The sequence below is a fragment of the Capnocytophaga sp. FDAARGOS_737 genome, assembly GCF_009730375.1.
GTDB classification, from domain to species: domain Bacteria; phylum Bacteroidota; class Bacteroidia; order Flavobacteriales; family Flavobacteriaceae; genus Capnocytophaga; species Capnocytophaga leadbetteri.
Map to the genome: position 1 here is coordinate 519045 of NZ_CP046316.1, position 115343 is coordinate 634387.

At 41.2% G+C, this 115343-nt stretch carries 86 protein-coding genes, 2 tRNA genes and 3 pseudogenes (2 of these 91 cut by a window edge); 39 read left to right on the top strand and 52 right to left on the bottom strand.

All coding sequences use genetic code 11. The features are described from left to right. The 10 genes and pseudogenes from FOC45_RS02265 to FOC45_RS02305 all read left to right on the top strand — a co-directional run. Positions 1-937: the 3' portion of a polymorphic toxin type 23 domain-containing protein gene (locus FOC45_RS02265; protein ID WP_231121890.1), read on the top strand. Its footprint begins 197 nt before the window's first position; only the last 937 of its 1134 coding nucleotides appear in the window; its start codon lies off the left edge, out of view; the stop codon is at positions 935-937. Next, positions 931-1494, top strand: a complete 564-nt coding sequence (locus tag FOC45_RS02270) for a hypothetical protein (protein ID WP_009388543.1) — start codon at positions 931-933, stop codon at positions 1492-1494. Before FOC45_RS02265 ends, FOC45_RS02270 begins: the two co-directional genes overlap by 7 nt. 39 nt (positions 1495-1533) lie before the next feature. Further along, the gene (locus FOC45_RS02275; RefSeq protein ID WP_155846584.1) at positions 1534-2004 is read left to right on the top strand and encodes a hypothetical protein; all 471 of its coding nucleotides are present in this window, start codon (positions 1534-1536) and stop codon (positions 2002-2004) included. A gap of 124 nt (positions 2005-2128) precedes the next feature. Then, entirely contained in the window at positions 2129-2527 is a 399-nt protein-coding gene (locus FOC45_RS02280; RefSeq protein ID WP_155846585.1) for a hypothetical protein, read from the top strand. Between the two features lie 264 nt (positions 2528-2791). Then, positions 2792-6787, top strand: a complete 3996-nt coding sequence (locus FOC45_RS02285; protein WP_231121892.1) for a reprolysin-like metallopeptidase — start codon at positions 2792-2794, stop codon at positions 6785-6787. Between the two features lie 119 nt (positions 6788-6906). Further along, positions 6907-9732, top strand: coding sequence for a reprolysin-like metallopeptidase (locus tag FOC45_RS02295; protein WP_009392095.1), 2826 nt, complete (start codon positions 6907-6909; stop codon positions 9730-9732). Between the two features lie 533 nt (positions 9733-10265). Further along, positions 10266-10766: pseudogene (locus FOC45_RS12205) on the top strand (zinc-dependent metalloprotease); the annotation flags it as partial. A 1814-nt stretch (positions 10767-12580) separates the two neighbouring features. Next, positions 12581-12919 (top strand): annotated as a pseudogene (locus tag FOC45_RS12210) (hypothetical protein); the annotation flags it as partial. After that, positions 12912-13274 (top strand): gliding motility-associated C-terminal domain-containing protein, encoded by a 363-nt coding sequence (locus tag FOC45_RS12215; protein ID WP_369700501.1) that lies wholly within the window; start codon positions 12912-12914, stop codon positions 13272-13274. The pseudogene FOC45_RS12210 and the gene FOC45_RS12215, both read left to right, overlap by 8 nt. Positions 13275-13346: 72 nt before the next feature. Further along, a complete protein-coding gene (locus tag FOC45_RS02305; RefSeq protein WP_009392097.1) occupies positions 13347-14219 on the top strand; it encodes a bile acid:sodium symporter family protein in 873 nt (290 codons plus the stop codon). Positions 14220-14227: 8 nt separating this feature from the next. On the opposite strand, the gene FOC45_RS02310 is transcribed toward FOC45_RS02305, so the two are convergent. The 5 genes from FOC45_RS02310 to FOC45_RS02330 form a co-directional block, all read right to left on the bottom strand. Further along, positions 14228-15154, bottom strand: coding sequence for an aspartate carbamoyltransferase catalytic subunit (locus tag FOC45_RS02310; RefSeq protein WP_009392098.1), 927 nt, complete (start codon positions 15152-15154; stop codon positions 14228-14230). Positions 15155-15316: 162 nt separating this feature from the next. Further along, a complete protein-coding gene (locus FOC45_RS02315; RefSeq protein ID WP_009392099.1) occupies positions 15317-18478 on the bottom strand; it encodes an efflux RND transporter permease subunit in 3162 nt (1053 codons plus the stop codon). Positions 18479-18519: 41 nt separating this feature from the next. Further along, positions 18520-19920 carry an efflux transporter outer membrane subunit gene (locus FOC45_RS02320; RefSeq protein ID WP_009392100.1) on the bottom strand — a complete coding sequence of 467 codons (1401 nt, stop codon included), beginning with the start codon at positions 19918-19920 and terminating at the stop codon, positions 18520-18522. Positions 19921-19961: 41 nt separating this feature from the next. Beyond that, positions 19962-21083, bottom strand: a complete 1122-nt coding sequence (locus tag FOC45_RS02325) for an efflux RND transporter periplasmic adaptor subunit (protein WP_009392101.1) — start codon at positions 21081-21083, stop codon at positions 19962-19964. Positions 21084-21510: 427 nt separating this feature from the next. Then, positions 21511-22551, bottom strand: a complete 1041-nt coding sequence (locus FOC45_RS02330; protein ID WP_147715965.1) for an IS30 family transposase — start codon at positions 22549-22551, stop codon at positions 21511-21513. 234 nt (positions 22552-22785) lie between these two features. On the opposite strand from FOC45_RS02330, the gene FOC45_RS02335 reads away from it, so the two are divergent. Then, on the top strand, positions 22786-24174 hold the full coding sequence (locus FOC45_RS02335) for a DUF5723 family protein (RefSeq protein ID WP_009391404.1): 1389 nt from the start codon (positions 22786-22788) through the stop codon (positions 24172-24174). A 72-nt stretch (positions 24175-24246) separates the two neighbouring features. On the opposite strand, the gene FOC45_RS02340 is transcribed toward FOC45_RS02335, so the two are convergent. The 8 genes and pseudogenes from FOC45_RS02340 to FOC45_RS02375 form a co-directional block, all read right to left on the bottom strand. Beyond that, on the bottom strand, positions 24247-27201 hold the full coding sequence (locus FOC45_RS02340; protein WP_009391406.1) for a VIT domain-containing protein: 2955 nt from the start codon (positions 27199-27201) through the stop codon (positions 24247-24249). Between the two features lie 63 nt (positions 27202-27264). Further along, complete coding sequence (locus FOC45_RS02345) at positions 27265-29523, bottom strand: GH92 family glycosyl hydrolase (protein ID WP_009391407.1); 2259 nt, start codon at positions 29521-29523, stop codon at positions 27265-27267. 99 nt (positions 29524-29622) lie between these two features. After that, positions 29623-30000, bottom strand: a complete 378-nt coding sequence (locus FOC45_RS02350; RefSeq protein ID WP_009391408.1) for a RidA family protein — start codon at positions 29998-30000, stop codon at positions 29623-29625. Between the two features lie 27 nt (positions 30001-30027). Beyond that, positions 30028-31713, bottom strand: coding sequence for a M23 family metallopeptidase (locus FOC45_RS02355; RefSeq protein WP_009391409.1), 1686 nt, complete (start codon positions 31711-31713; stop codon positions 30028-30030). Between the two features lie 8 nt (positions 31714-31721). Beyond that, a complete protein-coding gene (locus tag FOC45_RS02360) occupies positions 31722-32429 on the bottom strand; it encodes a metal-dependent hydrolase (RefSeq protein WP_009391410.1) in 708 nt (235 codons plus the stop codon). Positions 32430-33065: 636 nt separating this feature from the next. Then, positions 33066-33203, bottom strand: a pseudogene (locus FOC45_RS12075) (deoxyhypusine synthase); the annotation flags it as partial. A gap of 16 nt (positions 33204-33219) precedes the next feature. Further along, positions 33220-33723, bottom strand: a complete 504-nt coding sequence (locus tag FOC45_RS02370; RefSeq protein WP_009391051.1) for a hypothetical protein — start codon at positions 33721-33723, stop codon at positions 33220-33222. A gap of 331 nt (positions 33724-34054) precedes the next feature. Next, the gene (locus FOC45_RS02375; RefSeq protein WP_009391054.1) at positions 34055-34372 is read right to left on the bottom strand and encodes a hypothetical protein; all 318 of its coding nucleotides are present in this window, start codon (positions 34370-34372) and stop codon (positions 34055-34057) included. A gap of 321 nt (positions 34373-34693) precedes the next feature. On the opposite strand from FOC45_RS02375, the gene FOC45_RS02380 reads away from it, so the two are divergent. From FOC45_RS02380 to FOC45_RS02400, 5 genes are all read left to right on the top strand, one after another. Then, positions 34694-34966 carry a hypothetical protein gene (locus FOC45_RS02380; RefSeq protein ID WP_009388612.1) on the top strand — a complete coding sequence of 91 codons (273 nt, stop codon included), beginning with the start codon at positions 34694-34696 and terminating at the stop codon, positions 34964-34966. Continuing rightward, positions 34963-35409 (top strand): PIN domain-containing protein, encoded by a 447-nt coding sequence (locus FOC45_RS02385; protein WP_009388611.1) that lies wholly within the window; start codon positions 34963-34965, stop codon positions 35407-35409. The genes FOC45_RS02380 and FOC45_RS02385 overlap by 4 nt, the downstream gene beginning before the upstream one ends. A gap of 142 nt (positions 35410-35551) precedes the next feature. Continuing rightward, a complete protein-coding gene (gene sprA / locus FOC45_RS02390; protein ID WP_009388610.1) occupies positions 35552-42640 on the top strand; it encodes a cell surface protein SprA in 7089 nt (2362 codons plus the stop codon). Between the two features lie 33 nt (positions 42641-42673). After that, entirely contained in the window at positions 42674-43279 is a 606-nt protein-coding gene (locus FOC45_RS02395) for a YigZ family protein (RefSeq protein WP_009388609.1), read from the top strand. A gap of 135 nt (positions 43280-43414) precedes the next feature. Beyond that, positions 43415-44401 (top strand): Gfo/Idh/MocA family oxidoreductase, encoded by a 987-nt coding sequence (locus FOC45_RS02400; protein ID WP_009388608.1) that lies wholly within the window; start codon positions 43415-43417, stop codon positions 44399-44401. Between the two features lie 85 nt (positions 44402-44486). On the opposite strand, the gene FOC45_RS02405 is transcribed toward FOC45_RS02400, so the two are convergent. Together FOC45_RS02405 and FOC45_RS02410 are read right to left on the bottom strand one after the other, a co-directional pair. Next, a complete protein-coding gene (locus tag FOC45_RS02405) occupies positions 44487-44975 on the bottom strand; it encodes a thioredoxin family protein (protein WP_009388607.1) in 489 nt (162 codons plus the stop codon). A 51-nt stretch (positions 44976-45026) separates the two neighbouring features. Continuing rightward, positions 45027-47192 carry a hypothetical protein gene (locus FOC45_RS02410; protein WP_009388606.1) on the bottom strand — a complete coding sequence of 722 codons (2166 nt, stop codon included), beginning with the start codon at positions 47190-47192 and terminating at the stop codon, positions 45027-45029. 309 nt (positions 47193-47501) lie between these two features. Here FOC45_RS02410 and ctlX point away from each other — a divergent pair, with 309 nt between their 5' ends. From ctlX to ruvB, 11 genes are all read left to right on the top strand, one after another. Continuing rightward, the gene (ctlX, locus tag FOC45_RS02415) at positions 47502-48440 is read left to right on the top strand and encodes a citrulline utilization hydrolase CtlX (protein WP_034539440.1); all 939 of its coding nucleotides are present in this window, start codon (positions 47502-47504) and stop codon (positions 48438-48440) included. 11 nt (positions 48441-48451) lie between these two features. Continuing rightward, the gene (locus tag FOC45_RS02420) at positions 48452-48970 is read left to right on the top strand and encodes an adenine phosphoribosyltransferase (protein ID WP_009388604.1); all 519 of its coding nucleotides are present in this window, start codon (positions 48452-48454) and stop codon (positions 48968-48970) included. Between the two features lie 177 nt (positions 48971-49147). Beyond that, a complete protein-coding gene (atpB, locus tag FOC45_RS02425) occupies positions 49148-50221 on the top strand; it encodes a F0F1 ATP synthase subunit A (protein ID WP_009388603.1) in 1074 nt (357 codons plus the stop codon). Between the two features lie 41 nt (positions 50222-50262). Next, complete coding sequence (gene atpE, locus FOC45_RS02430; protein WP_009388602.1) at positions 50263-50463, top strand: ATP synthase F0 subunit C; 201 nt, start codon at positions 50263-50265, stop codon at positions 50461-50463. A gap of 89 nt (positions 50464-50552) precedes the next feature. Then, a complete protein-coding gene (locus FOC45_RS02435) occupies positions 50553-51044 on the top strand; it encodes a F0F1 ATP synthase subunit B (RefSeq protein ID WP_009388600.1) in 492 nt (163 codons plus the stop codon). 9 nt (positions 51045-51053) lie between these two features. Next, complete coding sequence (gene atpH / locus FOC45_RS02440; RefSeq protein WP_009388599.1) at positions 51054-51602, top strand: ATP synthase F1 subunit delta; 549 nt, start codon at positions 51054-51056, stop codon at positions 51600-51602. Positions 51603-51655: 53 nt separating this feature from the next. Beyond that, positions 51656-53236, top strand: coding sequence for a F0F1 ATP synthase subunit alpha (gene atpA / locus FOC45_RS02445; protein ID WP_009388598.1), 1581 nt, complete (start codon positions 51656-51658; stop codon positions 53234-53236). A 21-nt stretch (positions 53237-53257) separates the two neighbouring features. Then, the gene (locus FOC45_RS02450; protein ID WP_009388597.1) at positions 53258-53971 is read left to right on the top strand and encodes a DUF1266 domain-containing protein; all 714 of its coding nucleotides are present in this window, start codon (positions 53258-53260) and stop codon (positions 53969-53971) included. Between the two features lie 35 nt (positions 53972-54006). Next, complete coding sequence (gene atpG / locus FOC45_RS02455) at positions 54007-54861, top strand: ATP synthase F1 subunit gamma (protein ID WP_034539386.1); 855 nt, start codon at positions 54007-54009, stop codon at positions 54859-54861. A gap of 65 nt (positions 54862-54926) precedes the next feature. Further along, on the top strand, positions 54927-56093 hold the full coding sequence (locus tag FOC45_RS02460; RefSeq protein WP_084063407.1) for a pseudouridine synthase: 1167 nt from the start codon (positions 54927-54929) through the stop codon (positions 56091-56093). A gap of 21 nt (positions 56094-56114) precedes the next feature. Next, positions 56115-57137, top strand: coding sequence for a Holliday junction branch migration DNA helicase RuvB (gene ruvB / locus FOC45_RS02465; RefSeq protein ID WP_009388592.1), 1023 nt, complete (start codon positions 56115-56117; stop codon positions 57135-57137). Between the two features lie 82 nt (positions 57138-57219). On the opposite strand, the gene FOC45_RS02470 is transcribed toward ruvB, so the two are convergent. Then, positions 57220-58848, bottom strand: coding sequence for an acyl-CoA carboxylase subunit beta (locus FOC45_RS02470; protein WP_009388589.1), 1629 nt, complete (start codon positions 58846-58848; stop codon positions 57220-57222). A 335-nt stretch (positions 58849-59183) separates the two neighbouring features. Between FOC45_RS02470 and FOC45_RS02475 the strand changes: the two genes are divergently transcribed. The 6 genes from FOC45_RS02475 (at position 59184) to ftsZ (ending at position 66448) form a co-directional block, all read left to right on the top strand. Then, a complete protein-coding gene (locus FOC45_RS02475; protein ID WP_009388584.1) occupies positions 59184-60194 on the top strand; it encodes a beta-ketoacyl-ACP synthase III in 1011 nt (336 codons plus the stop codon). A 27-nt stretch (positions 60195-60221) separates the two neighbouring features. Then, complete coding sequence (gene accB, locus FOC45_RS02480; RefSeq protein WP_009388583.1) at positions 60222-60725, top strand: acetyl-CoA carboxylase biotin carboxyl carrier protein; 504 nt, start codon at positions 60222-60224, stop codon at positions 60723-60725. A gap of 37 nt (positions 60726-60762) precedes the next feature. Continuing rightward, positions 60763-62115 carry an acetyl-CoA carboxylase biotin carboxylase subunit gene (gene accC, locus FOC45_RS02485; RefSeq protein WP_009388581.1) on the top strand — a complete coding sequence of 451 codons (1353 nt, stop codon included), beginning with the start codon at positions 60763-60765 and terminating at the stop codon, positions 62113-62115. Positions 62116-62201: 86 nt separating this feature from the next. Continuing rightward, the gene (gene kdsB / locus FOC45_RS02490) at positions 62202-62939 is read left to right on the top strand and encodes a 3-deoxy-manno-octulosonate cytidylyltransferase (RefSeq protein ID WP_009388579.1); all 738 of its coding nucleotides are present in this window, start codon (positions 62202-62204) and stop codon (positions 62937-62939) included. 252 nt (positions 62940-63191) lie between these two features. After that, positions 63192-64622, top strand: coding sequence for a cell division protein FtsA (gene ftsA / locus FOC45_RS02495; RefSeq protein WP_009388577.1), 1431 nt, complete (start codon positions 63192-63194; stop codon positions 64620-64622). 23 nt (positions 64623-64645) lie between these two features. Then, the gene (ftsZ, locus tag FOC45_RS02500) at positions 64646-66448 is read left to right on the top strand and encodes a cell division protein FtsZ (RefSeq protein WP_009388575.1); all 1803 of its coding nucleotides are present in this window, start codon (positions 64646-64648) and stop codon (positions 66446-66448) included. A gap of 77 nt (positions 66449-66525) precedes the next feature. Here ftsZ and FOC45_RS02505 read toward each other — a convergent pair whose 3' ends face one another. The 7 genes from FOC45_RS02505 to FOC45_RS02535 form a co-directional block, all read right to left on the bottom strand. After that, the gene (locus FOC45_RS02505; RefSeq protein WP_009388573.1) at positions 66526-67812 is read right to left on the bottom strand and encodes a dihydrolipoamide acetyltransferase family protein; all 1287 of its coding nucleotides are present in this window, start codon (positions 67810-67812) and stop codon (positions 66526-66528) included. 7 nt (positions 67813-67819) lie between these two features. Next, on the bottom strand, positions 67820-68329 hold the full coding sequence (locus FOC45_RS02510) for a DUF4252 domain-containing protein (protein ID WP_009388572.1): 510 nt from the start codon (positions 68327-68329) through the stop codon (positions 67820-67822). Positions 68330-68364: 35 nt separating this feature from the next. Then, positions 68365-68652, bottom strand: a complete 288-nt coding sequence (locus FOC45_RS02515) for a hypothetical protein (RefSeq protein ID WP_009388571.1) — start codon at positions 68650-68652, stop codon at positions 68365-68367. A gap of 53 nt (positions 68653-68705) precedes the next feature. Continuing rightward, positions 68706-71564 carry a DEAD/DEAH box helicase gene (locus tag FOC45_RS02520; protein WP_009388570.1) on the bottom strand — a complete coding sequence of 953 codons (2859 nt, stop codon included), beginning with the start codon at positions 71562-71564 and terminating at the stop codon, positions 68706-68708. Between the two features lie 85 nt (positions 71565-71649). Then, a complete protein-coding gene (locus FOC45_RS02525; protein WP_009388567.1) occupies positions 71650-72327 on the bottom strand; it encodes a PAS domain-containing protein in 678 nt (225 codons plus the stop codon). A 48-nt stretch (positions 72328-72375) separates the two neighbouring features. Next, entirely contained in the window at positions 72376-73059 is a 684-nt protein-coding gene (locus FOC45_RS02530) for a PAS domain-containing protein (protein ID WP_009388566.1), read from the bottom strand. Between the two features lie 129 nt (positions 73060-73188). After that, a complete protein-coding gene (locus tag FOC45_RS02535; RefSeq protein ID WP_009388565.1) occupies positions 73189-75777 on the bottom strand; it encodes a DUF2339 domain-containing protein in 2589 nt (862 codons plus the stop codon). 265 nt (positions 75778-76042) lie between these two features. Here FOC45_RS02535 and FOC45_RS02540 point away from each other — a divergent pair, with 265 nt between their 5' ends. Beyond that, positions 76043-77836: a long-chain fatty acid--CoA ligase gene (locus FOC45_RS02540; protein ID WP_009388563.1), complete on the top strand. Its 1794-nt coding sequence runs from the start codon at positions 76043-76045 to the stop codon at positions 77834-77836. A 4-nt stretch (positions 77837-77840) separates the two neighbouring features. Here FOC45_RS02540 and FOC45_RS02545 read toward each other — a convergent pair whose 3' ends face one another. The 16 genes from FOC45_RS02545 to FOC45_RS02620 form a co-directional block, all read right to left on the bottom strand. Continuing rightward, the gene (locus FOC45_RS02545; RefSeq protein ID WP_034539390.1) at positions 77841-78524 is read right to left on the bottom strand and encodes an RluA family pseudouridine synthase; all 684 of its coding nucleotides are present in this window, start codon (positions 78522-78524) and stop codon (positions 77841-77843) included. Then, entirely contained in the window at positions 78442-79254 is an 813-nt protein-coding gene (locus tag FOC45_RS02550; RefSeq protein WP_009388561.1) for a YoaK family protein, read from the bottom strand. The genes FOC45_RS02545 and FOC45_RS02550 overlap by 83 nt, the downstream gene beginning before the upstream one ends. Positions 79255-79265: 11 nt before the next feature. Continuing rightward, positions 79266-80084 carry a 3-methyl-2-oxobutanoate hydroxymethyltransferase gene (gene panB, locus FOC45_RS02555; RefSeq protein ID WP_009388560.1) on the bottom strand — a complete coding sequence of 273 codons (819 nt, stop codon included), beginning with the start codon at positions 80082-80084 and terminating at the stop codon, positions 79266-79268. A gap of 20 nt (positions 80085-80104) precedes the next feature. Next, positions 80105-81235: a 2-amino-4-hydroxy-6-hydroxymethyldihydropteridine diphosphokinase gene (folK, locus tag FOC45_RS02560; RefSeq protein ID WP_034539393.1), complete on the bottom strand. Its 1131-nt coding sequence runs from the start codon at positions 81233-81235 to the stop codon at positions 80105-80107. A gap of 4 nt (positions 81236-81239) precedes the next feature. Further along, positions 81240-82190 carry a phosphoribosylaminoimidazolesuccinocarboxamide synthase gene (locus tag FOC45_RS02565; RefSeq protein WP_034539395.1) on the bottom strand — a complete coding sequence of 317 codons (951 nt, stop codon included), beginning with the start codon at positions 82188-82190 and terminating at the stop codon, positions 81240-81242. A gap of 75 nt (positions 82191-82265) precedes the next feature. Next, a complete protein-coding gene (gene uvrA / locus FOC45_RS02570; RefSeq protein WP_155846587.1) occupies positions 82266-85025 on the bottom strand; it encodes an excinuclease ABC subunit UvrA in 2760 nt (919 codons plus the stop codon). A gap of 167 nt (positions 85026-85192) precedes the next feature. Continuing rightward, positions 85193-85266: transfer RNA gene (locus tag FOC45_RS02575), tRNA-Asp, on the bottom strand. Between the two features lie 138 nt (positions 85267-85404). Continuing rightward, on the bottom strand, positions 85405-86748 hold the full coding sequence (gene dgt / locus FOC45_RS02580; protein WP_009388556.1) for a dGTP triphosphohydrolase: 1344 nt from the start codon (positions 86746-86748) through the stop codon (positions 85405-85407). A gap of 80 nt (positions 86749-86828) precedes the next feature. After that, a complete protein-coding gene (locus FOC45_RS02585; RefSeq protein WP_009388555.1) occupies positions 86829-87500 on the bottom strand; it encodes a hypothetical protein in 672 nt (223 codons plus the stop codon). Between the two features lie 85 nt (positions 87501-87585). Then, positions 87586-89064, bottom strand: a complete 1479-nt coding sequence (gene proS, locus FOC45_RS02590) for a proline--tRNA ligase (RefSeq protein WP_009388554.1) — start codon at positions 89062-89064, stop codon at positions 87586-87588. A gap of 3 nt (positions 89065-89067) precedes the next feature. Further along, positions 89068-90720 carry a S41 family peptidase gene (locus tag FOC45_RS02595; protein ID WP_009388553.1) on the bottom strand — a complete coding sequence of 551 codons (1653 nt, stop codon included), beginning with the start codon at positions 90718-90720 and terminating at the stop codon, positions 89068-89070. Positions 90721-90730: 10 nt separating this feature from the next. After that, positions 90731-92740, bottom strand: coding sequence for a thioredoxin family protein (locus FOC45_RS02600; RefSeq protein ID WP_009388552.1), 2010 nt, complete (start codon positions 92738-92740; stop codon positions 90731-90733). Between the two features lie 173 nt (positions 92741-92913). Continuing rightward, a complete protein-coding gene (locus tag FOC45_RS02605) occupies positions 92914-94131 on the bottom strand; it encodes an RsmB/NOP family class I SAM-dependent RNA methyltransferase (protein ID WP_034539413.1) in 1218 nt (405 codons plus the stop codon). Positions 94132-94282: 151 nt separating this feature from the next. Continuing rightward, positions 94283-95884, bottom strand: coding sequence for an OmpP1/FadL family transporter (locus tag FOC45_RS02610; RefSeq protein WP_009388550.1), 1602 nt, complete (start codon positions 95882-95884; stop codon positions 94283-94285). A 15-nt stretch (positions 95885-95899) separates the two neighbouring features. Further along, positions 95900-96958, bottom strand: a complete 1059-nt coding sequence (locus FOC45_RS02615; protein WP_009388549.1) for a hypothetical protein — start codon at positions 96956-96958, stop codon at positions 95900-95902. 238 nt (positions 96959-97196) lie between these two features. Then, positions 97197-97505 (bottom strand): DUF4286 family protein, encoded by a 309-nt coding sequence (locus FOC45_RS02620; RefSeq protein WP_009389209.1) that lies wholly within the window; start codon positions 97503-97505, stop codon positions 97197-97199. A gap of 70 nt (positions 97506-97575) precedes the next feature. Here FOC45_RS02620 and FOC45_RS02625 point away from each other — a divergent pair, with 70 nt between their 5' ends. Both FOC45_RS02625 and FOC45_RS02630 read left to right on the top strand, forming a co-directional pair. Then, positions 97576-97833 carry a hypothetical protein gene (locus FOC45_RS02625; protein WP_009389210.1) on the top strand — a complete coding sequence of 86 codons (258 nt, stop codon included), beginning with the start codon at positions 97576-97578 and terminating at the stop codon, positions 97831-97833. A 70-nt stretch (positions 97834-97903) separates the two neighbouring features. Beyond that, positions 97904-97977, top strand: a tRNA-Thr gene (locus FOC45_RS02630). A 68-nt stretch (positions 97978-98045) separates the two neighbouring features. On the opposite strand, the gene mltG is transcribed toward FOC45_RS02630, so the two are convergent. The 13 genes from mltG to FOC45_RS02695 form a co-directional block, all read right to left on the bottom strand. Further along, positions 98046-99071, bottom strand: a complete 1026-nt coding sequence (gene mltG, locus FOC45_RS02635) for an endolytic transglycosylase MltG (protein ID WP_009733897.1) — start codon at positions 99069-99071, stop codon at positions 98046-98048. A gap of 28 nt (positions 99072-99099) precedes the next feature. Beyond that, positions 99100-99531, bottom strand: a complete 432-nt coding sequence (locus tag FOC45_RS02640; RefSeq protein WP_009733895.1) for an HXXEE domain-containing protein — start codon at positions 99529-99531, stop codon at positions 99100-99102. A gap of 147 nt (positions 99532-99678) precedes the next feature. Then, positions 99679-101922, bottom strand: coding sequence for a polyribonucleotide nucleotidyltransferase (locus tag FOC45_RS02645; RefSeq protein ID WP_009733894.1), 2244 nt, complete (start codon positions 101920-101922; stop codon positions 99679-99681). A gap of 115 nt (positions 101923-102037) precedes the next feature. Continuing rightward, the gene (gene rpsO, locus FOC45_RS02650; RefSeq protein ID WP_009733893.1) at positions 102038-102307 is read right to left on the bottom strand and encodes a 30S ribosomal protein S15; all 270 of its coding nucleotides are present in this window, start codon (positions 102305-102307) and stop codon (positions 102038-102040) included. Positions 102308-102426: 119 nt separating this feature from the next. Further along, a complete protein-coding gene (gene typA / locus FOC45_RS02655) occupies positions 102427-104232 on the bottom strand; it encodes a translational GTPase TypA (RefSeq protein ID WP_009733892.1) in 1806 nt (601 codons plus the stop codon). 102 nt (positions 104233-104334) lie between these two features. Further along, positions 104335-104463 (bottom strand): FeoB-associated Cys-rich membrane protein, encoded by a 129-nt coding sequence (locus FOC45_RS02660; protein ID WP_009733891.1) that lies wholly within the window; start codon positions 104461-104463, stop codon positions 104335-104337. A gap of 5 nt (positions 104464-104468) precedes the next feature. Continuing rightward, positions 104469-105161 carry an SIMPL domain-containing protein gene (locus FOC45_RS02665; protein WP_155846588.1) on the bottom strand — a complete coding sequence of 231 codons (693 nt, stop codon included), beginning with the start codon at positions 105159-105161 and terminating at the stop codon, positions 104469-104471. 21 nt (positions 105162-105182) lie between these two features. After that, entirely contained in the window at positions 105183-107225 is a 2043-nt protein-coding gene (locus tag FOC45_RS02670) for an HD family phosphohydrolase (RefSeq protein ID WP_009733889.1), read from the bottom strand. A 41-nt stretch (positions 107226-107266) separates the two neighbouring features. Then, a complete protein-coding gene (locus FOC45_RS02675; RefSeq protein ID WP_009733888.1) occupies positions 107267-108301 on the bottom strand; it encodes an OmpA family protein in 1035 nt (344 codons plus the stop codon). 82 nt (positions 108302-108383) lie between these two features. Next, complete coding sequence (gene yidD / locus FOC45_RS02680) at positions 108384-108593, bottom strand: membrane protein insertion efficiency factor YidD (protein WP_009733887.1); 210 nt, start codon at positions 108591-108593, stop codon at positions 108384-108386. After that, entirely contained in the window at positions 108593-109399 is an 807-nt protein-coding gene (locus tag FOC45_RS02685) for an enoyl-ACP reductase (RefSeq protein WP_009733886.1), read from the bottom strand. Before FOC45_RS02685 ends, yidD begins: the two co-directional genes overlap by 1 nt. A gap of 54 nt (positions 109400-109453) precedes the next feature. Continuing rightward, on the bottom strand, positions 109454-110698 hold the full coding sequence (gene rocD, locus FOC45_RS02690) for an ornithine--oxo-acid transaminase (protein WP_009733885.1): 1245 nt from the start codon (positions 110696-110698) through the stop codon (positions 109454-109456). A gap of 33 nt (positions 110699-110731) precedes the next feature. Continuing rightward, the gene (locus FOC45_RS02695) at positions 110732-111970 is read right to left on the bottom strand and encodes a sulfate adenylyltransferase subunit 1 (protein ID WP_009733884.1); all 1239 of its coding nucleotides are present in this window, start codon (positions 111968-111970) and stop codon (positions 110732-110734) included. A 415-nt stretch (positions 111971-112385) separates the two neighbouring features. Between FOC45_RS02695 and dnaB the strand changes: the two genes are divergently transcribed. The 3 genes in view from dnaB to FOC45_RS02710 are tightly spaced (at most 26 nt apart) and all read left to right on the top strand, a layout consistent with a single transcriptional unit that may run on beyond the window. Beyond that, entirely contained in the window at positions 112386-113948 is a 1563-nt protein-coding gene (gene dnaB, locus FOC45_RS02700) for a replicative DNA helicase (protein WP_009733882.1), read from the top strand. A gap of 15 nt (positions 113949-113963) precedes the next feature. Then, positions 113964-114563 carry a peptide-methionine (S)-S-oxide reductase MsrA gene (gene msrA / locus FOC45_RS02705; RefSeq protein ID WP_009733881.1) on the top strand — a complete coding sequence of 200 codons (600 nt, stop codon included), beginning with the start codon at positions 113964-113966 and terminating at the stop codon, positions 114561-114563. A gap of 26 nt (positions 114564-114589) precedes the next feature. Continuing rightward, positions 114590-115343 carry the 5' portion of a GH3 auxin-responsive promoter family protein gene (locus FOC45_RS02710; protein ID WP_009733880.1) on the top strand. The gene runs 734 nt beyond the window's last position, so 754 of the gene's 1488 nt are visible here — the first part of the coding sequence; it begins with the start codon at positions 114590-114592; its stop codon lies off the right edge, out of view.

The window sequence follows — 115343 nt, forward strand, 5'->3', positions numbered from 1 at the left end:
GGTAAGTGCTGCTATTAACGACTCTTGGTCTTGGGGAAGTTTTGGACTGTCAGTTTTAGGAGGTGCTGTAGGAGGTGCTATTATGGGAGCTTTAGGATCAACAGCTGTGCTGACGGCTGAATCTATTGCTAATGGTATAGCTACAGGAGCAGCCTCTTCAATGTTACCAAGTGTCAATTTTCCTATAGGAGATTGGAATATAAGCCTATCTTTAGCTGTAGCTTTTGGCAACGCTTCGGGTATAGGAGCAAATTTTGCAGTAGGCTATAACGATGGTAATTGGGGCTTTTCAGCTGGAGTAGGAATAATGGCATATAATAATTATTATGGGTTTGGCAAAAATGCGATAGAAGTACGCAATTCTATAATGGCCTCTTGGGATGATGGTACTACTGGAGTTAGTTTAGGTACTAATGCTTGGTCAGGTGATTTTTTACAAAGAACAGGGATGATAGGATTTAGAAGTGGCGATTTTAAGATAATGTATGAGAATGATGGAGGGGCAGGAATTAAACATTTAGGATTAGGGGATAGAAACGATAGTTATAGAACAGCTGCCTTAAATATTGGAATAGGAGATTTTACTGCTGGATTTAATCTTTTTACTGGTAGAAGAAATAGGGAAGACCAACAAAAAGAAATCAAAATCACCACTTCCAATAAGAAAGGTGAGAATCCTGTAATAAATTATGTAGATAGGTTTGGAACTAAATATAAACGAGGTTATGTCAATGAAGTAGGTGAAAAATATCGTTTAGGAGCTTTGACTCTTGGATATGGAGGTTTCCGAATAGGAGCTAATAGCGAAAAAGTAAGACACGCTATTCAAGATGTGGTTATTCACGGTTTAATAAAAGATTGTGGTTTTATGAATACCTCTTGGCAATGGGGGGGCTTCTATCAGTACAGAACTTATAATCCTTTTACATCATGGTAAGAAGAAAATCCTACATATTGATCTTACTTTCTATTTGTTTTATAGCTTGCTGTTATAAAGGTCCTTATACCTCTTACGGTTCAATAAGACAAAAAATTAGATCTTTTTCTAAAATTACTGAGAATTATGAACTAATTGATACAACAGCTTTGTATAAATTAGATGCTATTCAAGAGTACACTCATTATAACCTAACTGAAAAGAGGGTGTCATTTTATGAAAAAGATGATGCACACTATTATCCTTATACTCAGTATTTAAAATTTTATTCTAATGGAAAATTAGCTGTTTTTTTTATTCCCAAACGAGACACTTTATTTCTTAAACGTGAAATGTTTAATCCTGAGAAAGCTATAATGGGCTATTATTACATTAAAGGAAATGATATTAAAATAAAAACAGCAGGGATAATCAATTGTTATCTATATGTTTTTAAAGAAAAAGGAAGAATAAAAAATGATACTATTACCTTAATGTTAGATAGTTCTATCGAAGAAATATATAAGAAGAAAACTATTCCAAAAGAACTTTTAGAAGGTTGGGAACCTGATTGGTAAACTCTTAGTGTAATACAAAACTTATAACTCCTTTACATTATGGTAAGAAAAGTTTTCTATATATTATTTTTCGTCTCAGTATTGGCAAATACTTTTTCTTGCCAAATGATAAATAGAAGTAGATATAAAAATTGTAATGATATAATTATTACTGAAAATATTTTTTCACTAATAGATACTACTCAAATTTATAATATAGAGGATTTAACTTTAAAAAATAGGAATCATCCTTTCTTTTGTAGATTTTCTTGTGATGGAAAAATTATCTTTCTATTTTCAGAAAACAGAAAAGAATATAAACATATTTCTAAACTATCTTATCGAGGCTTTTTCTATGTAAAAAATAAGCATTTATTTATGAAAATATATTTTAGACACCCACAAGGAGGGATAAGAACAAAGAAAATCCTTACAGCTGTGCGTGATGGAATTCTCTATTTTAGATATGAAGATGAATGCGAAAAGAGTATAAGGTTAACTCCTATCAATGCAAAATACAATCAACAATAGTTTTTATACAAAATTGGAAACCTTTTTATCAGTATAGAACTTATAATCCTTTTACATCATGGTAAGAAAAGTTTTCTATATATTATTTTTCGTCTCAGTATTGGCAAATACTTTTTCTTGCCAAATGATGAATAGAAGTAGATATAAAAATTGTAATGATATAATCATTACGGAAAATATTTTTTCACTAATAGATACTACTCAAATTTATAATATTGAGCATTTAAATACTGGTTATAATAGTGGTTTTTGTAAATTTTCTTCTACAGGAAAAATTCAATTTCTTTTCTTAGATAATGAAAATAGGTATAAAAATACTCCTAAAAAGTATGAAAGAGGAAGTTATTATATAGGAAATAGATTTTTAATCTTGAAAACGTTTGTAAAATACCCACAAGGAGGAATAAGAACGAAGAAAATCCTTACAGCTGTGTGTGATGGAGTTCTCTATTTTAGGTATGAAGATGAGTGCGAAAAGAGTATAAGGTTAACTCCTATCAATGCAAAATATAATCAACAATAGTTTTTCACCAAAATAGGAAGCCTTTTTATAAGTACAGAACTATCTATATCATCTACTATCTACTGCGATTATCTTAGAAAGCTTATTGATGTGACAGAGTGCAGATGCTTTTATAAAATAATCGGCTTACTGAGAGTTTGGCGGGATTTTTGAGGGGTACAGATGTGATATCGGGGAAAGAGATTGTTTTAGGAGATACTTTGGAAATAGGAGGAAAGATTAGTTTTATTATAGTGATGGATAAAAAAGAATGAAATAAGAATTATGAGGAATATTATTACAATAGGATTATTGATAGGGTGTGTGTTGTTTGGGAAAGCACAGAATGTGGCGGATAAATGGCTGAAAGCGGTGTCGGCACAGCAGGGGATTGCTATTGAGTGGCAAGAACGCCCTACTTCGTTTGCGAAAAAAGGAATTAAAAGTTTTGTAGGTTACTATAAAGGGGATTTTGTGGCTTCTCTTTCAGTAGGGAAATCTGTTTCGGGGAATTTTAATTATCAAGGAACTTCATACGAAATTTCTGATAGTAAAGGACAGTTAGTATTTTATAAAAATGAACAAGGTGTCTGCGGCAATCAGGATAAAGAACCTCATAAACATAGCGCTTTTGCAAGACCGGTTTTAGCTGCTGAAGAAGCGCAACCAAAAATTGCTAATACACAAGTGCTAAGGGTATACCGATTGGCAATGCACATTCCTTATAGTACATTCAGTAGATACTATTTTGATAGTAAGATAGAAAAAGTAAAAACTTTTTGGGCGGATACTGAAGCTTTTCTTAACGAAATGTATCTGCGCGATTTAGGGGTACGCTTTGAGGTGGTGAATGACGAACGCCTTATTATCAAAGATGCAACAAAAGAGACCTTTGCTAGCAGTCGCAATGCTAGTTACGTTAAGGATAATTCTACAATCGTTATTAATAGTCTTATAGGAGAAAATAGCTATGATGTGGGTATCTCTCTCGTATATACCTCTTCTCAGCAAAGTGGTATCAGAGGATTGGCACATATTGAAGGAGTTTATCAACCTAATACCAAAGCTGATGCCGTAGCTGTACTTACTAAAGAAGTTATAGCTCACGAAATAGGACACCTATTTGGCGGTAGGCACACTTTTAGCAGTCATAAAGGCTCGGCTGCTTACGATAGCGAAAAAACAGAACTCGGTAGCGGTACTTCGGTGATGAGCTATGGTAGTCCTCGTGATTTTTTCTCGCTATCGAGCATAGAGCGCATACGCAAACGATTGACACAAGTACCTGCGAAAGCCCAAGATAAGACTTTTGCTACCCAAGCTCCGCGTATAGACCGCAGCAAGCTTAAAAATCATTATACGATTCCGAAAGGTACTTTCTTTCAGTTTTATATTCCCGCTACTGACCCTGATAGCAGCGTCTTGCTATATGCTGTAAATCAGCACGATGTACGCAATGGTGACGAAACCCCTATAACGCAGTACGCTATTTATAAACCTACTACCGCTAACCCTGTTACTATTAAAACAGAGTATCACGAAAATTCTGGAAATGTAGTGGCTAATAGCGGTTTAGCTCATCAGACAACGGGTACTTTTACTTTTTGGTTGGGGGTAAGTGATGCACAACCTCAGCAGGCTGCCGATTATATAGTGCAATATGATTTGGCAGAAACAAAGGTTACTGTAAAAGAGGGGACTCCTTTTGAAATTACCACTACCCCTAAAAACAAATACAAAGGTGGTGAGAAAATATCGCTGCAATGGAAGGTTGATGCCGCTATTTTTGCAGGCACAAAGGTGCGTGTGCTGCTGTCAGATGATTTAGGGAAAACGTTTAAGCATATTGTTTTGGCTGAAACGGCTAATGATGGTGCTGAAGAGGTTACTTTGCCTAATATCAATACATCAAAGGCAGTGCTGAAAGTAGAGGTAATAGAGGGGGTGGCGTTTGCGCTTACAGATTATCATCCGCAAACGGGAGGTTTTACTATTGAAAAAGACAACAATCTTGTTTCTGAGCCTTTGGCATTTGTAGCTACTACTTTGCCTCAAGACCTTAATCTTAGTTGTGCTAAGGAAGTGCCTACAGCTGTAATGCCTACCACAACAGGGGGCTGTGCGAGTGTGAGTTATCGTATGGAAGAGAAGAAAACCGCTGTGCTGTGCGATAATCGTTTTACCTTATTGCGTATCTTTACCGCGACTGATGGTTGTACCACGCTAACGCATACTCAAACCATAAAAGTAGCTGACAATATACCGCCTACTTTCGTAGGAACTCTTCCGCAAGATATTACTATAGAAGAGGGTAATGTTACCCCTACACAAGTAGTACTTACCGCTACAGATAACTGTGGAAGTGCTTCAGTAAGTACCACACAGCAGACGGTAAAACAGAATGGTAAAGTAAGCAAATTGTTGTATATATGGAAGGCAAAAGATGCTTGTGGCAATCAGGCAGTTTATACTCAGACTATTGTCTTCACACCTAAAGCAGCAACACCTCCTTTGGCATTTGTAGCTGCTACTTTGCCTCAAGACCTTAACCTTAGTTGTGCTAAGGAAGTACCTACAGCAGTAATGCCTACCACAACAGGGGGCTGTGCGAGTGTGAGTTATCGTATGGAAGAGAAGAAAACCGCTGTGTTGTGCGATAATCGTTTTACCTTATTGCGTATCTTTACCGCGACTGATGGTTGTACCACGCTAACGCATACTCAAACCATAAAAGTAGCTGACAATATACCGCCTACTTTCGTAGGAACTCTTCCGCAAGATATTACTATAGAAGAGGGTAATGTTACCCCTACACAAGTAGTACTTACCGCTACAGATAACTGTGGAAGTGCTTCAGTAAGTACCACACAGCAGACGGTAAAACAGAATGGTAAAGTAAGCAAATTGTTGTATATATGGAAGGCAAAAGATGCTTGTGGCAATCAGGCAGTTTATACTCAGACTATTGTCTTCACACCTAAAGCAGCAACACCTCCTTTGGCATTTGTAGCTGCTACTTTGCCTCAAGACCTTAACCTTAGTTGTGCTAAGGAAGTACCTACAGCAGTAATGCCTACCACAACAGGGGGCTGTGCGATTGTTAGCTATCGTATGGAAGAGAAGAAAACTGCAGTATTGTGCGATAATCGTTTTACTTTATTGCGCATCTTTACCGCAACTGATGGTTGCACTACGCTAACGCATACTCAAACCATAAAAGTAGCTGACAACATACCGCCTACTTTTGTAGGAACTCTGCCGCAGGATATTACTATAGAAGAGGGTAACGTTACTCCTACACAAGTAGTACTTACCGCTGCAGATAATTGTGGAAGTGCTTCAGTAAGTACCACACAGCAGACGGTGAAACAGAGTGGTAAGATAAGCAAATTGTTGTATATATGGAAGGCAAAAGATGCTTGTGGTAATCAGGCAGTTTATACTCAGACTATTGCCTTCACCCCTAAAGCGGCAACTCCTCTTTTGGCATTTGTAGCTGCTACTTTGCCTCAAGACCTTAATCTTAGTTGTGTTAAGGAAGTGCCTACAGCGGTAATGCCTACCACTACGGGTGGCTGTGCGAGTGTAAGTTATCGTATGGAAGAGAAGAAAACTGCTGTATTGTGTGATAATCGTTTTACCTTATTGCGCATCTTTACCGCAACTGATGGTTGCACTACGCTAACGCATACTCAAACCATAAAGGTAGCTGACAACATACCGCCTACTTTTGTAGGAACTCTGCCGCAGGATATTACTATAGAAGAGGGAGAGCCTATTCCTCTACAAAAAAGTATTTCGGCAGAAGATACTTGTGCTGGTGCGCCAACGGTTAAACGTTCAATGAGAGAAGAACTCAACGAAGAAGGTAAACGCGTTAAAATCATCTACCAATGGGTAGCTCGTGATGTATGTGGTAATGAGGCGGTACACACTCAGACCATTTCAATTACTCCTAAAAAAGTAGTACCTCCTGCACCTAATGATACTGCTGAAGTGGTTATTTATAATGGAGTATCTACTGACGATGCTAATAATTACTTCCGTATAGCGAATACAGACCCTAATAGTCCTATCTCGGTGATTATTTTTGATGAAATGGGACTTAAAGTGTATGAAAGCGACCATTATCAGGAAAGGGGAGAGGTATTTAGAGGCTATCCGAATGTAAAAAGCGTAATAGGTAGTAATAAAGCCTTAGCTGGTACTTATTTCTATATAGTTAAATACTACAAAAATGGCAAACAAGAGTCCGCAAAAGGATTTTTGTACGTCAGGTAGTTTTACTCTAAAGACCTGAGAATTATTAAATAAAATAATATTATTAACAAAAATTATAATAATTAGCTTGCTAATTGATTTTTAGTTCGTACCTTTGCACCGTCAAACTAATATCAGTAATGAAAGCAATATTATATTATTGTTGCGCATTGGTTATAGGTTTGCAAGCCGCCAATGCGCAACAAAAAACTCAAGAACTCTTCAATTATTTTTCACAGCCTCAACCTATTAGCTGGGTAGTTTCTCTTCCTAACGCACCGTCGTTACCTATCAAATGGCAAGAGCGAAAAGTTACTTCTCAACCTCGGGAGTTCCGTAGTTTTGTAGGCTATTATCAAGACCATTTCGTAGGAGTAATAACCCTTAGCAAGGAGTATGCTACTGGCGAAATCTTCTATCAAGGCAATTCGTATCTGTTAGAGACTTCAGAAAAAGGAGTAGTTAGCATAAAGAAAGACCAATCTTCAAAAGCTTGTGGCGTACAAAATTCTTCTGAAAAACAAAGTCTTACAAGCAGACAATACTTTGAAGGCAATGAAGATAAGAATGACCCACCCATTGAGAAACCAGAAATATACAATTCGCTTTACCCTGATGCTCTTATTCACACCGATGGGGTATTTAGGCACTACCGATTGGCACTTCCAGTAGATTACAGCATTTACAATTCGACATTTTTTTATAAAGATGTAAATAGAGTTAAGGCATTTTGGTATGCTACCATTGCCTTTGTGAATGAATTATACCGCAATGATGTAGGGGTAGATTTTACATTGGTAAATGATGAAGCACTTATTTTTACTGCTGAAAAAGATCAGCTATTTCGCAGAGGTAGTCGGGCTAATGATGTGGTAAATGATGGTACGATTACCCTTAACAAACATTATGACCCTAAAAAGTATGATTTGGCAGTTATTCTGACTGATTATAGGGAGAAATATAATGGTATGGCAGCTGTTTATTCGGCTTATGAACAACATAATAAGGCAAATGCTACGGCACGCCCTATAAAACCATCTACCATTGCTCACGAGATAGGACATATGTTTGGGGCAGACCATACTTTTTCTAACGGAGGGCAGTATTCGAGCAAAACAGAAATAGATGCGGGGCAATCTATTATGAGTTATGGACACGAGTACCCTCGTGATTTCTTCTCATTGATAAGTTTGGAAACTATACGCAGATTTTTAGGAAACTCAATGGCCTATTATGCTGATGAGGCACGCACCCAAGAGGCAGGAAAACGTGTGGAAGGTACGGGCTCTAACCTTGTGTATGGGGTGAAGAGTAATAACCAGCCTCCTGTACTTGACCGCTCGCACTTAAAGAAAGAATATGTAATTCCGAAAGATACCTACTTTCAGTTTTACCTAATAGGTACGGATGCTGAAAATGATACCATTACCTATATGGCGCACCAAGCAGATAGGCGTTTTCACTCTACTAAATCAAACGCCCGCTTTATGACTTACAAAGGGAAAACCAATGGTAATATTCGCTTTGAGACTACTTGGTTTGAGAAAGAACGCAATACTTTTGTACCTATAGCTGCTACTTCGCCATTAAACTATACTCCTGGTACTTTTACTTTTTGGTTGGCTGCTGCTGACCATAACAGAGCTGACCGCAACCACGTGGTGAAATATGATGTGGAGGAAGTAAAAGTGAAAATAGCTGAAGGAAAACCTTTTCAAATACAAGATTTTGACAATGGTACTTGGGAGCGAAACCGCACTTACAAAGGAGGGCAAATGCTCACCCTACATTGGCAAGTAGATGAAAATATTTTTGGCAAAAATAGTAAAGTGAGGATATTGCTATCGGACGACTCGGGAAAGACTTATAAATACATATTGAAAGAGACCGCTGATAATAATGGAACGTGCGATGTGATACTCCCCAACATCAATATAGGTACTACTCACGGACATTTTGGTAAACAAAGAGGGCAAGGTGTTATCAAAATAGAAGTGATAGATGGTTTGGCTTTTGCTCTTTCGTGCACTAAACCTTATCACCTAGGCGGCTTTATGATTGATAAGAACAAAAATGCCCCTACGCCGCTTGCCTTAGTAGCAAGTAGTCTACCTGCTCAACACATTACAGTAGCTTGTGCTAATGTAATACCTACTGCAGCCAAGATAGAGACGCAAGGCGGCTGCGGTAGAGTTACTCAGGCTATTGCACAAGAAGAAACTAATAAGAAATGTGATAACTACTATACCCTAAAACGTACTTACTCTTTTAGTGATGAATGTAATACAACCGTAAGTTTTGAACAATTTATCACAGTGAAAGATGATAAAGCTCCTGCTTTTGTAGGGCTTTTGCCTAGTGATGTGAGTATAGAAGAAGGAGCTGCTCTGCCTGAAGCTAAAGTGCTTACCGCTAAAGATAACTGTGCAGGAGAATTGCAAGTAACGCCTTTGGTAAGTAAAGAAAATAATAAGGTGGTATATTTGTGGAAAGCAACAGATAGTTGTGGTAATAGTACAATGCATACACAAACTATTTCTATAAATCCAAAGCCACAAATAAGTACTCCAACGGTGACGACTCCTACTGTTAGTACTCCGACAGTGACGACCCCTACTGTTAGTACTCCGACAGTGACAACACCAACGGTTAGTACTCCGACGGTAAATAGTCCAACACAAGGGATTATTATCTATAACGGAGTTTCGACAACAGACCCTGCTAACTACTTTAGAATAGAAAATACAGATACTGACCAACCAATTTCAGTAGTTATTTTTGATGAAATGGGACTAAAAGTCTATGAGAATAATAATTATGGAAAGACTGAAGTGTTTAGAGGTATGGCTAATGTCGGCACGATAATAGGTGGGCGAAAAGCCTTGGCAGGTACGTATTTCTATATCATTACGTATTATAAAAACGGACAATTAGAAAGCAGAAAAGGATACTTATATGTCAGATAATAATTGACAATTAAATATTTAGCAAAATGAAAATATTACGACTATTAATATGGTTTTTATTTATAGGAACCATAAACGCACAACAAAACGCAGCGGCTGTAATACGCTTATTTCAGCAAAATAACGCTGTAGAATGGCATTTACCCGTAAAAGGGAAAAGCATACCCCTTATGTGGTATGAGCGCTATAACTCTCTTGCTCAAGAAGGATTTCGCACCTTTGTAGCCTACCACCAAGGGGCTTTTGCAGGGAGTATTTCTGTAGCTCCTTCTACTATATCAGGTGAAGTGTGGCACGAAGGAAAGGCTTATTTCCTAAGTACCGAAAAAGGCATACTAAAGATTAGTACCGAAAAGAGTCAGTTTAGTTGTGGTACTTGTGCTGATGGGCAGTGTAATACAGATATGGGTACCACTACTACCCCAAAAGCAAGCACTACAGCCCGAGGTGTAGCTCTTGCTGAAGTAGCCTTGCCATCAGAAGACAAACGAGTGCTATACAACACTAATGTAATGAGAACGTACCGCTTGGCAATGCTTATAGATTATAGTTTTTACAAAGGACATTGCCGCAGTGATATGAACAAGGTAAAAGCCTTTATGACAGAAGTGCAAGCAGGACTGAATGAAGTGTGTGGCAGGGAGATAGGTTGTCAGTTTGAATTGGTAAACGACCCACGCCTTATTATTACCACTAAAGAAAAAGAAGTGTATGACCGTCCCTCAGTAAGAACGGTAGTAGAGAGAGCTACAGGCGATTTTAACAGCTTGATAGGTGAAGAAAACTACGATGCTGGTATAGTGTTTTCGGTATATAAAGATAATCGTGGATTGGCACATCTGGGTGAAATCACAGGGAAACTAAAAGGAGGTTGTATTGCTAACCACGAGTTTTATATTATTCTACACGAGTTCGGACACCTATTGGGTTCAGCACATACCTTTACTATAGGAGGACAAACGGCTTCGTCATTTACAGAGCCAGATAGGGGAAACTCGATAATGAGTTACATTAATGACCCTTATGGTACTTACTTCTCATTACCCTCTATCTACACTATTCGCAACCGTACTAACCTACACGATGCTTACTATAGCGATAAAGCACGTACCCAATTGGTAGGACTACCACAAGCGAATATACCCTACGGAGAGGTATCGGACAATCGTGCCCCAGTGATACATCGTGCGAAGTTGAAAAAGAGTTATACCTTACCACCTAATACTTACTTTCAGTTTGATATAGAAGCCAGCGACCCTGATGGAGACCCGCTACTTTATATGGCGCACCAAGCTGACTTTAAGATATTTGGAAAAGCCCGTTTTCCTTCTAACAGACCTACAGAGACTAACCGTATAGAGTTTTATCAACCATATAGAAAGAATAGAAGCAATGAATGGGAAGCTGTTCCTTTCAAATTTACAAATAAAGATGAAACAGGAGAATTTACTTTTTGGTTAGGAGTATGCGATGGCAAAGTGGGGGCTTACAAAAATGGAAAACCCCATGTGCCTCTTTACGATGTGTATGAAACCAAAGTGAATATAGTAGGAGGTACGCCTTTTAGAATAATTAATGTAAGCAAAAGTAGTGCAGGAAAATACAAACGAGGAAAAGACGTTACCCTCACTTGGGGAGTTGATAAAAATATCTTTGGCGAAGATAGCAAGGTGCGCATTCTCTTTTCAGACGATTATGGAAAGAGTTATAAATATGTGTTAGCTGATGGAATTCCTAACAATGGTAAAGCTACTGTTATTTTCCCGACGCAAGCCAAAGGTTGGAATGGGGGTAATCTTTATGTAGAAGGACTTTTCAAAATAGAAGTAATTGACCATATTGCCTATGCAGTGCACACTGATCCCCCAAGCACTTTAGATATGCACAGCCCTGACATTACCTTTAAAAATTTGCCAGAGCCTACTATAACAGTGAAGAAAAATGCTATCCCTCCAGCTCCGAATGTTACAGCTGAAAGCTATTGTAAAAGAGGACGTATCAATATAGTTCTATCGGAAGAACCTCACGATACCTATCTGTTGCGTCAATGGATAGCTACTAATGGTTGCGGCGATAAGGTAACAGCTCAGCAATTTATCTATTACGAAAAAGAAGCTCCTATTAATAGTTTGCATTTTGTAGGAGACTTGCCTAAAGATATGCACGTACAATGTAAAAGTGAGATACCTGAAAAAGCTGAGGTAAAGGCAGAAGGAGCTGATAATATCCGTATAGACTATGAAGAAGAAATGACTGAAGGGGATAAAAAAGCTTATAAACTCACTCGTTCTTGGATAGCATATGCTGATAATGCATTGCCAATTCGGCACACTCAGCAAATTTTGCTAAGAGATACTCAGAAGCCAGAACTTTCGTCCTATCCTAAAAGTATGATAGTGAAGAGTGAGGATCAGGTGCCTTTCAAAGAAAACCTTACAGCTACTGATAACTGCGATGGTCTTTTGAGAGTAGATTCTAGTGAAAGTAGTAAATATGAAAATGGTAAAAAGAAAGAGGTAACCTATGTATGGTTTGTAGAGGATAATGCTCATAACCAAAATCGTTATGTACAGGTAATTACTATTAATCCTGCTATAACTACTCCGACGGTAACTACTCCGACGGTAACTACTCCGACTGTGAGTACGCCAACGGTAACTACTCCAACGGTAAGCACACCGACTGTAAGTAGTCCAACGGTAAGCACACCAACAGTGAGTACTCCAACAGTAAGTACACCGACTGTAAGTAGTCCAACGGTAAGTACACCAACGGTAAGTACACCGACTGTGAATACACCGACTGTGAGTACCCCAACAGTAAGTACTCCAACGGTAACTACTCCGACGGTAAGCACACCGACTGTGAGTACTCCAACTGTAACTACTCCAACTGTAACTACTCCAACGGTAAGTACACCGACTGTGAGTACGCCAACTGTGAGTACGCCAACTGTGAGTACGCCAACTGTGAGTACGCCAACTGTGAGTACGCCAACTGTGAGTACGCCAACTGTGAGTACGCCAACTGTGAGTACGCCAACTGTGAGTACGCCAACTGTGAGTACGCCAACTGTGAGTACGCCAACTGTGAGTACGCCAACTGTGAGTACGCCAACAGTAAGCACTCCGACCGTAACTACACCAACTGTAACTACGCCTACAGTAACTACACCGACTGTGAGTAGTCCAACAGTAAGTACACCAACAGTAAGTACACCGACTGTAACTACTCCAACGGGAATAAGCCCTGAGGTTTCGGAGGTAATTATTTATAATGGGGTTTCAACTCATAATTCTCATAACTATTTTAAAGTAGAGAATACAGATGAAAACAGACCTATCTATGTGATTATTTTTGATGAAATGGGACTAAAAGTGTATGAAAACCCTGACTATGGTAAGAATGAAGTGTTTAGAGGTTATGCTAATGTGAAAAACGTAATAGGCAAGAAGGCATTGGCAGGTACCTACTTCTATATACTGCGATACTACAAAAATAATACATTAGAAGAGAAAAAAGGATTTTTATACATCAGGTAGTCAATTATTAATTTGCTAATTATTAATAGTTTCGTATCTTTGCCACTCAAAACAATGAAAAAGATATAGAATATGAGTTTTATTGATTACCTACTCTCAGCAGTGCTGATGCTTATCACCTTTGCGATAGGCAGTTCGTTGCGCTTTGCTGACTTCGAAAATATATTTAGAAAATCAAAGCCCCTTTATTTGGGGCTTTTCTTGCAAATGGTGTTTTTGCCTATTTGTGCTTTTATTATTGCTGCTGTAGCCGACCTTTCGCCTGCTGAAAAAGTAGGGCTTATTATCGTGGCTATCTGTCCTGGGGGTACTACTTCTAACTTTATTAGCTATCTCATCAAAGCAGATACAGCTTTAGCAGTAGCTCTTACTTCTATCAATAGTCTGCTGATATTGGTCTCTATACCTGTATTATCGAATTGGGCGGTAGCTGCCTTTATGGGAGGGCATACTGAAGTATCGCTGCCTATTCTTAATACTGTGTGGGAGGTGACTAAAATAGTTATTATCCCAGCTACTTTAGGTTTGCTCTTCAATCGCTATTTTCCTAATATAGCTCATCGTATTAAGTTTCCGCTAAAAGTAATTAATACCCTCTTATTGGGGGTAGTATTCCTTATCAAGTTCTTTGCAGGGGAAGAATCTGGGGGGAGCGGCATATCAGTAGATGAAATTATACGCTTATTGCCTACTACCTTACTGATGCACCTTAGTTCGATGATACTTAGCTATTTTATAGCCCTTAAACTCTTCAAACTATCGGGTATACAATCTACTACTATTAGTATAGAGGTAGGGTTGCAAAACACAGTTTTGGCAATATTCGTAGCGGGCACTCTGATGCACAATGCCCCAATGACCAAACCTGCCCTTGTGTATGCGATGTTTTCTTTCTTTACTACTTTGGCGTTTGCGTTTATTACTATTAGAATTAGAAGAGATTAGCTATTTGGCTACTTGCTAACGGATGCTAATAAGTATATCACTGCCATACGTATCGCTACTCCGTTTTCTACTTGTTGCAAGATAATAGACTGAGGGCTATCGGCTACCTCGCTGGTAATTTCTACCCCTCGGTTGATAGGGCCTGGGTGCATAATCACTATTTCTTTATCGAGAGAGGCTAAGAGCTCTTTGGTAAGTCCGTATTGTTGTACATACTCGCGTGTAGAGGGGAAGTAACTGATGTCTAAGCGCTCGTTTTGTATGCGTAGCATATTGGCTACATCGCACCAGTTTAAGGCTTTGCGCAAATTAGTTTCTACCCTTACGCCAAGCTCGTGTATGTATTTAGGGATAAGCGTTTTAGGCCCGCAAACCATTACTTCAGCTCCTTGTTTATGTAGGGCAAATATATTAGAAAGGGCTACTCGAGAGTGGAGTATGTCGCCTACTATTACTACTTTTTTGCCTGCAACATCGCCTAATCGTTCGCGTATAGAGTAAGAGTCTAAAAGGGCTTGGGTAGGGTGCTCGTGCGCTCCATCGCCGGCATTTACGATAGCGGCCTTGACATGCTGCGATAAGAAGATTCCAGCCCCAGGGTTGGGGTGACGCATCACTACCATATCTACTTTCATTGAAAGGATATTATTGACCGTATCGACTAATGTTTCGCCCTTAGTAACCGATGATTGCGAAGCCGAGAAGTTAATCACATCGGCAGAAAGGCGCTTTTCAGCCAACTCAAAAGAGAGGCGAGTGCGAGTGCTGTTCTCAAAGAAAAGGTTGGCGATGGTAATATCGCGTAATGAAGGCACTTTCTTAATAGGGCGGTTGATAACCTCTTTGAAGTGGTCAGCCGTTTCGAAAATCAGTTGTATATCTTTTTCGGTGATATACTTAATACCTAAAAGGTGATTGACACTTAATTCGCTCATCGTATTATATCTTTTAGCGGTACGGCAAAGGTACGAATAATTTGTCAATTAGCAATTTTTAGGCGTTAGTTTTTAGTCGTTAGTCGTTAGTTTGGTAATAAAAAAGGTTATTACAGTATTTGCTGTAATAACCTTTTTTGTTTTTTATCTTCTGTCTTTATTTTAGTATTCTTCTGTAGGGGTAGCGAATATTTCGTCGGTTTTGTGGCGGCGACCACTTACGCGCTCTTGTAAGTCTTGGAAGATAACAAAAAGCACAGGGATTACTACTAATCCGAAGAAAGTACCAATAAGCTGTCCTACAGCGGCTCCGGTAGCTACTGAACGGTTACCAGCAGCTCCTACACCTGTAGCAAATACTAATGGCAAGAGTCCTACGATAAAGGCAAATGAAGTCATCAGGATTGGACGCAAACGCGCCATAGCGGCATTGATTGCTGCCTTAGAGAGGCTCTCGCCCATACGTCGGCGTTGTACCGCGAACTCTACTATCAGGATAGCATTTTTAGCCAAAAGCCCCATTAGCATAATTAGTGAGATTTGGAAGTAAATGTTGTTTTCTAAACCAAAGAGCCATTGCCCCAGATATGCCCCAAAAATACCAAATGGTAACGACATTAGCACTGATAACGGCAATAGGTAGCTTTCGTATTGTGCCGAAAGGATAAAGTAGGTAAACACCAAGCTGAGAATAAAGATGATGATAGTCTGTGAGCCTGCGTTTTGCTCTTCACGGGTAAGCCCTGTATAATCAATGCCATAGTTAGCGTTAAGGGTTTGAGCCGCTACTTCTTCAACAGCTTTTACTACATCACCTGTACTATAGCCCTCATTATTGGCTGCTGAAATATCTACCGAAGTGTAGAGGTTATAACGGCTTACAGCTTGAGGACCAAATACCCTTTTTAGAGTAACATATTCTGAAATAGGAGCCATCTCACCACTCTCAGTACGTACAAACATTCCATTTAAACTATTCACATCTTTGCGCGCATCGGGTAGGGTTTGCACCATTACGCGGAATTGCTTACCGTAGAGCGTAAAGTCGTTAGCATAGTACCCTCCTATATAGTTTTGTAGGGTAGAGAGCAAGGTATTTACCGAAATACCTGACTGCATAGCTCGTTCTACATTGATGATCATTTCATATTGAGGGTAATTGGTATTGAAAGATGTTTTAGCATACTTTACCTCTGGTCGTTTTTCGAGGGCAGCGATAAACTCTTGGGCAGTTTTGTCTATTTCAGTTACATCAGCTCCTGATTTGTTCAGTAAGGCAAATGATACCCCTGCCCCCATACCGAAGCCCGATACAGCTGGAGGTTGGAAGAATACTATTTCAGCATCTTTTATCTTAGAAGCAGCTGCAAAAGCCTGCCCTATAATAGCATCTATACTTTGGCGAGGGTCTTTAGAACGTTCTTCGAAAGGCTTGAGTTTAAAGAACCCCATACCATTATTGCTACCAGAGCCTGATAGCATACCATTTCCGGTTACGAAAGTAAAGTTTTCAACCCCAGGTATGTTATCAAGGTCTTTACTCACTTCGCGCATCTCGTTGGCTACACGCTCCATAGAGGCACCAGGTATCATCGAAAGATCCATTAGTACGAATCCTTGGTCTTCGTTAGGTACAAACCCTGTTTGTATATTTTTATTAGCAAAGTAAATACCACCCCCTACAATAGCAAAAAGCACTAAGGTGACCCATTTGTGACGCAAGAAAAAGGTGAAAGTCTGTCCGTACTTTAATGTTGCCGCATTGAAAGCAATGTTGAATTTATGGAAGAATTTGCCTATAACTGATTTGTCTTCATACTCCTTATCGCCGTGAGGTTTGAGGAATAGTGAGCAGAGGACAGGACTGAGAGTAAGAGCGTTTACTGCTGAAATGGCGATTGCAACGATGAGGGTAACCCCAAACTGTTTGTAGAATACCCCAGTTGTACCCTCGATAAAGGTAACCGGCACAAATACAGCTGCCATCACGAGGGTGATGGAGATAATAGCTCCTGTAATTTCGTTCATAGCCGAAATAGTAGCAGGTTTAGCTTTCTCGTGCGTCTGCTCCATCTTAGCGTGTACCGCCTCGACCACCACTATCGCATCATCGACCACTATACCTATGGCAAGCACTAAGGCAAATAGGGTTAGCATATTGATAGAGTAACCAAAAAGATTTAGGAAAAAGAAAGTACCCACGATAGAAACCGGTACCGCAATAGCGGGGATAAGGGTAGAGCGGAAATCTTGCAAGAAGATATACACTACTAAGAATACCAATAAGAATGCTTCTAAAAGAGTAGTTAGAACCTTAGAAATAGCCGCATCTAAAAAGGTGTTTACATTGAAGTTAATAGTGTAGGTTACCCCTTCAGGTAGGTCTTTCTCAATAGATTTGAGGTACTTCTCAATATTTTGTACGACTTCGTGAGCGTTAGCCCCGGGGGTTTGCGAAATACCCATTGCAATAGCTGCACGTCCTTTGCTTTCGGAAAAGCTGGTATAGCCAAGGGCATCGAGTTCTACCTTAGCTACATCTTTTAAGCGAAGTATGCGCCCCCCATCAAGGGCTTTAATTACTATGTTTTCGTATTCTGATACGCTGTTGTATTTTCCTTTATACTTGATAGTATATTCGTAAGAACTACCACTGTTTTGCCCCAAGGTACCTGCCGCTGCCTCTAAGCTTTGTGCTGAAATGGCTGCATTTATTTCAGTAGGGGTTAACTTATAGGCCTGTAGTTTTTGAGGATCAAGCCATATACGCATAGAGTAGTTTTTACCACCATATTCATCAGCATCACCTACCCCAGTGATACGCTTTAGAGCAGGAATTATGTTGATACCCAAGTAATTCTCTAAGTAAACTTCGCCAAATTCAGGGTTATCAGAGAAGAAAGTGAGGAACATTAGCTGTCCTGCCTCGCGTTTTTCTATTGTTATCCCTGCTTGTTTTACTTCGGCAGGAAGGATAGCATTAGCGTATGATACGCGGTTTTGCACTAATACGGCAGCATTGTCGGGGTCAGTACCGTTTTTGAAATATACCGTGATATTGGCAGCCCCGCTGTTAGAGGCAGAGGATACGATATAGTCCATATTTTCTACCCCGTTGATTTGCTCTTCGAGAGGAATCACCACAGATTTAAGTACGGTCTCGGCATTCGCCCCTCCGTAGTTAGCTCTTACCGATACGGTAACAGGCGCAATGTCGGGGTATTGCGATACAGGCAACGAGACAATACCCAGCACCCCTAAGATGACTATCAAGATAGAAATAACCGTTGATAGCACCGGTCTGTTTATAAAGTTCTTTATCATAAATTCTTAATTTGTCAATTTGTCGATTGCCAATTGGCTCATTATTTCCAGCCACCTCCAAGGGCTTTGTAGAGGGTAATGCCGTACTGCATACGGGTAAATTGGGCTTCGGCAACACTTAGTTCGGCATTGAGGCGGCTTACTTCGGCAGTGATTACCTCTAAGTAATTCACCATACCGCTATCGAACAGCTGTTTAGAGAAGTCAGTAGCCTCTTGGTAGGCTTTCATCTCTTTGGTTTTTAGTTCGATTAGCTCGGTTTGAGTGGTAAAGTTGCGCATAGCGTCGGTTACCTCTTTGCCTGCTGAAAGGATAGACTTTTTGAGGTTGAGCAAGGCCGTTTCTTGGGCAGCGCGTTGTACCTCATACTGGGTGCGTATTTGTCGCTTATTGAGTATAGGCTGTGCCAGCCCTGCTACGAAGTTAGCAAACATAGATTTAGCCGAAAACCAAGTGTCTAACTCGGTGCTACTCAAGCCCCCTCGTGCTGAAAGGGTAAGGGTAGGGAAGAAGTTAGCACGGGCTGCGTTAGTAAGTTCGAAAGCATTGCGCAAGTTGAGCACTGCGCGGAGTACATCGGGGCGGTTTTCTAACAACTTCACTGGGTAACCTTGTTTGAACTCGGTAGGAAATTGTTGGGCTGATAGGTTGCTGCGCTCTATGCTGTGCAACTCTTCGCCCATAAGCACGCAAATAGTATTTTCTACCGCCCATATACTGTTGTTGATGCTGATAAGCTGGGCTTGGGCATTATATACGAGGGCTTCTATCTGCTTGGTAGCCACTTCGGTAGTAGAGCCTGCATCCTTTAGGTGCTTAGTAGTCTCTAAACTCTTTTGGCGGAAGTCGATAGTCTGCTCGAGTACCTTTTTCTGTTCGTCGAGCATTAGCAATTGGTAGTAGGCAGTTGCCAAAGTAGCCACCACCTCTGATTGTACGGCTTTTTGAGCCTCGACTGTAGCTAAATAAGAGGCTATTTGGGCGCGTTTCTGGGCAGAGATTTTGCCCCAAATGTCGGCTTCCCAGCTGGCACTGGCGGTAATATCCCACAGGTTGCCATAGGTGCGGTCGCCTATGCCCCCAGCAGCATTGATAGAGTTGGTGCTGCGGGTATAATCAGCTCCTACTGAAAGAGTAGGGATATAGGCAGCTTTGCTCTGCTTTAGATAGGCTTGCGCTGACTGTACGCTTTGTATTGCTATACGCACATCGAGGTTGTTAGTCAGTGCCTTGCTGATGTGCTGCTGTAAGAGCGGGTCGGTGAAGATGTTGCGCCACGATACCGTAGCACTGCTGAGGCTATCGGTAGGGATATTGTCGGTGCGAAAGAGTTTTTCGCTAATCCCCTCGGGCATATATTCTTGCCTTTTGGGCGCTACACAAGCACTAAGGGTTAGTGCTATACTTGCCGCTGCTATAGATTTATATATGATTCTTTTCATTTGGGTGTTAGGTTCTATTAAAGACGAAGTGCTATTGGCTCTTAGTGCTCGTTGAAAATAGGTTGTATTCTTTTTACAATGCTGTCCATTGGTACAATAGGCTCTGGTTTTACGTGAATACCTCTGCGAACAGCGTTAAGCCCTTGTACGAGGATGATATCACCTTTAGAGAGACCGCTTTCTACTACTGCATAATTATCGGCGCGGTTCTTAAGAGTGATAACGGTCTGTACCACCGAGTCCTTTTCTATTATTTTGTAAGCGAATACTTTGCCTTGTAGCTCGAAGGTAGCAACTTCGGGTATTACGAGGGAGTTACTAAAATGTTGAGGCACTCGGATAGTACCGCTGTTGCCATTGGTAAGCAACCCATTGGGATTAGGGAAAGTAGCGCGGAACTGTATGCTGCCGGTAGTAGGGTCTATCTGCCCTGTTACGGCTTGTATTTTACCCTTTTGGGTATATTCTTTTCCGTTAGCCAATACTAAAGAGGCTTCGGGTAGGTTTTTGAGCTTTTCGGGTAGGTTTTTGCCCTCAGTATTACTTAAGAAGTCAAGGTATTCTTTTTCGTTCATAGAGAAGTAGGCATATACCTCTTTTACGTCGGATACAGTAGTTAGAACAGTGCTATTAGCATTTACCAACGCTCCTTCACGATAGTTGATAGCGCCTACTATGCCGTTAACAGGGGCTTTTACCACCGCAAAGCCGATGTTGCTTGCCACCTCGTTATAAGCAGCTTGGGCGCGCTGTAGGTTGGCTTTAGCCGTTTCGAGCTGCACTTTGCTCACTATATTTTTCTCTACCAAAGGAATGAGTTTATTCACTTCGACCTGTGCCACCTCGACCTGTGCTTTGGCTGAAGCTGCCGATTGGTTGAGGGTTTGTGTTTCGAGCTGAAAAAGCGCTTGCCCTTGGGTAACGGCTTGTCCCTCATCGACCAATACTTTGGTGATGTAGCCAGACACTTTGGCTTGTACAGGGCTGTTTACCACCCCTTCGATGTTTACAGGGTAAGAAAGGAAAGAGGTTGTATTTTGTTCGCCTACTATTATCGCAGGATATGAGGGGATTTGCGCACTAGCTTGTGCATCTTGTTGTTGCGTGTTATTGCAGGCTACTATAGCGATAGCTGACACTGCTGTTAAAAAGATTTTATTCATAATATTTTATTGTTACTTATTAGTTTAGGGGATAGTACAGAGGTAAGAATTTTTCGGTAAAGGTAAATTGGTGGGGTGGGTTGCACAAATAAATTAGACGAAAAGGCTAATTTTATCGACAAAAAGGGAGGTAACATCCTCCCACACATACTCCGCTACGCCAGCTCGCGGACTTCCTTCAAAGGGGGAGATGTGACGTTAAACAGTATGCTCTCGTTGTTTCAGGGGGCAAAGTTAGTACAAAAACTTGTGCTAAAAAAATTAATACTTGTTAATCTTTTCATAAATTTTTTGAGGAAAAGCAGGGTGTAGTGAATAGCAATTTTTTCTGGTTTTTGGATAATGATTAGATATTTATACTTTGGTAATCTTTCGGTTATCTTTCGCTCTTCCTATATTGGGCAGATTCAATTCATAAAGGTAACTTTTAATTTTGCTGATTGTTATTCAATAAGTTAACGTTTCCTTGATTTTTAATAGCTTGCAAATATACCTGTTTTGGACTCATATAACCAAATCTTTTTCGAGGTCTATTGTTAAGTTTGTTTTGTACTCTCTCCAATTCTTCTTCATTTATAAACCTTAAATCAGCTCCCTTTGGAAAGTACTGTCTTAATAAACGATTATAATTCTCATTAGAACCTCTCTCCCAACTATGATATGGATGAGCAAAATAATAGTCTAAATTGAACTCTTCTGATAGCTCTTTGTGTTTAGAAAATTCTTTGCCATTATCAGAGGTTATTGTATGTATAGTTAGTTGATTTTCAGTAATTAACTTAGCTATCATTTCTTTTGTATGGATAGCTCCCTTACAAGGCAAGTGCCCTAATAAAGTATAACCTGTAGCTCTATCATTAAATGTTAAAATAGCTCCTTTATGATTAGCTCCCATTACTAAATCCACTTCGTAATCACCTATGCGTGAGCGTTGTTCAACGATTGCTGGTCTTAAGTCTATACTTTTTCTATCGTTAATAGGATCATTTGATTTATAAGTTTCTTTTCTTTGATACCTTTTCCCCTGATTTCTAAGGTGTTTGTACAAATCACCTCCCTTTTTCTTATCATTCCAAACAAACTTATAAATAGTTTGATGAGAAATATTTTTTAGTGTTCCTGCAATTTGTTCAGGACTATAATCTTCTTTTAAAAGGGTAGTTACCTGCTCTTTAATTTCCTCTGTAAAATGTATAGCTTTTCTCTTTTTCTGCATTCTATCAAGGTATAATTGATGAGCTTCCTCAGCTTTATATATGCCTGTTTGAGGATTAGAGTTTCTTTTAATTTCTTGATTTACAGTCTTTTTAGGCAACCCTATTTCTTTTGCAATTTGAGCTCTTTTTAAATTAATTTGTAGATATCCTTCTATTTTGTATCTTTGCCCCAATGAAATATGACTCATAATTTGTACTTTACATTTTTCAATTTCAACAACGCAAATATGAGGATTTTTTTCATTTGGCAAGGAAAAACTATATGATTTTTCCTTGCTTTTTTTGTTTTTAATTTTTGTCTGCAGCAGACAAAAATTAAAAACAAACCCTTATTAAAAAGTTACTTTTATTACTTGAATTTAGGTTGTTCCTATATCGCTTCTATAGGGAAGGTAGCAGTAGTAGATTTTTCTTCAAAATTGGCAAATTTGCTAATTGACAAATTATTTGTATATTTGTACCCTAAATTTTAATGTTTTATACCAATGAAAAAAGTGTTTTTATCAGCATTAGTGTTGAGCACGATAGCAATGGAAGCTCAGCAATCGTTTTCAGGCTTTCGCGAGAGTCCGTATGCTGGGGTGCTACAAGCTACTACTAACCCTGCTTATATGATTAGCAGCAAGCGCTCTTGGGATGCCAGCCTCTTTGTGCTAAACGTAGGCGTAAACAATGATGCTATTCCGCTTGACGCCGACATCAATAAACGTATTAATGACTTCGTACGCTTAGACGCTTCTAATCCGCTAGCGAAGAATAACGACATCAATGTACGCTTTAATGTAGATGTACTTGGACCATCGCTATTTCTGAAGTTGAACGACAAGCACGCTGTAGGTATATTTACCCGCGTACGTGCTTTGGGTAATATCAACAATTTTGATGCTAAAATGATTCAGTCGTACATTTCTGACTATGACAAGTTAGAGTTGCGCAACAACTACAGCCTAAACCTAAACGACCAAGAAGTGGTAGTACACGGTTTTTCTGAAGTAGGTTTTTCTTGGGCAGGTGAGCTATATTTTGACGGTCATAACGCCATCAAAGCAGGGGCAAGCCTTAAGTACATAATGGGGGCAGGTAACCTATATGCAGGCTTCCGCGACTTCAATGGTACTGCAAGCCTTACTACTGACCCTGCTAGTAAAAAAGTAAACTTGAATATCAATTCTACTAACGGGGTATTCGAGATTGTAAATGGGGGTACTGACTTCCTCAACAATTTTAAGGCTAATTCGCTAATGGGCAAAGAGGCTTCGACAGTAGGTTTTGACCTTGGGGCTACTTACGAATATCGTTTTGATGGTTGCCAGACTTGCCATAACAAGCCTCACGACCTACGTATAGGTTTTTCGATTATGGATATAGGTTCTGTTAGCTATAAAACTAATACAGAGTCTTACCGCTACCAAATGCCAGCTTCGGGTACTGTAACTATGCAAATGGACGAGATTAATGAAGAGAAACTTAAACAAGCTTTTGGTATCAGCAATTCAATGAAAATGGCGCAAAAGACAGTGAAATCATCATTGCCTACAACTCTTAACCTAAGTGCTGACTACCGCGTGTTTGGAGGTTTGTACGTTAATGCTTCAGGGCTTGTGAATCTTACTTCTAAGAGCAAAACAGATGTGTATAACGCTTATTACGCTAATACTTTCTCGCTAACCCCTCGTTTTGATACCAGTGCTTTTGGTGCTTATTTGCCTATCTCTTACAACCAAGTTTCTAAAACTAATATCGGTTTAGGATTGCGTTTAGGGCCTCTTACTTTTGGTTCGAGCTCTGCTATTAGCAACCTTATGAAAACCGCTCACGAGCTTAACTTCTTCGTGGGGCTTCGTTTTGGACATATGGCATATCCTAATAATTAATAATTACCAGTTAATATAAAAAAAGCGGTTCAGCACGTGCTGAACCGCTTTTTTTATTTACTATTATAACTATTAAAACTCGAAAGTACCTACCTCTATGACCTCTTTGGCGTTGCTTAGCCGTACGGTAGTCTCTTGTTGTTTTTGTTGAGGGGTACCGTAGTGGGTGTAGAAGATAATGCGTAAGCTAACCGGCATTAGTTGCTTTTGCGAACTTGTACCAAAGTAATCTACTTGTACTTTGTACTTGCCTTTTACGGCTTTCTTGAGCATAAACTCTTCAGGGCCATAGCCTTGAGTAACATCTTCAGAGATTTTACCGCCTAAATAAGTAAGCTTATTGCTGTAATAGCACTTCTCGTTTTTAGGGTCGGTTACCCATAAGTCCATATCGCAGTTATCGGTATCCCAACTGAGCACTACGCGTACATCAACCGGTTCTTTCTTTAGCAAGCGTTTATCGATATAGCTGGTGTTTATGCCTTTATGGCGCGCTATTAGGCTATTGATGTCGTTCATCGTTACGAGTTGTACATCGCCAAAACGACTGCTCCACAAGCCCGTTACTACTTTATAAAGGGTTTTGACAGCCTCGTTGTACTGAGCGTCATCGGCTAAGGCTAAGCCTAAATCGCGGAAAGATTGCGGTTCTTCTTCGCGCAGTTCGGCTACCTTGCGGAACACTTGTACGGCTTCTTTTTTAGCTTTGTAGCTGCTGAGTTTGTAACCTAGCATACGCAACAGTTGAGGGTCGTCTAAGCCTAACTCGGCTAAGTTAGAGATTACTAAAATAGCTTGTTCTTTATTGCCTTTTTTGAAGAAGTAGTCAGCTACATCGGCATAGAAAGAAGGGGTGCTACCATACTCTTCTTTGAGTTTGTAGTAAGTTTCTACAGCTTTGGCCTCATCGGCGTACTCCATTACTTTTAGGTAAGGCGTATCGGGGTTGTAGGCATTGAGGGCAATGCTACCGGTAGGGGCTTCAGGAGTGTCTTCTGAGTAGCTTTCACTTCTCTTCATTGCTGCATTAGAAGAAATAGCACCCACCATAGTGGTCTTTCTCTGTGGGGCATAGTCCATCACTACTACTTCTTCAAGTTGGTAGGAGTCCTTATCAGAGAGGTTTTGTACATTGGCTACTCTTTCTTCTTTGTTTGCCATAGGGACAGCCTCAGCTAAGCTTAGAGCCTCAGTTTCCTCAGCTTCGACTTCTACAACCGGTTTAGTATTTTTAACTTTCTTAGGGTAGGAAGTTTGCCACCACTTAGTCTGGTCGGCTGATTGCTCAATGACCTCTTCTAAGGATTCTTTAACGGACTCTTTTTTATCTTTCTCTTCTTGTTGTAGATATTTTTGATACTCTTGTAGCAACTCTTTAGGCGGGGTGATACGATAGCGCAGATAGTCGCTTACGGTTTCTAACACTATTAGTGAGTTGCCTTCGGTTACGATGCCGTATTGGCGCCCTACAGCGTCTATTTGCTTTTGGTCAGCCCCAATGCGTTGCAAGTGAGCGATTTGCTTTTCAGCCCATACACGGCGCAAGAGAGCGTATTCGCTTTGACTGGTCGCATTATCCTTGCTAAAACTGATTTCTTGTTGTGCCACTACCTTATTAGGGTAGCCTACTGATACTACTATAGTCGCTTCGTCAGAGAGGAGTTTGCCCGCAAAGGTGAATGTCTCACCGCTAAGAGCAGTGCCTTTTTCTGGGTAAAGGTCTTTTACTTTGCCTTTTTTCACCTCATAGCCTAAGAGCTGAAAAGGGGTGTAGCAGGCTGCTTTTACGGCTTCGGCTGTGCTAAGGGTGGTCAAATCGATAAAGTTACCGCCAGTTGCCCCTGCTAAATACTGCATTTTGGCAGTGTTGGCTACAGCAGTACTATTGATAACAGTTATAGGAGTTTTAATCTGTTTTACCGCTTCGGTTACTGAAAATTCCTTAGCGCCAAAGTTGAAGATACCATCGGTGAAGAACAAATATTCATCGCACTTAGGGCTGAAGCTCATCGCATTACCATCGGTAGCCCCATCGTATTTTAAGTTTTGTAGATAGGCTTTTAGGGGTTGCCAATTGCCATTTTTTACCTCAAAATCAACAGCTTCGGAAGTGCGTATGCTGAAGGTGTTAAGGGTTACCTCGGTGTTCTGAATATGAGAGAAATAGTCGTTTAAGAAAGCGAATGCTTTTTCTTTATCGGCTTGGGCAGCTGAGTGCGATACGTCCCATAGGATACCTAACTTTTTAGGGCTGTTTTTAGGCTGCTGAGCGGTATTGCCCAATGCCATAGTACCGTACAGATAGCTACTATTACCTTTGGTAGCTGTCAGCACTTGGGGCTTTTCTACCTTAGGGAAGGTAAGGGCTATATTCTTATTGAGGGAGTAATTGTCTTTGCTAAGCTCGCTAATATAACTATTGCGCGTCTGTTTGAAGTCGAGCTCAAGACTGTTTTCAATATCAGCTTTCACAAGGCGCGATACTACTTCGGTACGCAGTTTAAACTTCTGTAGCTGGAGTGCAGAGGCGATAGGCAAGAAGTAGAAATCTTGTCCGTTTTTCTGACGTAGTTCTTGCTCGAAAGCGATAAGCACGCGCCGAGAGCCTTGTGCAGGCATAGGGTATACGCGGGCTTTGAAGTTGTTGCCCTCAGTCTTTTCGAGCAGACCTGGGTCTACACCGCGCCGTACGATGTCTTCAAAGGCTTTGCGCCCTAAAGCCTTATCAACAACAACCCCTTCGCGCATCTTGCCATTGATGTCGAGAGCAAAGCGCGATACTTGCTGACCATCGGCAAGAGGGAACTGAAATTCGCCCTCCATTACGCGGGTGTTAGGGTTGTAAAAGGTCATTTCCATAGTAGTAACGGCGGTTTGCCCTACTACCAAAATGTCTACCGAGAGCTCTCGTAGCTCCATAGGGTTGGCATTGCGTTGGTTTACTACCTTAACCTCGGGTAGCGCTGTTTTTTGCGCCAGAACGATAAAAGGAAGTAAAAGTGCAGCAGATGATAAAAAATGTTTCATAGTAATTATCTATTTTATAATTACTACTTAACAATTAGTGTGCCGAAATAATTAATTTGTCACTCAAAAAAACGTCAAAGTGCCATTTTCTCTAAATGCCGCAAAAGGTATCTCGAAGCCCTCTACAGGCTTGCCGTTTAGCTGTACGTATTCTACCAAAGGACTGTTAGCATTCCGACTTACATTCTTTATCAAAAACTTTTTGCCCTCAGGCAATTGCAAAGTTACCGTTTTAAACAAAGGCGTGCCTAATACATAGTTGTCGCTAGCAGGGGTTACAGGGTAAAAGCCTAAAGCGGAGAACACATACCAAGCTGAGGTCTGCCCGTTATCCTCATCACCGCAATAACCATCGGGGGTAGGGGAATATAGTTTGTCCATTACCTCGCGTAGTTTGGCTTGGGCTTTTTGGGGCTTGCCTGCATAATTGTAGAGGTAGATAAGATGCTGTATAGGTTGATTGCCGTGAGCGTAATTACCCATTCCTACCAGCTGCATCTCGCGTATTTCGTGTATGGTAAAGCCGTAATAACTATCGTCAAAAAGTGGGGGCATCTCAAACACTTCGTCTATCTTTTTCTCGAAAGCCTCTTTGCCGCCCATCAGCTGTACGAGTCCCTCAAAATCTTGAAATACCGACCAAGTGTAGTGCAGACTGTTTCCTTCAGTAAACGCATCGCCCCATTTTAGCGGATTGAATGGCGATTGAAACTTGCCGTCCTTATTCTTGCCGCGCATCCATTTGGTTTCGGGGTCGAATACGTTTTTATAGCGCTTAGATTGTTCGTAATACTGTTTAGCAATCTCTGCCTTGCCCTTCTTTTCTGCCATACGCGCAATGCAATAATCGGCATAGGCATACTCAAGGGTGCGGGCTACGTTCTCGTTAATCTTCACATCATAAGGCACATAGCCTAAACTATTGTAGTACTCTACTCCCTCGCGTCCTACCGACTTCACAGGTCTGCCCTCATTTTGAGTAGCGTTTTTGAGCATCGCTTCTAAGAGTATTTCGGCATCAGCAGCTTCTATGTTTCCTTTCAGGTAGGCATCAGCAATGATAGAAGCCGAGTTAGAGCCTATCATACAATCGCGGTGGCCTGGGCTTGCCCATTCGGGTAACCAACCTGACTCTTTATAAGCATTTACTAAGCCTTTCATCATCTGTTGGTTCATCTCAGGATACAATAGGTTAAACAGCGGGAATACCGAGCGGAAAGTATCCCAAAAACCATTATCGGTAAACATATAGCCCTTTTCAACCTTGCCGTTATACGGACTGTAATGCACTATTTCTCCCTCTTTGTCGTATTCGTAAAAAGTGCGCGGGAAGAGTAGCGTGCGGTACAAACAAGAGTAGAAAGTGCGCAAATGGTCTATATTTTCGTCTTCTACTTGTATCTTGCCGAGTTCAGCTTCCCAAAGAGCAAACGCCTTTTGTTGGGTTTGTTCGAAAGTATCGTTGCCGAGCTCCGTTTGCAAGTTCAATAACGCTTGTGCAGGCGATATAAAAGAAGAAGCTACTTTGGCAGTTATCTGTTCACCTTTTTTGGTGCGGAAGCCTATCACAGCACCAGTATGTTCGCCCTCACTTTCGGGCTTGTTGCTCAGTTTATAGCCGTTGCCCCACGTTTGCACGCTCTCAAAATCTTTATCAAAGGTAATCACGAAGTAGTTATGGAAGTTTTCGGGTACACCGCCGCTATTATTGCGGGCATAGCCTATAATCTTACGTTCTTGGGGCAGTACTTGCACCTTAGAACCTTTGAAAAAAGCATCTAATAACAAATAGGCTTTGTCGGTTTCAGGGAAAGTAAAGCGAAACTGAGCCGCGCGGTTAGTAGGGGTGATTTCTACAGTAGTATCATAGTCAGCTAAATAGACTTTATAATAGTGAGGTTGTGCTGTTTCAGTTTTGTGCGAGAACCACGAGGCGCGCTCGTCTTCTTTTATTTTTAAGTTGCCTACTACAGGCATTAGGGCGAAAGCCCCATAATCGTTTATCCACGGACTTGGCTGGTGAGTTTGTTTAAAGCCTCTTATCTTCTGAGCGTGGTACTGATAGGCCCAGCCATCGCCCATCTTGCCTGTTTGGGGCGTCCAGAAGTGCATACCCCAAGGCACCGCAATAGCAGGGTAAGTATTGCCGTTAGAAAGTTCGAAAGTAGAGTCAGTACCCATCAGCGGATTTACGTAGGTAGTGTAAGAGGTGGTAGGAGGTTCAACAGCTATGGCTTGTTTTTCTTCTTTTTTAGGAGTTTCAGTAGGAGCCCCACAAGCTACCATTCCACCGCAAAGGATTAAAAGGAATATCTTTTTCATAATTAACTTTAGTTTGTTGTGTCTTATAGTTTATACCTAAATTGATTAGGAAAAATGGTTAATCATTAATCTATTAATAATTAACCATTTTTCATTGCTTTATAGCACCGCTATACAAGAAATTTCAACCTCTACCCCCTTAGGCAGTTTGGCTACTTGTACGGTTTCGCGGGTAGGTGCTGTTTTTTCATCGAAATAACGAGCATATACACCGTTTACTTGTGCAAATTGACCCATATCGGCTAAGAAAATAGTAGTTTTTACTACTTTTTCAAAGGTAGTACCTGCCTGAGTGAGGATAGCTTTAAGGTTTTCCATCACTTGCTCAGTAGCGGCTTCAATGCCTGTTACTACTTCGCCAGTCGCAGGGTTTACGGGTATCTGTCCTGATACGTAGAGGGTGTTACCTGCCAAAATAGCTTGGGTGTAAGGACCTATAGGAGCAGGTGCTTTGTCTGTAAAAATGACTTGTTTCATATAAAATTGGTTTTTAATTTTCGTTTTTTAAGAGTTGGGACGCGTGAAAGTAGCTTTTAGCGTACCTACGTTGCCCACCTTGTCATAAGCATTAATGTTCAATTCGTATTTAGTAGTATCGGTAGTATCTACATCGTCAAAGTTGAAGGTGAGAGTGCGATTTTTAGGCTCGTACTCAAAGAGTATCCACTGCCCATTCAGGGTAGCACTACAAGAGGCAAACCCGCTGAGGTTATCGCTTACGGTTACCTTTAGGGTGTTGCCTTTTACTACTCCTTTATCTTTGAAATTCAATGCTTTAAGGGTAGGAGGGGTGCTATCTTTCCGCAAGCTATATCTGCCCAAATTGCGCGCACGAGCAGTAAATACCCCATCTTTATAGACAGTAGTGGCAAAACCACCTGCTGCCGAAATAAATACCTTGCTGATTTCGTCCTCTGCAAAATTAGTGTTTTTCATAGTTACGGTGAAGTACTTATCTACAGGCGTACGGCGATTGCCGATAAGCAGTCCGTCGCTGTCTTCGCTAATGTTGATAAGCTGGTCTTCGTAGAAAGTATTTTCAGGGAAAAACACACTTCCTTTAGAGAGTTCGTAATAGTTATCGCGCTTGGCTATTAGCTGCTTATTACCCTTGTATTCAGGTCTTTCCGTCTTCAGTTCCAATCGCTCGCCTTTTATGGGTATATGTACCGAAGTAGCATTGCCCTTAAAATCTTCTACCACTACCGTAGCCGTATAGGTTTGCCCTTCTTCTATAGTCAGATAGCCGTTGTTTTCCTTTAGTATCTTGTATATCTCTAAGCGGTTACCAGGTTTCTTGTAGAGCAGCTGTACAAAGCTTTTGTCAGACAAATAACGCTCGTAATCAGTTAGGATATTGATACAGCGAGTATCGCCAAAATTAACCTTGTCGAAGGCGGATTGCAGCTGGGGTTCACCATTGAGCAGTAAGGTAGCCTTATAAATGCCGTTTTTGTGCAGGGTACCATCTTGGCGGTCAAAGGCTTGAAAACCAAAGCCAATAGTGCCGATAGCCCTAAGCGTATCAGTAACGAAAGAGCCGTCAGGCAATCGCTTCTTTTGCAATTGCTGCGATAACTGGGTGTGAGCTACCTGCGCATCATTGCCCAAAGCGTAGGCAAAAAGCCCTGTTATTTCAGGAGGAGTAGTGTCTTCTATCTCTCGGAAAGCAAAAAGCAGCGGATTCCAGCCGTTATTGCTCGTATCGCGCACCTCGAAGTGCAGATGCGGCCCGTGGCTACCACCGGTATTGCCACTTACGCCTACCCATTCGCCTTTTTTCACTACAAATTCGTTTTCGGTAGGGGTAATATCGATGTCGTAGGTCTGTTTTTCGTATTGTTTTTTCTTTACATATGCCTCTATAGCAGGCGCGTATTTCTGTAGGTGTCCGTAGGTAGTTACGTAGCCATCGGCGTGGGTGATGTACAGCATTTTGCCATACCCATACGGACTTACTATTATACGCGATACATAGCCGTCTTGGGCTGCCAATACCTGTAGACCCTCTCTACCTTCAGTTTTCAGGTCTAAGCCTCCGTGGAAGTGGTTAGGGCGCAGTTCAGCAAAGTTGCCTGCCAATAGGGGTTTGGTGTTTAGAGGTACTATCGGCTGGAAATCCTGTGCGCGGCTATAGGTGGTAGCAAGTAAGTGGCAGCTAATGTAGGCAAGTAAAAAGAGTTTTTTCATTAGTGATTTTATAGTGTATAAATATTAAGGTCTTTAAGGTCGAGAGTCGCCCCTATTTCAATAAGGTGTAGGCGGCGATGGTCATCTTTAAATTTTTGTTTAGACGATTCTTTATTAATTTTTATCACAGGGAAAGTGTCGTAATGCACCCCTAATACGTTGTCTACTTGTACGAAACGAGCAGCGGTAAGGGCATCGCGTACCCCCATCGTATAATTGTTGCCGATAGGGAAAATGCCCAGATTGACCTTGTATTGGTGGGGGATAATCTTCATATCGTAGTGCAGAGCGGTATCGCCTGCTATATAGATAGTTTCATCGTTATAATCGATGAGGAAGCCAGCCGGATTGCCACCGTACGAACCATCAGGGAACGAAGAAGAGTGTTCGGCTTTAATCATCTTTATTTTCACTTTGCCGTCTACAAAGCGGTGAGAGCCACCGAGGTTCATACTATGTCCGCTAAGGCCGAGTGCCTCAAAGTGGGCAAGTATTTCAGGGTTAGTAATCAGCTGAGCGCCAGTGCGTTTAGCGATAGCCTCTACATCGGCTATATGGTCAGCGTGGGCGTGGGTTATGAGAATATAATCAGCTTTGATAGAGTTGATGTCGATGTGTTTAGCCAGAGGGTTAGGGCTGATAAAGGGGTCTACTAAGAAAAAAGTACCGTCAATATCAATATTTACGCAAGCGTGCCCAAGATAAGTGACTTTCATAATGTTATTTTTTAGGGTTTGTAATTATGCGGCAAAATTACGAATAAAAAGCAAAACTACAAAAAATAATGTAATTACGCCAATTCCACCCACAAGTGCAATTTTTTAAATTATACCCCCGCTGGCGCAAGCTTGCAGCTTGTGCCCAATTCAGAATTCACAATTCTCTCCCCGTCCTACTTGTCCCACTCGTCCTACCTGTCCCACTTGTCCCACTTGTCGCACCCGTTCTCCCAATTCAAAATTCAGAATTCAAAATTCTCTCCCTGTCCCACAATCGCCGGTGCGGCTCGCCCTCCCAGCCCTCTCAGCCTTCTCATACTTCTCATACCTCCCATCTGCCTCACACTTGTATCGTGTTAATAGTTAGCCTTATATTTTTAACAACACATCTGATACATTACCCTCTATCTTTTTAAGAATACTCTCATTTTAGCATATTTAGCTTCTAACACTTCCATTAACAAACTTAAAATCTCCTTTACAGCTATATCCTCAGTTTTGTGATACTTTTGCCTCATATACTTACAAGTTGTTTCAGTGCCTTCATATTCCCCCTGCTGGTGCGAGCTTGTAGCTCGTACCTAGTATTCTTAGAGCTTCCAGCTCTGTTATATTCTTAAGCACAAGCTAGAAGCTTGCGCTAGCGGTAATTAACATTTTTTCGCCATCTTTTAGGTGCGCTACATAGCCTTTAGAAGCGTCCACCAAAGATGCTGCATTGAAATGCAGATAATATTTTTCGATAAATTCGGTAATTGGTTTGTTTGCTATTTTTCTCTACTTTTAATTATATTTTATATTCTTTTTTAAAATCTTTAAATTCAATCCATAGCCCGACAGCAAGAAACAACGCCAGCACGCCCCAGAATATAGCGAAATAGAGGTCAGTATTACTTGTTTCCTTCTCTTTTTCGTATTTCAATGATGATGCTGGATTTATATCATGGACAGATGGATTGTCTTTTAGATAATATACTTCCACCACAGGGCTTTCTGGCAATTTTGAAGTTGATTGTTCGCCTTCATATTCTACACCATTTACTTCATATTTATATTTAATACTGTATGTTTTTATGGGTACTTTGGCAATTTTCACTGTATGCTCTGTATAGACACTATCATAAACAGCAGTAGTTTTAGTGTTTTCTTTTATCAAAGCCTCATATTCTGCAACTTTTTCCTTATTTGAGCCTTCTATATAGTCTCCAGCACAAGTTTTACATGCTAAACTGGCAAGTATAGCCATCAATAAACCTTTCCAATTCTTGAAAATAAAGTTGATTATCATCATAAGCTTAAAAATTTTAATTAGGACAAAAATAAGAATAATTATTTACAAATTCTGTTTTTACTCTATCTATGTTATAAAATCCTTATGCTGGTGCGAGCTTCCAGCTTTTTTATTTTTTAGCACAAGCTAGAAGCTTGCGCTAGCGGTGCGCGGAACTGTTCTTCTTTAACAACACATTTGAAACATCCAGGGGCTTCTTTACACTATTTAGAGCACTTTATAGGCTTTAAAAATGCTTATCTCTATGGTGGGTAAAGAAAAATAGTAGGGCAGTTCTTTTGTATTATTTTGATTAGCAAGTTGTTGTGATTTTAACAACACATCTAGAATATTACCCATTGTTCAAATTATTAAAGTACTTTTCCAGCATTGTAATGTTGTCATATTTTTGAGTACGATCTGTGTAAGCAAACCACTTATCTGCTAAATCATCAAATAATTGTTTACCTAAGTCTGTTAAATCACTTTCTTTGATGACTGTATCAATATTTAAATCGCCTTTTTCATCAAAAGGATTTTTTTGTAAGAGCCCTTTTTTATAGCTAAGTTGAAGCAAGTTTCTACAAGCAATAAGTGTATTGTCCTTATCAACTTGTCTTATATATGCTTCTGCTAGTCTCCTTACATCTAATAATACTATATCTTTCATATTTTATTTATTTCATTCTTGGGCAAAAATACAAATAATTTACCAATTAGCAACCCGTGTTGCCAGATTTTTTTCTTTTTCACCTACCCTATACAAACGATACAGGAACAATATAGGAAGAGCGAAGGATAAGCGAAGGATAAGCGAAGGATAAGCGAAGGATAAGCGAAGGATAAGCGAAGGATAAGCGAATGATAACCGAAAAATAATCGTCTAATAACCGACCTAAAAACAGAAAAATATGCTAGCTACTTTATGCTGCCAAATTTGCTAATTGGCAAAATATTTGTACTTTTGCCTTATAAAAAAAATTGAAACGTTATGCCATATACAATTACCCTCAATAATGATAGTCCGCAAGCTTTAGCTTTTGTAGAGTTTGCTAAAAACTTTGATTTTCTAAAGGTTACCAAGAAAAGAGAAGCCAAAAAAGCACTTGTAAAGCCTGAAATAGATGACTTAGAAGAAGATGAATACGGTATTCCTATTAAATACCGCGATGAAATTATGGCAATGTCTAAAGAGTCTAATAGAAATATGACTAGACGTTGGGAAGCCGCTATTGCTAAAAGAGAACAAGAGCAAAAATTATGATAGTTATCTCTGATACTAATATTATCTATAGCTGCTTCTATAGACCAGAAGGAGTTATTGCTACTATTTTGAAAAATGATAAGAAAAAACTACAGTTTATAGCACCTTCTTATCTTTTAGATGAAATAGAAGAGCATTTACCTAAGATTATGGAAAAGAATAATCTCACTAAAAAGCAAGCTAATAAGTTGTTGAAAGAATTTACTGAGCATATTACTTTTTATAATTTAGAAGAGATTGAAAAGAAAAATAGAACTAAGGCAGCTGAAATAGCTAAAGATATAGACCCTGATGATTATCTTTTTATAGCATTACATTTTCAAAAAGGTCATAAAATTTGGACTTGTGATGCTAAACTTGCTGAAGGATTAAAAGAGAAAGGCTATGATATATGTGTTACAACACAACAATTAAAAGAAAAAATATATAAAAAGAGTACCTGATGTTGAAATTAGGGCTCTCAAAATTTGCTAATTCACAAATCTGCTAATTGGCAAATTTGCTAATCACCAAACTTGCTAATTTGCTAATTATTTGTATCTTTGCCGCAAAATTATATTCGGTATCATATACCCTATTAGTAATATGAAGCAACATCTAACTATCATTATACTACTCTTTTTCAGCTTCTTATCTGCGCAAGCACAAGTAACCAATACTACTCAAACTACTTCATCTACTCAGTCCGAAACTACTGTAAAAAATGGTATCGGGCGCATTGGCTTGCAGCAACCTAAGAGCATCGTGCAGCAGTATACTTATAATCCTGCCTTAGACCGCTATGTCTATACCCAAAAGCTGGGCAAATACGACCTCGCGACCCCTATGTTCCTCACTGTCAAGGAGTACGAAGACTTAGTGATGCGCGAGCGTATGAGTGCCTACTACCGCGATAAGTTAGACGTATTAGGCGATACCCAAAGCGATACTACCCAAAAGAAAAAAGCCCAACGCGACTTGCTGCCCGACCTATATGTCAATTCTGATTTCTTCGAAAGCATTTTCGGAGGGCGAAATATAGAGTTTACCCCTACCGGAAGCGTTGGGGTCGATTTTGGTTTGCGCTATACCCGCAACGATAACCCAGCTGTCAGTCCGCGCTACCGCAGTTCGTTTGGTTTGGACTTCGAGCAGCGCATTAGCTTGGGGCTTACCGGCAAGATAGGTACCCGCCTAAATCTGAACGCTCAGTACGATACCCAAGCCTCATTCGACTTTCAGAACGTTTTTAAACTCGAATACGCGCCTGATGAAGACGATATACTACAGAAAGTAGAGCTCGGTAATATCTCTATGCCTATTTCTAACTCGCTTATTACCGGTTCGCAAAGTCTTTTCGGGGTGAAAACACAACTCAAGTTTGGGCGTACCACCATCACAGGGGTTTTCTCTGAACAGAAGTCAGAGCGCAAAACCCTTACGGCACAAGGGGGCGGTACGATTACCGAATTTGAGTTTTCAGCTTTAGACTACGACGAAAATCGCAACTACTTCTTGGCGCACTTCTTCCGCGACCAGTACGATAGAGCTTTAGAAAATTATCCGTTTATCAATAGCAAAGTACAGATTACCCGCTTAGAGGTGTGGGTAACCAACCGCAATAGCCGTATGGGCAACATACGCAACATTTTGGCAGTACAAGACTTAGGTGAACCCCGAATGGATAGAACGCGCCTTTACGACAAGGCAGGCCCTGCATTCTATAACAGTACTACTAACAATATGCCTGCCAACCGCGCTAATAAGTACGACCCTACGCAGATAGGTACTGCCAATTCGGTACTTACCAATGCTATCCGCGATGTAGCAACCGTGCAACAGGGTTTTGGTACGAACCAATCGTATGTCAGTCAGGGGTATGACTACGCCGTAATAGAGAATGCCCGCAAGCTCGAAGAAGGGGTTGATTATAAGGTAGATACTAAGCTGGGCTTCATCTCGCTCAGCACAGCCCTCAGTGCCGACGAGGTGCTGGCAGTAGCTTACCAATATACCTATGGCAGCCAAGTATACCAAGTGGGCGAGTTTGCTAACGATGGTATTTCGGCTACTACTAACAACAGTTTTTACGGAGGCAATAACGCTATCACTAATAACCTACTGGTGCTGAAGATGCTTAAGAGCAACCGCCTGAACGTGAAAGACCCTATTTGGGATTTGATGATGAAAAACGTATATTCGGTGGGTACAGCACAATTGTCGGCTGAAGATTTCCGTATGAATATCTTCTATTCTAATCCTTCGCCTGTCAATTATATAGATAAAGTAGATAATGTAGGCTGGCCAACAGGCTTAGAAGACCGCATACTGCTGAATCTTTTCAACTTCGACCGCCTCAATAAGTACAACGACCCACAACCAGGCGGCGATGGCTTCTTTGACTTTTTACCAGGGATTACTGTTGATGAGCAGTACGGCAAAATATTCTTTACAAAAGTAGAACCTTTTGGTAACTTCTTGCATACCACTTTAGGGGGGGGTACTTATAATGACCCTGCTACCTATAACAATAACCAGAAGAAGTACGTCTATACTTCGCTGTATAAAAATACCAAGACCAAAGCCCAAATGGACGGCGAGAAAAACAAGTTCGTGATGAAAGGGCGCTATAAAGCCTCAAGCAGACGCGGTATTTCGTTAGGGGCTTTCAACGTACCACGAGGTTCGGTTAGGGTAACAGCTGGCGGACGCTTATTAGTAGAGGGACTCGACTATTTGGTGGATTACCAATCGGGTACAGTAGAGATAATTAACCCCAGCTTAGAGGCTAGCAATATGCCTATACAGGTGTCAATGGAGAATAACCTCATTTTTGGCGGACAAACCACCCGATTTATGGGGGTAAATGTAGAGCATAAGTTCAGCGATAAGTTCATACTAAACGGGGCTATCGTAAATCTGCGCGAACGACCTTTTACACAGAAAACCAGCTACGGACAAGAGAATGTAAATAACACTATTTTTGGCTTAGCCGGTACCTATTCTACCGAAATGCCATTCCTTACCCGCTGGGTAAATCGCATTCCTACAATCAAGAGCGATGCGCCGTCTAACCTTTCGTTGCGCGGAGAGTTCGCTTACCTATTGGCAAGCACCCCTAAAGCAGACGATTTTGATGGTGAAACCACCGTGTACTTAGACGATTTTGAGGCAGCGCAAAGCACTATTGATATGCGTTCGCCTTTGGCGTGGAAGTTGGCCAGCACGCCTTTAGAGTTTGGGGCAGCAGGCGGCAGAAACAACAGTTCGGTGCCGCAAACCCTATACGGCAATACTCCTGACGATGCCGATAACCTAAAGAACGGCTATGGGCGCGCTAAAATGGCGTGGTATACCATAGACCCTGTGTTTTACTCTACTCAGAAACCTTCGACTATCAGCAGTAACGAAATATCAAAGAACAGCACCCGCCGTATCTTTATTGAAGAGATATTCCCTCAGCAGCAGTTGGCACAAGGGCAGTCGTTAGTGCAGGCCACCCTCGATTTAGCCTATTATCCTAACGCGAAAGGGGCTTATAATAACGACCCTAATTTCGCCACTAAAACTAAAGACGAAAAATGGGGCGGTATAATGCGCGGTATGAGCTATTCTGATTTTCAAGAAAGCAATATTGAGTTTTTGCAATTCTGGGTGATGGACCCTTATTACTCAGGCGAATACAGTGGTTCGGGTGAATTGGTGTTCAACTTAGGAAACATCTCAGAAGACGTGCTAAAAGACGGACGCAAGCAATACGAAAACGGATTGCCAGGTCTTTCCTCTACCTCAAGTATCAATACTTCGTCTTGGGGTAAGGTGCCTGCAGCCCAATCGTTAGTATATGCTTTTGATGAAAGTTCGTCTAACCGCAGGCTGCAAGATATAGGTTTAGATGGTCTGAACGATGCCGATGAAGCGCGTATATATAGCAACAACGTAGCGACTTCGCCTAACGACCCTGCGATGGATAACTACGAGTATTTCTTGGCGCGCAGTGGGGGCATCTTAAATCGCTATTACAATTACAACGGTACACAAGGCAACTCGCCTGTATCGGTGTCAGATAACGACAGAGGCTCTACTACAGTACCTGATAATGAGGATATCAACGGCGATTTTACGATGAATACCACCAATAACTATTTAGAGTATAGGGTGCGTATCAAACCTAATATCAGTACAGCCGACCCTTATGTAAACGATATTCGCACCGTATCGATAGAAGCGCCTAACGGACACCGTGTGGCTACCCGCTGGATACAGTTCAAAATACCGATTGAAAGCGGAGCTATGTGGCGCGAAGGCTATACCTTCCCGCTAAATAGCAATGATAAAATGGACATCATCAACTCGATGACCCATATGCGTATGTACCTAACGGGCTTCCCTCAAGAGATGCTCTTGCGTTTTGCTACCCTCGATTTGGTGCGCGGCGACTGGCGTTATTATAACTATACCCTTAGCACCGACCAAGATGACCCTTCAGACGATGGTACTAAGGTAGAAATCAATTCAGTAAACCTAATTGAAAACGAAACCCGTCAGCCTATACCTTATCGTATGCCGCCAGGGGTAAACCGCGAGCGTATTAATACTAACAATACCTTAGTAGAGCAGAACGAACAAGCCCTATCATACATAGTAGATAATCTCGAAAATAAAGATAGTAGGGCGGTGTATAAGGCGTTGCGCTTTGACCTGCGGCAGTATAAGTATATCAAGATGTTTGTACACGCCGAAGCCTATAAGAATAAGCCTCTGCACGACAATCAGGCGGTAGCCTTTATTAGGCTCGGTACCGACTTTAGCGATAACTACTATCAGGTAGAAATACCGCTGAAGGTTACCCAACCGGGTAGCTCGTCAGAGTACGCTATATGGCCTAAAGAAAACCAGTTCTCTATACCAATGGAAGTGCTTACCAAGCTCAAAGCGATAAGCATCAGAAACCAAACCCTAGATAGGGTAACTTATTATGACGGCAATTACAATGTAGTGAGCGAAAATACCCCTTACCACGCTGGCGAAAACCGCTATGTAATAAAGGGAAATCCGTCATTGGGTAGCGTACGCGCTATGATGGTAGGTATTAAGAACGTATCGGGCAATAACGGACTAAGTGGTGAATTCTGGTTTAACGAATTGCGTGTGGCTGAACTCGAAAACCACGGTGGTTGGGCGGCAGTAGGTTCCCTCGATGCAAATGCTTCTGAACTGCTGAACATATCGGCTACAGGGCGTATGCACACCGTAGGCTTTGGTTCGGTAGACCAAACCCCTAAACAACGGGCGTTAGAGAGCACCCAAGAGTACGATGTGATGATGAATGTAAATGCTGGTAAGTTGTTGCCACCTAAGTGGAATATGCAAATACCAGTAGGCTTAAGTCACTCGCAAAAGCGCTCTACTCCAGAGTACGACCCCGTATATCAGGATATTAAGCTGAAAGACCGTTTAGACGTAGCCCAAAGCAGCTCGGAGCGCGATGTTATAAGAGAGCAGGCTGAAGACTTTACCCTAAGGCGAGGCATTAACTTGATAGGGGTGAAGAAGAACCTATCGGAAGGACAAAAACCGCGTGTGTATAACATAGAAAACTTTACGTTTAACTACGCTTATAACGAGAAGAACCACCGCGACTATGAGCTTAAGTATGAAGATGAGCAGCAGGTACGCGCTGGCTTTATGTATAACTACGCCTTTAAGCCTACTGCTTTCGAGCCTTTTAAGAAGGTAACCAAATTCAAAGGCAAAAAGTATTGGCAATGGCTTAGTGATGTTAATCTGAACTTATTGCCAACCAGCGTGATGTTTACAGCCGATGTAAACCGCTCATTTACTAAGCAGTTATTCCGCGATGTGTATTTCGAGGGCGTTAATACCAGTCTGCAAAAAGCATTGCCAGAGCTACAACAGCGTAACTACCTGATGAACCATCAGTACGCTATCAATTACAACCTTACTAAGTCGCTGAAGTTTAGTTTTAATGCTACTAATAATAGCGTTATCCGCAATTACTATACTTATGATGCTTTCGGAGATATTTCGGGCGTGAATAAAGAAAAATCATTGTGGAGCGATTTCTGGGATATGGGTACCCCTGACCATTTCTTCTCTAAATTCCAATTGAATTACGACTTGCCATTTAGCAAGTTCCCTTTCTTTGAGTTTATGAGGGCTAACTATACTTATTCAGGCGATTTCGACTATCAGCGCGGTTCGCAAACGCTGTTACAGTTGGCACATCAGGATATTAACACCCTACAAAATGGCAATACCCACAACCTAACAGCTAACTTTACTTTCGAGCAGCTTTATCGCTATTTAGGGGTGAAACCTACTCCGCGAGGTGAGAAGACTAGTGTAGGAAAATCGTTGATGACAATGCTTAAAACTGCTGGGGTAAACTATTCGGTTACCAATGCGCGCACTATACCTGGTTATACCCAGCAAATAGGCTTCCTCGGTACGCTCAAACCATCAGCAGGCTTTATGTTTGGCGACCAAACTGACTTGCGCTACGAGATGGCTAAGAAAGGTTACCTAACAGAGTTCGCTGATTTCAATGATCAATATATCAGTTCTAAAGAAAAGCAACTTATCATTACCGCTAACTTGCAACCTATACCTGATTTGCAAATCAACTTGAAAGCAAATAGGCAATACACTGAGAACTACACCGAAACTTTTGAGGTGCGCAACTTTGTGTATAACAAATTGGTAGGCAATCAGGTAGGAAGTTTTAATATCTCTACTAACTTATTGGCTTCAAGTTTTAATAAGATAGACGAATACAATTCGGCAGCCTTTGATAAGTTTAAAAACAACCGTCTAACCATAGCGCGCCGTTTGGCAGAGGAACGAGGGCTTAACCCTGCTAATGTAGATGCTGAGGGCTATCCGGTAGGTTATAGCAAGAAGAGCCAAGCGGTGATGATACCTGCCTTTCTAGCGGCTTATTCGGGTAGTAGCGCCAGCGGTGTATCGCTCGATGCTTTCAAGAGTATTCCTATTCCTGAGTGGAATGTACGCTATACAGGGCTTATGAGGGTTGATTTCATCAAGAATATTTTCAAACGTTTCTCATTAGCACACGGCTACCGCGCGAGCTATTCGCTTAGTGAGTTCCGTACTAATTTAGAGTATGAACCCGCTAACCCTAATAAGACCAACGTAGCAGGCGATTTCCTAAATGATAAATTGTATTCGACTGTTACGCTTGCAGAGCAGTTTAACCCCTTGCTACGCGCTGATATGGAGCTTAAGAACTCTATGAGCTTATTGGCAGAGTTCAACCGCGATCGCACTATCTCTATCAGTCTCGATAACGATTATCTGACCGAGATACTCAAGCGCGAATATAAATTCGGTATGGGCTACCGTTTTAAAGACTTGGCATTTGTTACCCAATTGGCAGGTACGCCTACTACCGTAAAAAGTGATTTAGTACTCAAAGGTACGCTGTCTTACCTAAGAGAGTTCACTGTGATACGCAATATGGAGATATTTAATAACCAAGTGACGGCAGGACAGACCTCGTGGATAGGTAACTTCAGTGCTGAATACGCGCTAAGTCGCAATTTGTTAGCGTCTTACTACTTGCAGTACAATTTTTCTAAATCGGCTATTTCTACCTCCTTCCCGATGACAACTTTCAGAACAGGCGTATCAGTGAAGTATACCTTTCAATAAGTAGCCCAATAAGCTAATTCATACCCTTATAAATTGGATACCTACAAAACCATAGCAGCCCCTGTAGAAGAGGTGATATTTAAGGAAAAAAGCAGCAAGTTTTTAGGCTATGCTTTTCCCGTCACTTCTGAAGAGGAGATAAAAGCGCACCTTGAGGCGGTCAAGAAGGCACACTTCTCGGCACGCCATTGGTGCTATGCGTGGCAACTGGGCTATGGTAGACATCTGCGTTATCGTGCGAATGACGATGGAGAGCCTAATAATACCGCTGGCATACCTATCTATGGGCAAATACAATCGTTTGAGCTTACTAATATACTGGTGATAGTAGTGCGCTATTTCGGAGGAATTAAGTTAGGAGTAGGCGGATTGGTGCAAGCCTATAAAACGACTGCCCAACTTACCCTGCAAGAAACAGAAATAGAGGAAAAGCTCATCACTGAAGAACTCATAATAAACTTTGACTATCCGCTGATGAACAAAGTGATGCGCGTAGTAAAAGAACAAAACCTGACGGTTACTGCCCAACACCTCACCGAAAGCTGTGAGCTGCATCTGGCTATCCGCCAAAGCGATTACGCTAAAATTGAAGAGATTTTTAATAACCTTTACGGAGTAGTATTAGTCGTTAGGGATTAGTCTTTAGCCGTTAGAAAGCGACTAACATACTATTGACTAACATACTAACGTACTAACGACTAGTAACTAACGACTAACAACTAACGACTAACAACTAACGACTAACAACTAACGACTAACAACTAACGACTAACAATGAACATTGCCCTTAGTAGTTTTGGAATGAGCGGGCGGGTATTTCACGCGCCTTTTATAGCGCAGCACCCACACTTGCACCTTTATGCGGTAGTAGAGCGTCATCGCGAGGACTCGCGTGCGCTTTATCCGGATAGTGTATTATACCGCTCGGTAGAAGAGATGCTACAAGACCCTACAATAGAGGTAGTAGTAGTCAATACCCCTGTGCAGACGCATTATCAGTACGCTAAAGCGGCTCTGATGTCTGGTAAACACGTATTGGTGGAAAAGCCTTTTACCCTTACTGCAGAAGAGGCACAAGACCTCGACCTTTTGGCAAGAGAAAAAGGCAAACTGCTGACCGTCTACCAAAATAGGCGTTATGACGGTGATTATCTGAAGGTAAAAGAGGTAATAGAAAGTGGAGTATTGGGTGAGCTAAAAGAAGTAGAAATACGCTTCGACCGTTTTCGCACTGAGATTAGCAGTAAAGCCCATAAAGAAACAGCTGAGCGTGGCGGAGGGGCTCTCTATGACCTAGGGGCGCACCTCATAGACCAAGCCCTACAGCTTTTTGGGCAGCCTAAGGCTATATATGCCGATAAGGGTTATCTGCGCCCTCATACTCAAGCTGATGATTATTTTGAATTGCTCTTCTTTTACGACCACCAATTGCGCGTGCGCCTCAAATCGACTACTTATGCGCTTGAACGCCAATGGGAATACACCCTACACGGCACTCGTGGCTCTTTCTTGCAGCAGCGTTTCGACGGACAAGAAGCCGCCCTTGTAGCTGGAGCCATACCCACCGCTACCCCTTGGTTGCCAGAAATTAAAGAACCTAATGGTATACTTCATACCCTCGAAAGCCGTGTGCTTACTACTGCCCAGCACGGCAATTACTGGCAGTTTTACGAAGATTTCTATCAAGCCCTTATAGGCAACAAAGAAAACCCCGTACCCGCTGCCCAAGCCATATCAACAATGAAGATAATTTGCCGATGAGCCAATTTGTCGATTAGTCGATGAGCCGATTTGTTGATTTGCCAATGAGCTAATTGACAAATTGACTCATTGGCTAATTAACAAATTACAACCTTCCTTGTAAAAACTTCTTTACTTTTTTAGTATCATAGCCTTTGCCAGACTCTAAATCCTCACTTTTTTGGGTGAAGAGCACTTCTCCTTTGGCATTGAGAATCAGGAATGCAGGATAACCAAACTGCGCACCAGGGTTGCCGTATTTGGCAAAAGCCTTTTCGTTTTTGTTTTCAGGTGAAAAATTGAGGTGATAAAACACGTATTTCTTGTCTAAAATACTCTTTAACTCAGGGTTCGTGGTTACTAAATGGTTGAAGCGCAAGCACCAAATACACCAGTTGCCCCCAATCTGTACGAGCACCTTTTTGCGTTCCTTTTTAGCTTGCTTTAGCAATTCGCTGATGCGCTTATCGCCGTCTTCTTCAGGGTGATAAGGCTGCTCATAGCCCGCACGCTCTTTGTTAGTTTCTTCGCTACTTTGCGCCCAAGCTGTCATTCCGCCCCAGCAAAGCAGGGCTATAAAAATAAGGTTTTTCATAAAAACAATTTATTTGATACTGCAAAGATACAAAATTCATACCACAAAGTGCTATAAAGTACCGTTTTTCATTTGTAATAAAGTGTTTGGTAGGCTGTCTAAAAGTTTTTTCTTGTCCTTTTCTTGCGCCGCTTGCACGGCTTTTTCTTCTATTTTTATGGCTTCGTCTTTCTGGTTGGTGGCATATAATAAGCAGGCATAAGTATCGAGGTAATAAGGGTCATTCTCTCTGAAATCGCAGATAGCCTCCATCCAGCGTGTGGCTTTAGATAGTAGGGCAGCATCATTGCGACGCGTTTCGAAGATATAATAAGCGATACTATTAGCCTGATTTGCCCATACATTGCCATAAGAATACCAATCGGAATAATACCCATTCTTAGGAAATACCTTGTTGATACCTTGCACAAAATTGCCTTTCCCCTGTACGATAACTCCCTCTATATAAGGTACGTAATAATCGATAGCCGCTTGCTTGTCTTGGTCTAACAAATAGTCTATATAACCCAATGCCGAAGTCATCTTTTTAGCAACTGCCTCTTCGTAAATAGGTCTAATCTCTTCAAAAGGTAGTACTTTTTCTAAGTCATTAATGGCCTCTTGCACAGTCGAGTCGTATAGCTCTATTTTCTTTTTAGAGCTGATATTCACGTCTTTATCAATAGCTTGGTTGTAGGCTTCAATGGCTTGGCTGGACTTCATCAGGTAGGCAATGGTTTGTAGCTTGTCTTTAGCTGCGACTTTTTTATCCTCTATCAGATAATTTCTGTAGCTATAAAGGTTTCTGACGGTCATTCTGGCAAATAAGGGGTCTAAAACTGTATCGTTTTGATGACTTGCCGCCACTCTGCGCCATTGGTAAGTCAGTTGGGCGGGGGTGGTTTTCAGTTGGTAAATAAGTTTTTTATTTTTGAAGTCGAGTGCGTGATACTCTTGCTCAAATTTTTTGCGGTCGGTAAGCAAATACAAGCTCAAATCATAGTTTTTGAGGTAGGTGTAAAAGAGCGCTTCCACTTCTTTTATAGGAGCCTGAGGGTTAGCAAATAGCTGGTCGATGTGGCGCGCTACTATGATGCTATTGAAAAGGGTAGGTGCCGTATTTTTTCCGAAGAAATCATCGCGCTGGGCTTCGGCTATGGTACTTTCTTGATAGTAAAGCACGTGTCCCTCGTAATCTACAAAAATCACTTGGTTTTTATCAGTGGCAATACCGTGTTTTTTCAGCCACTGCTCATCGTCTTTAGAAGTGATATAAAACTGATAAGTAAAAGGTAGTTTATCGCTTTTCTCTATCTTGTAAGATAGTTTTAGCAGCTCAAACTCTTTGTCGGCTTTGGGGTTCTGCGGTTGGTGAAGGATAGCGAGCAACTGCTCAGTGGGTTTTACGCGTTGTATCGCTTTTTCAATATTCTTGCTATCGCTCACCACTAAGGTGGCGTTTATCTTTGCTTCCTCTTCTTCCTCTTTATAATCTTCGAGTATATCGTCATAATCATCGATTATACTATTCGTTTTAAGTTCTTTAAAAGACAGATGTTCCCAGTTCTTTACACGTGTTATCTCGTTGGGGTAGAGGGGGGTAGGGATGAGCTTCTGGTATATATCAGGTCTTTTATTGCCTGTTTCCATAAGTGATAGCTCGCCTGTTGAAGCCTCATATACTCCTATAAATTGATTTCTTAAAGCACTGTTCTCTCCCAAGAAAACAACTTCTAAGGCATTGGTGTTTTTGCCTATATAAAAAGTGTTGATAGTTACCTTGTCGTTATTTTCGCGGTATTCAGCAGCAAAGCTGTTTACCAAATAGAGCTTTTCGGTACGCGGAATTTCGATATGAAGGGTATCATTAGCGAACTGGTCTTTCGCCTGATTATACAGATGCAGATAAGTGACGCCCCCTTGTTCGTTTTCGTAGCCTACATAGATAAACGGGGTGGAAGCCTCCCAAATCATTCCTTTGGAGCCTATGAATGAGAGTTGCAGCTGCTGGGAGTTGCCCTGCCGTTTGTGTAGCATAAAAGAGCGGTCGGCGTTTAGTATCACAAGGTTGCCATCGCGTCTGTAGCTGCCCGAGTATCTTATCACATCGAAAGTATTATCAGCATTGAGCCGGATACTTTCTCTTTCTCTATCGTTTTTATAAATCCCGACAAGGCTATCGACTTGAGCATATAGCCCACTGGCAAAGAGGGTGAAAAGTAGGAGGAGGTTTTTCATAGAATACTTTTTTTGCTTAATAAGAGTACAAAATTCATACCAATTATGGGAGGAATGGGAGGGCTGAGAGGGCGAGCCGCACGGGCAGAGAAGTGGGACAGGTGGGACAAGTGGGACGAGTAGATGTTTATATTTCGGTAATGGGTCGCTTATCGTTCGCTTATCCTTAGCTCTTCCTGTATCGTTCCTATATCGTTTGTAAAGGGTAAGTGGGGAGAGAAAAAAAAATCTGCTAATAAGCAAATTTGCTAATTGATAAATTATTTGTACCTTTGTGCCTTTGATTGCTGACCGCATTAAACATTTATGATGAAAAAACAACTTACCAATACCGTACTAATGGTGCGCCCTGTGCGCTTCCGTATGAATGAAGAAACGCTAGTTAATAACTATTTCCAAGAGGAAATGGATTTGAAAAATGAGGAAATCAACCGTCAGGCTCAACAAGAGTTTGATGCTTTGGTGCATAAACTGCGCATAGTAGGGGTGAAAGTGATAGTGGTAGATGATATCTACGAACAAAATACTCCTGATTCGGTGTTCCCCAACAACTGGATTACCTTTCACCAAAACGGTGATGTGGCTATATACCCTATGTTTGCTGAAAATCGTCGTCGTGAACGTCGCGAGGATATTTTGGATAGGGTGGAAGCTGAGGGGTTCGCCATAGAAAATGTGTATGACTATACCGAAGCTGAAAAGGAAAACGTGTTTTTGGAAGGTACAGGGGCTATGATACTCGATAGAGTAAATCGGAAAGCTTATTGTGCGCTCTCGCCTCGTGCTGATGAAGACCTTTTTATTGAGTTTTGCGAGGATTTTGAATATACCCCTGTGATATTTAGCGCTTATCAGCAGGTTGATAATAAGCAAGTGCCTATCTATCACACAAATGTGATGATGGCTTTAGGTGAGGATTTTGCGGTGGTGTGTTTGGATACTATCACTGACAAAAGCGAACGCAAAAATGTGTTGCACCACCTAAAAGAAGACCACAAAGAGATTATCAGTATCACTGCAGAACAGATGTACCAATACGCGGGCAATATGCTGCAAGTGCAAGGGGCTGACAGGTCGTATTTGGTGATGAGTGACGCTGCCTACAACTGTCTGACAGCCGCACAGCGGCAAGCGATTGAGAAGCATTGTCCTATCATTCACAGCAATTTAGAGACCATAGAAACTTGTGGCGGCGGTAGTGCCCGCTGTATGATGGCAGAAGTTTTTAACCCTATAGCTAACGATTAATAACTAAAAAAATGGACAAAAAAGAATATATTCAGAGCAAAATACGCGATATTAAAGATTTTCCTAAAGAAGGAATTATTTTTAAAGATATCACCCCTCTGCTAATGGATGTGAAAGGGGTGGAGTACGTTATCGACCTATTGGTGGAAAACCTTGGGGGGCAGAAAGTTGATAAGGTGGTAGGGATGGAAAGCCGTGGCTTCTTCTTCGGTATGCTACTAGCGCAACGCTTGGGTGCTGGCTTTGTACCGGTACGCAAAAAAGGGAAATTGCCCTATAAAACGCTTTCGCAAACCTACGATTTGGAATATGGACAAGATGTACTTGAAATTCACGAAGATGCCATCGCTAAAGGTGAAAAAGTGCTTATACACGATGATATACTCGCTACAGGAGGTACTGCTGAAGCAGTGGTAAAGTTAGTGGAACGACTTGGAGGCGATATAGTACAACTCGACTTTTTGATGGAGTTGCACTTCCTTAACGGGCGCGAAAAACTAAAGGGACTCTCCGTATACAGTATTCTTTAGAGGCTTAATGCAACTAATAATCGGAAAAACTACTGTCTTAAAAGAAAAATTACGAAAATAGGATTTTTGTTTTTGTTGATTATCAGTGCTTTATAAAATAGTATTGTAAAAAGTTTCTTAAAAATTTCGTCACTTAAATAAAAACTTCTATATTTGCACGAATAAAAATAAATAGCAATGGCACTAAAAGGTTATATCGCATATATCGCTTTATTTTTAGTTTCTCTATTCCCATTACAAGGGTTTGCTTCTGCAAATGAGGCAGAAGAAGAACCTTTTCAAATTAATAAGCTAATAGATGAGCATGTTAATGACTCTCACGACTTTCACGTGATGGATTTTAATCATCACGCGTATGCTATTCCGCTGCCTGTAATACTTTGGACAGACAACGGTTTAGTGATGTTTATGTCTAACGCTTTTGAGCATGACAATGAGGGCAAAGTAGTGGTAGAACGCGGAGGACAGAAGTTCGTGCGTTATCACGAAGATATTTATTACGCAAATGCTGAAAATACAGTTTCTTTAGATGAAAAAGGACAAGTAACTAATGCGCGTCCGCTTAACTTTTCAATCACTAAGAATGTGTTTTCGATGCTTTTAGCCTCAGCGTTGTTGCTATGTCTGTTTATCGGTATGGCACGCTCTTATAAGAAGAACGACAAAGCGCCTAAAGGGCTTGCGGGCTTCTTAGAACCCTTAGTGTTATTTGTACGCGATGATATAGCTATCCCTAATATAGGTGAAAAGCACTACGCTCGGTATATGCCTTATCTGCTTACGGTGTTTTTCTTGATATGGGTAGGTAACCTTTTTGGGCTTATACCTTTCTTCCCCTTTGCAGGCACAATGACTAATAATATACTTTTCACAGGTATATTGGCTGTCTTTACCCTGCTTATCACTTTATTTAGTAGCAAACGAAACTATTGGAAACATATTTTTGCGCCACCAGGGGTACCTACGTGGATATTGCCTATAATGATACCTATAGAAGTATTGAGTATATTCACTAAGCCTTTTGCGCTGATGATACGTTTGTTTGCTAATATTACCGCAGGACACATCATCATACTTAGTTTGATATCGCTAATATTTATCTTTGGTACTATTGCTATATCGCCTGTTTCGGTGCTCTTTACGCTGTTTATGAGTACGTTGGAGCTATTGGTAGCAGCGCTGCAAGCCTATGTGTTTACCTTATTATCGGCACTATTTATAGGACAAGCAGTAGAAGAAGAACATCACTAATAATTAGAATTAAAGAGTAACTTATTTTAAATTTTTTATATATGGTTTTAGCAGGAATTGGGGCTGGATTAGCAGCCATTGGAGCCGGTATCGGTATTGGTAAAATTGGTGGTTCTGCCGTTGAGGGAATCGCTCGCCAACCAGAAGTAGCTTCAAAAATCCAAACCGCGATGATTATCGCTGCCGCTCTTATAGAAGGGGTTGCCCTTTTTGCGGTGGTAGTAGCTTTTATCGCGAAGTAAAACACCTAAAATCGTTGTGTAACGGTTGGTTGCACAACGGTTTTACTAATGACTAATGACTAATGACTAACGACTAATAACTAAATAAAATGAATTTAGCACATCCTGAAAGTTTATTATTTTGGAATACCCTCATTTTTTTGATATTGCTCTTTCTGTTAGGTAAATATGCTTGGAAACCTATTATGGGAGCAGTGAAACAGCGCGAAGAGTCTATCAATAAAGCCTTAGAAAGTGCTGAGGAAGCACGTGCGCAAATGGCAAATCTAAAGGCTGACAACGAACGACTACTGGCTGAAGCACGCGCAGAAAGAGACGCTATGCTAAAAGAGGCACGTGAGATAAAAGATAAAATAGTAGCTGAAGCTAAAGAAGAAGCTGGACGCGAAGGCGAAAAGCTCATTAAACAAGCTAAACAGGTGATAGAGAGCGAAAAGAAAGTAGCCTTAGCACAGCTGAAAGACCAAGTAGCCTCACTTTCTATACAAATGGCACAGAAGGTGATGAAGAATGAACTTTCTGATGAGAAAAGGCAAACAGCCCTTATCAATGACTATTTAAAAAGTGTCACTTTAAACTAAAGGAAAGGTATGTACGGATTTAGAGCTGCTAATAGATATGCTAAAGCACTCTTGGAATACGCTCTACAGCAGAACGCTTTGGAGGCAGTGTATCAAGATATGTCGCTTATTGATAAAACCGTGAAAGGTAGTAAGGATTTGGAGCGGATGCTTATTTCGCCCATCGTTAAGACTATCGTAAAAAAGGAGGTTCTCAATAAAGTATTTACTTCTATCACTCCTGAAGTGCATCGCTTATTCGACCTGCTGATAGCCAATAGGCGTTTGCCTATGCTTGGGGTTATAGCAGAGAAGTTTGTATGGCAATACAATGAGTATAAACACCACAAAATAGCTGTAGTTACCACCGCAATACCTTTAGATGAGCGCACTCAGCGCGAGGTGCTACACAAGGTGATTAGCCTTACTAACAACAGTAATATTACCCTTGAAAATAAGGTAGATGCCAATATCATAGGAGGGTTTATATTGCGCGTAGGCGATATTCAGTACAACGATAGTGTAGCTTATAAACTGAACAAGCTACAGCAAGATTTTCAAGAGAAACTGTTTGTGTAAATAGTTAATAATAAGGAATAAAGACAACGACTCATAACTAAAAACTGAAAAAGATGGCAGAAATTAAAGCCGCTGAAATTTCAGCAATTTTAAAAGAACAATTAGCACACTTTGATGCCAATGCGTCCTTAGAAGAAGTAGGAACAGTATTGCAGGTGGGCGATGGTATTGCGCGTATCTTCGGGCTATCGAATGCGCAGTATGGTGAATTAGTAAAATTTGATAACGGACTGAAAGGTATCGTCCTTAACCTTGAGGAAGATAACGTTGGTATCACCCTTTTAGGTCCGTCAACTGATATAAAAGAAGGTGATATTGTAAAACGCACCGGACTTATTGCCTCTATTAATGTGGGCGAGGGTATCGTAGGGCGTGTGGTTAATACATTAGGACAACCTATAGACGGTAAAGGGCCTCTTACAGGGCAGTTGTATGAAATGCCATTAGAGCGTAAGGCTCCTGGGGTTATCTTCCGTCAGCCGGTGAACGAGCCACTACAAACAGGTGTTAAAGCGATTGACGCGATGATACCAATAGGGCGCGGACAACGTGAGTTGGTGATTGGTGACCGTCAGACAGGTAAAACTACGGTGTGTATAGATACTATTCTAAACCAAAAAGAGTTTTATGATGCAGGCAAACCAGTATACTGTATCTATGTGGCTATCGGTCAGAAAGCTTCAACAGTAGCAGGGATTACTAAGACTTTGGAAGATGCAGGTGCTTTAGCCTATACGACTATCGTAGCAGCTAACGCTTCAGACCCAGCGCCAATGCAGGTATATGCTCCTTTTGCTGGTGCCGCTATAGGTGAGTACTTCCGCGATACAGGTAGACCAGCCCTTATTATCTATGATGACCTTTCTAAACAAGCAGTAGCTTATCGTGAGGTATCGTTGTTATTACGCCGCCCGCCTGGACGTGAGGCTTACCCTGGTGACGTGTTCTACTTGCACTCTCGCCTCTTAGAGCGTGCTGCTAAAGTGATTGGTGATGATGCCATAGCGCGCCAAATGAACGACTTGCCAGAAAGTATAGCTCCTTTAGTAAAAGGAGGAGGTTCGCTAACAGCTTTGCCAATTATCGAAACACAAGCAGGAGACGTATCGGCTTATATCCCTACTAACGTAATTTCGATTACTGACGGGCAGATATTCTTGGAGTCTGACCTTTTCAACTCAGGGGTACGTCCGGCTATTAACGTAGGTATCTCGGTATCGCGTGTGGGGGGGTCGGCACAGATTAAATCGATGAAGAAAGTAGCTGGTACACTTAAGTTAGACCAAGCGCAATACCGCGAGCTTGAAGCTTTTGCTAAGTTTGGTTCTGACCTTGATGCGGCTACTATGGGAGTTATAGAAAAAGGTAAACGCAATGTGGAAATCTTGAAACAGCCACAAAGTGACCCTTATCCGGTAGAAAACCAAATTGCGATTATCTATGCAGGATCTAAAAACCTATTGCGCCAAGTGCCTGTAAATAAAGTAAAAGAATTTGAGAGAGAGTACTTAGAGTTCTTGAATGTATCGCATCGCGATGTGTTAGACGAGCTTAAAGCAGGTAAACTAACCGATGAGATTACCGCTACACTCGAAAAAGTAGCTAAAGAATTGGCTGAAAAATACGCAGTATAGTAAATATAAATCCTAATTGTTATGTCAACTACTTTATATGTAATTATTGGGGCTGTTCTCTTAGTAATACTCCAGTTTTTTGTAACTAGAGCCTATGCAAAGAAACGTTTGCAAGGACAAATAGGACATATCAATCAAACTCCTTTGACTGAGGAGCAAAAACGATTGCTTACTTATGGAGCGATATTGGCTTATTATCGCGGTGAGAGCCTCACAAGCCTTATGCCTAAAGAGGTGTTAGATAGGTATCAGTTTGGTTTGCGCCAGCAGTGGGAAATAACCGATACAGCTTCAGCAAAAGAAACTATTGGTGACCTATTGGCACAGAAACGTTCGTTGCAGTTTAGGCATTTGCTAACAGAAACTTCGCCTGAGATTAGCAAAATTCAGAAGCAAATAGCTAAAGGGTTAGGGATAGAAGTAGCAGAAGTAGAGGCAGTAAAGTCGGCTTATGCTTGGGATTTATGTAGAGCGGCTTCTTTGGCTAAATGGTGCTATTGGTGTAAGTATCTTAAAGAAGCTGAAATGTGGGAAGTTTTAAATCAAGTATCAGCTATTGCAAAAGAACAAGGCAAAAATTGGCAAGAATATACTATCTCTTTCCTTTTAGGGCGTACTATTCAAGGTTTTGATTTAGAAGACCTTATAATTCTAACCTCACAGTTATTCCACAGTAAGTCGCCTTCATTAAGGAAGATAGAAGATATAGATGTTTATCAGAAATACCCTTTTTAACAGCAATGGTAAATTGCTAATTGTTAATTGATAAAATGGCAAATTTAAAAGAAATACGAAGCAGGATTTCATCAGTAAGCTCAACGATGCAAATCACAGGGGCTATGAAAATGGTATCAGCAGCCAAGCTAAAAAAGGCTCAAGATGCTATCATAGCGATGAAACCTTATGCATACAAGCTCAAGCAGCTATTAGAACACTTGAGTTCGGCATTAGGCAGCGAGAATATTTACAATCCTCGCAAAGGTGCTGTAAAGCGTGTGCTATTGGTGGCAATTACCTCTAATAGAGGTCTCTGTGGTGCCTTTAATGCTAACGTAGTAAAAAAAGTAATTGAACTTACACAAACTACCTACAAGGATAAGGAGGTGCAATACTACACTATTGGCAAAAAAGGGAATGATGTGCTTAAAAAGACCGATAAGGTGCTCGATAATAATAATCACATCTTTGACAAGCTCACTTTTGCTAATGCTGCTTCATTGGCAGAAACACTGATGACACGCTATACTAATGGCGAGTTTGACCAGATAGTGTTGGTGTATAACAGCTTTAAAAATGCTGCTACCCAAATACTTACTGAAGAAACTTTCTTGCCTATACAGCCAGTAGTAACCGACAAGAAGACTACTACAGACTACCTTTATGAGCCATCAAAACAAGAGATAGTAACACAACTTATACCGCGCTCGCTCAAAACACAGCTTTTTAAAGCTCTACGCGATTCGGTAGCTGCTGAACACGGAGCTCGTATGACGGCTATGCACAAAGCTACAGACAATGCACAAGACCTTAAAAATGAATTGATACTTACCTACAACAAAGCTCGCCAAGCCACTATTACTGGTGAGATTATAGAGATAGTAGGAGGTTCAGAAGCGCTGTCATAAAAGAGAATAGGAAAGGCCGAGAGGCGATTTATAAAAAAGAGATAAAATAGAGAGAATTAATTTGTATGGAAAACAAAAGAAACTACAGAGAGAGCAACAATGGCTTCTCACAAAAAAATAATAATTATAAGAAAAACAATTATTCTGAAAAAAACGAGAGAGGCACTTATACCCCTAATCGCTATAGTAATAATCGCTATAACAATAGCAATAGAGACCAAAACGACTCTTCCTCAGAAAACAGAAAATCATATACCCCTAACTTTAAAAGAAATGACAACTTTAGAAGTGAGGAAGGTTTTAAACGAAATGAAGGCTACAAGCGCAATGATGATTTTAAAAAGAATGATGGATTTAAGAAGAATAATGAATACAAGCGCAATGAAGGCTTTAACAGGAATGATAATTTCAGTAGAAATGAGCGCTTCAATAGAAATGAAGGCTATAGAAAACCTTACAAAAAGCCTTATAGCAACTACCAAAGCAATACCGCTTCAGTAGAATACGCGCCTACTCCTACTGCCGAGATACGTCTAAACAAATACATAGCCGATGCAGGTATCTGTTCACGCCGCAATGCTGATATGTATATTTCAGCGGGCAACGTAACAGTAAATGGCGAGGTAATGACTACTTTGGGCTATAGAGTAAAGCCTACAGATGAGGTGCGTTTTGATGGTAAGCTGCTCTCTTCAGAGAAGAAAGAATACATTTTGCTAAACAAACCTAAAGGCTTTATCACCACTACCAATGATGAAAAAGGACGCAAAACCGTAATGGACTTAGTTGCTAACGCTACCAATGCGCGCATCTTGCCAGTAGGGCGCTTGGATAGAGCTACTACAGGGTTGCTACTCCTAACAAATGATGGCGAGCTAACTAAGAAGCTAACCCATCCTACTCACGGAGTGCGCAAGATATACCACGTAATCCTTGACCGCAAGCTTGAGTACAAAGACTTTATAGCTATCGAACAAGGCTTAGAGTTAGAAGACGGCTTTATTCAGGTAGATGAAATAAGCTATGTAGATCAAAAGCCTAAAAACGAAATCGGAATAAAGATACATAGTGGTAGAAACCGTATAGTACGCCGTATCTTTGAGCACTTGGGCTATCAGGTAGATAAACTTGATCGTGTAGTATTTGCGGGGCTTACTAAAAAAGACTTGCCTCGCGGACATTGGCGCAGACTCACACAGCAAGAGGTTATTAATCTTAGAAATATGAGATAATTAGCCATTAGCAAATTTGTAATGAATAAGAACTTAAACCCTAATAAAGAAAATTACTCGGCGCAGGAGCTTGATATTGAGCGAGCCCTGCGCCCTTTGTCTTTTGATGATTTTGCAGGACAAGAGGCGGTATTAGAGAATCTCAAAGTCTTCGTAAAAGCTGCCAATATGCGCAACGAAGCCCTCGACCATACCCTTTTTCACGGCCCTCCGGGCTTGGGTAAAACTACATTGGCTCACATCTTGGCTAATGAGTTGGGGGTAGGTATTAAGATAACCTCAGGCCCTGTGCTCGATAAACCTGGTGATTTGGCAGGATTGCTCACAAATCTTCAGGAGCGCGATGTACTTTTTATAGACGAAATACACCGCTTGAGTCCAGTGGTAGAAGAGTATCTGTACTCAGCTATGGAAGACTATAAGATTGATATAATGATAGAGTCAGGGCCTAATGCCCGCACAGTACAAATCAATCTAAACCCTTTTACACTGATAGGAGCCACTACCCGTTCTGGCTTGCTCACAGCCCCTATGCGCGCGCGCTTCGGTATACAAAGCCGACTACAGTATTATTCTACTGAGCTTTTAGCTGACATTATACAGCGCAGTGCTTCTATCCTAAAGATGCCTATTTCTATGGAAGCAGCTATCGAGTTAGCGAGCAGGAGCAGAGGTACTCCGCGTATCGCCAATGCCCTTTTGCGCCGCATCCGCGATTTTGCTCAGATAAAAGGTAATGGCAAGATAGATATTGAAATTACAAGATTCGGACTCAAAGCCCTAAATGTCGATGCACACGGCTTAGATGAAATGGACAACAGAATACTCAGTACCCTCATCGATAAGTTTAAAGGAGGCCCTGTTGGGATTACAACCCTTGCTACGGCTGTCTCTGAAAGTGCTGAAACTATAGAAGAGGTGTATGAGCCTTTCCTTATTCAACAAGGCTTTATAGTGCGTACCCCTCGTGGGCGCGAGGTTACAGAGTTAGCCTACAAACACTTAGGGCGTAGCTATCAACTATCGATGATGAACTTCGAATAAGGTATATTGTAGATTAACAAAAAAACTTTGCCAAAGTACTAAATCAGTACTTTGGCAAAGTTTTTTTGTGTTGTATTATGGGTTATACTTGTATTACTCCTAAGTTAAAAGGTTTTTCTATAGGCGCGTGGTTCGCCGCTTCTATACCCATCGAAATCCATTGGCGGGTTTGTAGAGGGTCGATAATAGCATCTGTCCATAGACGGGCAGCCGCATAGTAAGGCGAAATCTGTTCGTCATACTTATCTTTGATGTGCTTAAAGAGCGACGCTTCTTTTTCAGCGGTTATCTCTTCTCCTTTCTTCTTAAGGGTGGCAGTTTCTATCTGTAGGAGTACTTTAGCGGCCTGAGCTCCCCCCATCACGGCTATATTGCCACTATGCCAAGAAACGATAAGGCGAGGGTCATAGGCTTTGCCACACATAGCGTAATTGCCTGCCCCATAAGAGTTTCCTACTACTACGGTAAACTTTGGTACTACCGAGTTAGCAACCGCATTTACTAATTTAGCACCGTCTTTTATAATACCTCCGTGTTCTGATTTTGAACCCACCATAAAACCGGTAACATCTTGCAGAAATACAAGCGGAATTTTCTTTTGATTGCAGTTAGCAATGAAGCGTGTTGCCTTGTCAGCGCTATCAGAATAGATAACCCCTCCAAACTGCATTTCACCCTTTTTGCTTTTTACCACCTTGCGTTGGTTGGCTACAATACCTACCGCCCAGCCATCTATGCGCGCATAGCCAGTGAGGAGCGTCTGTCCATAGCCCTCTTTATACTCGTCAAATTCTGAATTATCAACTAAGCGGAGGATAATTTCCCTCATATCATACGGCTCACTGCGCAGTTTGGGCAGAATACCGTATATTTCGTTCGGGTCTTTTATAGGGGCGTGAGGTTCAGAGCGATTAAAGCCAGCCTTTTCGTAGTCAGCGAGTTTTGCCATAGTGCGGCGTACGCGGTCTAAAGCATCGCGGTCATCAGTCGCTTTGTAATCGGTTACCCCACTAATTTCACAGTGAGTGGTAGCCCCTCCTAATGTTTCGTTGTCGATATTTTCACCTATAGCAGCTTTTACTAAGTAGCTGCCAGCCAAGAAGATAGAGCCAGTTTTATCTACGATTAGGGCTTCATCGCTCATAATAGGCAAATAAGCACCTCCAGCCACACAGCTACCCATCACTACGGCTATTTGGGTGATGCCTTTGCTACTCATCAAGGCATTATTTCTGAAAATACGTCCGAAATGCTCTTTATCAGGGAAAATCTCATCTTGCAAGGGCAAGAAAACGCCTGCACTATCTACTAAATAGATGATAGGTAAATTATTTTCGATAGCTATTTCTTGGGCGCGTAGGTTTTTTTTGGCAGTAATCGGGAACCACGCACCTGCTTTTACGGTAGCGTCATTAGCTACTATTATGCACTGTTTTCCAGACACATAGCCTATTACTACTACCACGCCTGCTGAAGGGCAGCCTCCGTGCTCGGCATACATACCATCGCCGGCAAAAGCACCGATTTCTATAGAGCGAGTGTTTTTGTCTAACAAATAGTCAATACGCTCACGGGCAGAGAGTTTACCTTGAGCGTGTAGTTTTTCTAAGTTTTTAGCTCCGCCACCTTCTTTTACTTTTTTCAGGCGTTTGCGCAATTCGCTGAGAGCTAATTTATTAAAATCTTCGTTGCTGTTAAATTCGATATCCATTTACTAAACTTAATGAGGGCACAAAGGTAGTGCATAATTTGCCAATTAGCAAATTTACCAATTACCAGAAAAATTTTCTCTTACTATTTACCCTATACAAACGATATAGAAACAATATAGGAAGAGCGAAGGATAAGCGAAAAATTAGCGAAGTATAATCGTCTAATAAGCCTCCTAAAAATAGAAAAATATCATATCTATCTCTTTAAATTTACTATAATCAATATTTTTTTAAACTTTTTTTGCGATAAACCAAAATAATTATGTATTTTTGCCCCAAATTTGTGTGCTATACTAAAACACAATAATTGAATAACAATAACTTGACATTTACAATGGAGAAAATATCTGCTGCCATTACCGCTATCGGTGGCTATGTACCAGAGGATGTACTCAGCAATGCTATGCTCGAGAAAATGGTAGAAACAAATGATGAGTGGATTTACACTCGTACAGGTATCAGAGAACGCCGTATCTTGAAAGACCCTCAAAAAGGTACCTCTTTCTTGGCTATAGAGGCTGCTAAAGACCTCCTTAATAAGAAAGGTTTAGACCCTAAAGAGATAGACCTGCTTATCCTTGCTACAGCTACTCCCGATATGCCCGTAGCACTTACAGGGCCTTATGTAGCTTCGCAAATAGGGGCAACCAATGCTTTTGCTTTCGACCTACAAGCAGCTTGCTCAAGTTTCTTATTTGGCGTGTCAGCAGCTGCCAAATACATAGAGTCAGGGCGTTATAAAAAAGTATTGTTAGTAGGTGCCGACAAAATGTCGTCTATTATTGATTATACCGACCGCGCTACTTGTATCCTCTTTGGCGATGGAGGAGGGGCAGCGCTTTTCGAGCCTAACTACGAAGGATTAGGGGTCAAAGACGAAATACTGAAAAGTGATGGTATAGGCCGCAACCACTTGTATATCAAGGCAGGAGGTTCTCTTTGTCCTACCACCGCTCAAACAGTAGCCGAAAAACAACACTTTGTGTTTCAAGATGGTAAGACCGTTTTCAAATACGCAGTAACCGGTATGGCCGATGTGGCTGAAGAAGTGCTAAAACGCAACAACCTAACTAATAATGATGTACAATGGCTCACCCCGCATCAGGCTAACAAGCGCATCATCGATGCCACTGCCGAGCGTATGGGGCTACCTGCCGAAAAAGTGATGCTAAACATTCACAAGTACGGCAATACCACTTCAGCTACTATCATTCTCGCCCTTAATGACTACGAGCAACAGCTCAAAAAAGGCGATAACATAGTATTAGCAGCCTTTGGTGGTGGTTTCACTTGGGGGGCTATATACCTAAAATGGGCATACGACGGCGCCCAAGTAAAAAAATAAACAACAATTGAGCAAACATATATTCGTATGGATTTAAGAGACATTCAAAACTTAATTAAATTTGTTGCCAAGTCGGGCGCAAGTGAGGTAAAATTGGAGATGGAGGATGTAAAAATCACCATCAAAACCAATCCCGATGAGAGTGGCAGAGAGCAAGTCTATGTGCAGCAACTACCTGTAGCACAGCAGCTCACTCAGTTGCCTATTCAGCAACCCCTACCTACCCAGACCCTTCCGGTGGCGGCACCAGAGGCTACTGAAAACAAATCTGCACCTAGTGAAGATAGCAAATATATCACTATCAAATCACCGATGATAGGCACTTTCTATCGCCGCCCTGGTCCAGATAAACCTTTGTTTGTCGAAGTAGGTTCAACTATTTCTAAAGGAAGCGTTATCTGTATCATCGAAGCGATGAAACTTTTCAACGAGATTGAATCAGAAGTATCTGGTAAAATCGTAAAAATATTGGTAGACGACTCTTCTCCTGTAGAGTTCGATCAACCATTATATTTGGTAGACCCATCATAGATGAGACCCAAAACCTTTATTTTTAAAAAGGAATACTATGTTTAAAAAAATATTAATAGCTAACCGCGGAGAGATAGCCTTGCGAGTAATACGTACTTGTAGGGAAATGGGTATCAAGTCGGTAGCGGTATATTCTACTGCCGATGCTGATAGTTTGCACGTTCGTTTTGCTGACGAAGCCGTGTGTATAGGCCCTCCAGCGAGCAAAGATTCATACTTAAAAATACCTAATATTATAGCAGCTGCCGAAATCACCAATGCCGATGCTATCCACCCAGGATATGGGTTTCTTTCAGAAAATGCCAAGTTTTCAAAGATTTGTGCTGAACACGGTATCAAATTCATCGGGGCATCACCTGAAATGATAGAGCGTATGGGCGACAAGGCTTCAGCCAAAGCTACTATGAAAGAGGCGGGCGTACCTACGGTGCCTGGTTCTGACGGATTAGTACAATCGCTCGAGCACGCTAAGAAAATAGCGGCCGAGATAGGCTACCCTGTAATGCTGAAAGCTACTGCCGGAGGCGGGGGGCGTGGTATGCGCGATGTGTGGAAAGAGGAAGACCTCGAAAAAGCACTTGATAGCGCAATGCAAGAAGCCGGAGCTGCCTTTGGCAACGATGCTATGTATATGGAAAAACTTATCGTAGACCCTCGCCACATCGAAATTCAGATAGTAGGCGACCAATACGGTAAGGCTTGCCACCTATCAGAGCGCGACTGCTCTATCCAGCGCCGCCACCAGAAGCTAACCGAAGAAACTCCTTCGCCTTTTATGACCGAAGACCTTCGCAAGCGTATGGGCGAGGCAGCCGTAAAAGCAGCCGAGTACATCAAGTACGAGGGAGCTGGTACGGTAGAGTTTTTGGTAGACAAAGACCGCAATTTCTACTTTATGGAGATGAACACCCGTATACAAGTAGAACACCCTATTACTGAGCAAGTAATTGATTACGACCTTATTAGAGAGCAAATATTGGTAGCTGCAGGAGTGCCTATTTCTGGCAAGAACTACACCCCTAAACTACACGCTATAGAATGTCGTATCAATGCTGAAGACCCTTATAATGACTTCAGACCCTCACCAGGCAAAATCACTACCCTACACGCACCAGGCGGACACGGAGTGCGTCTTGATACCCACGTGTATAGCGGTTATGTGATTCCGCCTAACTACGACTCTATGATAGCGAAGCTCATCACCACAGCGCAAACGCGCGAAGAGGCGATAGCCAAGATGCGTCGTGCGTTAGATGAGTTTGTGGTAGAGGGCGTAAAGACCACGATACCATTCCATTTGCAGTTGATGGATGACCCCGATTATTTGGCGGGCAATTACACCACTAAGTTTATGGAAGATTTTAAGATGAAACCCCAAGTGGGAGAATAATGAAGTATTAATATAAAGGGACTATTCAAAAAAAACGTTGTTTTTTTAATAGTCCCTTGTTATTGGTTAATTGTTAAATCAAAAATATGAAAGTAATAGCAATGATACCAGCGCGTTATGGTGCGACGCGTTTTCCAGCCAAACTGATGCAAGACCTCTGCGGTAAGCCAGTGATTGTGCATACTTACCAGCGCGTTAAGGATACGCAACTGTTTGATGAGGTGTATGTAGTAACTGACGATGACCGCATCGAAAAAGCTATCAGCGAAGTAGGAGGTAGGGTTATCAGAAGTAAAAAAGAACACAACAGCGGTAGCGACCGTTTAGCAGAAGCTTCACAAGACCTGCCAGTCGATATTATCGTGAATGTGCAGGGCGATGAACCTTTCACCAATAAAGAAAATCTGGAAAAGGTAATCGATATTTTCGCTAAAGATGTTGATAAGACTGTATATGTAGCGAGCCTAATGGAGCTAATCACCGAGCCTGAAGAGATAGCCAATCCTAATAATGTAAAGGTAGTGGTAAACCGCCAGAATGAAGCGCTTTACTTTTCGAGGTCAGTAATTCCTTATCAACGTGCCGATGTAGGAGCTCCTTATTACAAGCATATCGGTATCTATGCCTACCGGAAAGCAGCTCTACAACGTTTCACCCAGTTGCCCCCTTCTGTTTTAGAAGAAACAGAGAAGTTGGAGCAATTGCGTTACTTAGAAAATGGATATAAAATACGCTTGGCGTTAACAAATATATCCACCATAGGGATTGATACTCCCGATGATTTGGAAAAAGCACGAATACGACTCTCGAAAAAAGAGAGCTAAAAAGAGGGGGATACATAAAAATAAAAAATATTTTTTTTGCTTTAGTTTGACAATCAATAGTTTATAAAATTGTTGATAACTTCTTGATAAAAAAATACTGAAAGATTTTATTTTTTTATTATCTTTGCTACGTCTAATACAACACTAAAATACACACTATACATAAAACTACCTAATTCTTTAAGAATATTGTTATAAAATAAATAAAAAAGAGAGACTACATCTGTAAGAAGTAGAGAAACGTGTAAAAAAATGAAATATAAGGAATACTTCGTAGGGTTAGATATCGGTACTACCAAGATTGTAACTATGGTAGGGACGAAAAACGAATACGGGAAGATAAAAATTTTAGGATACGGTCAGGCTAAGAGTGAAGGCATCAATAAGGGAGTAGTGAATAACATAGCGCAGGCTACCCAGTCGATTATGAATGCTATTCAAGATGCTAAAGAGAAAACCGGTCTCGACATAGAAAATGTAGTAGCAGGTATTGCGGGGCAAAACATAAAAAGCCGTTCGCACAGCGACTATATTACTAGAACCGACCCTGAAAAGCTAATAGATTTTGAAGACTTAGAACGCTTGAAAGAGCAAGTGTTCTCTATTTCTTTGGCTCCTGGTGAAAAAATCATTCACGCCCTTCCACAAGATTATAAAGTAGATAATGTAGGCGAAATAAAAGAGCCTATAGGTATGATGGGCAAGCGTTTAGACGCTACTTTTCATTTGGTAATCGGTCAGGTAAATGCTATTAAGGGTATCACCCGTTGCATACAGACCGCTAATCTAAAACCTGTAGGGCTAACGCTCGAACCTATCGCTTCGGCTGAAGCAGTGTTAAGCGAAGAAGAGAAAGATGCAGGGGTAGTATTAGTCGATATAGGGGGAGGTACTACCGATGTGGCTATCTTCAAAGATGGCATCATCAGACATACAGCTGTAGTACCTTTAGGAGGGAATATCATTACAGACGATATTAAAAATGGCTGTGGTATTTTGGCACGTCAGGCCGAGATGCTAAAAGTGCAATACGGGTCAGCTTGGCCTGGTGAAAACCGCGATAATGAAATAGTTTCTATACCTGGGATAAAAGGAAAAGAACCTAAAGAAATAACCCTTAAAAACCTTTCAAAGATTATCCATTCTCGTGTGAGCGAGATTATCAATTTGGTGCTTAAGGTGATAGAAAACTACGGTTACCAAGAGGCTAAGAAGAAACTCTTTGCAGGTATCGTACTTACAGGAGGAGGTAGCCAACTAAAGCACATAGTGCAGTTGGTAGAATACATTACCGGTATGGACACCCGTATAGGTTACCCCGATGAACATTTAGCTGATAATTCAGATCCTAAGCTTACTTCACCCATATATGCTACCGCTATAGGATTGGTGATGAACGCTATAGAAAATCAGGCTGAAGAGCAGTTCAAAAAACGTTTAGAAGAGCTTAAAGCACAAGAAGTAACTGAGGCTGATGACAGAGCAGAAATCCCTGCAGAACAGCCAATTAATAAAACACAAAAAGTAATAGCTACTATTATAGACGACTCAGCTGCTGCGGTCAGCCGAAAAATAGAAGAAGATGATGAGGAAGAGGAAGAACCTAAGAGTAGCAAAGGGTTTTGGGAAAAAGTCAGCAAGAAAATAAAAAATTTCATAGGCGAGACTGAAGAAGAAATATAGAACAAATAATTATGATTTAGATAATGGAACAAACACAAGATGTCCAATTTAATTTTCCAAAGAATAACAGTAATTATATAAAAGTTATTGGAGTAGGCGGAGGAGGGGGCAACGCCGTCAATTTTATGTACGATAATGGTATCAATGGGGTAGATTACCTTATTTGCAACACCGATGCACAAGCACTTGAGAGCAGCAACATTCCTAACAAAATACAGTTAGGGGTAACACTTACCGAGGGGTTAGGAGCAGGGAATAATCCTGAAATTGGAGAGAAAGCAGCTATAGAGAGTGAAAACAACATCCAGAAAGCCCTTGAAGGGAATACCCAAATGATATTTATCACAGCGGGTATGGGGGGCGGTACCGGTACAGGGGCAGTGCCTATCATAGCTAAAAAGGCTAAAGAGATGGGCATATTAACGGTAGCTATCGTTACCACTCCGTTCAACTTCGAAGGCTTAAAACGCAGTCGTCAGGCACAAGCGGGTATAAAGAAACTCCGCGATTCTGTAGATTCGCTTATCGTTATCAATAACAATAAGATAAACGAAATGTATGGCGAACTGACTATCAGCGAAAGTTTTGGCAAAGCCAATGAGATATTGCTAAAAGCTGCCAAAGGAATGGCTGAGGTAATTAGTAAGCATTATATGGTAAACATCGACTTGCGCGATGCCCGTACAGTACTCGAAAACGGAGGTACTGCTATTATGGGGTCAGCAATAGGTGAGGGCGAAAACAGAGCAAGCGATGCCGTAACAGGGGCATTAAACTCTCCACTGCTAAACGATAACAAAATAGTGGGAGCTAAAAATGTCTTGGTATTGATTACTTACGGCTCTAAAGAGGCTACTCAGCGCGAAGTGACTGAAATTAACAACTACATTCAGGAGCAAGCAGGCGACAATATGGCTGACCTTATCTATGGTATTGGTGAAGACGAGTCGTTAGGCGAGGCTATTTCGGTAGTAGTAGTAGCTACAGGTTTTGATGTAGAGCAGCAAAAAGAAATCGTAAATGCTGAGCCACGCCGTGTAATACACGTCCTTGATGACAATCAAACTGTTACTCGCGATTTAACAGAGCCTAAAGGGGTGGTAGTCAATACCGCTATTAATGCTACAGAAGTTTATCCTGTGCCATCAGTACCTGAGGTAAAAAAAGAACCTGCACTTACTGACCTACTCAATATCTGGACAGACTGCGAATTGGTAACTACAGAAGATAGTTTTATAATAGTAGATAAAACAGCTCCTAAGTGGGAAAAACCTAAGAAAGAAGAGGTAGTGCAAGAAGTGCCTCGCCAGCAAAAAGTCTATGCTACTGCTGAAGTAGCTGCACCTATTGTACACCAATTGCGTGAGGAAGATTATGAACCACAACCATCGCAGCCTAAAAACCGTTATACTTCAGCTCCTATAGTGAATGAAGCAGGTGAAATACGTTATACTTTAGAGGAATATACTGAGTTAGAGCGCACCTTTCGCGATGCCAAACCGACCTCGTTTGTAGAAAATAAAACGGTGAATAACAATGAGTTTGTACTATATAATACAGAAGAGAAGATGGCTGCACCAGTAAAGCCTAATAATGCTCCTGTACAAATGAGAATGTTTGAAGATGAAGAAACTGAAATAAAGCTAACCCCTATGGATGCGCGAATTTCAGATGTAATGAACAAACGTTCTAATCGTTTGCAAGATTATAACTACAAATTTAGTTCGTCAGCTAACGCTCAATCGCGTACTACAGTAGGGAAAGACTCTTCAGGAGAGTTTCAGATACGAAAAAACAATTCGTACCTACACGATAATGTAGATTAACAATTGTACCTTTTTGATAAGAGAAAACAAAAAAGGCTGTCTTTTTAAAAGACAGCCTTTTTTGTTTTCTCTTTATTTTAAAGGGTACGGTTCATATCCCATTTTTCTAGATATTGAGCTACGCGTTGTACGAACATACCGCCTAAAGCCCCATTTACTACACGGTGGTCATAACTGTGCGAGAGCATCATTTTATAGCGGATACCAATCACATCGCCTTCAGGCGTTTCTATAACAGCAGGTACTTTCTGTATAGCTCCTATTGCCAAGATACCAACTTGCGGCTGATTGATAATAGGTGTGCCAAAAACGTTGCCAAAAGAACCTATGTTCGTAACCGTATAAGTACCATCTTTTACCTCATCGGGTTTTAGCTGGTTAGCGCGAGCTCGCTTAGCAAGGTCATTTACTACCTTAGCCATACCTCTTAAGTTAAGCTCATCAGCATTTTTGATAACAGGTACTATTAAGTTGCCGTCAGGTAGAGCAGTAGCCATTCCTATATTGATGTTTTTCTTCTTAATAATAGTGGTTCCTTCTACTGATATATTCATCATCGGGAAGTCAATGAGGGCTTTAGCTACAGCTTCCATAAAGATAGGAGTAAAGGTAAATTTCTCGCCTTCATTAGCCTCGAATGCTTTCTTCACCTTGTTGCGCCACTGCCATATACGGGTTACATCTACTTCAGTAAAGCTTTGTACGTGTGCAGAAGTTTGCTTGCTGAGAGTCATATGCTCAGCTATAATCTTGCCCATACGGCTCATCTCTATGCGTTCCTCGCCGTGCTTAGTATAGCTTCTCTGATCAATAGGGCTTGCTGTTGCAGGGGCTGCTGGAGTAGGAGCTACAGTAGTAGTAGCTTTAGGCTGGGTTCTGTGGGCTATATAAGCTAGGATATCGTCTTTAGTTACCCTATTATTTAGTCCGGTGCCTTCTATATGGGCTAATTCATCAAGGCTAATACCTTCTTGCTTAGCGATATTCTTCACCAAAGGAGAGTAGAAACGCTCAGCACCACTAAAGTCTATTTGAGGGCTAAGGGTAGTCTCTTTTATATCGCTTATGTTTTGCATCAGTATTTCAGCAGTTTGTTGAGGAGGAGCCGAGGCGTCTGCTGACTCTTGGGTTTCGATGATAGCCATCACCTGACCTATTTTTACTACCTCATCTACTTTGAAGAGGATTTCAGAAACTATGCCACTTACTTCGCTGGGCACTTCTGAGTCTACTTTGTCAGTAGCGACTTCTACAATAGCTTCTTCGGCTTCAATAGGGTCGCCTACCTTTTTGAGCCAGTTGGTAACCACAGCTTCAGCCACACTTTCACCCATAGAGGGTAATTTCAATTCGTATCTTGCCATTTCTGTACTACTTTATATCTTTTATTTCTTGTGGAAGGTTCATATTCTTAGTTAAAACACCTAATTTGCTAAGGTCGATGTCGCCGGTAAGCGATAGGATAACCATTTGCGTAGTGTTTGTAGAGGGTTCTACCACCATTAGTAGTTCAGATACTTTGTTAGCATCTTTACCGCCTTTGGTATAGAACTTCACGTTTTGGTTTTTGTCTTTTACGCGCATCAGTTCAGAGAGAGCTGCACTTTTAACATATTGTTGCACTTCAGTTCTCATCACCGAAGCAGCTTTAGCATTATCGGTAGAGAATACCTTCATACTCTTGAGTTTATTAGCAATATCCATAAACTCTTTGGCATCAGCATCCTTACTATCGATTTTAGAAAGCATTTGAAACATCTTTTGCGAGACCACTAATGTAGTGATGTCATTATTAGCTTCTAATCTATCAAAAGCGGGTTGCCCACAGACGCTCATTGCTACGAGTAGTGCGGGCAATATAAATAACTTATTTATCTTCATAATGAGCGTTTATTTGGTTTGACAATCTTTTTATTTTATTTCCGCAGGAATATAGAAAGGTCGAAATCAAGGAAATAGAGTGATAATAGCACTAAGATAACCAGTACAATCCAGAAAGTTTTATTGAATTGTGCGTTTTTCTTATTCCTACTTTCGCTGCGGATACTGCGCCATTGCTCAGTAAAATGGTTAGAAACGGTTTCGCGGTCTTTGCGAATGCGCGACCCCATCTCGAAAGCGTTGCCTTCTTCTTTCCCCTCATAATAGCGAGGGGTATAATTAAAACGTTTGTTTTTAGGTAATCGAAATAACTTTAGCTTCATAATCTGCAAAGATAATAAATAAATAATAATTAGCAAGTAACAAGTTGCAAAATTTATTCCAAAAGAGTATTCATATTCGAAATAATTTCTTTGATAAAATTCTGTTCGCCTATGATATCGTCAGCAAGGTCAGTTTTGGCTTTTTGCAGCCGAATGATTTTCTCTTCAACGGTATCTTTGCTGACAAAGCGCACTACGTTTACTTTGTTTTTCTGTCCTAAGCGGTGCGCCCTTGCAATGGCTTGTTTTTCAGAAAACGGATTCCACCAAGGGTCTAACAGCAGCACGTATGACGCCTGAGTAAGATTGAGCCCTACCTCGCCTGCCTTAAGCGATATAAAAAAGAAGGTAACCTCTGGGTTTTGCTGAAAAGCCTCTACTTCATTTTTGCGTTCGGCAGTAGGGGTACTACCGGTAAGTTTAGCGTATTTCACTCCGTTTTCTTTACACCATTGCTCATAAATGCTTAAGTGAGACACAAAACTGCTAAAAATAAGAGCTTTGTGCGATGCCTGTACCAACTCTTGCATACAATTTACGACCTCTTCGTATTTTCCTGAAGGAATAAGGCTGTCTTTATCAGCCAACATAGGGTGATTGCTGATTTGTCGGAGTTTGGTAAGCATATTCAGTGCGTTAAACTCTGTGATAGGGGCTGCAATCTGTAGCAATTGGTTGCGCACTTTTGATTTTTCGCTCTCGTACCACTTAGCCTGTTCTTCGGCAAGAGGACAATAGATTATTTGGGCTTCCATTTCGGGCAAGTCATCGAGTACCTGCTCTTTGGTGCGCCTGAGCAAGAAAGGACTGATGATAGTTTTGAGCTCTTCTAACGCCTGAAGGTTTTTCTTCTTGCTGATTTCTATCTCGTAGTTTTTGTGAAAAGAAGGATAACTCTTCAGTATATTGGGGTTGATAAACTGCATCTGCGACCATAAATCGCTGAGGGAATTTTCTATAGGGGTACCACTCAGTGCTATGCGATGGGGGGCTTTCAAGCTGTTAATAGCCTTAAAAGTTTTAGAGTTTTTGTTCTTTATACGCTGACTTTCATCAAGGATAATATAGCGAAAATCAAGCTGCTGAAGCTCTTTGATGTCGCGCTCTACGATGGGGTAACTGGTAAAAACAAGGTCGTAATTAGTCAGTCGCCTTATTTTTCGCTTGCGCTCTATGCCCGTGCCTACGTATTGGGTGCATTTTAGGTGAGGGGCAAAGCGCTTAGTTTCGTCATACCAATTGAAAATAAGCGATGAAGGCAGAATAACGAGTACTTTTAGGGCTTCTTTTTGCACCTCTACTCCCGAAAACAGGTCGCTGCTGTCAATAGATTTTTCAGGTAGGCTATCGTGTATATTTACTAACAGAGCTATCGTCTGTAGGGTTTTCCCGAGCCCCATATCATCAGCCAAGCAAGCGCCTACCCCGTTGTGATAGTGTTGTAGCAGCCACTCAACCCCCTCTATTTGGTAGGGGCGTAGCGTAGCTTTTAGCTTATCAGAAGGAGTGTAACTCACTTTTTCTACTAACGACTGTGGTTTTATTTCGGGTACAGCCTCTAATAAAGCGTAATTACTCTTAGCAAGCTGTAGTTTTTCTTTTTGTACCTTAGCATATTTGGCGATAGATTGAAATTTGCTGAACCATTCTTGGGGTATAATGAATATTTTACCGTTAGGCAGTGGGTATATAGGGTTATTTTCTTTGATATTTTTGATTAAATCTTTAAAATCGAATAAAGAATCGCCTTGTTTTACTTTTATAGATAGGTCAAACCAGTCATTTTCGGTATGTGTGTGGTTGAAAATCAGTTCTGGAGGGGCTATAGTTACCTCTTTACCGCCGTCTATTACGAAAGGGAGAAGGCTAAAACCTGCTGCAGTTAGGGCTTCGCGGTGGTGCAATAGATAAAAATACGAAGCAAAAGGGTCTGTACTCTCTAAAAAGAAAGTACCTGATTGATTAGTAAAGCCCATTTGCTCTAAAATAGCGTATTTTTTAGCTTCTTCAGTAGTATTTCTTCGGTAATTATAGATAAAAATACGTTTATTATCATCTATTTGCAGGTCAGACTGTATAGTTTTGTGCTGATGACTGCTGAAAGCATAGTCATTATAATGGAATAGTAGGTGTATTTTATAATGATTAGCAAAAAAGTCAAAAAAGATTTCTATAGCGGTATCAGTCAGCTCATTCCTCTCGATGATGTCAAAGCCTATGGGCAATACTTTTGCATTGCGAAGTATTTTCTTAAGGAATTTCTCAAAATACTCAGGGAAACTTCTCTCAGGTATAATAGTCGTTTCTTTGTTCAAGAAAGGGGTCAGGTGCGATGTTTTGATATGGGCTATTCTCACCACTTTCTTGTTTAAAATAACCCAAGCGTGATGGTTGTTCAGAAACTCTATATGGCTCTGGTAGGGCAATAAGGTTTGTTTGCCATCGTCTAATAGCAGTCGGTAGCGTATACCCTCTTCCGTTTTTTTCAATTCTAATATAGGTTCGAGTACCTGAGTGGTAGTGAGGACTTGTTTCTTTACTAATTCGTCTTTATGCGTGTAATTGGTAGTGATAAAAAGTTCATTCTTACAGATAAGCGTTAGTAGTTTATCTGTTTTATCCTCTATTTGCTCCTGAATATGCTTCTTAGTTTGTGCGTTTTGGTATATTTTAGAGAAAGTATCACCTTTTTTTAGGTATTTTTGGTATAATTCGTTAGGTTGTAGGCTGTTGATAATTGAAAGCGCTTCCTTTTCAGCTGAGGAGAGCTCCCAATTGGGCAAACTGCGCAATACTTCATCAGAAGCTTTCTTGTAAAATACGCAGTAGCCATTGCGCTGTTCGGCAATATAAGCGTTGGGCAGCACAAGCTCTATAATAGGGTGAAAAGTGAAATCGATGAAAAGAAACATATAATAGGCAAAGTATTATTGAGTAAAAATCCCTGCATATTTAGATATACAGGGATTTTAAACTATGAAATAAGAACATTAAACTTTATGAGAATAAACGCTCAAAGAAGTTTTTACGTTTTTCGTTCATTGAGTGATCTACGTGGTAGATATTGTCAGAAACGCTTACATTGTTATTATCAATAGAATTAACAGTTTCTGCTGTGAAAGCATTTTGGTTCTCAGACATAATGCTAATCACAAAGTCGATATAGTCTTTACCTTGTTTTGTCAAATAGTTTTTGAAGAAACGGCTACTAAGTTCAACACCTCCTATTTTCTCCATTTTCAAAAGAGACTCGTAGAAAGGAGCCAAATAGTTATTGATAGCAGCTTCAGGTACAGATTTACGTCTACCGATGTAGTGAGTAATGTTGCCCATAGCATCGCGGCGCATTTCGAAGTCGGTTACTACCCAGTAGTATTCACCTGTTTTAGCTAAGTTTTTAATCACACCTACGAAGTTATTGCCTACTTTTAAGTTATCCCAAAGGAGTTTGAAGATAAGTTTAGGCATATCGGGGTGGCGTATAAGGTTATGAGGCTGCCCGATAAGTTCGCTTGCAGAGTAGTGAGCTACAGCGCAGAATACATCGTTTACATTGGTAATAGTACCTTTTACGTCTGTTTCGCTAATAAGGGTTTTAGTCTTGTCCCATTGTACTTCGCGGTCAATAGGGGTAGGTCTTTCAATAGTAGGGATAGGATTTGTAAAATCTGACATACTGTTTACTTTTTTTAATGATTATTATTTTATAGTTCCATCGCCTGATTATGAAAACAATCTGCCAAAGAAACTCTTGCGTTTTTCGTTCATAGCATCGCTTACCGTTACGATGTCATCTGATATTACTTTGTTAGAATCCATTGGAGCCATAGGTATATCTTGGAAGGCCACATCTTCGCGGTTTTCGTTCATCACATCAATGATAAAGTCGATGTAGTCTTTACCTTGTTTATCCAAATAGTTTTTAAAGAAACGAGCACTTAAGTCCATACCTCCTACTTTTTCAAGTTTTACGAGGGTTTGGTAAAGAGGAGCTACGTAATTATCGATTACCCCTTTAGGCACTGACTTACGGCGAGCGATGTAGTGAGTGATGTTGCCTGCACTGTCGCGACGCATTTCAAAGTCGGTGATTACCCAATAATACTCTCCTGATTTAGCCAAGTTTTTCACTACCCCAGCAAAGTTATTCCCTAATTTAAGGTTATCCCAAAGGAGTTTAAAAGTGATTTTAGGCATATCAGGGTGACGGATAATGCTATGAGGCTGCCCAATCATTTCAGCAGCAGTATAACCACAAACGGTGCAAAATACGTCATTTACGTTAGTAATACGCCCATAAACATCGGTTTCACTGATAATTACTTTTGATTTATCCCATACTACTTCTTTATCAATAGGGGTAGGGCGTTCTACGGTGAGCTCAATGTCTCTATAATCTCTAATCATTGCAAAATTTTATTTTGGTTATTATCGCACAAAGATAAATCTTTTTATTAATAAAGCCATACTTTTTTATCATAAACTTTTCATAAAAGTTTTAATACTGACTTTTTTCTTCTTTTATAAAGTTGATTATCAGTTGTTTGATTTCTCTTCTACAGAAGGCTCTTCTTCTGGTTTTTCCTCTGTTTTTTCTTCTTTATCCTCATCAATTTCTTTGGTGTACTTGTTGTACAAGAAAGAAGCTATTAGCATCAATATCCCCAACGATACGAATACTATCGTTTTGCGCAGCGTATCTAAGTGGGTAATGTCGTAGAAAAATAATTTCAACACACTAAAACTGATAAGTACAATACCCGAAACACGTAGGTATTTCTTCTTTTTGAAAAGCCCTAATACTAACAATAGTACTGCATAGGCTCCCCATAGTATGGTAAGTCCTAATTTGTAGTTAGAGCTCGATTCATATAATTCTGTCCAATGCAATAGCTCGCTGCTGCTTACCCATAAGGCTACTAAGTGTAGCAATAACTCTAATTTTAGCTTAGATTTTGCCGATAAGTTGAGGAACTTTTGCAATTGCCAGATAGTATAACACAAACCGGCAAATGCTATTATTCCTAAATATCTGATGTTTAAGAACCACAACGAAAGCTGATAACCTCTAGCCGCCTCGCTTATATAACGTTCGCGCAACTCGCTAAAGTAGTATAAGCCTAAGGTCATAAATAAGGCCCCCAGAATAAAATTGATGCCCATTTGTACTTCAGCCAGCGTTTTTTGTTTGTTATATTTGAGGTTCAGCATACTGTAGCCCGATGCAAATAGCAAGCTGTAGATAAGTAGCCAGATATTTTTGAACAGCGATAAATCTTCCATTAGCATAGCATTGTCTAACGCATTAGGGTATTGCAAAATGCGCATATCGCATAACACGATAATTTCGCGGAAGAAGGTATAAAACAGCGAACCTACTGAGAATATATTCAAAAATAAAGTAATCGAATCGGTATACTCCCCTCCGCCTTTCACTTTCTGATGTATATAAGCCATAAAAGTAGTGGCAGCAGCATACAATAGGGCGTTTACAAATAATGAATTGGCAAACGGAGTAACGTAATCGGCAGTAGAGAGTAGGTAGATGTTGTAAGAACCTTTATACCAGTCTATTAATAGGCTTCCGGTAGCCAACACCAGTACCCCGTAGCTGATGCGCTCATACACTGCCAAGGCTTTGGTGCGCCCTAACCAGAATAATAGAGCCGCTTCAGCACTCCAGAATAGCGTAATCCACGAACCTTTAAATTGTATAGGGATTACTAAGGTGGCGAACGAAAGCGCTGATACTAACACCAAATATTTCAGTTGCGTAGAAGGTACTTTTTTCAGATGGAAATAAGCCGCTACGCCAAAGTGCAACAACGCATTGCACAAGGTGAAAAGAGCTACCCACGTATTGTCGTGGTAATGGTTGTTGATGAGCCAAGCCCCTAAGCCATAGAACGCTAAGCTGTTGATAAGGAATAGCGCCACATCTACGGTGCTAAGTTCAGGCTCTTGGTGCAACTTCTGCGCTATAAACGAGAGGTAGAAAGTAGCAAAAGTAACAAAATTAAAGGTTAGGAAGGCACTGAAATACACTTCGTTATCAGCTAGTTCCCAAGTCGAAAGCAGTAATACCCACGTGAATAAGAACGCAGAGATGAGCAAGGAATTCCACCGCTTGTAGAACGATAGCACCAGCACCCCTATATTGATGATAGCCGTGTAGGCAAAGAGGATATCTACCCGCCCAGAGTTATTGCTCAGCAAGAAAGGCACAGCATAGCTGCCCACCAAGCCAATAAGGGCTATCACCACCTGATTATAGCTAAGCGATGCCAATACCGTAAAGGCGGTAAAGAGGAACATCAGTATAAAGGTGAGCGACTGCGGGAAAAAGTCGAAGACTGAATACGCTATAAAGGTAACGAAATAGAAAATAGCCATAGCACCGCTGACTAATACAGCGCTGAAATTCTCGTATTTCTTCTTGAGTACGGCTCCGGTTACAAATAGAGCAACCCCCGTTAGGTAACCCAAAACTAAGCGCATAGCAGGGCTGATAAGGTTGTGGTCGATAGAATATTTCACCCCTATAAATACCCCAATTAGGATAATACCAATCCCTATTTTGCTAAATAAATTCTCTCCGATAAAGCGCTCCCAATCTCGGTTTTTATTCTTTCCTAATAGGTCGTCGAATGATTTTTCAAACACAGGCTCTTTTTCCTTTTTGTTATAAAAAGAAGCGGTAGGAGTAGCTTCAGCTACAGGAGCAGTAGGCGCCTGAGCCTCTTCAGCTATAGGCTCGGCTACAGATTCTACTTCCTCAGTAATAGGTTCAGTAGCAACTTCTTCCTCAACAATAGGTTGTTCAGCAGTAACCTCTTCAACAATAGGTTGTTCAGTAGTAATTTCCTCAACAATAGGTTGTTCAGCAGTAACTTCCTCAACAATAGGTTCAGCAGTAACTTCCTCAACAATAGGTTGTTCAGCAGCAGCCTCTTCAACAATAGGTTCAACTACGGTTTCTGAAGCAGTAGGCATTGTAGCCATTTCAGCTTTCATTTTCCATATAGTTTCTTTGATGCCTTTTACTTCTTTGATAAAGTCGTATTGTCTATCTACTACGTTATCTACTTTGTCGATTAAGGTATCTAAATCTTTATCTATGCGCATAGGTTTCTTGATTGAAGCGGAATGTTCGCTTTCGATTTCAGAGTACAAAAGTAATAAATAATTTTTAGAAAACAAATAAAAGAAGAAGAAAAATCTTTTATACCTATCTTCCTTTTACTTTTGATATACGTACCCTTTAGGACGAGCGAAAGACGAGCGAAAGACGAGCGAAGGATAAGCGAACTCTAGCCCCTGCTATTAAACTAAATAATTTGCTAATTGATAAATAATTTATACCTTTGCCCCATTATTAATTCACTAACAAATGGATTTAACAGCCTACCACTATGTCTCGCTATTTCGCGAGAACATTCAGAAGTACCCTAAGAAAGAGGCTCTTATGAGGAAAATTGATGCTCATTGGCAACCGATTTCTTGGGAAAAATTGGGCACCATCACTACTCAGCTTTCTAAGGCATTGCTACAGCAAGGGGTTGCCCCACAGCAAACGGTGGGTATCCTCTCTCAGAATACCCCCCAATGGACGCTTACCGACCTTGCGTGTTTGCAAATACGCGCCGTAACCGTACCTATCTACACTTCTAACACTGCTGAACAAGCCCTCTACGTGATGAATCACGCTGAGATAAAATTCCTTTTCGTAGGAGATGAAAAACAATATCTGAAGGCTTTAGAAGTAGCCGACCAATGCCTTTCTCTACAGAAAATAATCCTTTTTGACGACCATATACAGCTAAAAGAACAAAAATACTCTATCCACTGGACGGACTTTTTGGCGTTTGGCAATAATAATGCGTTAGATGAGGAGTTACAACAGCGCATAGATAGTAGAGATTTATCTGACCTTTTTACGGTTATCTACACTTCGGGTACTACGGGCGAGCCTAAGGGGGTGATGCTCACTTACGAAAATCTGGCTTATCAGATGCTCGGTCACTCGCAAAGGCTTGAGGTAGATGACACCGATTCTTCGTTGTCGTTCTTGCCGCTAACGCACGTATATGAGCGCGCTTGGACGTCCTTCTGTCTTTACAAAGCGATTGTGGTTTATTATTTAGAAGATACTAATTTGGTGCGCGAAGCCCTTGCTGAGGTGCGTCCTACGCTGATGTGTGCTGTGCCGCGCTTTTATGAGAAAATATTCGCTACCGTGCATGATAAGGCTGATGCTTCGTCCTTTGCAAAGCGAATGCTCTTCAAATTGGCGGTTAAAACAGGTCGCAGGGTATTAACCCTCAAAGAGCAAAACCGCAAACCATCATTTTTATTGAAAAAGGCGTATAACTTTTTTGATAAAATGGTCTATACCAAGCTTAAAGCGGTTTTGGGTGGACGTATTAAGTTTATGCCTTGTGGGGGTGCTAATCTTGAGCCGAGTATAGGGCGTTTTTTCCAATCGATAGGCATCAATGTCAAATTGGGCTACGGAATGACCGAAACTACGGCTACTGTATCTTGTTGGGGTGATAATCGTTTCAATTTACAGTCAGTAGGTACACTAATGCCCAATGTGCAAGTGCGCATAGGCGAGGATAATGAGATATTAGTAAAAGGAGGTATGGTGATGAAGGGGTATTATAAGAACCCTGAAGAAACGGCTAAGGCTTTTACTCCTGATGGCTTTTTGCGTACGGGTGATGCAGGTAAAATAGACGAGAATAATAATCTTTTTATCACTGAGCGCATTAAAGAGTTGATGAAGACTTCTAACGGAAAATATATAGCCCCTCAGCTGATAGAAGGCAAAGTGGGCAAGTATAACCTTATTGAGCAAATAGCGGTGATAGCCGATGGTAAGAAGTTTGTATCAGCTTTGATAGTGCCTAATTATGAGATACTTACTCAGGCATTCAAAGACCTCAATATCAAGTATAAAAACACAGCAGACCTCATTAAGCACAGTCAGGTGATAGAATATATAGGCAAGCAGTTGCAGAAGTTCCAAAGTGATTTACCTGATTATGAGCAGATAAAAAAATTCACCCTGCTACCTACTGCTTTTTCTATTGAGCGCAATGAGATTACTCCTACGCTTAAGCTTCGTCGCAAGGTGATTTATGCTAATTATAGTCGTGAGATAGAAGCGATGTATCGCTAATTGGCTATTTGCCTAATTGCCAATTAGGGGCTGCTTCAATACTGATGACTTCTTTCTTCACGGGGTGCTCGAAAGTGAGCTTATAGGCGTGCAAACAGATGCCCCCGTCGGGGTTAGAGCGTTTAGCACCGTATTTTAGGTCGCCTTTTATGTGCAATCCTATAGCGGCTAATTGCGCTCTTATCTGGTGATGTCTACCTGTGATAAGGTCTATTTCTAATAGGTGATAATGGTCAAAAGACTTCAATAATTTATAGTGCAGTACGGCTTTTTTGCTGTGCTGCACTTCTTTATTATGTGCTACTGATTTGTTTTGTTTTTCATTGCGGACTAACCAGTGGGTAAGAGTGCCTTCAGTAGCAGGGGGCATTGCATCTACTAATGCCCAATAGGTTTTTTGTACCTGTGCTTTATCGGCAAACATAGCATTTAGCCTACTGAGGGCTTTGGAGGTTTTAGCAAAAAGAACTACCCCAGTGGTAGGACGATCTAACCGATGTACTACACCGAGGTATGCTTCGCCAGGCTTGTTGTATTTCTTTTTTAAGTAAGCCTTTAGGTGTTCGCTAAGGGGGATGTCGCCGGTTTTGTCGCCCTGTACGATGTCACCCACGCGCTTGTTTATGCCTATTACGTGATTGTCTTCGTATAGCACGTCTACGTTTTCGGCGTTTGTGATAAGTTTCATAATGTCGTTTATTTCTAAAGTAAAAGAAGCGCATTCCGTCATAGAAGAGCCCTAATAATAAGATAGCAACGGAGAGTAGTAAAGTGTAGAGTTGCCATTGTTGGGCTATGTAGAAATAGCCTGCGCAGAAGCCTCCTAAGAAGAAAAAGGTAATGATAAATAGCCGTAGCCGTATGCGGTTACGTAGTTCTATCAAATATGTTTCATAGTGATTTTTGTGAAGGTAAAGCAGTTGCGATAGTTCGATACCAAGGTCGGTGAAGAGTCCTGTTAGGTGAGTGGTACGCACTACCGAATTAGATATTTTGGTAACGAAGGCATTTTGCAATCCCATAGCAAAGAGCAATATACAAGCAGTTATATTTTGGGGTATACCACCTGTTGAGAAAGTATTTAACCCCCATACCGATAATAACAAAAAGCATTCTAATAGGGTAGGGGCGAGGTATTTATTGTGTTTGCGGTGATAATTAGCATACTCTATCAGTAGTCCAGAGCAGAAAGAACCAGCTAAGAAAGCAAAGATATAAAGGAAGTAGATAAGCCCTTTCCAAAACTCGGCTACAGATACATCGTAGATGAAGTAAGCAAAATGCCCAGTAACATTGGTGGTGAGTTTACCCATAAACAAAAAGCCGGTAACGTTCACCATTCCTGCAACGAATGAGAGCACTACGGCTATTTGTAAATTATGTTTGGCAGTCCGACTTTTCCCTTGATGTCTAAACATTTTTCTGCATTCTAATAACTTTCGTTTTCATTAGGAAAGTCAACGCTTTTAACATCAGCTATATAGTGGGTTACTGCTTCGTTGATAACTTCTTGTAGGTTAGCATATTTGCGCAAAAACTTAGGGTGAAACTCATTGCTCATTCCCAGCATATCGTGCATTACTAATACTTGTCCATCAACACCATTCCCAGCCCCGATACCTATGATAGGTATGCGTACGCTCTTAGCTACCTCTTCAGCCAAAGCAGCAGGTATTTTCTCTAATACTATTGCAAAACAACCTAACTGTTCTAATAGTTTAGCATCTTCTTTTAGTTTTTGAGCTTCAGCTTCTTCTTTTGCGCGCAGACCAAAACCACCAAATTGGTGTATGGATTGCGGAGTGAGTCCTAAGTGTCCCATTACGGGTATGCCAGCATTTACTATTCGTCTGATGCTCTCTGCTTCCTCTTTACCCCCTTCTAATTTGATAGCGTGAGCTCCACTTTCTTTCATTATGCGAGTAGCTGAACGCAATGCTTTCTTAGGGTCAGACTGATAAGTACCAAAAGGCAAATCTACTACTACCAAAGCACGTGTAACGCCTCTTATCACAGAAGAAGCGTGATAAATCATCTGGTCTAAGGTAATAGGTAGGGTAGTTTCGTGTCCTGCCATTACGTTGCTGGCAGAGTCGCCTACTAATAGTACATCAATCCCTGCACTGTCTAATAATTTAGCAAAAGTATAATCGTAGGCAGTAAGCATTGATATCTTCTCGCCATTGGCTTTCATTTCTACTACCGATTTGGTAGTTACGCGTTTGTATTCTTTTCTAACAGCTGACATTTTCTTATGTTTTTATAAAATTAATTACACTCTCTTATCTTCTCTATGATAAGTTCATAATGGTTATAATGCTTTACAAAATCGAGGTCAGTAACATCGATGATAAGTGAGTTGATAGCGGTATTTTTCTGTATGAAATCTAAATATCCGTAATGTATTTTCTTCAGATAATCAGGCGATATATTCTGTTCATACGCTCTCCCGCGCTTTTTGATGTTCTCAATCAGGCGGTCAGTATTCTGGTATAAGAATACGTACAAATCAGGCTTGATAATTTGGTTGTAGAGTAGGTAGAAGAGCTTTCGGTATAGTACAAACTCATCTTCGCTAAGGGTAACTTTAGAAAAGATAAGCGATTTAAATATATCGTAATCTGATACTACAAACTCCTTAAACAAATCCATTTGGGCAAGCTGCTCACGCATTTGTTGGTAGCGCTCTGTCAAGAACGACATTTCTAAGGTAAAACCGTATTGTTTAGGATTTTCGTAGAATTTAGGCAAGAAAGGATTATCAGAAAACTGCTCTAAGATGAGTTTTGCATTAAAGTCTTCAGCTATCTTAGTTGCCAATGTAGTCTTCCCAGAGCCTATATTACCTTCTATAGCTATGTATTTATAGTTCAGAAAAGGTGATTTCTGTGCAGGGAATGTCAGTTGGTCAGAGAGGCGTTGCACAGGCGATGGGTCATCGGTAGTGCGTAGCAGTTCGCCTATTGTTTTCTGTAGTATAGGGTGTACTTTCTGTTCATCGAGGGCTGCTAAAGGGCGCAGTACAAACTTGCGTCTGTGTAGCAGAGGGTGTGGTATTGTCAGTAGTTCACTATTGATAACTTCATCGTCATAAAACAGTATATCAAGGTCGATAGTGCGCGATTGATACCCCTTTTGGTTGGGTACACGCTCTCTTCCTAACTCGTGTTCTATCTGTAGTAATTGCGATAATACTTCCTCTGGCGACAGAAAAGACTTACATAACAAACAAGTATTTAGGAATGCCTCACCTGCAAAACCCCACGAAGGTGTTTCGTAAATAGGGGCAATATCAACGATAGTACCCACCCGCATGGCAATCCCTTCAATAGCCTGTTGCAAGTATGCTTTCCGGTTCCCCAGATTGCTCCCCAATGATATGTATATATCGTGATTCAAAAAACTAACTCTTCAAATATTTCTCTACATTTTCATAGATACGCCCTTCTATATCAGTAGTATCACCTGGTATAAACTTCTCGCCCATTATATTCTCGTAGAGTTCTATATAGCGGTCTGAAACCGATTGCACATAAGCATCACTCATTTCAGGCACTTTTTGTCCTTTTTCACCTTGGAAGCCTTGCGAGATAAGCCATTGGCGTACAAATTCTTTCGATAGTTGTATTTGAGGTTCTCCTTTTTCTTGGCGTTCGTCATATCCTTCTTTGTAGAAGTAGCGAGAAGAATCCGGAGTGTGAATTTCGTCTATAAGCACTATTTCGCCATCGCGTGTCTTGCCAAATTCGTATTTAGTATCTACTAATATAAGTCCGTGTTTTGAGGCTATTTCGCTGCCACGAGCAAAAAGAGCATAAGTGTATTTCTCCATTAGGCGATAGTCTTCTTCACTTACGATACCTCTTCTGATAATCTCTTCGCGCGATATATCTTCATCGTGTAGTCCTTGTTCTGCCTTAGTAGCAGGGGTGATGATAGGATGCTGAGGAAAAATATCAAACTCTCTCAATCCTTCAGGTAGTGCTACCCCCGAAAGCATACGCTTACCGTTTTTGTACAGACGAGCAGCGTGTCCGGCCAAGTAGCCACGTATTACCATTTCTACTTTTAAGGGTTCGCATACCTGCCCTATAGATACGTTAGGGTCGGGCGAGGCAGTTAGCCAGTTGGGTACTATATCTTCAGTTTGCTCTAAGAAGCGTACAGCCATTTGGTTGAGTATTTGTCCTTTGTAGGGTATCCCTTTAGGAAGGATAACGTCAAAAGCTGAAATACGGTCGGTAGCAATCATTATGAGGGTATCATCTTTCAGCTGATACACATCGCGTACTTTCCCTCTGTATACTGATTTTTGTTTGGGAAATTTAAAGTTAGTTTTTGTTATGGTATTCATCATTCTAAAAATTTAGATAATATTCATTCTCGCGGCAAAAGTACAAAATAATTGTCAATTAGCAACAAACATTTGTCATTTGTCATTAGCTAAGGCGCTACCTGTATAGCTTTCTTTGCATTTGGCTATCTCTTCGGGGGTGCCTTTTGCTATTATAGAACCTCCTTTTTCGCCTCCTTCTAAGCCTAAATCTATTACGTAGTCGGCACATTTTATCATCTCTAAGTTGTGCTCAATCACTATCACCGAATGCCCTTTTTCTATTAGTGCTTGTAGCGAGTCTAAGAGCTTGCGTATATCGTGAAAATGCAAGCCAGTAGTGGGTTCGTCAAAGATAAAAAGCACCTTTTCTTTGCTCTCTGATTTTGATAAAAACGAGGCTAATTTAATGCGTTGCGCTTCCCCACCCGATAGGGTAGAAGATGATTGCCCTAAGGTTACGTACCCCAAGCCTACATCTTGTAGAGGTTTGAGTTTTTCTGCTATTTTTGTTTGCTTATGAGCGGCAAAGAAAGCCACGGCATCGTCAATAGTAGTGTTCAGTAGGTCATCTATGTTTTTCCCTTCGTAAGTTATTTCTAACACTTCTTTTTTGAAACGCTTGCCGCCACAGGCTTCGCAGGTTAGGTGCACATCTGCCATAAACTGCATTTCTATGGTCACCTCTCCTTCGCCTTTGCACACCTCGCAGCGTCCTCCATCTACGTTGAAAGAAAAATGCTTAGCCGAAAAGTTACGCATCTTAGCCAATTTTTGGTTGGCGTAGAGGTTGCGAATGTCGTCATATACTTTTAGGTAGGTGATAGGGTTAGAGCGACTCGATTTGCCTATAGGGTTTTGGTCTACAAACTCCACGCTTTGCAACTGTTTATATTTGCCTTCTATGCGGGTGAATTGCCCTATCTTTTCGTTGCTGGCATTTAACTCTTTTTGCATAGCAGGATAGAGCAGCTTCTTTATCAAGGTCGATTTGCCACTACCCGATACCCCTGTTACTACGGTCAGCATATCCAGCGGAAAACTCACATCTATATTCTTCAAGTTATTCTCGCGACAACCGATTAAACTGATGTAGTGGGGCGAGGTGCGCCTTTTCTTAGGCGGTTCAATGCTTAAGCGTCCGCTGAGGTATTTTCCTGTTAGAGTATCAGCTTTTAGCAGTTGTTCATAAGTGCCAGCAGCTACTACTTCCCCTCCGTGGGTACCGGCTTCAGGTCCTATGTCTATAATGTAGTCAGCGGCTTTCATTATGTCGGCATCGTGTTCTACTACTATCACTGTATTGCCTAAGTCGCGCAGCGATCTCAGTACTTTTATAAGCCTATGAGTGTCGCGTGGGTGTAACCCTATACTCGGCTCGTCGAGTATGTACATCGAGCCGACCAAACTACTACCCAATGAGGTAGCTAAGTTAATACGCTGACTCTCGCCACCCGATAGCGTGTTCGATTTGCGGTTTAGCGTTAAGTACCCCAAGCCTACATCGCTTAAGAACTGTAGCCTGCTGTTGATTTCTATCAGTAGCCGTTTAGCTACTTCTTGCTCGTAGGGCGAAAGGGTTAATTCTCTAAAAAATGCTTGTAGCTTTTCTATAGAAATTTCTACCAAATCCGAAATGCTTTTTCCTTGTATTTTCACGTAGTTAGCCTCCTTCCGAAGTCGTCTTCCGTGGCAACTATGGCAACGTGTTTTTCCGCGATAGCGCGCTAATAATACTCGGTTTTGTATCTTGTAGCTCTTTTCTTCTAATTCTTTAAAAAAGTCTGTCAGCCCTGTGAAATATTTATTGCCGTCCCATACTAATTGTCGTTGTTCGGCACTGAGTTCATACCAAGGTTTGTGTATCGGGAAGTCGAATTTGTAAGCGTTGTTTACCAACTGGTCGCGAAACCAACTCATTGTTTCACCACGCCAAGGGTAGATGGCATTTTCGTATACCGATAGCCCTGTGTTGGGTACGATAAGGTCTTCGTCTAGCCCTATCGTATCGCCATAGCCATCGCACTCCGGACAAGCCCCGTAAGGATTGTTGAAACTAAAAAGATGCACATTCGGTTCTAAGAAAGTGATGCCGTCCATCTCAAAGCGGTTGCTGAAGTGTTTTAGTACTTCCGATTCCACTTCTTGTAGCATACATTCCCCTTTTCCTTCAAAGAAAGCGGTTTCTACAGCATCTGCCAATCGGTGCTGAAAATCCTCGTTGTGCTGTACCACTATCCGGTCGACTACCAACTGAAATTTACCTAATTTCTTAGGTAGATTGTCTTCCTCCAATCGTATCACTTCTCCTTGGTGCAATATGCGCGCGTAGCCCTGCTGTAGTAGCAATTTTAGTACTTGTTCTACAGTGCGGTCTTTAGGGATACTAATAGGGGCTAATAGCAGCAGCTTAGTGCCGTCGGGGTAGGCGAGGGCGGCCTCTACCACATCAGTTACAGTGTGTTTTTTTACTTCCTTGCCCGATATGGGGGAGTAGGTCTTGCCGATACGGGCAAAGAGCAATTTCAGATAGTCGTATATTTCTGTTGAAGTACCTACCGTAGAGCGTGGGTTAGAAGTATTGACTTTTTGCTCAATAGCAATAGCGGGCGCAATCCCGATGATGTTATCTACTTTAGGTTTGTCAAGCCGTCCTAAAAACTGACGTGCGTATGATGATAGGCTTTCTACATAGCGGCGCTGCCCTTCAGCATAGAGGGTATCAAAAGCTAAGCTCGATTTGCCAGACCCCGATAGCCCTGTTATTACTACCAATTGGTTGCGAGGGATACCTACCGTTATATCTTTAAGGTTATGTAGTTTGGCTCCTTTTATAAGTATTTCTTTGCTCTTCATTGTCATCGTAATGATTCGGGCGACAAAGGTACGGATAATTTGCTAATTCACAATTTATAATTAGCACAAAAAATAAAAGCTCTCCTTACAAAGGAAAGCTTTCATTGGTTTACTATAAACCCGTGTAAAAATATTTACACAAAACAACACAACTAAATCTTATGAAGCGGTCTGGACGGGACTCGAACCCGCGACCCCATGCGTGACAGGCATGTATTCTAACCAACTGAACTACCAGACCTTTAGTGATGTGCAATTCATTTCTTCATTGCGGTTGCAAAAGTACAACAATTTTTATTACCTGCAAATTTTTCGGCAAAAAAATTACAACTTTTTTTTAATTTTATTTTATTACTGCTGATTATCAGTGTTTTATAAATTATATATTTTTAGTGCTACTCGCCGTTTTTAGGTGCAATTCTACGGCTTTACTGTCCGTCAAACTCGCTATATAGCAGGTGATGCCCATCACTTTGTCGTAAATACTGCCTTTTTTCTGATACTTTTCGGGCAACTTTTTTAGCAATAATTTATCAAAAGAGGTCTCTCTACCGTTTTCGAAGTTGATAATAGCAGTAAAAAAGATGTCTAAAAGATGCTGCAAAATCACATAACCTTGCACTTCTTTCTCTACTACTTCATCCGATTGGTAGATATGCTCTACACTACAGTCTATTACATCGGTTATTTGGTGGCGGTATTTGCTGAGCCTCAATAGCGATTGGTGGAAGTTGCCGTTTAGTATAGCGTCTTCATTTTCTATAAAAATCTCGGTAGCATCTTGCACTAAAGCACCGATAGCCACTGCCCTCAGATAAGCTATGCGCTCTTCTTTGGTCTGTAGTTTGGCGTATTTGTCGCTATGTATTCTATCCGATATGATGCCCCCCATATATTCTAAGGCTACCTCTTCGCTGATAAGTCCTAAATTAATACCATCTTCAAAATCGATAATGGTATAGCATATATCATCAGCAGCTTCTACTAAAAACGCTAGCGGGTGGCGTGCATATCGCAGTTCGCCCTGTTGGCTGGTAGAGATAAGCCCTAAAGTATCAGCTACTTCCTTAAAAAATGCTTTATCACCCTGAAAAAAGCCGTATTTCTTGTCGGCTATATTTTTAGTAGGTCGTATAGGTAGCGATTCTTTAGGATATTTGGTAAAAGCTCCCAGAGTAGCATAGGTCAAGCGTAATCCTCCCTCTACTCCCAACCGCGATTCGTTTACAATTCTAAAACCGTTGGCATTACCCTCAAAATTGCATAGGTCGGCATACTCTACTTCTGTCAGTAGATGTTTAATAGCAGTGCCTTTTTTGAATTGAAAGAACTCACCTATAGCCTTTTCACCACTATGTCCAAAGGGCGGATTACCGATGTCGTGTGCTACCGAAGCTGCTGCGATAATAGCGCCAAAATCGTTGGTTTGGTAGCCTAAATCACGTAGATGAGGGTACTTCGTTAGTAGGTGTTTTCCTACGGCACGCCCTAAGCTGCGCCCTACTACCGATACCTCTATACTATGGGTCAGACGCGTGTGTACAAAGCCCATTTTAGAAAGCGGAATCACCTGTGTTTTGTCTTGCAGACTCCTAAAGGCACTCGAAAAGACCACGCGGTCGTAGTCCATATCAAAGCTCAAGCGCGTTTCATCTTCATTAATACGTAGTCTTGTAGCAGTATCGCCGTATTTATTAAGCGAAAGTAGTTTTTCCCAAATCATATTTTTTTATTTATAAAGATAAAGGCTGAATCTATAAAGACTCAGCCCTAATTTTTTTAAAGTCTAACAGACAATATCTATTAGAAGTATGCGTTAAGAGTTGCAGAAAGAACTCCTAAACCATTTGCATTACCGATGTTAAAGTTTATTCTATTGTTGCTGTCGTTGCTAGCATATTCTAAACCTACACCATAAGTGTATTGAGCACCAAGAGCTACTTTAGGGAAGATAAAGTATTCAACTCCTGCAAAACCTTGTGCACCAATTCCAAATCCGAATTGTTTTTTAGCAGGAGAAACTAAACCTACTAAACCATCTACACCGTAGTAACCTTGTAGGCGAGTAGTACCTTTTCTCCACTCTTTACCATAGCCAGCTACTAAACCAAAACTGCTAGTACCATCAACGTCTTTTTGTTTTTCGAAGTTGAAGTTAAAGCTTGCTGTGTAGCGAGTTGCGGTGTTGTCAGTATCAAACTTTTTACCTACAAAAGTAATTACTGAAGCAGTAGAAGAAAATACGCCAGTACCAAAGTTAAGAACTCTTTGTCCTTCAAAAAGATCTGCAGAGCTGTTACCAGTGTTGCCATTGAAAGCATTACCAACATATCTCAAAGCATTACCTGCATTGAAACCAATAGACCAATCTCCTTGTTTTGGAAGATATTGTTCTCCTTTAGAAGATACTAAATTTTGTGCTGATACAGCACCAAAAGCAAAAACTGCTACTAATGATAAAATGATTTTTTTCATCGTAATTATGTTTTTTTAATTATTATAAGGCAAAGGTATACTTTTTTAGCATAACTACCAAATTTTTTCAGTATTTTTTTTCTTTTTAATAGGCCTTAGCAAACAGAACTCTTTTCTTTGAAGGCTTACCAGAGTACATACATACGCCACTTTCTTCTTTAGCATCTAAAGGAATACATCTGATAGTAGCCTTAGTTTCTTCTTTTATTTTAGCTTCTGTTTCAGCAGTGCCGTCCCAGTGAGCTGCAAAAAAGCCGCCTTTGGTTTCTAACAGTTCTTTGAACTCTTCGTATGAGTTCACTTCTGTTATATGGCTGTCGCGGTAGGCTAAAGCTCTTTTGTACAAATTCTCTTGTATCTCTTTTAATAATTGAGCAATGTGTGCTATGATGTCATCTCCGCTTACGGTTTCTTTAGTTAGGGTGTCGCGTCTCGCTACTTCAAAGGTGTTATTTTCTAAATCGCGTTGCCCTACCGCTAAGCGTACAGGTACACCTTTTAGTTCGTATTCGTGAAACTTAAACCCTGGCGATTGAGTATCGCGGTCGTCAAACTTCACACTAATACCTTGCTTTCTGAGAGCCTCCATTAGCGGACTGATGCGCTCTCTTACACTTTCTAATTGTGCGGCTCCTTTGTAGATAGGTACGATTACTACCTGTATAGGCGCTAAGTTAGGAGGCAATACCAAACCGTTGTCATCGCTATGGGTCATAATAAGGGCACCCATCAAGCGGGTCGATACTCCCCAAGAGCTTGCCCATACATATTCTTGCTTACCGTCTTTGGTAGCGTATTTCACATCAAAAGCCTTAGCAAAGTTTTGTCCTAAGAAGTGCGAAGTGCCGGCTTGTAGGGCTTTGCCGTCTTGCATCATCGCTTCTATACAATAGGTTTCGTCAGCACCGGCAAAACGCTCGGTTTCTGTTTTAAACCCTCTGATTACAGGTACAGCCATAAAGTTTTCTACAAAGTTGGCATATACATTCATCATTCTTTCCGATTCTTCTATAGCCTCTTCTTTAGTAGCGTGGGCAGTGTGCCCTTCTTGCCATAAAAACTCTGCTGTGCGCAGGAATAGGCGCGTACGCATTTCCCAGCGCACCACGTTTGCCCATTGGTTGATAAGGATAGGTAGGTCGCGGTATGACTGTATCCAGTTTTTGTACGTACTCCAGATGATAGATTCTGAGGTAGGGCGCACTATTAGCTCCTCTTCCAATTTTGCTTCAGGATCTACTATTAGCTTCCCTTTTTCATTGGGGTCAGTTTTTAGTCGGTAGTGGGTTACTACCGCGCATTCTTTAGCAAAACCTTCAGCGTTCTTTTCTTCTGCCTCAAAATAGCTTTTAGGTATAAATATAGGGAAATAAGCATTAGTATGCCCTGTTTCTTTAAACATTCTGTCGAGTTCGGCTTGCATTTTTTCCCATATAGCATAGCCGTAAGGCTTAATTACCATACAGCCGCGCACGCCAGAACTCTCTGCCAAATCGGCTTTTACTACCAATTCGTTATACCATTTCGAATAGTCTTCACTTCTTGATGTTAGATTCTTACTCATATATTATTTTGTACTCTTTTTATTAGTTTTTGTTGCTTGCCTCTTCGCTGCTTTCTTAGTAGCAGAGGTGCTTTTGTGGTGGTAGTAGTGCAGGCATTCATCTATGTAAAAATCGTGCTGATTTCTAATAAGCCCCGCTACATTGTTGTTAAACCATATTTCAGCCAAGCTCGCCTTCAGGTGTTTAGCTATCTCATTGCTGTTCTTGCCAAAATTTAGGTTGATGCGCCTGTTTCTTAAGAATTTAGCAAAGGCCATTAGCATCTCTTTCGGCACTTTATAGTCGGTTATAAAGTATGCCTTGTGGGGCTTGCTGTTTAGCGATGGGTGACTGTCTAAATACTCAAACAGAAAGAAATTGGTCAGTCCTGAGCGCAGCACTTCATTTACCAAATAGCTTTCGGGCTTCATATCTATAGGCACATATACATCGGGGTAAATACCGCCTCCGCCATATACTACTTTTCCCTTAGGGGTGGTAAATTTCAGCGAGTCAGGCACGGTAGCATTGTCTATCTGAAAACTCCCTCGCTGGTGTCCCAAACCGTAAGGCTTCTGTATAGACCGCCCTGTAGGAGTGTAATAGCGCGCAGTGGTTAGCCGTACTGCCGACCCATCAGGTAGAGGCATTTCGCTCTGTACTAATCCTTTCCCAAAGGTGCGTCTGCCTACTATCACACCTCGGTCGTTGTCTTGTAGCGCTCCTGCTACTATCTCGCTGGCTGAGGCAGTGTTTTCATTTACCAATATAAACACGGGCTTATCTTCAAATAGCCCCCCTTCAGTAGAGAAGGTTTCTTCTATCTCTTTGCGGTTGTTTTTGGTAAACACTATCATTTTGTTTTTAGGCAAAAACTCATCGGCTATTTGTATACCTACATTTAGGAATCCTCCGCTATTGTTGCGCAAGTCAAGTATAAGGCTGTTTACCCCTTCTTTTTCAAGAGCTTTAAGGGCGGTCGAAAATTCGTTGTAGGTAGTCTCGGCAAACCGGTTCATTCGTATATACCCCAGCGTATCGTTCACTTTGTAGAAGCAATCTATACTTTTTATAGGTATAAATTTCCGCTCAATAGGAATTCTGAAAATACTGTCTTTGCTCTTTCGGTATATGGTCAGGTCTACTTTCGAGTCCATTTTCCCCTTCAGTATATTCTTTATCTTATCGGTGCTTAGCCGTTTCTTAAAGAGGGTATCTTTGTTAGCCATCAGTATGCGGTCGCCAAAACGGATACCTTTCTTCATAGCATCACTTCCTTCTATAGGTCTGATAACGGCAATCGTATCTTTATACATATAGAAACTGATGCCTACCCCTACAAATTTACCACTCATCGTCTCGGCTACTTCTTGTATATCTGTTTTCGAGATGTAGGTAGAGTGGGGGTCTAACTTTCGCAATATACTATTGATGGTCAGGTCTACTATACTATCGGTATTTACATTATCCACATAATCCTCCTCTATATAGTCTATCAGCCGTCCGAGTTTTACCTTATAAGGATTTTCGGGCACGGTGTCTATATCGCTGATAGGGAAGGGGAGGGGTGGTGGCGGTTTCGGAATATAAAAATTAGCTAACTGCCGTCCCAAGATAATCCCTATCGCCAAGGTTATGCCGATAATAGTAGGGAGTATGTAGAGTTTGTTTTTCATTTAAATGCTATTATTTGCCAAAGGCGGTGATACCTTTTCTGAGCCATTTGTAAAACTCATCAGCATCATCGGTATCGGGGGTATACCCTATAGGGGCTACTAAATTTTCGCCCTCGTGGTTCATCAGCACATAAAAAGGCTGTGTGTTAGCTTTGTATTTCAGAGTCTGAAACTCACTCCATTTCTGACCTATAGTCTTAATGAGTTTGCCTTCTCTTATTTGTGAAGGTTTTATTTCACTCTCTGGCAGCGGACGTTTGTCATCTACGTATAGCGAGATAAGTACTACTTCGTTTTTGAGTATCTCTAACACTTGCGGCTTAGGCCATACGTTTTGCTCCATACGTCGGCAGTTTACGCACGACCAGCCTGTGAAATCTAATAGTACCGGCTTATTTTGTTGTTTAGCGTAGGCCAATCCTTTGTCGTAATCGTCAAAGGTTATGATGTTATGAGGCTTAAATAGGTGGGCTCCTTCAGGTAGCGCGCCTTCTTCTACCCCAACGGCTCCTTTACCTACTCCATATGGCGATTCGCTATAGTGTTGTGGAGGTGGAAAAGCGTTGATAAGGTTCAGAGGGGCACCCCATAACCCTGGTATCATATAAATAGTGAAACTCAAAGTGAGTAGCCCCAAAATGAGTCGCCCTACTGATATGCGGTCAGAAGCATCATCGTGTGGCAAACGTATTTTTCCAAATAAGTATAACGAAAGGGCGCCAAATATAGCTATCCAAATAGCGATAAATACTTCGCGTTCTATCCAGTGGTATTGTACCACTAAGTCAGCATTCGATAAGAATTTAAATGCCAATGCCAATTCCAAAAAGCCCAATACTACTTTCACAGTGTTCATCCAACCGCCTGATTTGGGGAGTGATTGCAACCACCCTGGGAAAGCCGCAAATAGTGCAAAAGGCAAGGCTATGGCTAATGAAAACCCAAACATTCCCATAATAGGGGCGATGCCCCCTTGCGAGGCTGCTTGTACTAATAAAGAACCAACTATAGGCCCTGTGCACGAGAAAGATACAATGGCTAAGGCCAGTGCCATAAAGAAGATACCTACAAAACCACTGCGATCGGCTTGGGCATCAATCTTAGTACTCCACGAGCTGGGTAGGGTGATTTCAAAAGCACCTAAAAATGAGATAGAAAAAACTACTAAAATAAGGAAGAATATAAGGTTAAACAAAAAGCTACTTGAAAATGCGTTTAGCACATCAGCTCCAAAAATAGCAGTTACTACCGTGCCTAATAATACGTAAATCACGATAATAGAAATACCATAAGTTATCGCATTTCTGATGCCCTTAGCCTTTGTTTTACTTTGTTTAGTAAAGTAGCTCACTGTCATTGGTATCATCGGGAATACGCAAGGGGTCAGTAGAGCTGCAAAACCAGCTAAAAACGATAAAAAGAATATCGTCCAAATACCTTGATTGTGAATAGGGGTAGGGTTTATTGCCTCTGTTTTAGTTTCGCTTACAGTCGTAGCAGGCGCTGCGTTATTGTCTGCTGGCGGATTGTTAAAGGTGAATTGTGGGCTAACACCTGCGGAGGCAGCGGCATTATCTGTTAGTTCAAATACCAAATCTACTGTATCTGGGGGCGAGCAGTTGTTGTCATTACAACTCATAAATTCTACGCTCCCTTTGATGCTTGTAGCTGCCTTATTAAGCAGTTTTATGTGTTGTTTAAATACCGCTTGGTTGTGGAAATAAGAAATCTCCATATTAAACACTTTGTCGTGCTTCAGTATAGGGGTCGATTCTTCGGTCTTCCCTACAAGCTCAAAGTCAGCGTTTTTTTCAAATTCAAAAGTAGTCGGAATAGGTCCATTGGGCGGGATGTTCTGTCCGTACAGCTTCCAACCAGCCTCTATAGTAGCCTTAGCTACCAAGTAATATTCAGTATCATTGATTTTCTCAACGCTGGTAGACCACTTTACAGGGGTATAAATTTGTGCCTTTGCTATCGCAACAAAAGCAATAAGTAGTAATGTAATGAGTTTTTTCATTGGTCGTTCGTTATATTTAAGGGTGCAAAATTACAACAAAATAATGATTTGTACAATTTTTAAAGTTACTTCTAAAGTGTATTTTTCCATTATAAAGCTCGTGTATGAGCTCCCCCTTCGGAGGAAGTCCGCGAGCTAGCGCAGCGGAGTATGTGAAGGGGGGGAGGTTTCTATTAACCATTATTAATGAGCCTCGCCATATAAAAACCGTCATAACCCGATTGATGCGCAAAAATCACTTCTTCAGCCTCTAATTTAAAATCCTTGCCAGCTTCCGAAGCTAAGAAAGTCGCTACTTGCTGGTGGTTTTCTGAAGGCAATACCGAGCAAGTCGCATATACCAGCTTACCGCCTTTTTTCAGCAGTTTGCTATACTGCTGCAATATTTCTTGTTGGGTAGTGCGTATCTGGTCTAAAAACTCAGGTTGCAATTTCCATTTAGCATCAGGGTTGCGGCGCAGTACACCTAACCCACTACAAGGCGCATCTATCAGTACGCGGTCGGCACTGCCTTGCATACGTTTCAGTTGCTTAGGGTCTATCAGCTTAGTTTCTATGTTGAAAGCCCCATTGCGGCGTGCTCTTCGTTTGAGTTCTTGCAGCTTTTGCTCGTAAATGTCCATCGCTATAATCTGACCTTTGTTTTGCAAGAGGGTTGCCAGATGAAGCGTTTTACCACCAGCTCCAGCACAAGTGTCAATAATGCGTTTTACGCTATTGTCTATTTGCATAAACGGAGCTACTTTCTGCGAAGAGGCATCTTGCACCTCAAACAATCCGTCTTTAAAAGATTGACTTTTGAAGATGTTACTGCGCTCTACCAATTGCAAAGCATCAGGATACTGCTGTAGCGGATAGCTTTCTACCCCTTCCTCGCGGAGGAGTTGCTGCAGTCTATCACGACTTATTTTTAGGGTATTTACGCGCAATACTACGGGGGCTAAACTGTTCAAGCTGTGCAGTTCGTCTGTCCAGAGAGCCTCTCCCAGTTCTTGTTCTCCCAAAGCGTCTAACCAGTCAGGCACCGATTCGCGGTATTTGCGTATTTTAGAGAGCTCGTCAAATTTCCCTTTGATGCGTCTGGTAGGGGTATCTTCAAAGTAGTTTCCCCAGTCAGGCAGTGCAACACCTTTCAGGGTAGCCCATACTGCAAAAAGGCGACGTAGGTTATGTATGCTGAAGGGTTCATATACTTCAGCTATTTCCGCATAGAGGCGTTTCCAGCGCACTATATCGTAAATCGTTTCAGCCACAAAAGCCCTATCCCGAGCCCCCCAGCGCTTATCTTTTTTCAGCAGTTTTTCCACTACCTTATCGGCATACTGATTTTCGGTAAAAATAAAACCGAGTCCCTCAATCACCGCATCCACTAAATTTCTGTGTAATTTCAAAATACTTTTTTTGAATGTTGTTTTATACTAAATTTGAATATTGCTTTTATACTAAAAATGAGACGGTGCTTTTCTCATCACCGTCTCTTAATTATCTGCCTGTGCTAGCATCTCTGCTTGTGCGGCTCGCACTTTGCCTGTGCAGCTCGCACTAAAAAAGTTGCGCTGTGAAGGTAAACAAGAAGTTACCATAAGTAGATTTTATATGAGCAGGAGTGGTCAGCACATTCTCATACATTTGGTATAGGTTTGTTTGTTTAGCCACATCATACGAAGCGTCTAATCTAATACCACCCAAGGTCACACCAGCCCCAAACGAATACCCTGTCAGATCACCTACTACTGCAGTTGTTTTCCTATACGGACTTTGTGCGTATCTATAACCTGCTCGCAAGCTTACAAAGTTAGTGCTCTTAGGGTCTTCTTTTATTAATTTAAAAGGTATTCTATACTCTCCTCCTATGCGTAGGGTCGAGGTATCACCCATTTGGTTTTCAAAAGCACTGTTATAGCCTTTCATATTATTACTTCTGAATTTCAGATTATCGTAGGCTCTGTAGGTGTAATCAATGCTTAAGATACCTCTTTTCTTTATCAGGTAAGCAGCACTAGCAGTCCACGCACTGGGGGTGCGGAATTTGTATTCGCGTTCATACCATATAGGGTCGCCATATCTATTCACTAATTCTATATCACGGTCATAAGTAGTAGTAGCCACTCCTGTAGTAGCGTAGAGCACTTGGCGCGACTCCTCTTTCATCTTATACCACGTAGGCGATTGGTAACTTACCCCTAAACGCAACTCATCAGTTACTTTGATGATACTTCCTAGCTGTAGCGAAAAGCCTTCACCTGTTGTATTGATGTATTGTTTGTGGTTCGCATAGCGTAGGTAAGGGTTTGAACTTCTAAAGTTATCTTCTTTTACACTATATAGCGCCTTTTCGTTGATGTTGTGCGCATTTAAGTTCATTCCTAAGTAAATAAAATCCCCTATTTGCGAAGCAAAGTTGAAATTGTATTTATTTACATAGCCCGAACGCTCTATTTTATAGGTTTGCAAGCGTTCTAGATTATCACCACTAAGGTCATATTCCGTATTGTCTGCCGAAAGCGTCTTAGGGTTGATAAGACCAGCCTTCAATCCCAAATAAGCCATTTGGGCAGCATACCCCTCTCTACGTCCTAAGGTAGCATAATACTCTCCTATCTCTTCCTGCTGGTTTAAATTATATCCTCTTGCAAAAGTACCAAAGCTAAAAGGATTGCCATTATTACCTTTGGTAGCGTAGTCCAAAAAGTAATCGTCTAAGCCCTTATTATTGTAAGCCGAATAAGAAAACTTGTCATTGTCAAGAGTTTTGCTTAACTGATAATTAAACCCAAAACTCAATTTCTTAACAGTAGGCGACACATCAGGAATAGCAAACACAACCCCGAAATGATTGAAGTTAAAATCATTGTTATTTTTCTTATCACTTCGGTCTAAGAAGTTAATATCTCTCTTTTGGCTGTTGTTATTAAGGCTAAACGAAATTTCGCTTGCGTTGAAAATAGCACTCCCTGCCGGATTGATATTTATGGCTGAAGGGTCACCACCTAAGGCACCAAATGCTCCGCTCATAGCCTTAAAACGGGCGGTACCTGTCAGTTCTTCAGTGCTATAGCGCAAAGCATCAGTGTAATTCTGAGCTTGAGTACCCATAGCTGCTAAAGAAAATCCTAAAAATAATATATAATTGATTTTTCTCATTTTTCTTAATATTTTTTAATCGCGATTTGAACTTCTGTATCCTCCACTGCTGCTACTGCTGCTGTTAGAAGAACCACTGCTGTAATTGCCGCCAGAGCTGCTGCTATTGCTATGGTTAGAACTTCTACCGGAATAGTTAGAGTTCGATTCATAGGCTCTTCTGGTCTCATAGCCTGTTGGCGGATTATTGTTATATTGCTGATTTTGGTAAGAAGGTCTACCACTATAGTTGCCGTTATTATTGTAATATCCTTGGCTTTGCGAACGATTATAAGAGCCTCTACCATCTTCATAACGGTTAGCGTTACTTCTGTAGTTGTCATCTCTTATAATAGCACGTCCTCTGCCGCTATAAGACCCTCCATTGCCGTACGAACGACTTGGTTCGTAATAGTAATCTCTTGGTCGGTAATCGTAATAATATCCGTAATAAGGATAGTAACCTCCGTAAGGATAATACCCATAATAAGGGCTATACCCATAGTAAGGACTGTATCCGTAATAAGGGTAGTAATCATAGTACCCACCATAGTACGGACGATAACCGTAGTAGCCACTATAGCCCCAATAAGGGTCGTAATAACTGCCCCAGCCCCAGCCAAATGACAAGCTCCAGCGAGCTCTATTTCTGTAGTATGAGTCATAGCCGTAATAATTAGGATGCCAATTATTATAGCCCCAGCTATTATACCCCCACGGATTGTTGTTGTACACATTCACATTCACTTGCGAAGGGTTGCTACCCCAGCCTCCGTAGGCAGGAGCTCCCGAAGTCGCGTTAGAACGATAGCTGTTTACATCGGTAAAATGTGTAACCGATGTATCAGGCATTTGGCGGTATTGCTGTGCTTTTTCACCGAAATAATCCTTGTAGCGGTTAGGTGTATACCTATTTTCTACAGGCGTATAAGCAGGTTCTTCTACTATTTCCAAATAGCTAGGTCTTTCAGGTACGGGGTCGTAATATACCCCATCAGCGTAATAATAACCACCGCAAGAAAGTAGCGCAAACGATGCCACGAGTAGCAGTAACACGTGCATCCATCTTTTGTTGATTTGTAAGTTCTTTTTCATATTGTATAAGTTTTTTTATAAAGTCAAACCAAACATCTTGCTAATAGTATCACAATTTTTATGCCATTTTTTTTGAAGCCATCTACACCGAACACTGAGCGAAGGATAAGCAAAGGATAAGCGAACGAAAGTCGGCGAGCTGGCATAGCCGAGTATGTGACGAACGAAAGTCGGCGAGCTGGCACAGCCGAGTATGTGACGAACGAAAGTCGGCGAGCTGGCGCAGCCCACTAGGTTGTTAAATAGCCCCTTCATCACTAATCATCAATCTTGTCCCAAAGAAAAGAGCCTTCTCTCCAAAAGTAGCAGCAGCCTCTTCTAAAAGTTGTGGCATTTTCTCTTCTAAGAAAGCTGACAGTTTAGCAGCAGAGCTGATTTCGTGGTGTATGGCATAATGCCTATCAGTCGAATCTAATACCCTCATTATTTGTACATTGTCTACTAATGCAGAGGCGTTTACAGCAGGCAGATAAGAGTGTGCTAACCACTGTTGCCACGCCTCGAAAACACTTTCGTCAATGACTGCTGTCAAATTATAGATATACATATATTACTTTATTTTTTGCAAAGATAAGAAATATTTCTTAGCTTTGCACTCAAAATAAATAATTTAGACTATGGCAAGTATCCGCGATTTAAAGAAAGATATCAACTATGTTTTAGGTGATATTATTGATGCTGTGTATTTTACAGGCAAAATGCAAACAGAAGAAGGTAAGGCTCTTATAACTGAAATTGTCAATACTTTCGATACTCTAATCGATAAAGTAGCTGATAGAACTGTTGAAAGCAGAGGGGCTCATTTAAAGCAAGTTAGAAGAGAGTTTGAAGAAAGAGCAGGAGCATTTATACAAAAGCTAAATCAATTAGCTTAAAAAATGTTCAAAAAACATTTGCATATTTACAAAAAAAGGTGTTATCTTTGCACCCGCAAATAAGCAGAGTGCCGGTGTAGCTCAGTTGGCTAGAGCACGTGATTTGTAATCTCGGGGTCGTGGGTTCGACTCCCTCCACCGGCTCAAATAAATAAAAAAGTCCGGAAAGTTTGTATCAAACTTTCCGGACTTTTTTTAGTTATTATTTATCACTATTTTACACCCTGTTCATTAGCCCAATTCCAGTATTTTTTAGCACTTTCAGTATGTTGTAAAAAAGTGCGCGAAAACTTGTGGTAACCGTAATTCTGAGGGTCTGCCACAAAAAAGTAATAATCGTGTTGTTCAGGTTTTAGCACAGCCTCTATAGACGATAGGTCAGGCATTGCGATAAGTCCTATAGGTAAACCGTAGTTTTGATAAGTATTATAAGGATTTTCCAGACGGGTGTGCGCTTCAGTTACTCGTTTTATTACCATATTGTAGTTGCCTGTATGGTTTTTCATCGCGAAGATAGCGGTAGGGTCAGCCTGCAATAGCATATTGATATGTAGACGATTTAGATAAACACCAGCTATACGAGGGCGTTCGTCTACTTTAGCACTTTCTTTTTGTACTATCGAAGCCAAAATACTCACCTCTATAGGACTAAGACCTTGTACTTCAGCTTGTGCTTGGCGTTCTTTAGTCCAATAGCGGTGATATTCTTTCAGCATACGGTCGCGGAACTCCTCAGCAGTAGTATTCCAATAAAATTCATAAGTATTGGGCAAGTACATAGCAAGGGCAGTAGCCTCAGTAAACCCGTTTTCTTTCAGAAAAGTAGGGTCTAAAAAAGCGCGTATTAGGGTAGTGCTATCAGGCTCTATCTGCTCGGCTATACGAGTGGCAAGGTCTTCCAATCGCTCCTGATTATTAAACTTTAGTTTTACGGGGGTATTTCTATTGCGAAGAGTACGTATGATTTCAAGGTTACTTGCCCCTTTCTTGATGATGTATTTTCCTGCTTTTACGTGTGTTGTATAGCCGCGTTGCTTAGCTACTTGCTCAAAAGCGAGGCTACTTTTTAGCAACGGACGTAGTTTGTGCAATACATCACCAAAGTCAGCTCCTGTAGGTATGTATATTACAACTTCCTTTTCATTAAAAGCGGTATTACTCGCAAATACAGCGCGATAAATAAAAAATCCTGCTATACTGATAAGGGCTATTACTGCCAATATTATCCATTTTTTCATTGTCTATATATTTGTCTGTTTATATGTCCTATTTTATATTGATGACCCCGAAAACATTAGCACTCCATTTGGGTATTAAGTAAATACCTATTAGGCAGGTTACCATTACGGGGGAGTAGGAATGAGTGAAATAGCTTATCAAAATATGCCATACCAAAAAGAAACTCAATCCTGCAAGATATAGACTAAGTGCTATTCTTGTAGCTTTTTCACTCTTTCTACACAAAAAAGCAATGACTCCTACCAAAGCAATTTGCCCTATAGAAGCCCATATAAAATATTCGGGGTGCTCATTAGCTAAATGAGCATTCTCAGCAATTCTGGGGAGTTGCAACCATTGGGGTATCTTATCTACAAAGTTAATATACCACTGCCAGAAAGAAATACTTTCTTCCGCTTGATGCAATGCGTGTAGCCCTATTATGGGGAGCCACAAGTGTATGTATTTATTGGTCTTCATATTTTTTAATGGGAGTTCTTTTTTAGAAAGACTTTATTTGACCGCAAAGATACTAAAAAAACAAAAACCGAAAACTTTATACTATAAAAATATAAAATCTTCGGTTTTATAAAATATTATGAATACAAAAATTCTTATAACATACGCCTATTCCTGACGTGGTTTTTGGTTATTGTTGTGTCCTTTAGGACGGTCATTGCGGTCGCCGCGAGGTTTTCCGTTATAAGGCTTGTCAGACTTAGGGCGGTCTTCTCTCGCTGGGCGGTCAGGGCGCTCTTCACGTGGAGGACGTGGTAATAAGGCTTTGCGCGATACTCTCGTCTTCTTAGTTTTAGGGTCAATACCGAGGTATTTTACTTCTATGATATCACCTTCTTTAAGAGCGTCTTCTATTTTATCTACTCTGTCCCAAGATACTTCTGAGATGTGTAGCAAAGAGTCTTTACCAGGTACAAACTCTACGAAAGCCCCAAACTCTACTAAACGTACTACTTTCACAGTGTAAGTTTCACCTTCTACAGGTTCAAATTTCACTGCATTTACAGCTTCTATAGCTTCTTGTATACCAGCTTCGTCAGTACCTAAGATTTCTACGATACCTAGTTCGCCTACTTCTTCCACCACAATGGTAGTTTTAGTACGAGCTTGTAGGTCTTGAATGTTCTTACCTCCTGTTCCGATAAATGCCCCGATATATTCTTTAGGCATATCCATCTTCACAATCTTAGGAGCGTGAGGTTTCACAGTAGGATTAGGTTGTGCTATAGTGTCAGTTATTTTGCCCAAAATGTGCATACGTCCCTCACGTGCTTGGTTGAGGGCTTTTTCGAGGATTTCATATGAAAGTCCTTTTATCTTGATATCCATTTGGCAAGCGGTGATACCATCAGCAGTACCAGTTACTTTGAAGTCCATATCGCCTAAGTGGTCTTCATCGCCCAAGATGTCTGAAAGTACCGCATAACGATCGCCGTCGCTGATAAGCCCCATAGCAATACCCGATACCGGTTTTACCATTTGTACCCCTGCATCCATTAGTGCCAAAGTACCTGCACACACAGTAGCCATTGATGATGAACCATTAGATTCTAAAATCTCAGACACTACGCGAACGGTATAAGGACAATCTTCTGGTATCATACGTTTAAGGGCGCGTTGTGCTAAGTTTCCGTGTCCTATCTCGCGGCGTGAAGTACCACGCAAAGGGCGAGCCTCACCGGTTGAGAATGGAGGGAAATTGTAATGTAGGTAGAAGCGCTCTTCGCCTTGTTCTGAAGGTAGGTCAATAACATTTGCTTCGCGTGAAGTACCTAAGGTAACAGTAGTAAGCGATTGGGTTTCGCCACGTGTAAAGATAGATGAACCGTGAGCTGAAGGCAAATAACCTACTTCGCACCAGATAGGGCGTATTTGGGTAGTATTACGTCCGTCTAAACGAATATTTTCCTCTAAGATAAGGTTACGAACAGCTTCTTTTTCGGCATCTCCGAAATAACGAGTAATAAGAGGAGTTAGCTCTTCCAATTCCTCTTCGGTAAAAAGTGCTAAGCACTCTTCTTTCACCGCATTGAACTTTTCTCCGCGTTCTTGCTTAGTAGTGTTTTCTTTAGCAATAGCATAGCATTTTTCATAAGCCAATGGGTATACTTTTGCTTTTACTTCTTCATTTTCTACTTCAGGCTCATAGGTGCGTTTTTCAGTCTTACCTACTTTTTCAGCCAAACGCAATTGTGCTTCGATATGTGGTTTGATAGCTTCGTGAGCAAATTTGATAGCTTCTGCCATATCTTTTTCGCTCACTTCGTCCATTTCACCTTCTACCATCGCTACAAAGTCTTTTGAAGCTCCCACCATAATGTCGATGTCTGATGCTTCTAACTGCTCGCGACTAGGGTTTACTATAAATTTGCCATTCACACGTCCTACACGTACTTCAGAGATAGGTCCGTCGAATGGTATATCTGATACTGCCAAACACGCTGAGGCAGCAAGACCTGCTAACGCATCGGGCATTACGTTTTCATCGTGCGAGATAAGTTGTATCATCACCTGTGTTTCAGCGTGATAATCTTTAGGGAAAAGCGGACGCAATACGCGGTCTACCAAGCGCATTGTTAAGATTTCTTGGTCGCTAGGGCGAGCTTCACGTTTGAAAAAGCCCCCAGGGAAACGACCTGCTGCCGCAAACTTCTCGCGATAGTCTACCGTTAGGGGTAGAAAATCGGTTTCAGGGTTTATATCTCTTGCTGATACTACTGTTGCCAATAGCATAGCATTGCCCATTTGCACCACCACAGCACCGTCAGCTTGTTTAGCTAACTTGCCAGTTTCGATAGTAATGGTACGACCATCACCTAAATCGATAATTTCTTTTTTTACTTCTGGTATCATTCAATACTTGTTAATTGATAAGTGAAAATTGTTAATTGAATAGTTGTGTTGTGTGGTTTAAAAAGGCTACCAATGAAAACATTAAGCAAAAGGAGGCACTAAGCCTCCTCTCTTTTTATTTTCTAATGTTAAGCTCTTTGATAATTGCACGATATCTTTCAATATCGGTATTCTTCAAATAGTCTAGCAAACTTCTACGCTTACCTACGAGCTTTACTAACGAACGCTCAGTGTTAAAGTCCTTGCGATTCACTTTTAAGTGCTCTGTAAGGTGATTGATTCTAAGGGTGAAAAGTGCGATTTGCCCTTCTGCTGAACCTGTGTTGGTTTCTGAACCTGCGTACTTTTTGAAAATTTCCGCTTTTACTTCTTTAGTTAAATACATTCCAATATTAATTTAATGATTATTATGTACAAATATTTTGTGGGTGCAAAAGTATTACCTTTTTTTTAGATATGCAAATTTTAGATGAAATATTATTTTGCCGCCCATTGCACTAACTACTAACTAAACTCTCGCTCGTGACGTTTGCGTTCGTTTTCATCTAAGTAGATTTTGCGCAAGCGCATATTTTTAGGGGTAACCTCTACGTATTCGTCTTTTTGTATGTACTCTAACGCCTCCTCAAGTGAGAATTTGATAGGAGGTGCCAGTTTTACTTTTTCGTCAGACCCTGCCGCACGTACGTTAGTCAGTTTTTTAGTCTTAGTTACATTTACTACGATGTCGCCACTGCGCGAGTTTTCGCCTATTACCTGCCCTGTATAAATATCTTCACCTGGGAAGATAAAGAACTTACCGCGGTCTTGTAGCTTGTCTAAAGAGTAGGGGATAGCGGTACCTTGTTCCATAGAAATAAGCGAGCCGTTGATGCGTCCTGCTATTTCGCCTTTGAAAGGTTGAAACTCTAAGAAACGGTGGTGAATGATAGCCTCGCCAGCAGTAGCCGTAAGCAGTTGGTTGCGCAAACCGATGATGCCACGCGAAGGAATCAAGAATTTGATAATCATTCGTTCTCCTTTAGGCTCCATACTTAGCATCTCGCCTTTGCGAAGTGTTACCAAGTCTACCGCTCTACCGCTTACATTTTCGGGTAGGTCTATAGTCAGTTCTTCTACAGGTTCACATTTTACTCCGTCTATCTCTTTGATGATAACTTGTGGCTGCCCGATTTGTAGTTCGTACCCCTCGCGGCGCATTGTCTCTATAAGTACTGAGAGGTGTAGCACTCCACGTCCGTATACTACAAATTTGTCTGCACTATCAGTAGCCTCTACACGTAGGGCTAAGTTCTTCTCTAATTCGCGTTCTAAACGTTCTTTGATGTGGCGTGAAGTTACAAACTTGCCGTCTTTGCCAAAGAAAGGAGAGTCGTTGATAGTGAAGAGCATACTCATCGTAGGCTCGTCAATAGCAATAGTAGGTAGGGCTTCGGGGTTTTCGTAGTCGGCTATGGTATCGCCTATTTCAAAACCTTCTAAACCTGCAATAGCGCAAATATCGCCTGCTTGTACCTCTTCTACTTTTTTGCGACCTAAACCGTCAAAAGTGTGTAGTTCTTTTATTTTTGATTTTACGATAGAACCATCGCGTTTTACTAATGAGATGTTCATACCGGCTTTGAGGGTGCCGCGGTGTAGTCGGCCGATAGCGATACGTCCAGTAAAAGTAGAATAGTCTAATGAAGTGATGAGCATCTGTAGGCTACCTTCTTCTACTTTAGGAGCAGGGATATGTTTTACAACCATATCTAATAGAGGCTCGATGCTGTCGGTTTTTTTGTGCCAGTCTTCTGACATCCAGTTTTGTTTAGCTGAACCGTATACCGTAGGGAAGTCTAATTGCCAGTCTTCAGCCCCGAGTTCGAACATAAGGTCGAAAACAGCCTCGTGTACTTCATCGGGGGTACAGTTTTCTTTATCTACTTTATTGATAACTACTATAGGTTTGAGTTTCATCTCTATAGCCTTTTGTAGTACAAAGCGCGTTTGTGGCATAGGCCCCTCGAAAGCATCAACTAATAGTAGTACTCCGTCAGCCATATTCAGCACTCGCTCTACTTCTCCACCAAAATCGGCGTGGCCAGGGGTATCAATAATATTGATTTTGATATCTTTATAAATTACCGAAACATTCTTAGATAAGATGGTGATACCGCGTTCGCGTTCCAAGTCGTTGTTGTCTAAGATAAGTTCTCCCGCATCCTGATTGTCACGGAACAAAGCACAGTGGTGCAAGATTTTATCAACAAGGGTAGTTTTTCCGTGGTCAACGTGAGCAATAATTGCTATATTTCTAATAGCGGTCATAGGTGCAAATAGTGTTTTTAAAAAATTGAGGGTGCAAAATTATAAAATAATTAGCAAATGACCAAATTTGCTAATTTACAAATTTTCTCATTTGCTAATGGTTTAGTGTCCGCATTTACAGCCTGCTCCTCCGCTACAGCTGTTTTTCTTTTTAGTGAAAAAAAACTTTTTTACTAAGAAAATTACTGCCGCAGCTACTAATACATAGGCTATGATTTCTTGTATTTCCATAAGTATTATTTAGTAAGTTCAAAAGTAACTATTATCTGACTATTGACTGAGATACTGCCAAGAGCTAAAGTAGTATTGCTAGGGGCAGCCCCTCTTATCATAACACTAGCAGGAGTGTCTCTTAAGCTCGTCTCTCTGATAGTTAGGGCTTTACCGATATTTTGGTCTAAGCTGGTAGCGTAAAGCAGTGCTTTTTTGCGAGCATCATCAATAGCTGCAATGCGTGCCTCTTGTTGTAGTTTAGCTCTTACACTGTCTTCTATGCCGAAAGTTACACTATTTATCTGGTTAACACCTGCTTCGAAGAGAGCGTCCATTAGGGTTTCGTATTTTGCCAAGTTGTCCAATTTTATTTTGACAGTTTGCGAAATGTGGTATTGGTAGGTTTTGGTGTTGTAATCGTAATTCTTGTACAACGATACGTAGTCGGTCTGAAAATTCTTTATTGGCACTTCTTCTTTGTTGATAGCCTGAATTACTTTGGCTAACTTCTCTCCATTTTCTTGGCGCAGTAGTTTTGCATCTTTCCCTTCGCCTTCTATACTTACTGATATATTTACAAGGGTAGGAGTAGCCTCGATACTTGCTTCGCCTACTACATTCACAGTAGGAACTACAGACTGTACAACCTCTTGTGCCGCCATCTGTGTCATACCCATATAGGATACGAATGAAAATAATAAAATGTAACGCTTCATATTTCTCAATTTATTTAGTAATTATTCAGGATACGCGATTCTCACGTGGTAAATATTGGTTAGTTTGCTCTTAAATACCTTCTTAATGGCTTCTATTTCTTTGAATGAAATATCTGAATTAGCAAACTGATTATCGTCTAACTGTTTTTTGATGATGCGGTCTACAAACTCTCCTAAGGCTTCGTAGGTAGGGTTTTTAAGACTTTTGGTAGCTGCTTCTACTGAGTCTGCCATCATAAGGATAGCCGTTTCTTTAGAGAAAGGAATGGGGCCTGGGTATCTAAAATCTTCCTCTTTTGCATTGGGGTTAGTGTCTAACTCTTTGCGGTAAAAATAATAAGTCAGGCTACGCCCGTGATGGGTGCGTATAAAGTCGATAAGGCGCTCAGGCAATTTGTGTTTGCGAGCAAGTTCTATCCCGTCAGCTACGTGCTTGATGATTACCTTAGCACTTTGTAAAGGGGTTAGCTGGTCGTGTGGGTTTAGGCTTGTCTTTTGGTTTTCAATAAAGTACAAGGGGTTTTGCATCTTTCCAATATCGTGATATAAAGCTCCTACGCGTACTAATAGTGTATTAGCTCCTATTTCGGCAGCAGCAGCTTCGGCTAAATTGGCTACCTGCATAGAGTGCTGAAAGGTACCTGGCGCTTTTTCAGAAAGTTGCCTTAATAATGGCGAATTGGTGTCGGACAACTCTAACAGCGAAACATCGGATACTAACCCAAAAGTGCGCTCGTATATATAGGTGAAAGGCTGTGAAAAGAGAATACCTATACCATTGAGAATGAATAGGGTGAGCAGCGAAAGGTCTAAGCCTTTGAGGGTGCCCTCGGTAATAGTATGAAAGGCTATGTAGATAATTAGGTAGGCACCTGTGATGAGGGCTGCTGAAATAAAACTACTCAACCGGTAATGTACATTCTTAGGCGTCAGAATAATAGTCATAGCAGCTATTATCTGTATAAAAACAAACTGAAAGCTGTTAGGCACTATGAAACCTGTGATGAGAATAGTGCAGATAAAGACAAAAAAGACAGTACGCAAATCAAAAAACGACTTGAGTATGAGTACCATCATCGCTACAGGCACTATGTAGATGTATTCTGGCAGGTGTTTTACTACGATACCTACAAATAGTATCATACAGAGCATATTTAGTAGTACCACTACCAATTTTAGGTTGCTCTTATAGATTTTCTTCTCGTAGAGCTTTAGATAGAGAGCCATCACTGCCAATACAATCGCTACCAATACGTAATAGCCCAAAAGCGACCAGTTGTAGTTATTCTGGTTCCAAGTCTGTGTTTCGTACTCGTCTTTTAGCGATTGTAGGGTGTTTAGCTTTTCGCCCTCTACTAATTCGCCTTTGGCTATAATGAGTTTCCCTTTATTCACCCAACCTCTAGTAAAAACGATTTCTTTCAGATTTTGGTCTAACGTTTTTTGAGTGAAATTCTGGTCTACCGTTAGGTTAGGAGTGAGTACATCGAAAAATAAATCGCAGTAGTTTTTTGCGTATTCGTTATAAGGAGATGAGTGGAAATAAGCCTTTACACTCGCGCTGAGGTGTTGCAATGAGAGTATTTGGGCAGTTGGCAGTTCCTCTATTTGGTTGTTATGCCTAATAACGGCTATCTCTGAAGGGCTATTGTCTGGCATTTTTAGTATAATCCCTTTGTGGTAACTGTCTTTTAAGAAAGTTTCGGCCTTTTGTAGCAAAACCTCCTTACGGGCAGCGGGTATATGACCAAAATAGTCGTTTTTCTTCTGTTGAAACTTCTGTAATGCCGATGTAAAAGCAGTTGTATCTTGGCGATAGTACACCGTAGAGTGCTCTGTAATTTGAGCTTCTTCAGCTTTTATCTGTTCAGCGGTTTTCTTTAAAGGAAAATCAAAAGGGGCATAAAGGTTTTCGTGCTGCCATAATTCTCCTTTGCGAAACTCGTATTTGAACTTCGCCTTTTCGGGGAAAACCTGTAGTATCAGTACTAAAGCTACAGCAAAAGCTAAGCCCTTAAATACTACTGACTGTTTTACAAAGAGTTTGATATTATGTAGTTTCATCGGTTTGATGGCTTTGAGAGGGCAAAGGTAGTAAAAAATACCTACTTCACAATAAACTCTACTCTTTTGTTTGCTTGGTGTTGTTCTTCAGTACAAGGCACTCCGTTTTCACAGCCATTTACGGGTTGTGTTTCTCCGTATCCCTTAGCGGTAAGCCGGTTGCGCGAGATGCCTTTATCTATCAGCCATTGCTCAATCACTTTGGCTTGGGTATTTGAAAGCGACATATTGTAATCGTCATCGCCTCGGCTATCAGTATGTACCTTTATATCGAGGCGTACATTAGGATGCTCTTCTAAGAAAGTTACTATTTTGGCTAATTGCACCGAAGCGTCGTAGCGTATGTTAATACGTCCGTAATCGAAATGTATATTGTCAATTTCAAAAACAGAAGCTAAATTATCGCCTTGGTTTACAGTAACACTTAAGGGGAGTAGCTGTATGAACTGCTGCATCTCGCCAGGGGTAACAAATATTAAAGGCAATGTAAATACTTCGTAATTGGGTTTTATCACTTGTAAGTAACCATACTCAAAAGCCGCGCCACTGCTCCTATTGCTCAGTACAAAGAAGCCGTTATCATCAGTAGTATCAGTAAGTAGGGTATGCATAGCCTCATTGGTGAGGATAATCTGAGCGTCGCTGATAAGACTGCCATTAACAGCATCGGTTACCATACCTATAAGCTCTTTGTGAGAGTAGTTATTAGGATTGGCAATTTTGGGTGCATTGGGCAATAACTCAGCAAACATACGTTGTGAGGCAGGAAGAAATTGGGCTAATACACGCTGTGCCTCTTTGTCTTTACCCATATTTTGCAGCGATTGACTGTAGTGGTACAAATCAATGGGCGAGGGCGTGTAGCCAGTAGTAGTGGTTAGCTTTTCATACCAAGTGAAGGCACTAGGGTATAGCTTTGAGGCGTAATAATAATCAGCCAAGCGTGTTACTACCTCTTGTGTTTGATAGCCTTTCTCGGCAATGGTTTGGTATATTAGGGCAGGGGTTATCCGTATTTGCGAAAAACTTAGTGCCACCGAGCCTATTAATAGGCTGAAGAATACTTTTGTTTTCATACTATTACGAATTTTAAGACTTTTATCGAGACAAATGTACGAAAATAAAGTTGAATAACCAAACTAAAAAAACAAAAAAATATTACGGTACGGGGTCATACCCACATCCGCCCCAAGGATGGCATCTGGCGATACGTTTTAGGGCTAACCAGCTTCCTTTAAAAGCACCGTATTTCTTTAGCGCCTCGAGAGCGTATTGCGAACAGGTAGGGGTATAACGACAAGTAGGTGGTTTCAGAGGAGAAACCACCACTTGATAAAATCGTACTAAAAAAATAAATAGATATTTCATTAACTGAAGCGCTCTATTACCTCATTGCTTACGCCAGTGCTTGAGAAACCACCATCGTGGTAGAGGTTCTGCATTGTTACTTTGCGGGTAAGGTCAGAGAATAGACTCACGGTATAGTTAGCACAATCTAGAGCCGTAGCGTTGCCTAGTGGCGACATTGCATCAGCGTAAGCTATAAAGCCACCAAAACCTTTTACGCCTTGTCCGGCAGTAGTAGGGGTAGGCGATTGCGAAATAGTGTTTACGCGTACTTTTTTGTCTTTACCAAAGAAGTAACCAAAGCTGCGAGCGATAGATTCTAAGTAGGCTTTGTTATCAGCCATATCATTATAGTCGGGGAAAGTGCGTTGTGCTGCCATATAGGTGAGGGCTACAATACTGCCCCACTCATTCATCGCATCGTTTTTATAGAGTACTTGGCACAACTTGTGAAAAGATAGGGCTGATACATCCCAACCTTTTTCGGTATTTGCGTAGTTAGACTCGGTGTAAGGTATATTCTTGCGCACGTTTACCGACATACCGATAGAGTGCAATACGAAGTCTAACTTACCGCCTAATATTTCTACTGATTTGGTAATCAAGTTTTCGAGGTCGTCCATATTAGTAGCATCAGCAGGGATAATTTCAGAGCCTGTTTTTTCGGCTAAGTTTTTTATTTGTCCCATACGCATAGCTACAGGGGCATTGGTAAGCACAAACTTACCACCTTCTTCGTGTACACGCTCTGCAGTTTTCCACGCAATTGAATTTTCGTCTAAGGCACCAAATATGATACCTCTCTTTCCTTTTAATAAATTGTACATTTTTTTTAGATATTAGTTTTTAGTTTTTAGTTGTTAGCTTCTAACCTCTAACGACTAATTTTCAAATTCCTTTAGGGTATTGATAATGATGTTAATACACTCTCTTAATTCTGTTTCGTTCATTACTAATGGAGGCGCAAACCTAATGATATTGCCGTGGGTAGGTTTAGCTAATAGTCCATTATCGCGCATCCTTAGGCAGATGTTCCACGCGGTATCGCTATCTTCAGTGTCGTTGATAACTACTGCATTCAGCAGTCCTTTGCCGCGTACTAAAGTAGCTACCTTTGAGTTTTTGATATAGTCGCTGAGCTCTTTGCGGAAAATCTCACCTAAACGAGCGGCATTTTCAGCCAATTGTTCGTCTTTTACCACTTGTAGCGCTTCTATAGCAACAGCCGCTGCCAAAGGGTTACCCCCAAAGGTACTGCCGTGCTGTCCCGCTTTTATTACGTGCATAATGCGGTCATCGGCAAGTACTGCACTTACAGGATAAACCCCTCCGCTGATAGCTTTGCCAAGTATTAAAATATCGGGCTTAACATTCTCGTGGTCTACTGCCAAACGCTTGCCAGTACGCGCTACGCCTGTTTGTACCTCATCGGCTATAAAAAGGGCGTTATAACGTTCGCATAAGGCTTTAGCACCACTTAGGTAACCTTCAGAAGGCACATATACTCCCGCTTCGCCTTGTATAGGCTCTACTAAAAAACCTGCTACGGTAGCTGCATTTTCAGCCAATACTTTTTCTAAGGCAGCTAAGTCGTTATATGGTACTGATACAAAGCCCGGTGTATAAGGCCCGAAGTTAGTACGCGCATTCTTGTCAGACGAAAAAGAGACTACTGTAGTAGTGCGCCCGTGAAAGTTCTGCTCGCATACGATGATAATAGCAGCACTTTCGGGTACGCCTTTTTGTTCGTAAGCCCATTTACGGCATATTTTGATAGCTGTTTCTACCGCTTCAGCTCCTGTATTCATAGGAAGGACTTTCTCAAAGCCAAAATATTCAGTAACATACTTTTCATATACGCCTAATTTGTCGTTATAAAAAGCGCGAGAGGTAAGGGTAAGCGTTTGCGCTTGTTCTGTTAGCGCTTTGATGATACGTGGGTGGCAGTGCCCTTGGTTTACAGCAGAATAAGAGGAAAGGAAGTCGAAATAACGTTTTCCTTCCACATCCCACACGTATACGCCTTGCCCTTTGCTAAGCACTACTGGCAGGGGGTGATAGTTATGCGCTCCGTACTGGTTTTCTAGAGCCATAGCCTCTTCTGAGGTTAATGTATTCTTTGTCATATTGTTTAATATTTAGATTTTAGGTTTAGGGGGTTATGCTATCATTACAGCGCCTACGGTAGCGTTGCTGGTTTCATCTATTAGAATAGCGCTGCCCATTGGCGGATTGTCAGTAAAAGCATCATATACTAAAGGGGCTGCTGCTTTTATACGTATTTTGGCTATCTCATTGAGTTTTACGCTTTCCACCTCTTCTTCTTGGTCGAGGGTATTGACATCTATCTTATAGGCAATTTCTTTTACTACTACCTTCACCAATCGACTGCGCTGCTGTAGTAGGTACTTGTTGCCCTCTTTTAGGGCGCGCTTGTCCATCCAGCAGACAATCGCTTCTATCTCTTGACTTTGAGCGGGTTCAGCCTCTTCGCTGGCAAAGTAGTCACCGCGCGAAATGTCGATATCGTCTTCAATGTGCATCACTACAGGCTCGCCAGCTTTAGCTTCGGCTACCTCCTCGCCATTGCGCTCTATTTTGCTTATCTTAGTGCTGATACCTTCGGGTAGTACCACTATTGCATCGCCTTTGCGGTAAGTGCCCGAAATGATTTCGCCTGCATAGCCTCGATAGTCGTGTAGGGCTTCGGTCTGTGGGCGTATAACGTATTGCACCTGAAAACGCCGCTCTTTGTAGCTGTTCTGACTAATTTCTATTGTCTCTAAAAAGTCTAAAAGCGAAGTGCCTTTATACCAAGGCATTGCCTCAGTGGTATTCACTATATTATCGCCTACGAAAGCCGAAATAGGGAAGTAATGCACGCTTTTGAGTCCCAAACGTTTGGCAACGGTTTCGTATTCGCGTTTGATGTTTTCAAAAGTATCTTCAGCATAGCCTACCAAGTCCATTTTATTTACGGCTACCACCACTTCGGGTATGTTAAGCAGGGAGGCGATAATAGAGTGACGACGCGTTTGTTCGGTTACCCCATTGCGGGCATCGACTAAGATGATGATAAGCTGCGAGTTAGAGGCACCGGTTATCATATTGCGGGTGTACTGGGTATGGCCAGGGGCATCGGCGATGATAAACTTGCGCTTAGGGGTAGCGAAATAGCGATATGCCACATCTATAGTGATGCCTTGTTCGCGCTCGGCACGCAGACCATCGGTTAGGATAGCGAGGTCTATACCATCGTCGTTTTTATTTTTAGATTGTTGTTCGAGGGCTTCTAACTGGTCAGCCAATATGCTTTTGCTGTCGTATAGCAGTCTGCCGATGAGGGTACTTTTGCCGTCATCTACGTTTCCTGCAGTTATAAATCTTAGTATATTCATTTTTAATTTGTCGATGTGCTAATATTGGGGATTAGCAAATTTGTTGCAAAGGTACAAATAATTTGGGAATTAGCAAATTTTAGGAAGAGTCGGAGTGCGAGCCCCACTGGCGATTGTGGGACAGGTGGGAGTGCAAGCCGCACCGGCGATTATGGGACGGGTGGGAGTGCGAGCCGCACCGGCGATTATGGGACGGGTGAAACAGGTGGGACGGGTGAGACTGGGAGGAATGAGGATATTTTTTCTAGTTTTGGCAGGGTAAATAGTTATTTGTACTTCGGGGATTGTTCGTTTATTGTTCGGTGATCCTAAAGGGTAAGTATATCTAAAGTAAAGGGTAGGTGTGAAGAGAAAAAAAATCTGTTTGTCAAATCATTAAATTTGCTAATTGGCAAATTATTCTTACCTTTGCCGTATGAATGAAACTGATATTACCCCTATACCCGAAAATACACCGTCTTTGCAACGGAACTCACGTCCGCAGCCTACTATTGAGCGCGGCAAAATACCCCCTCAAGACCTTAATCTAGAAGAAGTTATCTTGGGGGCTATGCTCATTGATAAAAAAGGAGTTGATGATGTTATAGATATTCTCAACCCTGAGGTTTTCTACAAAAAGCAACACCAGCTTATCTATCAGGCTATCTTTGAGCTTTTTAATCAATCAGAAGCTATCGACCTACTAACCGTAGCCGAGCAGTTGCGCCGTACGGGTAACCTAGAAGCCGCTGGGGGTGAGTTTTACCTTATCAACCTTACTCAACGAGTATCGTCGTCTGCCAATGTAGAGTTTCACGCCCGCATCGTTTTGCAGAAGTTTATCAAGCGAAAGCTGATAGAAATATCAGCTAAAATAATAGAAGATGCTTATGATGATACCCGCGATGTGTTCGACTCATTAGACAATGCCGAGCAGATGCTCTATGAGGTAACCCAAGGCAACCTAAAACGCTCAAGCGAAGCAGCAGGCGATTTGGTACTGAAGGCACTGAAAAAAATACAAGAACTTTCTAATAAAACTGATGGCTTTAGTGGGGTGCCCTCTGGCTTTACTAAGCTCGACCAACTGACCTCAGGGTGGCAAGCTAGCGACCTTATTATCATAGCCGCGCGTCCTGGTATGGGTAAAACTGCCCTTACCCTTTCGATGGCACGCAATATAGCCGTAGGGCAGAACATACCAGTAGCTTTCTTTTCGCTCGAGATGTCGGCAGTACAGCTTATCACCCGTCTGATTTCTTCTGAAACAGGACTTTCGTCAGAAAAGTTGCGTACCGGAAAACTCGAAGAACACGAGTGGTTTGTGCTGAATACTAAGGTAAAAGACCTCGAAAAAGCTCCTTTGTATATAGACGATACTCCCTCGATTTCTATATTCGACCTTCGCGCTAAAGCACGCCGTCTCTCTACCCAATTTGGCATCAAGCTTATAGTTATCGACTATCTACAGCTGATGACGGCAGGCGGTAGCAAAGGGGTGGGCAACCGTGAGCAGGAAATATCTACTATCTCGCGCAACCTGAAGGCATTAGCTAAAGAGTTAGACGTCCCTGTTATTGCCCTATCACAGCTTTCGCGTAATGTAGAGGCACGCCCTGGTCATAAACGTCCACAGCTGTCTGACTTGCGTGAGTCCGGAGCCATAGAGCAAGATGCCGACATCGTTTCGTTTATCTATCGACCTGAATACTACAAGATTAACGAATGGGATGACGAAGCCCAAACCCCTACAGCAGGGCAAGCTGAGTTTATAGTAGCTAAACACCGCAATGGGGGGTTAGATAATATACGCTTGAAGTTTGAAGGGCATTTGGGTAGGTTTGCTAATTTAGATGAATACGGATATACACCTTTTGCTACCCAAGAGTTAGGTTCGAAGATGAATGATAAGGTAGCCTTTGAACCCCTACCGACAGGGCAACCCTCGCAGGCTTTTGGCACTCCTGAGCCTACCGATGATACCGGTGTTCCATTTTAGAAAAATAACTAACAGATGAAGAAAAGACAGCCTATACAGTCAGCACCAGAGCCCGAAGTAATTTACTTAGCGGGAGGATGCTTTTGGGGTACCGAGCACTTTTTTAAGCAAGTGCGCGGAGTACTAAGCGTGCAATCGGGCTACGTAAACGGACATACTAATAAGCCTACTTACGAAGAGGTGGTAACGGGCGAGACGGGTTATGCTGAGGCTGTAAAGCTGACTTATGACCCTCAACAGCTGAGTTTTAAGAAACTGCTTGCGCTATTTTTTTCCACTATTGACCCTACCTCGCTCAATCAGCAAGGCACAGATGTAGGTACTCATTACCGTACAGGTATTTATTACGTGAATGAGCAACAGCGCATTACCGCTGAGCACGCCCTACGCAAGCTCGCTGCCCGCTATACACAGCCCATAGTGGTAGAGTGCGAACCTTTTAGGGTATTTCAGCCTGCTGAAGACTGGCATACCGATTATTTGGCTAAATTCCCTTCAGTAGATTGCCATATCGCCCCTGAGGTACTCGCTAATGCCAGAATGGCAAACCCGATTAAACTCGGTGGCAACCGACGCCCTCTTAAAAAGCTTTATCAATTTGCAAATCATAATTGATAATTCATACTCAAAATTCAAAAAAGATGATAAAATCGTATCTTTCAAAAATATTTGCCGCTATTGTTAGAAAAAGGATAGACCGATGGGCAAAAAATCCTGTCGCTACACAACAAAAGGTATTTGAGCAACTGATAGCACAAGCCAAAGACACGGCTTTTGGGCGCGACCATCATTTTGATGAGATTAAAAGCTATGATGATTTTGTAGCCCGTGTGCCGATACGCGATTATGAGGCATTGCGCCCCTATATAGAAAGGGTAGTGGAGGGGGAGCCCAATGTGCTATGGAAGGGGAAACCGCTTTATTTTGCCAAAACTTCAGGCACTACCAGCGGAGCAAAGTACATACCTATTACCAAAGCCTCTATGCCTTTCCACATACAGGCAGCCCGCGATGCCATACTCTGCTATATACACGAAACTAAAAAAGCAGCTTTTGTAGAGGGGAAAATGATATTCCTGCAAGGGAGTCCGATATTGGGTGAAAAAAATGGTATTAAAACCGGTAGGCTCTCAGGGATTGTAGCCCACTATGTGCCTGCCTACTTACAGCGCAACCGTATGCCCTCTTATAAAACAAATTGTATTGAGGATTGGGAGACAAAGGTAGAAGCTATAGTTACCGAGACTTTCTCGGAAAATATGACCCTTATTAGCGGTATTCCTTCGTGGGTGTTAATGTACTTCGAGCGACTCTATACGCGCTCAGGGCTGAAAGTAGGACAACTATTTCCTAACTTCAATCTTTTTATCTACGGAGGGGTGAACTACGAGCCTT

Bases quoted from the DNA above. Each gene is read 5' to 3' on its own strand.
- FOC45_RS02670 (WP_009733889.1), bottom strand. From the start codon at position 107,225: ATGAAACTACATAATATCAAACTCTTTGTAAAACAGTCAGTAGTATTT.
- FOC45_RS02410 (WP_009388606.1), bottom strand. From the start codon at position 47,192: ATGAAAAACCTCCTCCTACTTTTCACCCTCTTTGCCAGTGGGCTATAT.
- FOC45_RS02530 (WP_009388566.1), bottom strand. From the start codon at position 73,059: ATGATTAGAGATTATAGAGACATTGAGCTCACCGTAGAACGCCCTACC.
- mltG (WP_009733897.1), bottom strand. From the start codon at position 99,071: ATGAAAAAATGGATAATATTGGCAGTAATAGCCCTTATCAGTATAGCA.
- FOC45_RS02545 (WP_034539390.1), bottom strand. From the start codon at position 78,524: ATGAAACTTATCACAAACGCCGAAAACGTAGACGTGCTATACGAAGAC.
- atpA (WP_009388598.1), top strand. From the start codon at position 51,656: ATGGCAGAAATTAAAGCCGCTGAAATTTCAGCAATTTTAAAAGAACAA.
- FOC45_RS02645 (WP_009733894.1), bottom strand. From the start codon at position 101,922: ATGATACCAGAAGTAAAAAAAGAAATTATCGATTTAGGTGATGGTCGT.
- ftsA (WP_009388577.1), top strand. From the start codon at position 63,192: ATGAAATATAAGGAATACTTCGTAGGGTTAGATATCGGTACTACCAAG.
- FOC45_RS02325 (WP_009392101.1), bottom strand. From the start codon at position 21,083: ATGAATAAAATCTTTTTAACAGCAGTGTCAGCTATCGCTATAGTAGCC.
- FOC45_RS02620 (WP_009389209.1), bottom strand. From the start codon at position 97,505: ATGTATATCTATAATTTGACAGCAGTCATTGACGAAAGTGTTTTCGAG.
- msrA (WP_009733881.1), top strand. From the start codon at position 113,964: ATGAAGAAAAGACAGCCTATACAGTCAGCACCAGAGCCCGAAGTAATT.
- typA (WP_009733892.1), bottom strand. From the start codon at position 104,232: ATGACCGCTATTAGAAATATAGCAATTATTGCTCACGTTGACCACGGA.
- FOC45_RS02695 (WP_009733884.1), bottom strand. From the start codon at position 111,970: ATGAATATACTAAGATTTATAACTGCAGGAAACGTAGATGACGGCAAA.
- FOC45_RS02515 (WP_009388571.1), bottom strand. From the start codon at position 68,652: ATGAAGCTAAAGTTATTTCGATTACCTAAAAACAAACGTTTTAATTAT.
- ctlX (WP_034539440.1), top strand. From the start codon at position 47,502: ATGAAAAAACAACTTACCAATACCGTACTAATGGTGCGCCCTGTGCGC.
- FOC45_RS02520 (WP_009388570.1), bottom strand. From the start codon at position 71,564: ATGTTTCTTTTCATCGATTTCACTTTTCACCCTATTATAGAGCTTGTG.
- FOC45_RS02685 (WP_009733886.1), bottom strand. From the start codon at position 109,399: ATGTACAATTTATTAAAAGGAAAGAGAGGTATCATATTTGGTGCCTTA.
- ftsZ (WP_009388575.1), top strand. From the start codon at position 64,646: ATGGAACAAACACAAGATGTCCAATTTAATTTTCCAAAGAATAACAGT.
- FOC45_RS02475 (WP_009388584.1), top strand. From the start codon at position 59,184: ATGGAGAAAATATCTGCTGCCATTACCGCTATCGGTGGCTATGTACCA.
- FOC45_RS02600 (WP_009388552.1), bottom strand. From the start codon at position 92,740: ATGAAAAAACTCATTACATTACTACTTATTGCTTTTGTTGCGATAGCA.
- sprA (WP_009388610.1), top strand. From the start codon at position 35,552: ATGAAGCAACATCTAACTATCATTATACTACTCTTTTTCAGCTTCTTA.
- panB (WP_009388560.1), bottom strand. From the start codon at position 80,084: ATGTCAGCTGTTAGAAAAGAATACAAACGCGTAACTACCAAATCGGTA.
- FOC45_RS02510 (WP_009388572.1), bottom strand. From the start codon at position 68,329: ATGAAGATAAATAAGTTATTTATATTGCCCGCACTACTCGTAGCAATG.
- rpsO (WP_009733893.1), bottom strand. From the start codon at position 102,307: ATGTATTTAACTAAAGAAGTAAAAGCGGAAATTTTCAAAAAGTACGCA.
- FOC45_RS02340 (WP_009391406.1), bottom strand. From the start codon at position 27,201: ATGAAACATTTTTTATCATCTGCTGCACTTTTACTTCCTTTTATCGTT.
- FOC45_RS02310 (WP_009392098.1), bottom strand. From the start codon at position 15,154: ATGAGCGAATTAAGTGTCAATCACCTTTTAGGTATTAAGTATATCACC.
- FOC45_RS02285 (WP_231121892.1), top strand. From the start codon at position 2,792: ATGAGGAATATTATTACAATAGGATTATTGATAGGGTGTGTGTTGTTT.
- FOC45_RS02585 (WP_009388555.1), bottom strand. From the start codon at position 87,500: ATGAAAAAAATCATTTTATCATTAGTAGCAGTTTTTGCTTTTGGTGCT.
- atpE (WP_009388602.1), top strand. From the start codon at position 50,263: ATGGTTTTAGCAGGAATTGGGGCTGGATTAGCAGCCATTGGAGCCGGT.
- dgt (WP_009388556.1), bottom strand. From the start codon at position 86,748: ATGATTTGGGAAAAACTACTTTCGCTTAATAAATACGGCGATACTGCT.
- FOC45_RS02345 (WP_009391407.1), bottom strand. From the start codon at position 29,523: ATGAAAAAGATATTCCTTTTAATCCTTTGCGGTGGAATGGTAGCTTGT.
- accB (WP_009388583.1), top strand. From the start codon at position 60,222: ATGGATTTAAGAGACATTCAAAACTTAATTAAATTTGTTGCCAAGTCG.
- FOC45_RS02550 (WP_009388561.1), bottom strand. From the start codon at position 79,254: ATGTTTAGACATCAAGGGAAAAGTCGGACTGCCAAACATAATTTACAA.
- FOC45_RS02270 (WP_009388543.1), top strand. From the start codon at position 931: ATGGTAAGAAGAAAATCCTACATATTGATCTTACTTTCTATTTGTTTT.
- FOC45_RS02565 (WP_034539395.1), bottom strand. From the start codon at position 82,190: ATGAATACCATAACAAAAACTAACTTTAAATTTCCCAAACAAAAATCA.
- FOC45_RS02595 (WP_009388553.1), bottom strand. From the start codon at position 90,720: ATGAAAAACAAACTCTACATACTCCCTACTATTATCGGCATAACCTTG.
- FOC45_RS02660 (WP_009733891.1), bottom strand. From the start codon at position 104,463: ATGGAAATACAAGAAATCATAGCCTATGTATTAGTAGCTGCGGCAGTA.
- FOC45_RS02675 (WP_009733888.1), bottom strand. From the start codon at position 108,301: ATGAAAACAAAAGTATTCTTCAGCCTATTAATAGGCTCGGTGGCACTA.
- FOC45_RS02435 (WP_009388600.1), top strand. From the start codon at position 50,553: ATGAATTTAGCACATCCTGAAAGTTTATTATTTTGGAATACCCTCATT.
- FOC45_RS02295 (WP_009392095.1), top strand. From the start codon at position 6,907: ATGAAAGCAATATTATATTATTGTTGCGCATTGGTTATAGGTTTGCAA.
- FOC45_RS02355 (WP_009391409.1), bottom strand. From the start codon at position 31,713: ATGAAAAAACTCTTTTTACTTGCCTACATTAGCTGCCACTTACTTGCT.
- FOC45_RS02640 (WP_009733895.1), bottom strand. From the start codon at position 99,531: ATGAAGACCAATAAATACATACACTTGTGGCTCCCCATAATAGGGCTA.
- accC (WP_009388581.1), top strand. From the start codon at position 60,763: ATGTTTAAAAAAATATTAATAGCTAACCGCGGAGAGATAGCCTTGCGA.
- FOC45_RS02405 (WP_009388607.1), bottom strand. From the start codon at position 44,975: ATGAAAAACCTTATTTTTATAGCCCTGCTTTGCTGGGGCGGAATGACA.
- atpH (WP_009388599.1), top strand. From the start codon at position 51,054: ATGTACGGATTTAGAGCTGCTAATAGATATGCTAAAGCACTCTTGGAA.
- FOC45_RS02385 (WP_009388611.1), top strand. From the start codon at position 34,963: ATGATAGTTATCTCTGATACTAATATTATCTATAGCTGCTTCTATAGA.
- FOC45_RS02460 (WP_084063407.1), top strand. From the start codon at position 54,927: ATGGAAAACAAAAGAAACTACAGAGAGAGCAACAATGGCTTCTCACAA.
- FOC45_RS02525 (WP_009388567.1), bottom strand. From the start codon at position 72,327: ATGTCAGATTTTACAAATCCTATCCCTACTATTGAAAGACCTACCCCT.
- FOC45_RS02380 (WP_009388612.1), top strand. From the start codon at position 34,694: ATGCCATATACAATTACCCTCAATAATGATAGTCCGCAAGCTTTAGCT.
- FOC45_RS02610 (WP_009388550.1), bottom strand. From the start codon at position 95,884: ATGAGAAAAATCAATTATATATTATTTTTAGGATTTTCTTTAGCAGCT.
- FOC45_RS02505 (WP_009388573.1), bottom strand. From the start codon at position 67,812: ATGGCAAGATACGAATTGAAATTACCCTCTATGGGTGAAAGTGTGGCT.
- proS (WP_009388554.1), bottom strand. From the start codon at position 89,064: ATGAGTAAGAATCTAACATCAAGAAGTGAAGACTATTCGAAATGGTAT.
- kdsB (WP_009388579.1), top strand. From the start codon at position 62,202: ATGAAAGTAATAGCAATGATACCAGCGCGTTATGGTGCGACGCGTTTT.
- FOC45_RS02320 (WP_009392100.1), bottom strand. From the start codon at position 19,920: ATGAAAAGAATCATATATAAATCTATAGCAGCGGCAAGTATAGCACTA.
- FOC45_RS02305 (WP_009392097.1), top strand. From the start codon at position 13,347: ATGAGTTTTATTGATTACCTACTCTCAGCAGTGCTGATGCTTATCACC.
- FOC45_RS02335 (WP_009391404.1), top strand. From the start codon at position 22,786: ATGAAAAAAGTGTTTTTATCAGCATTAGTGTTGAGCACGATAGCAATG.
- FOC45_RS02625 (WP_009389210.1), top strand. From the start codon at position 97,576: ATGGCAAGTATCCGCGATTTAAAGAAAGATATCAACTATGTTTTAGGT.
- FOC45_RS02360 (WP_009391410.1), bottom strand. From the start codon at position 32,429: ATGAAAGTCACTTATCTTGGGCACGCTTGCGTAAATATTGATATTGAC.
- FOC45_RS02450 (WP_009388597.1), top strand. From the start codon at position 53,258: ATGTCAACTACTTTATATGTAATTATTGGGGCTGTTCTCTTAGTAATA.
- FOC45_RS02540 (WP_009388563.1), top strand. From the start codon at position 76,043: ATGGATTTAACAGCCTACCACTATGTCTCGCTATTTCGCGAGAACATT.
- rocD (WP_009733885.1), bottom strand. From the start codon at position 110,698: ATGACAAAGAATACATTAACCTCAGAAGAGGCTATGGCTCTAGAAAAC.
- FOC45_RS02665 (WP_155846588.1), bottom strand. From the start codon at position 105,161: ATGAAGCGTTACATTTTATTATTTTCATTCGTATCCTATATGGGTATG.
- dnaB (WP_009733882.1), top strand. From the start codon at position 112,386: ATGAATGAAACTGATATTACCCCTATACCCGAAAATACACCGTCTTTG.
- yidD (WP_009733887.1), bottom strand. From the start codon at position 108,593: ATGAAATATCTATTTATTTTTTTAGTACGATTTTATCAAGTGGTGGTT.
- FOC45_RS02535 (WP_009388565.1), bottom strand. From the start codon at position 75,777: ATGCGCATAGATAAAGATTTAGATACCTTAATCGACAAAGTAGATAAC.
- uvrA (WP_155846587.1), bottom strand. From the start codon at position 85,025: ATGAAGAGCAAAGAAATACTTATAAAAGGAGCCAAACTACATAACCTT.
- FOC45_RS02420 (WP_009388604.1), top strand. From the start codon at position 48,452: ATGGACAAAAAAGAATATATTCAGAGCAAAATACGCGATATTAAAGAT.
- FOC45_RS02370 (WP_009391051.1), bottom strand. From the start codon at position 33,723: ATGATGATAATCAACTTTATTTTCAAGAATTGGAAAGGTTTATTGATG.
- FOC45_RS02470 (WP_009388589.1), bottom strand. From the start codon at position 58,848: ATGGATATCGAATTTAACAGCAACGAAGATTTTAATAAATTAGCTCTC.
- FOC45_RS02400 (WP_009388608.1), top strand. From the start codon at position 43,415: ATGAACATTGCCCTTAGTAGTTTTGGAATGAGCGGGCGGGTATTTCAC.
- ruvB (WP_009388592.1), top strand. From the start codon at position 56,115: ATGAATAAGAACTTAAACCCTAATAAAGAAAATTACTCGGCGCAGGAG.
- FOC45_RS02280 (WP_155846585.1), top strand. From the start codon at position 2,129: ATGATGAATAGAAGTAGATATAAAAATTGTAATGATATAATCATTACG.
- FOC45_RS02315 (WP_009392099.1), bottom strand. From the start codon at position 18,478: ATGATAAAGAACTTTATAAACAGACCGGTGCTATCAACGGTTATTTCT.
- FOC45_RS02615 (WP_009388549.1), bottom strand. From the start codon at position 96,958: ATGAAAAAGAACTTACAAATCAACAAAAGATGGATGCACGTGTTACTG.
- FOC45_RS02375 (WP_009391054.1), bottom strand. From the start codon at position 34,372: ATGAAAGATATAGTATTATTAGATGTAAGGAGACTAGCAGAAGCATAT.
- FOC45_RS02275 (WP_155846584.1), top strand. From the start codon at position 1,534: ATGGTAAGAAAAGTTTTCTATATATTATTTTTCGTCTCAGTATTGGCA.
- atpB (WP_009388603.1), top strand. From the start codon at position 49,148: ATGGCACTAAAAGGTTATATCGCATATATCGCTTTATTTTTAGTTTCT.
- atpG (WP_034539386.1), top strand. From the start codon at position 54,007: ATGGCAAATTTAAAAGAAATACGAAGCAGGATTTCATCAGTAAGCTCA.
- FOC45_RS02350 (WP_009391408.1), bottom strand. From the start codon at position 30,000: ATGAAACAAGTCATTTTTACAGACAAAGCACCTGCTCCTATAGGTCCT.